We start from the raw sequence: 115,033 nt of genomic DNA on the forward strand, positions 1-115,033 counted from the left end.
AGACACTGCTGGACGACGAGCGCCGCGCGCTCGAGGTGCTCGCCGATGCCGGCATGGCGCCGCGGCTGCGGTTGGTTCCGATCGGCCGACCCAAGGGAGGGGTGGGTACTCAAAACGAGACAAAGTCAAGCACTACGGGCGTAGCGTGACGACCCTCACATTGTGATGCTGGTTAACGGGATCGGGGGACGGGCTGATAGATTGGCCATTCCCGTTGGACAACGCCGATGCCGTTTCGTAACCTATTCGAGACCTCACTGAGTTCGAAGCGGCTCGAACCCGCAGTTGAAGGACGCGAAATCTTGAGTCTCCACCGCACGCACCGCACCATTTGCGGTCTTAAACGACCAGTAGCCGGTGCGATCGCGGGGCTCACCATACTTGGTAGTGCCTTTGCGGGCAACGTCCAGGCCGATCCGGCGGACGACGCCGTAGCAAAGCTCAACGAGCTCTCGCGCCAGGCTGAGCAGACCACTGAGGCCATGCACGCCGCGCAGCTCGATCTGGACAAGAAGCTGGCTGCTGCCAAGGCCGCCGACAGCAAGCACGAGGCTGCGGCCGCCGCCGCGGAGGTCGCCAAGAACGACCTGGCTACCTACCAGGACTCGGTCGACAAGATTGCTGCAGCGCAGTACATGGGTGGCCGCACCGACGGCATCGACGCCATCCTCACCGCCGATTCCCCGCAGGGGCTGATCGACCAGCTCTCGGTCCAGCGCGTGATGGCCGGCGAGATGGCCGTGCAGATGGCCAACTTCCACAGCGCCTCCGACTCCGCCACCAAGGCCGAGGCCGACTCGGCCAAGCTGGCGTCCGAAGCCAAGACCGCGGCCGAGCAGGCTGCCGCCGTGCGTGCGGATCTGCAGTCGAAGCAAAGCAAGCTGCAGGTGCAGATCGCCATCGTCAAGTCCCGCTACACCGCGCTGACGCCGAGCCAGCGGCAGGCGCTGGCCGCCCTTCCGCCGGCTCCGGCCGCTGCGCCGCCCGCCCCGGCCCCGGACGGCCTCCCGCCGAACCCGGACGCGGTGCCGCCGGCCCCGGGCCAGGATCCGTCCATCAACGCCGCCGGCCCCAACCCGCCCGTCGAGGGTCTGCCCGCCCCGTCGGATGGCAGCGGCACTGCTGCCGGCGCCATCGCGGTGCAGGCCGCGCTGACCCGCATCGGCGACCCCTATGTCTGGGGTGCCGCGGGTCCCGGCCAGTTCGACTGCTCAGGTCTCGTGATGTGGGCGTTCCAGCAGGCCGGCATCTCGCTGCCGCACTCGAGCTACGCGCAGGCCGCCGGCGGACAGCCGGTGTCGCGCGACCAGATGCAGCCCGGTGACGTCGTGAGCTACTACTCCGACGCCTCGCACGTGGGCATCTACATCGGCGACGGCATGATGGTCCACGCCTCGACGTTCGGTGTGCCCGTGCGGGTGGCGCCGGTCGACAACGCGCCGATCTACAACGTGCGTCGCTACTGAGCGTCTCCCGTCGCGTAGTTCTCGGCCTTCTCGCCGCAGAGTCGGCTGCGGCCGCATTCGTGCTGAGCCGCGGCCATGCGGCTGACGTGCCGGCCGCCGCACCACCGTCCGTGCCACCGACGGCGCCACCGATGCCGACGGCGCCGACCACCATCCGGCTGGCCGATGGCCGGACCGCTGAACTGCTGGTCCTCGATCCCGGGTCGACGCTGCCGGGGCGCATCACCGCCGAACTCGACGGCGCGGCCGCCGCGGTCACCGCATTCTGGGGTGCCGACTGGCGCCGTCAGATCACCATCGTGACCACCGGCACCGACGAGGAGTTCCGGGCACTGGCCGGCGGGAAGGAAGAATTCGCCGCGGCCACCACCGTCGACCGCATCGTGTTCGCGCCCGGCGCCGCCGCGATGGGGCCCGGCGCGCTGCGAATCGTGTTGCGCCACGAGCTTTTTCACTACGCCTCCCGGCCCGTCACGGCAGCCGACGCGCCCTGGTGCCTGACCGAGGGCGTCGCCGACTACGTCAGCCGCCCGCGCACCCCGCGACCGGCGCCGGCCGGCATGGCGGTGCTGCCCACCAACGCCGACTTCCAGGTGGCCGGACCGGCGCTGTCGCTGGCCTACGACCGCGCCTGGTGGTTCGCCCGGTTCGTCGGCGCGCAGTTCGGCGATCCGGTCCTGCGCCGGCTGTATCTGGCGGCGTGCGGCGCCGGGCATCCCGACCTCGACACCGCGCTGACCGCCACCCTCGGCACGGATCGCGACGCGTTGACCGCTGCGTGGCAGCGGTGGCTCGCGGCCCGGGGCTGACGCGATAGCCTGACCGCGATGTCTCGGGTGCTGCTGTTGACCAACGATTTTCCGCCCCGCCGCGGTGGCATCCAGTCGTATCTGGAGAGTCTGGTCGGCGAGCTGCTCGTCCGCGGGTCGCACGAGCTGACGGTGTACGCCCCGAAATGGAAGGGCGCGCCGGAATACGACAAGGCCGCCGCGGCCGCCGGGTACGAGGTGGTCCGCCACCCGACGACGTTGATGGTGCCCGAGCCGACCGTCGCGCTGCGGATGCGCCGCCTCATCGCCGAGCACGACATCGACACCGTGTGGTTCGGTGCGGCCGCGCCGCTGGCGCTGCTGGCGCCGCTGGCCCGCGATGCCGGGGCGACCCGGGTGGTGGCCAGCACGCACGGGCACGAGGTGGGGTGGTCGATGCTGCCCGTCGCGCGAAACGCGTTGCGGCACATCGGAAACAACACCGACGTGGTGACCTTCGTCAGCCACTACACGCGGAACCGGTTCGCCGCGGCGTTCGGGCCGGACGCGGCGCTGGAATACCTGTCGCCCGGGGTCGACGTCGACCGCTTCGTCCCCGACGAGGTGGCCCGGGCCGAGTTGCGGACCCGGTACGGGCTGGGGCAGCGGCCGGTGATCGTCTGCCTGTCCCGCCTGGTGCCGCGCAAAGGGCAGGACATGCTGATCCGGGCACTGCCCGAGATCCGGCAACGGATCGACGGCGCCGCACTGGTGATCGTCGGCAACGGGCCGTACCGCGACGACCTGCAGAAGCTGGCGCGGCGCTACGACGTCACCGACCATGTGGTGTTCACCGGCGGCGTGCCCGGCGACGAGTTGCCGGCCCACCATGCGATGGCCGACGTCTTCGCCATGCCGTGCCGGACCCGGGGCAACGGTCTCGATGTCGAGGGCCTCGGGATCGTCTTCCTCGAGGCCTCGGCGTGCGGTGTGCCGGTGGTCGCCGGTGACTCCGGGGGCGCACCGGAAACCGTCGTGGAAGGCGAGACCGGCCACGTGGTCGACGGTCGCGACGTCGCCGAAATTGCGGCCGCCGTCAGTGACATCCTCGCCGACCCCGACCGGGGCGCCGCGATGGGCGCCGCCGGCCGTCAGTTCGTCGTCGACAACTGGCAGTGGAAGCTCAAGGGCGAGCGGCTCGCCGAGCTTCTCTAGCTAGCTGTAGAGCGCCGCGATCTCGGCGGCGAACTTCTCGGCCACCACCTTGCGCTTGACCTTCAGCGTCGGCGTCAGCTCGCCGGTGTCCTCGGTGAAGTCGACCGGCAGAATCCGGAACTTCCGGATGGCCTCGGCCTTGGACACCGTCTGGTTGGCGTCGTCGACGGCCTTCTGGATCTCGGCGACCAGGGCCGGGTCCGCGGCGAGGTCGCCCACGGATGCGCCGGCGTCCTTGTTGTTGCGCTGCTTCCAGCCCTCGAACGCCTCGGGGTCGATGGTGATCAGCGCGGCGATGAACGGCTCCTGATCGCCGACGCACATGGCCTGGCTGATCAGCGGGTGCGCACGCATGACGTCTTCCAACGGGGCCGGGGCGACGTTCTTGCCGCCGGCGGTCACGATGATCTCCTTCTTGCGCCCGACGATCGACAGGTAGCCGTCGTCGTCGATGGCGCCGAGGTCACCGGTGTGGAACCACTCGCCGGTGAAGGCCTCGTCGGTGGCGGTCGGGTTGCCCCAGTAGCCGCTGAACACCACGCCGCCGGAGAGCAGCAGCTCGCCGTCGTCGGCGATGCGCATGCTGTTGCCGGGCACCAGCTTGCCCACCGTGCCGACCTTCAACTCGCCGACCCGGTTGACGGTGATGGCGGCGCTGGACTCGGTCAGGCCGTAGCCCTCGTAGATGGTGACGCCGACGCCGCGGTAGAAGTGGCCGAGGCGGGCGCCCAGCGGCGCGCCACCGGAGATGGCGCCGACGCAGTTGCCCCCGAGGGCGGCCTTGAGCTTGCCGTAGACCAGCTTGTCGAACACCGTGTGCTTGAGGTTGAGCAGCAGGCCGGCGCCCCCGGTGTCCTGCGCCTTGCTCCACTCGATGGCGGTGTCGGCGGCGATCTGGAAGATCTTGCCCTTGCCGTCGTTGCGGGCGTTCTGCTCGGCGGTGTTGTAGACCTTCTCGAACACGCGGGGCACCGACACCACGAGCGTCGGCTTGAAGACCCCGAGGATCGGCACCAGGTTCTTGATGTCGCTGGTGAAGCCCAGGGTCACCTGGTTGCTGAAGCCGGCCACCGCGACGGCGCGGGCCAGCACGTGCGCCAGCGGCAGGAACACCAGCAGCTTCTGGCCCTTGGCCAGCAGGTCGGGGAAGCAGGCCTTGACGCCGCGCAGCTCCGACAGCAGGTTGGCGTGGGTCAGCTGGCAGCCCTTGGGGCGGCCGGTGGTGCCCGAGGTGTAGATCAGGGTGGCCGGGTCGCTCGATTTGATGGCGGCCAGGCGGGCGTCCAGCTCGGCGCGGTCCACGCCGGCGCCGGCGTCGGCCAGCTGATCGAGGGCGCCGCCGTCGATGACCAGCACCTCACCTAGCGCGGGCACCTCGGACCGGATGGACTCGATCTTGGCGGCGTGGGAGTCCGCCTCGGCGAAGGCCAGGACGGCGCCGGAGTCGGCCAGCACGTGCCGGATCTGGTCGGCGGCGGAGGTTTCGTAGATGGGCACCGTCACCGCGCCGATCGACAGGATCGCGAAGTCGATGATCGGCCATTCGTAGCGGGTCGCCGACAGCAGCACCACACGGTCACCGGCCTTGACGCCCTTGGCGATCAGGCCGAGGGCGGTGGCCCGCACCTGGGCGGCCACCTCGGCGCTGGTCACGTCGGTCCAGGTGTCTCCGACCAGGCGCTGGATGGCTACGTGTTTGGGGTCATCGCGCTCGAGGGAGTACACCGGGGCGACGACGTTGTCGTATTCGCCGATGGTGAACGATGCGGGAACGCTGAACTCACGCACGGTGTGGCCTTTCGGGTCAGGGCAAGGCGGTACTGGCAGCAGTGCCGTGACAGCAATGCCGTGCTCAGCGTAGTCGGGTGCTTCATCACACTGTGGAGGCGTATGTGAAGCTGGTCGGGATGAACAGCATCCAGATCGCCGACGAGACCTTCGTGTGCGCCGACCCAGCCGCCGTCGGTGCCGCCGTGGCGAACCAGAGCAGCTGGCGGCGCTGGTGGCCGGACCTCAAGCTGACGGTCGTCGAAGACCGCGGTCCGGCGGGGCAGCGGTGGACCGTCACCGGTGCTCTGACCGGGACTATGGAGGTGTGGCTGGAGGCCGTCATGGACGGTGTCGTGCTGCACTACTTCCTGCACGCCGAGCCGACGGGCGTGTCCGGCGCCGCGCTGGCGGAGCTGAACCTGGCGGACCTCAATCACCGTCGCCGGGTGGCCGGTAAGAACATGGCTTTCGAGATCAAGACCGATCTCGAGCGGACCCGCCCGGTGGGCGTGTCCCGGTTGGCCTGAGGTCCGGCATCACCCCGCCAGTGCCGGGTGCTGGCGGTACATTGAGAGCTCGGCAGACGGGCGTCCGACGCCCGCGCCGGCATCGAAAAACTCGGGGAAGTGGACACGTGGCAGACAAGACTGCGCAGACCATCTACATCGACGCCGATCCGGCGACCGTGATGGACGTGATCGCCGACATCGGCTCATATCCCGACTGGGTCGCCGAGTACCCGGAGACCGAGGTCCTGGACGTCTACGCCGACGGTTACCCGAAGACGGCGCGGATGGTCCTCGACGCCACGGTGCTCAAGGACACCATGGTGTTCGCCTACCAGTGGCCCGCCGACCGCAAGTCGGTGAGCTGGTCCCTGGTGTCCAGCACGCTGCTGAAGGCACTCGAAGGCACATACCGCTTGTCGCCCAAGGGTTCTGGCACCGAGGTGACCTACGAACTGTCGGTCGATCTGATGATTCCGATGATCGGATTGCTCAAACGCAAGGCAGAGCGGCGCCTGACCGACACGGCGCTCAAGGACCTCAAGAAGCGAGTCGAGTCTGAGTGACACGGACCCTGCTGGGCGTGCCAGGATCAGTCTGTTCGTCGGTAAGGGTGGAGTAGGCAAATCGACGGTGGCCACGGCCACCGCGGTACGCGACGCCCGGGCCGGGCAGCGGGTCCTCATCGTGTCGACGGATCAGGCCCATTCCACCGGTGACGTGCTCGGCGCGGACGTCCCGCCGACCGGACTGCGGACGCCGACACAGGTCCCCGTCGACGACGGTGCCGGCGTCGTGCTGGATGCCCTGGCGCTCGACACCCTGGCGTTGCTGGAGGCCCGGTGGCGCGAGGTGGCCGCCGTGCTGGTCGCCCGGTTCCCGGAGTCCGATGTCGGAGACGTTGCCCCGGAAGAACTTTCGGCGCTGCCCGGGATTCAGGAGGTGCTGGGCCTGCACGAGGTCGCCGAGCTGGCGGCGTCGGGCAACTGGGACCACGTGATCGTCGACTGCGCCTCGACGGCCGACGCGATGCGGATGCTGACGCTGCCCGGCGCGTTCGCCCTCTACCTGGAGAAGGCGTGGCCGCGGCACCGGCGGCTGTCGGTCGGTCTGGCCGATGCGAAGACGGCCGCCATGGTCATGCTCGTCGAGCGGCTCGCCGCCGCCACCGAGGCGCTGGGGGAGTTGCTCGACCAGCCGGACGTCACCGCGCATCTGGTGCTCACCCCGGAACGGGTGGTGGTGGCCGAGGCGGTGCGGACGCTGGCGTCCCTCACCTTGATGGGCGTGCACGTATCCGAGCTGATCGTGAATCAGGTTCTGATCCAAGACGATTCGTACGAGTACGTGAACCTGCCCGCGCACCCCGCGTTCGACTGGTACGCCGAGCGGATCGCCGAGCAGCGCAGCATGCTCAGCGACCTGGATGCAGCCGTCGGCGACGTGCGTCTGGTGCTCGTGCCGCACCTGGCCGGCGAACCCATCGGGCCGAAGGCCCTGGGGGAACTGCTGGAGGCATCGCGGCTGCGGCACGGCGCCCCGCCGCCCGCGCCGCCGCGGCCCATCGTCGACCGCGAATCGGGCTCAGGATTGGCCGCTGTCTACCGGCTCCGGATAGAATTGCCGCAAATCGACCCGGGGTCTCTGACGCTGGGCCGCGTCGACGACGACCTGATCATCGGCTCGGGTGGCACCCGGCGCCGGGTCCCGTTGGCATCAGTCCTGCGCCGTTGCATCGTGACCGGCGCGTCGTTGCGCGGCTGTGAACTGACCGTCCGTTTTCGCCCTGACCCGGAGGTGTGGCCCAAGTGACGCACACCGATTTCGGGGCAGACGCTCTGGGCGACCTACCGGTGGACCTGCGGCTGCTGGCCCAGGCGCTTCTCGACAAGATCGACCCCGTCGTCCGCCTGTCCGTGGCCATGCTCGCCGACGGCGAGAACCCGAGCGACTGCAACCAGGTGTGGTGCCCGGTGTGCGCACTGGTCGCCCTGGCCAACGACGAACAGCACCCGATGCTGACGGCCATTGCCGAACACAGCACGACTTTTCTCGACGCGGTGCGCGCCGCGCTCGCCGACAAGGGGCCCGTCGGCCCGCACCCCGAGCCGCCGACGGACCCGTCCGGTCCGGGCGGCAGGCACCGCCAGGCCGACGATCCGGACGGCCCACCAGGGCCGGGTCGATACCAGTCCATTCCGGTATCTGTGGAGGAATGACCAGTCCGCTGCGGGCTGTGGTCGGGCCGACAGTCGGTGGGTAAAGTTGTCGGGGGCACCGTCCGGGGGCCCTCAGCGGGAGGTTCGATGTTCTTCTGGTTCTACAAGTACATCTTGATGGGCCCGTTGCTGCGCCTGCTGGGCCGTCCGAAAGTGACGGGGCTGGAATACGTTCCCGACGAGGGGCCCGTTCTGCTGGCCAGTAACCACCTGGCCGTCGTCGACAGCTTCTATCTGCCGCTGGTCCTGCGCCGCCGGATCTTCTTCCTGGCCAAGGCCGAGTACTTCACCGGTACCGGCATCAAGGGCAAGCTGATCAAGTTCTTCTACTCGTCGACCGGCCAGGTGCCGATCGACCGCACCAACGCCGATTCCGCGGCCGACGCACTGGCCGCCGCCGCCAAGATCCTCGACCAGGGCAAGCTGCTCGGCATGTACCCCGAGGGCACGCGCTCGCCCGACGGCAAGCTCTACAAGGGCAAGACCGGCCTGGCCCGCATCGCACTCGAGACCGGCATCCCCGTCATTCCCGTCGCCATGATCAATACCGACGTCGTGAACCCGCCGGGAAGCAAGATGTGGCACTTCGCGCGCGTCGAGGTCAAGTTCGGCAAGCCGATGGACTTCCGCCGTTTCGAGGGGCTGGCCGGTAACCGGTTCATCGAGCGCGCGGTGATCGACGAGGTCATGTACGAGCTGATGCGGCTGTCCGGGCAGGAGTACGTCGACCTCTACGCGGCCGACGTCAAAGAGGGCAAGACACCGCCGCCCGCGATCAAAGCCGGCTGAACACGCCACAACGCTGAGCCGAGGATTGCCGTCACCAAACGGCAGTCCTCGGCTTACGTGATTTCGTGGGCCGGCACGCCGCGTCGCCAACGTGACGCGGTGGCGGAAAATCGGCTCTCGGACCGCCGTGTCGTCACCGTCGCGCCGGCCGGGCCCCCGGCGCGGTCAGTTCGTCGCCGAGACCGGTGCGACGTGCTCGGCCGCGTCGGCTGACGGCGTGCCGCGGCCGGTGATGGTGCCCGCCGCGGCGATGACGGCCAGCGCCCACCACACGTACGAGCTGCCGATCACCTGACGCCACACCGTCGCGTCGACCTCGTGGTGCTCGGGCAGCAGCCGGATCGGCGTGAAGATCAGCAGGAACGCGCCGAGCGCGCTCACCGCGGCGAGCGTGGCACTGCGTTCGCGGTAGGCGATCACGGTGATGGTCACCATGGTCGGCAGGGCCCACACCCAGTGATGCGACCACGACACCGGCGACACCACCAGGCCGAACATCGCCACGCACATGAGAGCCAGCACCGGCTGTCCCGCGCGGAGCACCCGATGGGCCGCCCACACCGTCAGCGCCAGCACCGCGAAGCACAGCAGCACCCAGAGCACGAATCGCGGCGTCGCCGACATCCCGAACCGCGCCAGCGTGCCGGAGATGTTCTGGTTGGTGTTCAGCGTCGCGGTGCCGATGCGGTCGGTGTTGCGGACCGTCTTGGTCCAGTACTCCCACGAGTCGCCCCAGGCCAGCGCGAACGCGACAAGCGTGACCACGACCGACGACGCCACCGTGGTGAGCAGCGCGCGGAAATCGCGGCGCAGCAGGAAGTACAGCAGGAAGACGGCCGGGGTCAGCTTGAGGGCGATCGCCACGCCGAGCAGGACGCCGCGCGGCCACGGCGTACGGCGGGGGACGCAGTCGGCGATCACCAGCGTCATGAGGACGACGTTGATCTGACCGAAGTTGAAGTTGGACCGCACCGGTTCGAGGAACAGCACGGCCGGCCCGACGATGGCGACGGCAAGCCAGCAGCGGCGGGCCAGGGCCGATCCGCCGAGCCGCGACTGCGGCCAGACATCCAGCCGGGTCAGCACGATCACGATGGACACCAGCAACAACACGAACGTCGTCACCGTGATGGCCACGCTTGCCGCGGGCAGGGGGAGCCAGGCGAACGGCGCGAACATGATCGCGGCCAGCGGCGGGTAGGTGAACGGCAGGTCGATGCCGGCCTCGGTGCGGAAGATGGTGCTCTCGCTGTACAGCGGCGTGTTGTTCAGCCAGGCGCGGCCGCCCATGCGGTACACGTCGATGTCGATCCGGTACGGCGTATGACCCAGCAGCCGCCAGGCGCCCCATACCAACGTCAACATGGCCAGCAACTGCAACAGCAGCCAGGCCAGCCGTTGACCGGAGGAGGGCCACGACCAAGTTCCCATACGCATCTCGCCGGACAGCCTATCGGGGGGACCGGCGCGTCGACGCCCTGCGGGGCAGTGACACGCATGCACGGGCGTAAGTTTCTGCCCGTGCGGTCGCCCTTACCTACGGAGTTCGTATCGAGTGGGCGGCTGCCACTGTTGTGGTGCCTGATTGCGTTCATCCTGACGTTTTTCGTCACCCGCACCGTGGTCCGGTATATCCGGGCCCACGCCGACAACCCGGCGCCGCGCAAGTGGTGGCAGCCGCGCAACATCGGGCACGGCGGCCTGCACATCCATCACGCGGTGATCGGCGTGGTGCTGGTGATGGTGTCGGGCGTGACGATGGTGACGCTGGCGGTCGACGGCGGCGTCCCCGAATTCACCGTGGCGGCAATCTTTTTCGGTATCGGTGCGGCCCTGGTCCTGGACGAGTTCGCGCTGATCCTGCACCTGTCCGACGTGTATTGGGCCGAGGACGGCCGCACCTCGGTCGACGCGGTCTTCGTCGCGATCGCGGTGGCCGGCCTGCTGATCCTGGGGTTCAACCCGCTGTCGTTCTTCGACATCACCGTCTGGCGTGACGATCAGGACGTGGCGGCCCGCGTCATGGTCGTCGCGCTGGCCCTCATCACGCTCGCCATGGCCGTCATCGTGCTGCTCAAGGGCAAGGTGTGGACCGGTCTGATTGGGATGTTCATCACACCGCTGCTGGTCATCGGCGCAATCCGGCTGTCGCGACCGCACGCGCCGTGGGCCCGCTGGCGGTACACGAGCCGGCCGCGCAAGATGCACAAAGCGCTGGAACGCGAGCGGTGGCTGCGCCGGCCGGTGGTGCGGGCGAAGCTGTGGTTACAGGATGCGATCGCCGGTATGCCAAAGTTTCCCGACGACGCGGACGTGGACCAACAGCTCGACCGCGAGATCCACGCGGCACCCGCGCCGCTGGACCGAACGCCGACCGAGGTTGCCTGAATGAAGTTTTTTTACGACACCGAGTTCATCGACGACGGTCGCACCATCGACCTGATCTCGATCGGTGTGGCCGCCGAGGACGGGCGCGAGTACTACGCCGTCTCCTCGGAGTTCGACCCCGACCGGGCCGGCTCCTGGGTGCGCAAGAACGTGCTGCCGAAGCTGCCGTCACCGTCGTCGCAGGTGTGGCGGTCGCGGCGGCAGATTCGGTCCGAGCTCGAGGACTTCTTCAACATCGACGGTGACGAGCCGATCGAACTGTGGGCCTGGGTCGGCGCGTACGACCATGTGGTGCTGTGCCAGCTGTGGGGCCCGATGGCCGACCTGCCGCCGGCGATGCCGCGCTTCACCCGCGAACTGCGGCAGTTCTGGGAGGACTGCGGCAGCCCGCGGATGCCACCGCGGCCGCGCGATTCCCACGACGCGCTGGTCGACGCCCGACACAACCTGCACCGCTACCGGCTGATCGCCGAGATGATGACGGCGCCCCGGTAGCTCAGGTCACCAGGCCCGGAACGGCACGCTGGTGACGGTGGCGTCGTTCGGGCCGAACTGGACCGTCAGCTGCAGCGTCCACAGTCCCGGCCGCGGCGCGGTGGCATACGTGCTGTGCCAGTGACCGTCGGGACCCGCCGTGAAACGCACCGGCAGAGAGGCGATCTCGGCGCTCGACAGAGTGCCCCGCAGCCCGGTGGCACCGGGCACCGCGACGTCGATCGGGATGGCGCCGTGCCGCGTGGTGTCCAGATGCACCTGTGCCTGCCGACCCTCATCGAGTGCGGCGGTGGCGGTGAACGCGGGGCCGTACGTGGTGCGGGCGGGCGGCTCGCCGGTGAGCACCGTGGTCATGATCAAGACCAGCACCGCGAGCGCGGTCTCCCACGGTACGGTCCGGCGCAGCCGCTCCGGGGTGAGCCGGCGCCGGCCGAGGTAGGCCAGGGCGGCCATGAGCGTCACCAGGAAAACCTTGGCGCACAAGGCCATTCCGTAGCCGGTCGACCAGAGTGACTCGATCGGCGACACCTGCCGCCAGGCCTGATACTCGCCGGTGAGCAGGACCGCCGCGACGCAGCCGAACGCCACCCGGGACCACCGCTGCAGCTCGTCGCTGCGCCGGGCGGGCAGGACCACCAGCATCAGCACGGCCAGCCCGCCCAGCCACAGCGCCATGGCCAGCAGGTGGACGGTGGTGACGGTGGTGGCGAGCCACGGGTCCGGGCCTGCCGAGGCGTGCCCGGACGCGGCGACACCGGCCGCGAGTGCCGTAGCGATCACGACGAACAGCGCGGTCCCGGCGCGGGTGGTCGCCGCGAGCAGCACGAGCAGGGCGGCCTGCACGTAGAGCTGGATGTCGGGGCCGGTGGTGACGGCGTTGATGACGGTCGCGGCGGCCAGCAGCAGCCAGCCGATGCCGGCCAGGATGCGGGTGCGACGCAGGGCGAGCGCCCACGTCCACACCAGCCGGGCCGCCGCGAGCACACCGACACACAGCACCAGGCCGGCATACGTCAGACCGCGAGCGACATCCGACGCTACCGACGACGACGCGACCGGACGAACCTCCGGCGGCGCGTCCGGCGCCTGCTGCACACCGAAACTCACCGAGCCGGACACCTCGTGCCCGTCTGCCGACATCAGCCGCCACGTCGCGGTGTAGCTGCCGCGCGGCAGGTCCGGCGGCAGGTCCAGTTCCACGGTGGTGTTGCCCGACCGCTGCCGCACCTCCCGGTCGACCCGCGCGCCGGAGTTCGAAATCACCTGAACCGCACCGGGAATCAGGCGAACCGGCTCATCGAAGCTCAAGGTGACCCGGCTCGGCGCGGCCGGCAGGGTGGCGCCGTCCACCGGATCGCTGGAGACCAGGACGGCGTGCGCGTGTGCGAGGGGAGCCGGCAGCAGGAGCGCGAGCAGAGCCGCGAGCAGCGCTGCGACCGGTCTCAGTTTTCTAGTCGTGACTCGTCTTTCGTCGGGAGGCTGCCAGGCTAGCGATCGCCACCAGCAACGCGACCACCGACACGGCCAGCGCCGTCAGGCCCGGCCACGTCGGCGCCGCAGCCGCCGGAGCCGCGGCCGCGGGCCGGTCGTGGTCCCCGCCGCCGGCGGGCTTGAGGTGCAGGGCCGGCGCCGGGTGCTCGGGCTCGGGCTGGCCCGGGTTGGCCTTCTCGTTCCAGTTGACGGTCTTGCCGTCGCTGTAGGTCTGGACCGCGGGCAGCGTCAGCGTGTTGACCTTGGGCAGCGGGCCGGCCGAGATGGCGAAGACGTTGAACTGATGCGGCGGAATGGGCGCGTCCGGCGCGGTGGCCTTCCACTCGACCGACGAGACGTACTCGGTGACCTCGGCGCCGTCGTCGTCCTTCTGCGGAGCGGGAAGCTTCTTCTTGGTGATGGTCGCCGTCCAGCCGGCCTTCTGCTGCGTGCTGACCGAGATGATCGGCTGGTCGTCGGGCAGCACGACGAGCAGGCCGGTGGTGGACGCGGTGTCCGACTCGGTCGGCACGCGGAAGTTCAGCACGCCCCAGCCACCCTGGGTGGCGTCGCCGGTGACCTTGACGTGGGCGGCGGCCGGTGCGGCCAGCGCGACGGCGCAGGCCATCGTCGCGGTGACGGCGGCGAGGGTCTGGATCAGCTTGGGCATGTTGTCCTTAAGTTTGTAGTTGCAGTTACTTCGTATTGCTGAGCGTTACGTTTGGCTGTGACCCGGGTGGGTCGGGTATGGCTGCCATGTTGGTGCCGGCCCTGGTGGTGCGGCTTGAAAGGACTGGCCGCCCGGCCTGCCTGGACTTCCTCGGGCCGCTGATTGAGATCTGCGATGCGATCGCTTGTTTAAGGAAATGCCGGCGAGGTCGTCCTTGGGGATTCTGTTGGCAGACAAGCGAAAAGAGGTCCGGTGACCGAAGACCAGGTATGGGCTGGCGTCGACGTCGGCAAAGAACATCACTGGGTGTGCGTCGTGGACGGCAACGGCAACATGGTGTTCTCGCGCAAGGTGGTCAACGACGAGCGCACGATCCGCGACCTGGTCGCCGAGGTCGAAAAGCTTGCCGGTGAGGTGTCCTGGGCGGTGGACTTGAGCAACGCGTACGCCGCACTGGTCCTCACGGTGCTGGCCGATGAAGGCAAGACGGTGCGTTACCTTGCGGGCCGGCAGGTGTGGCAAGCATCGGCCACCTACCGGGGTGGTGAATCCAAGACCGACGCCAAAGACGCCCGGGTGATTGCCGATCAATCCCGGATGCGCGGTGCGGACCTGCCGGTCCTGCGTCCCGGCGATGACCTGATCACCGAGCTGCGCATGCTCACCGCCCACCGCGCCGATCTGGTGGCCGATCGCACCCGCACCATCAACCGTCTGCGCCAACAACTGCTGGCCGTATGCCCGGCCCTCGAACGCGTCGCCGAGCTCAGCCAAGACCGGGGTTGGGCGGTGCTGCTGGCGCACTATCAACGGCCGAAAGCGATTCGCCGAACGGGTGTTTCGCGGCTGACCAAAGTTCTGGCAGCGGCCGGGGTGCGCAACGCCGCCACGATCGCGGCTGCCGCGGTGACAGCGGCCAAAGCTCAGACCGTCCGCCTCGCGGGTGAAGATGTTGGCGCCGGATTGGTCGCCGAGCTGGCCCAAGGGGTGATCAACCTCGATGAGCGCATCAAACACACCGACGCGGACATCGAGGAACGATTTCGCCGCCATCCGCTCGCCGAGGTGATCACCAGCCTGCCCGGCATCGGCTTCCGACTCGGCGCCGAATTCCTTGCCGTGGTCGGCGATCCCGCACTGCTCCAATCGCCTGACCAGCTCGCCGCCTGGGCCGGCCTGGCGCCGGTATCCAAAGACTCCGGCAAACGCACCGGCCGGCTGCACACGCCCAAGCGCTACAGCCGCCGCCTGCGCCGGGTGATGTACATGTCCGCGCTGACCGCGATCCGCTGCGATCCCACGTCGAAGGCGTACTACCAGCGCAAACGAGACCAAGGCAAACGCGCTATCCCGGCCACCATCTGCCTGGCCCGCCGACGCGTCAACGTCCTTTACGCCCTCATCCGTGACAACCGGACCTGGCACCCCGACACGCCCCAAATCGCCACTGCGGCGGCTTGACACGGTCATTGAGAGTCCTTTCGAGAGGGTCAGACGGCCATGACGGCGAAGGCGGCGCTCATGCCGAGCGCCATGAGCAGGTCGGCGTACGGGCGCTTCGGCCCGCGCACCAGCAGGTAGAACCACCACAGCGCGGCGGCGCAGAATCCGATCGCGAGCACGATGCACACCACGGTGAACCAGCCGGGGGGAGTCACGGCGACGGCGCCGTGACCCAGGTGGGCGCTGTGGTGACCGGAGGCTTGAGCTGTCGAACCGGCCGCAGCCACCGGAACGCCCGCATTGGGCGCCATCAGCAGGCCCATCAGTGCCATCGCGGCCATCATCGTGCAGTGGTAGACGGGGTGCGGTAGCTCGAAGCCGAACAGGGCCAGGTAGGCGAAGTACAGCGCCCCGGCGGTGAACACCAGCACGTACAGCAGCGGCGACACCTGCATGCCCGCCGGCCAGAGCATCGCGATCATGCCCACCGAGGCCAGCGCATGCAGCACCCCGACGCCACGCTGTCCGGGCACCCGCCGTCCGGCACCCACGAACAGCAGCGCGGCCACCGCGAACACGGCAGTCAGCGCCCAGCGCAGGGCAGAGTCGGCGATCACGCTGTCATTGGTCGTACGAAAGGGGGCTTCAGTTCCCGGCGGGCTTGAACCGCATGTCGGGCTGGGACCGTTCCAGCGGCGTCAGCACCACACCCAGCCAGCAGACGGCCAGCACCGCGGCAGCGACGAAACCGGCCAGCGGCCACCACACCGAGACTCGCGCCGGTGACGTCTGGCACCACCAGACCGCGCCGAACCCGGCGGCCGTGGCCACGCCCGACAGGTACAGCGCCGCGCAACAAACGCGAAACCGCTTGCGCCACAGCGCCGTTGCCGATGCAATCGCGGCCAGCGTGAACAGGATGGCGACGACCTTCAGTACCCACCGATGTGATTCCGACCAGCTGACCCCGGCAGACAGCACCAGCACGACGATCGCGACGGCGGTGGGGTAGCGGCGGGCGGGACCGATCCAGACCTCGTCGAACACCCGGCGCCCGATGGCGCTCAGGGTGTGCTCGAGATCGATCGCGTGGCGGGTGGACAAGCCGAACTCCGTTCAGTCTGTAGACCAGTTTCGCAGAGTTGGTCGGACGCGCGGCAGTGTGGGTTCCGCGGTGGGTCGGCCGACGCTCTCGCCCGGGGCCTACCGCGGAGGAGCTCCTGCTCGGATCGTGCGGCTCACGCGGCCGAAATCATCGATCGCTGCGCGCTGATCCGGAATACGACTGGTGAATGCGGAGATCATGGCGGAGTACTCCGCCCAAGCCGCTTCACCGAACTGCAGCCGGACCTGTGATGGTGACATCAATTCGCTGTTGTTCGTGAAGTACTTGGGCGAGATGTCGGCATTCGGTCCGGTCGCCGTCGCGCGGGCGAAGAGGTAGTTCAGTTCGGTTTCTTCGATTCCCTGGGACCAGCCGGAGTTCGGGTCAACGGAGCGCACACCGGCTGTCGCGGCAAGTGCGGTCAGGCGCGCGACGGCCGCCACAGGCTCGCTCAGCGCTTTCGATGCGCCCGGCTGACGCCGGATGACTTCAGACAAGCTGTCCTGATACCTGGCTACCTGCCGGTCGATCGCCTGCCCGAGTATCAATGAGCTTGTCGGGTCGCTGGCGAGGACCGCAAGCAAACTGCGAGTTTTGGGCATTGCGCTGTCGAGTGCATCCAGCGGTGGAAACTGGGGTGTCAGTTGATCCTCGGTGACCAGGCTTCCGAGGTACGGGACGATAGCCAGCGTGTAGCTCTGAGTGAGGCCTGGGTTTTCGTTGCCCAGCTGCTCGAGAGAATCCGAATTGGCGGCGAGGTAGGTCGCAATGGTGTGAGCCGTCTCGGCCGCGAGTGCCCGGTCATCAGGGTTGGGTCCGGTTGCGGCCGCGGGTATCCATTGGAACCAAGCGGTGACGCGATTGGATTGATCGCCCCATTTGTATGTGGAGACTGATTTCAGGAACTTTTGCCCGGCCGGGCCGGGGGCGATCTGGTGTATGGATTTCGGGTCGGAATCCCCGGGCAGGTCCGGTGCGGACGGCGGATGAGAACACCCAGGCACGAATACGAGGGTTGCGAATACTGCCGCAAACCACCGATGACCGTAGCGAACATTTAGCAAGTGATTGCTACTTCCTGGCGGGAGGGATTTGATCCAACGGTGCGTGGTAATTCTTGCCGAAATTTATAATCGACGAATCGAGAGAACGTTGTTGATTCGCGAAGTAGCGTTCTAGCGCGGCAGAATAATCGGACCATCCGGCTTCTCCGTATTTCACTCGAACTTCGGCAGGCGTCATCAACACTCCGGAACCGTTGTTGGTGAAGTACTCGGGCCCGATGTCAGCATTCGGTGTGTGTACCAGCTGAGCTGCGACTGTGTATGCGACTTGGGTGGACGCGTTCCCCAATCCCTGGCTGCCGCTTGGGGTGTCAATGTCAGGGGTGGAGTAGTCCCCGGGGAAACTGTCGATTTTCGGCTCTTTACCGATCATCGCGTCTTGGAAAGCCGAATGCGCGCGGTCGAACCCCGGAAGGTTCTCGCCAACCACGTCCCAAGCCAACTTCTTCATCTCCCACGCGTCATGTGCGCGGTCAAATGCACTTGCCTGGGTATTGTTGCCGTGCTGCTGTACTTCCATGAAAACTCCGGCATCAACGAGGCCGATTAGTCGACCCGCTCTGTCGAGGTCGGCTCGATGGGGGCTTGTACCGGTAATATTCGGATCCGTTTTTGCGGCTTCGGCGAATGATTTTTCGTAGTCCATGGCAGTTTTGTACGCATGGGCATTGAATTCTTTGGCTGCGTCGGGATTCGAGTCCATTACCGCGAACAGTGATCGGGTGTTATGTAGATTGCTGCCGAGTTGGTCCAGTGGTTCGAAGCCATGCTTATTCTCGCCTACCATGTCGGACTGGTAGGGCAGGAGTCCATGAGCCATGCTCTGTACCAACTTTGGATCCATCTCGCCGAGGCTGTGGTGACCGGGAAGATTGAGTAACTCTCCACCATGCACGCCGACGTAGTTGGCGTAGGCGTGGGCAGTTTTGGCGGCAATATCGGAATTCGGACCATTCGCCTCCTCGTTTGTCCAACTGAACAACGATCCCGCCGCAGCACCGTTGTCCTTCCAGGCATGAGTGGTGATGTCGTGGATGAAATCGTTGCCTTTGTTGCTGGTGACGAGGTCGGATACCGCAGTATGGTCGCGGCCCGCCGACTCGAAAATGCTGGAAACCGCGGGATCGATCCATGGGTCACGTTCACCCTCGCCCTTGACGCTCGCCGGGTCGTGCTCCCAAATGGGGGTATCCATTATTCGATCGGCTTTGTTGAGCATTTCCCGATCCAAACTGGTTCCCGCTTGTAGCGAGGAATTGCCATCCTTGACAATTCCCGAAATATCGTGCATTTGGTCTATATATTCTGCGCCAGGCGATTTTATCGCTGTCTGTACGCTTTGTGGAAGATTGTTAAATCCACCCTTCGTCATATCGTTCGGGTTGTCGAGGTCGCCCGGGTGTAGTGGAGTCTTCGGGAACTGCACCTTGTCGTTGCTCATCAATTGCCAGGAATTGGCGATGATGCCCTTTTGGTCGCCGAGGCGTTGTTCTGCGGCCTTGAGATCTTTGATGCTCATGCCGTTCTGCTGAGCCTGCATCTGACTGAGATACGAGCCTTGTTCGGGACTCAGCGGCTGTCCTGGCTTGATCGTGTCGAGTACATCACCGACCCGCTTCGCAGCTTTCTGGTCGCCGGCCAGCGCGTCATGCACATCTTTTTCCGCTCTCCGGCGAGCGTCGTCATCCTTCTCGCCCGTGAGTTTGTCGACGCCATCTTTGTCGCCGGGGCCTTTATCCTTCGGATCGCCGCCTAGCTCGTCCCAACCGGCTTTGAGGATATCTACTCGCCCCGCGATAGACGCCATTTCATTGTGCGTGCGTCGAATAATCTCGGAGATCTCGCTGCTGCCTTTAGAAACCACCGAGAACAGCTGTGCGTCTCCAGCGGCGGTTTTTGGCAAACCGGCGGCCGCATCGTTCACCCATTGGCGTACTGCGTCTAATTGTCGCCGACCTGCTAACACGGCATCGGCCGAGCGGGTGATCTCCACACCCATTTTCTGATCGAGTTCGGCCATGCGGCCGAACTTACGGGCGCGGGCGTCGTTGGCGTCGGCGTACGCATCGGACGCTGAGCCGGTCCAGTGAGAACCCGGCGCAGCCGACTGAGTTTGAGATTGGAGGTCGCGGAATTGGGAGCTCTTGTCGTATCCGCTGCCGTCCACCGGGACGCCCTCACCGAACGTAGCCCGCGTTTGGCCCCAAATCGCATTGAAGGCATCCAATGCACCCACAGCAGTTGACCTCCCCGCACTGTTGTGGGGTTCAGTCTATGGCGCCCTACGTCAGGTCAGGCCCGCCAATTTCGCAGCGACTCAGCCCGCGCTCTGGTCCTGATTCCCCGCCCGCAGCAGATCGTCGCGGGCCCGGGCGACCCGGGAGCGGATGGTGCCGACGGGGCAGCCACAGATTTCGGCGGCCTCGGCGTAGGACAGGCCCAGCACCTGGGTCAGCAGCAGCGCTTCCCGGCGGTCGGCGTCGACGCCGTCGAGCAGCATGCGGATTTCGACGATGTCCTCGAACCGGGCGGTCGGCTGGTGCATGTCGATGACGGTCTCGGGCTCGATGGCGGCGCTGCTGCGCGGCCGGCACTGCTTGCGCCGGATGTGGTCGACGACGACGCGGCGCGCGATCGACAACAGCCAGGTGCGGGCCGTCGACCGGCCGCGGAACCGCGGCAGCGAGCCGAGGGCACGCAGGTAGGTCTCCTGCGTCAGATCGTCGGCGCTGCCGGGCTCGTCGAGGTAGGCGACAGTGCGCCAGACATCGCGCTGGGTAGCCTTGATGAACTGCTCCAATGCGGCGCGATCGCCCCGGCCGGCCGCCAATGCGAGGCGGGTCACCTCGTCGTCGTCGCCGCGGCTGTTCACAGGCCGACCATATGCGACGGTTGCCGGGAACTCACAGCCGGGCACGTCCGACCATTGATTTGGTAGCCCGCACAGCGCAGGACACGACCGGGGGACAATAGGAGGATGATGACGGCCAGCACAGCGGTCGGCAGCGCGGTCGACGCTGCCGCAGCTGCCGACGACAGTGCGGCCGCGCGCCGGGTGCAGCTCGACGTGACCGGCATGACGTGCGGCGCCTGCTCGGCGCGGGTCGAGCGGACGCTCAACAAGATGCCGGGTGTCCGCGCCTCGGTGAACTTCGGCACCCGCGTGGCCACGGTCGACGCCCTTCCCGAGATCGCCGATTCCGACCTGTGCGACGCGATCCGCAAGGCCGGTTACGAAGCCGAGCCCCGCTCCGGCGTGATCGCCGGCGACCGCGACGACGAGGATCTTTCGCACGCCCACTACCTGCTGCGCCGCCTGCTGGTGGCCGCGGTGCTGTTCGTCCCGCTCGCCGATCTATCGGTGATGTTCGCCGTCGTCCCCAGCACCCGTTTCACCGGTTGGCAGTGGGTGCTCACGGCGCTGGCGCTGCCGGTCGTGACGTGGGCCGCCTGGCCGTTCCACCGCGTCGCGTTGCGCAATGCCCGCAATCGTGCGGTCTCCATGGAGACCCTGATCTCGGTCGGCGTGTCCGCGGCCACGGTCTGGTCGCTCTACACGGTCTTCTTCGGACACCACGCCACCGAGGCCACCGGCATCTGGCAGGCCCTCGTCGGCAGCGACGCGATCTACTTCGAGGTCGCCGCCGGCGTCACGGTGTTCGTGTTGGCGGGACGCTATTTCGAGGCCCGCGCCAAGTCCAAGGCGGGCAGTGCGCTGCGGGCGCTCGCGGCACTGAGCGCGAAGAACGTCACGATCCTGCTGGCCGACGGCACCGAGATGGTGATCCCCGCCGAGGAGCTCGCCGAACAGCAGAAGTTCGTGGTGCGGCCCGGTCAGACGATCGCGGCCGACGGACTCGTGGTCGAGGGCTCGGCCGCCGTCGACACCAGCGTGATGACGGGTGAGGCCAAGCCGGTCCGGGCGATGCCCGGCAGCAGCGTCATCGGCGGCACGATCGTGCTCGACGGACGCCTGATCGTGGAGGCCGCGGCCGTCGGCGCCGACACCCAATTCGCCGGCATGGTGCGGCTGGTCGAGGAAGCGCAGGCGCAGAAGGCCGAGTCGCAGCGCCTGGCCGACCGCATCGCCTCGGTGTTCGTGCCGTGCGTCTTCGCCATTGCCGCACTGACCGCGCTGGGCTGGGCCCTGGCGGGCGCGGGCCCGGACAAGGTGTTCGCCTGCGCGCTGGCGGTCCTGGTCATCGCCTGCCCGTGCGCGCTGGGCCTGGCCACGCCGACGGCGATGATGGTGGCGTCCGGACGCGGTGCCCAGCTCGGCATCTTCCTCAAGGGGCACCGGTCGCTCGAGGCGATTCGGGCCGTCGACACCGTCGTCTTCGACAAGACCGGCACCCTGACCACCGGGCACCTGGCCGTCACCGCGGTCACCGCCGTCGACGGCTGGGCAGACGAGGACGTCCTGGCTCTCGCCGCGGCCGTCGAATCGGCGTCCGAGCACGCCGTCGCGGTGGCCATCACCACGGCAGCGCCCGAGCATGAGGCCGTCACCGATTTCCAGGCCGTTCCCGGTCGCGGTGTCGTCGGCACCGTGGGGGAGCGCGAGGTACGCATCGGCAAGCCGTCCTGGGCAGCTGGCCGTGCCGCGGTGCCCGCGGCCCTCGCCGAAGCGCGGCGCGGCGCCGAATCCCGCGGCGAGACAGTCGTTTTCGTGGCCGTCGACGACGAGCTGTGTGGTGCCATCGCGGTCGCTGACGCGGTGCGCGAATCGGCGGCGGGCGCCATCGCGGCGCTGCACGAGCGTGGTCTGAAGACCATCCTGCTGACGGGCGACAACCCCGCGGCCGCCGCCGCGGTGGGTGCCGCGGTGGGGATCGACGACGTCATCGCCGACGTGCTGCCGGACGGCAAGGTCGACGTCATCCAGCAGCTGCGCGACCGCGGCCGCATGGTCGCGATGGTCGGTGACGGCATCAACGACGGCCCGGCGCTGGCCTGCGCGGATCTGGGTCTGGCGATCGGCCGCGGCACGGACGTCGCGATCGGCGCCGCCGACATCATCCTGGTCCGCGATAGCCTGGATTCGGTGCCGCAGGCCCTCGACCTGGCCAAGGCGACCATGCGCACCATCCAGATGAACCTGGTGTGGGCCTTCGGCTACAACATCGCCGCCATCCCGGTGGCGGCGGCCGGGCTGCTCAACCCGCTGATCGCGGGCGCGGCGATGGCCTTCTCGTCGTTCTTCGTGGTGTCGAACAGCCTGCGCCTGCGCAACTTCAAGTGATTTGTGCACGATTTTCCGCGCGTGCCGCGGAAAATCGTGCACAAATCCCTGGTTGACGGCGGGGTTACTGCTGGCCGCGCTGGCGGGCCAGTTCGCGCAGCATCGCGTTGTAGGCATCCAGGTCGTCGTCGGCGTAGTCCGCGTCGGCGTGCCGGTCGGCACGGGAGGCGGCGCGGCGATCCTGCCGGGCCCACTGCGCCACGAGGGCGATGACCACCAGGATCACCGGCAGTTCGCTCGAGCCCCACGCGATGGCGCCGCCGAGGTGCTGGTCGGCACCGATGCTGGACAGCCACGGCAGGCCGACGAACTTGTAGAACGGCCCGCCGATGGTGTCGGTCATGGTCATGGTCGCGATGCCGAAGAACGCGTGAAAAGGCATGACCGCGAACAACAATCCGAGCCGACCCAGGAACGGTAGGCGCTTGGGGCCCGGGTCGATGCCGATGATGCCCCAGTAGAAGAGGTAGCCGACCAGCAGGAAGTGCACGCTCATCAACTCGTGGCCCCAGTGGTAGCGGACCAGCGTGTTGAAGATCGGGGTGAAGTACACCGCGTACAGCGACGCGACGAACAGCACGAACGCCACGATCGGATTCGACAGAGCGGCGGTGACTTTCGAGTGCACGAGCCACAGGATCCATTCGCGGGGTCCGGGCGGGGCGCCCTCGCCGGCCGGGGGCAGGGCGCGTAGCGCCAGGGTCACCGGGCCGCCCAGCACCAGGAGCACCGGGACGAACATGTTGAGCGTCATGTGCTCGCCCATGTGGACGCTGAACATCGCCGAGCCGTAGGCCCGCACACCCGAGCTACTGGTGAAAAGCAGTGCCGCGCAGCCGATCAGCCACGCGAGCAACCGGCCCACCGGCCACTCGTCGCCGCGGCGCCGCAGCTTCAGGTAGGCGTAGAGATAGGCGCCGGCAAGCACCAGCGCACCGATGCCGATGAACGTGTCGAACCGCCAGACCGTCAGCAGCCGAACCACATTCGGCGGGTCGGGCAGCTCGTAGCCGAGGAAGACGTCCCAGGTCGTGTACTTGTGGTGCAGCAGGCGCGGCGCGGTTTGCACCGCCATCGCGGACACCGCGGCGAGCGCCGTGAGCGCGGGCAGGCAGGTCGCCAGCCGGGACGGCTTGGCGCGGCGCAGCGCCGCGGCATCGGTGATCCACGACGCCGCCAGCGCGATCGCCGCGACGATGGCCCACCGTCCGTAATCGCTGCCCGTCAGCCCGGGCGGGCCGAGTTGTTCGGCCAGCAGCAGCACGCCGTAGATCAGGGCCGCGGTGCCGCAGGCCACCTGGATGATCAGCACGCGCCGGTAGAGGTCGGCGGCCGGCGGGCTGATGACGGCCGCGATCTTCGTACCGGCCAGCACGGCCAGCGCCACCGCGAACACGATGACCGCGCTGGTCGTGTAGTCGTGGTCCGGCCCTTCGCTGGCATTGCCGGTCACTGGCAGCGCCAGGACGCCGATCACGCTCGGGAGCAACAGCACGACCATGGCGATCCACCGCACGCTGAACCGCAGCGTCAGGGCCACGACGGCGGCGCACAGGGTGGCGGCGATCCAGCCACGGGCCATCTCGGACGCGCCGATGGCCTCACCCAGCCGGCCGCTCTCGACCAGCCGCAGGGCCGGCGCGCCGGCGTCGGTCGCTGCCTGCACCACCACCATGAACGCTGCGGCGACCAGCCAGACCAGCGAAACCCGTTCCAGCACAAGGTGGATGCGGTAAGTGGGTGGGTCGATGACGCCCTTGGAGTCGGGCCGGGCGGTGGTCACGATGTACAGCAGGCCGCCGAGGCAGATCGCGGCGGCGAGGACGGCCGTGAAGTAGCCGACCGGTTCGGCCACAGCGGTGAACGTGCCGGGGTAGCTGTCGCCGGTGGCGACGAAGCGCTGGTCGCCCGAGATGAGTGCGTAGGTGACCAAGGCGGCGACCGCGGCCAGATAACCCAACAGCGGCAGCGTGATCCTGCCCGCCCGGTCCGAGCCCATCGAAATACCGGCCTTCCACCTGAAGAACTGATCAGGCCCAGTCTACGACCAGGTGTCGTAGAAATTTTCCGGGCGCAGGAACTCCTGGCGCCGCGGGCCGACCAATACAAGTTGTGAGTCACACCCAACTGCCCGAATCGGACGTTGCCGTCGCGTCCGATCCGTCGGCGTGGAAGCGCTTCCGCCCGGCATTGCTGCGGCTGCACTTCTACGCCGGCCTGTTCGTCGCGCCGTTCATCCTGATCGCAGCCGTCACCGGGCTGCTGTACGCGGTGATCCCGCAGATCGACAGCGCGGTGTACCGGCACGAGCTCACCGTCGACCACGTCGGCGACCGGCAGCTGCCGCTGGCCGCCCAGCTGTCGGCTGTCCGTGCCGCGCACCCGGAGGGCACCGTCACCAGCATCCGGCCGCCGGCCGCGCCGGACGAGACGACGCAGGTGACGCTCGCGGTCGACGACGTCCCCGCCGACTACGCGCGCACGGTGTTCGTCGACCCCTACACGGGCGCGGTCCGCGGCGCCCTGACCACCTACGGCCAGTGGCTGCCGGTGCGGGCGTGGTTCGACGAACTGCACCGCAACCTGCACCTCGGAGCCTTCGGCCGGAACTACAGCGAGCTGGCGGCCAGTTGGTCGTGGGTGATCGCCGGCGTGGGTCTGCTGCTGTGGATCGGGCACAACCGGGGACAACCGCGGCGGCTCGTCGTCCCGGATGTGCGGGCGACCGGGCGGCGCCGGCTGCTGTCGTGGCACGGCACCCTCGGGGTCTGGGTCCTGGCGGCGGTCGCGCTGCTGGCGGTGTCGGGCATGACGTGGTCGCGGTTCGCCGGGGAGAACGTGGCCCAGTTGCGGACGCAACTGAGCTGGACCAGCCCGTCCGTCGACACCGCACTGCCGGGACAGGCCGCCGGCGCGACGCTCGACGAGGCCGCCGCGCTGCGCGGCGCCGACGCGGCGCTGCAGGTCGCCCACGATGCCCACCTGCGGACACCGATGTGGATGTATCCGCCCACGACGGCCGGCCAAGGCTGGCAGGTCGCCGAACGCAAGCGTGACTGGCCGACGCAGTACGACGCGATCGTCGTCGACCCCACCACGAACGCCGTGACGGCGCGCCTCGACTTCGCCGAGTGGCCGCTGATGGCCAAGATGACCGACTGGGTCATCGACCTGCACATGAGCGTGCTGTTCGGCCTGGTCAATCAGCTGGCGCTGATCGCGGTCGCCCTCGCCATGATCGTCGGAATCGTGCTGGGGTACCGGATGTGGTGGCGCCGGCGGCCGACCCGCGGCGCCGGGTTCACCCTGCCGACCGGGCAACGGCGCGGTGCGCTGTCGGCCCTGCGGCCCTACGAAGCGGCGCTGCTGGTGCTGGTTCTCGCCGGTGTCGGGTGCTTCGCCCCGTTGTTCGGCCTCACGCTGGCCCTGTTCGTCATGGTCGACGTGGCACTGGGCTGGCGCCGGCGGCGGCAGGCGACGCGGTGATCGCCGACATCTGGCTCCGGTTGCTCGTGACTGGGCTGTTCCTGTTCAGCGCGGCCCAGTGCGTCTACGCCCTCGTCACGGCCCGCGAGAACCGGACGTGGGCCGACCAGACCAGCCGCGCGCTGCACCTGGTGATGGCCGTGGCGATGCTCGTCATGGCGTGGCCGGCCGGGATGTGTGTGCCCAACCGGCCGCCGCTGGTGTTCTTCCTGCTGGCGGCCGGCTGGTTCGCGGTCCTCCTGGTGGTGCGCACCGGCCATCGGGTGGCCGACGCCTATCACGCGGTGATGATGCTGGCGATGGCGTGGATGTACGCCGTGATGGACGGGCGGGTGCTGCCCGGTCAGTGCGCCGGGACCGCGGCCGACGCGCCGCAGTCGGCGTCGTCGATGCCGTCCATGCCGGGCATGGACATGTCCGGGACGACGGCGCATGCGGGTCCGATGGGCGGCTGCGGGCACCCGTCGGCGTGGGTCGACGCCGTGAACTGGGTGGTCACCGCGTTGTTCGGGGCCGCTGCGTTGTGGTGGGCCATCCGCTACTTCACCGTGCGGCAGGAGCGCCCCGACGCCCCGGCCCGCCTGTGGTTCGCCGTGGCGTGCCAGGCCATGGCGGCGGCCGGCATGGCGATCATGTTCGCCGTGATGATCTAGGCAGCGTTGCCGTCGGTGGGCCACAGGTGGCCCCGGCGGCGGCCGCGGGAGGCGTTGTCCGGCAGCGTGATGTCGTCGAGCGTCGGTGCCGCGTCGCGGTCCGGCCGCGGTGGCTCGCCGGTGTGGCGGCGCCACACCAGCACCGTCAGCACCACCCCGGCCAGCGCCGGCAGATGGCTCAGCATGCGGACCGCACCGACTGCTCCGGTCAGTCCGTCGACGACGACGTAGCCGGTGAGCACGAGGGTGAACACGCCGCCGACGATCGCCAGGCCCATCGCCGCGGCCGGGCGGGCGGCCGCGACCAGCATGCCGACGCCGAGTGCGACGGACCACGCCGTCGACTCGTTGACCACATGTCCGCCCGCGGCATGCCCGACGTGCACGCCGATGCTGACGCCCGCCGCCTGCAGCACGGCCAGGACGATCTGGATGGCGCCCACCACCGCGAGGCCGATGCGCAGCCAGTCGAGGCCGGCGCGGGTTTCGGGGAGCGCGGTCTGCGAGACCGTGTCGGCCACGGCGGTGATCCGGGTGCGGTCGGCGGCGATCAGCCCGCGCAGCAGCTGCATCTGGCTGTCCAGTTCGTCCTGCCACTGCCGGCACTCGGGGCAGGACGCCAGGTGCTCGTCGACGCGGCGCGCGGGGACGGGTTCGTGCTCGCCGTCCATGCGCGCGGACAGCGCCTCCCGGGCAATCTCGCACTCCACATCGTCAATAGTCGCGCACCGGGCCCGGTTTTCTCCCGGCAGTCCCGAATCCGTCGATCGGTGCCGTTTTGGTGGGTAAATAGTCGCTGGTCGGCGCCGGTACCATAGACACGTGAACTGGACCGTCGACGTACCCATCGACCAGCTGCCCGAGCTGCCCCCGCTGCCCGAGGACCTGCGCACGCGCCTTGCCGACGCGCTGTCCCGTCCGGCCGCGCAGCAGCCCAGCTGGCCCGCGGACCAGGCTGCTGCGATGCGCAAGGTGCTCGAGAGCGTGCCGCCCATCACCGTGCCGTCCGAGATCGAGAAGCTCAAGCTGCAGCTGGCCGACGTGGCGCAGGGCAAGGCGTTCCTGCTGCAGGGCGGTGACTGCGCCGAGACGTTCGTCGACAACACCGAGCCGCACATCCGGGCCAACATCCGGACCCTGCTGCAGATGGCCGTCGTGCTGACGTACGGCGCCAGCATGCCGGTGGTCAAGGTGGCCCGCATCGCGGGGCAGTACGCCAAGCCGCGTTCGTCGGACACCGACTCGCTGGGCCTGACGTCCTACCGCGGCGACATGGTCAACGGTTTCGACCCGGACCCCGCGGTGCGCGTGCACGACGCGTCGCGTCTGGTGCGGGCCTACGCCAACGCGAGCGCCGCGATGAACCTGGTGCGGGCGCTGACCTCGTCGGGCCTGGCGTCGTTGCAGCAGGTGCACGAGTGGAACCGTGAGTTCGTGCGGACCTCGCCGGCGGGTGCCCGGTACGAGGCGCTGGCGGCCGAGATCGACCGTGGCCTGAACTTCATGACGGCCTGCGGCGTCAACGACCGCAACCTGCAGACCGCCGAGATCTACGCCAGCCACGAGGCCCTGGTGCTCGACTACGAGCGCGCGATGCTGCGGCTGTCCACCGAGTTCGACGAGCCGCGTCTGTACGACCTGTCGGCGCACTACGTCTGGATCGGCGAGCGCACCCGCCAGCTCGACCACGCGCACATCGCGTTCGTCGAGACCATCGCCAACCCGATCGGCATCAAGATCGGTCCGACGACGACGCCCGAGATGGCCGTCGAGTACGTGGAACGCCTTGACCCGCACAACATTCCGGGCCGGCTCACGCTGGTCAGCCGGATGGGCAACGGCAAGGTGCGCGACGTGCTGCCGGGCATCATCCAGAAGGTGGAGGCCTCGGGCCACCAGGTCATCTGGCAGTGCGACCCGATGCACGGCAACACCCACGAGAGCTCGACGGGCTACAAGACCCGGCACTTCGACCGCATCGTCGACGAGGTGCAGGGCTTCTTCGAGGTGCACCGCGCGCTGGGCACCCACCCGGGTGGCATCCACGTCGAGATCACCGGCGAGAACGTCACCGAATGCCTTGGTGGCGCGCAGGATATCTCCGACGACGACCTGGCCGGCCGCTACGAGACGGCCTGCGACCCGCGCCTGAACACCCAGCAGAGCCTGGAGTTGGCGTTCCTCGTCGCGGAGATGCTGCGCGACTAGCTTCACCCCGCCGAATGGCCACCCGGCGCATTGGTTTTCACGCGAAACCCGTGCGGCAGGTGGCTATTCGGCGTTTCTAGAACAGCCCGTCGATGTTGGTGCCGAGGGTCCAGGCGCCGGCGGCGACCAACGCGGTCAGCGTCAGCACCGCGATGAGCCAGAACAGCACGGCGCGCCGCGACCGCTGCCGCGCCCAGGCGAAGTCGTCGAGGTCGATCCCCGCGAATTGTTTTGTCACCACCGGTGATTCGAGCAGTGCGGGGTCCATCGCAGGGTCCATGGTGAACTGCAGGGTGTGCTGCGGCGCCGGCTTCGGGGCTGCTGCCCGGCCCGTCGCGACCGTGGTGTGCTCGGCGCGGCCGCGCTGTGCGGCCGCCGCGGTGTGTTGCGCCGAGTTCGTGGGTGCCGGCACCCGGAATTCGGGCAGACCGAGGTCGGTGACGATCGCGGCGAGTTCGGCCGCCATGTCGCCGGCATCCAGGTAGCGGTCGTCGGCCAGGCGGGCCGTCGCGCAGGCCACCAGGTCGTCGAATTGCTTTGGCACACCGGCGATTGCCGAACTCGGCGGCGGCACGTCCTGGTCCAGCCGCTGATAGGCGACGCTGAGCGGATTGTCGCCGGTGAACGGCGTGGTGCCGGTCAGCAGCTCGTAGGCCAGGATGCCGACGGAGTAGACGTCGCTGCGCGGGTCGGCGTCACCGGTGCTGACCTGTTCGGGGGAGAGGTACGCCGCGGTGCCGAGGATGACGCTCGTCGACGTGATCTTGGCCTCAGCGACAGCGCGCACCAGCCCGAAGTCGGCGATCTTGACCTCGCCACTGTCGGAGATCAGCACGTTCTCGGGCTTGATGTCGCGGTGCACCAGGCCCGCCTGGTGGGCCACCGCCAGGCCGTCGAGCATCGGGGCCAGCACGGCCGCCACGGCGTGCGGGGGCATCGGGCCACGTTCGCGCAGCAACTCGCGCAGCGTCCCGCCCTCGACGAGTTCCATCACCAGGAACGGGTGCCGACCGTCGAATCCCTGGTCGTAAACCGCAACCAGCCCAGGGCTTTTCAGTCCGGCGGCGGCGCGGGCCTCGCGCTGGAAGCGGGTCAGGAACTGCTGATCGCCGGAGTACCGCGAATCCATGACCTTGAGTGCCACCAGGCGGTCGAGCCGGGTGTCCAGCCCGCGGTACACCGTGGACATGCCGCCACTGGCGATGGGTGCGTCCACGCGGTAGCGCCCGTCCAGCACCGCACCGATCAGTGGGTCCGGTTGTCGGGATGGCTGCACCTGGCAATCGTACGGCTCTAGAATCTCCTGGGTGAGCAGCATTCCGGCCGCCGAGGACGTTATCGATCCCGATGAAGCGGTCTACGACCTTCCCGCAGTGGCATCGATGCTGGGTATTCCGGTGACGAAGGTGCACCAGCAGTTGCGGGACGGACACCTCCTCGGAGTGCGCCGGAACGGTGCCATCGTGGTGCCCAAGATCTTCTTCGACGACAAGGGGCATGTGGTCAAGCAGCTGCCGGGCCTGCTCGTCGTGCTGCGCGACGGTGGCTACCACGAAACCGACATCGTGCGGTGGCTGTTCACCGCCGACGAGTCGCTGACGCTGACGCGCGACGGCACCACCGAGCGCGTCGTCAACGCGCGTCCGGTCGACGCGCTGCATTCGCACCAGGCCAGGGAAGTGCTGCGGCGCGCCCAGGCTATGGCGTACTAGCCGGCTCGGCCGCCGTCGTCTTCGGCTCCGGCGCGTGGGCCAGCGAATACCACGCGGCCACCGCGCATCCCGTCGCCAGGATGACGTGCAGCCACGAGTACATGCCGTGCGATCCGTCGGGTTTGAAGATCACCATGATCCAGGTCGAGAACCCGGCGATCGCGGCGACGGCCGACCGGCTCTGCGCCAGCGCCGAGACGATCGCCAGCGGCCAGGTGTAGTACCAGGGCAGCGCGGCCGGCACGAACAGCACCACGACGGCCATCACCAGCGCGATGCCGATCAGCGCTTCCCGGTCGGTGTGCCGGAATCGCCACCACAGCAAGGGAAGTGAGATGGCGATGATCGCGATGCCGATGATGCGGGTGACGTCGAGCACCGCGTAGAAGCTGACGGTGGTGAACAGTCCGCCGATGGCATGGATCAGGTTGGCCACCGCCGTCGGGATGGTCAGCCAGTTGACGATCTTCACCGAACCGGCCAGTGCCGTCAGCCAGCCGAGCCCGACCCCGGCCGCCACCGTCACCACGGCGAACACCACGGTGAAGATCACCCCTGACGCCGCGGTGGCCACCAGCCACGCGCGGACCTGACCCCACGGGTGGCGTTCGCGCAACTGGCGCATCCAGACCCACACCATGAACGGAAGTGCCAGTCCCGCGGTGGCTTTCACCGCCACCGCGAGCGCGATCAGGCTGACGCCGGCGATGGGATGCCGTTCGAACGTCAGCGCGATGGCGGCCATCATCAGGCCGACCATCAGCATCTCGTTGTGGACGCCGCCCATCAGATGGATGATCACCAGCGGGTTGAGGACGCAAATCCACAGGGCGGCAGCGCTGTTGGCGCCGACGTGGCGGGCGACGCGGGGCGCTGCCCAGATCAGCATGACCAGGCCGGGCAGCATGCACAGCCGCAGCAGCATGGTGCCCTCGACCACGTGGTCGCCGACGATCATGGTGACGAACTTGGCCACCAGGATGAATGCCGGCCCGTAGGGCGCGGTGGTGGTGGTCCAGATCGGACTCACGTTGTCCAGCAACGAGTTCGGGTTGTCGACCGGCCCGACGAGGTAGGGGTCCAGCCCGTCGCGCAGCAGGGCGCCCTGCGCCAGGTAGGAGTAGGTGTCGCGGCTGAACACCGGCACGCTCAGCAGCAGCGGCGCGAGCCAGAAGCCGGTCGTCGCGATCATCGTGTAATCGGTCGCGGTGCGGTCCACGACGCGCCGGCCCAGCGCGAGCCAGGCGATCAGCATCAGGGCGACGCCGGTCCACAGCAGGATCGACGACAGCACCAGCCCGTGGCCGAACCGGAACCACGACAGGTGCATCGACTCGAGCAGGGGATCGTGCTGCCGGGTGCTGCCGGCGCCGAGGCCGCCGAGGGCGATCAGGATGGCGCCGGCGAAGCCGAGCAGCGCGGGGCGGCCCTCGTCGGACCGTCCGAAGGCGGTGAGCCGGGCCAGCGCCCCGGGAGCCGTGGTCGAAGTCGACATCGTGGCCTACGCGGACCGGTTGGACGCCCGCCGGGCGAGTTCGGTGAGTCCGGCCTTGGCGCCGTTGTCGATGGGGGCCGCGGCGAGGGCGTCCAGTCCACGCTGGGTGAGCAGCGTGATGCGCTCCTCGACGGCGCTCAGTGCGCCGACGGCCTCGATCACGCCGCAGAGTTCGCCGACCTGGGCGTCGGTCAGATCCGTGCCGATCAGGTCGCGCAGCAGGGCCGCCGCGGCCGGGTCGGAGCTCTCGGCCAGTTCCACGGCCTCGGCCAGCAGCACGGTGCGCTTGCCCGAGCGCAGGTCGTCGCCCGACGGCTTGCCGGTGACGGCCGGGTCACCGAACACCCCGAGCACGTCGTCGCGCAGCTGGAATGCGATGCCGAGGTCGGTGCCGACCGCGTGGAAGATCTTCTGCACGTCGGGCCGGTCGGCGGCCGCTGCGGCGCCCAGCTGCAACGGCCGGGTGACGGTGTACGACGCGGTCTTGTAGAGGTTCACGTTCATGGCCGAGGCCACGGTGTCGGCGCCGCTGGATTCGGCGACGATGTCGAGGTACTGGCCGCCGAGGACCTCGGTGCGGATGTGCGCCCACACCTCGTTGACGCGCCGGCGGGCGTCGGCGGACAGGTCGGCGTTCGCGACGATGTCGTCCGCCCAGGACAGGGCCAGGTCGCCGAGCAGGATGGCCGCGGACAGCCCGAACTGCTCGGACGAACCGCGCCAGCCCTGCTGGCGGTGCCGCTCGGCGAACAGCCGGTGCACGGTGGGCAGGCCTCGGCGGGTCGCCGAACAGTCGATGACGTCGTCGTGCACCAGGGCGCAGGCCTGCAGCAGTTCCAATGCGGAGAACAGGCGCAGGACCGCCGGGTCGGCCGGGAGGCCGGGGTCGGGGGCGACGGCACGCCAGCCCCAGTACGCGAAGGCCGGGCGGACGCGCTTGCCGCCGCGCAGGACGAACTCTTCGAGTGCTCCGGTCACATCGGCGTAGGCGTCACCGATGTAGGCGCTGTCCCGCCGGCGTTCGGCGAGATAGTCGCGCAGTTGATCTGTGATGGCATTCGCCAGCTCGCCAGCCGACGGACCTGCGGCATCGACGCTCAGCGCGCGTCCCCTCTCCTGACCCCGAAATGGTGCATCCAGATTAGAGGGTGCCGAGTCGGCGGTCGGACACAGTGACGAAGTCACTCATCGGACACCGCGGCCAACTTGGGGGATCGGTCGCGGCTCCAGTAGGCGACGCCGCCGATCACGCCGGCGACCGCGAAGGCCAGGATGGCCATCCAGATGGCGGCCGTGGTGAAGGAGCGCGCGCTCGGGTCGGTGTAGCGGGCCTGGGCCTTCATGGTGGTCACGACGCCGGGCTTGAGCTTCCACTGGACGATGTCGCTGGCCACCCGCTCGCCGTTGGTCGACGTGACGTCGCCGGGGAACGCCACCGACAGCGTCACGTCGGAGTCCGGGTCGCTCAGCGTCGTCAGGTCGACGCGACCTTCGAGGATCACCAGGTCACCGGCGCGGCGCAGGGAGATGTCGGCACCGGCCGAGTCCCGGCTGAGGTTGGCCAGCTGCGGCACCTCGGAGAAGTTCAGGTCCGAGAACACCGCCTCGGAGCCGACGTAGTCGTCCTTGTGGTAGTCCGAGACCACCACCTTCTGGGCGAACGGCAGGTTGTTGGTCAGCTGAGGACCGTTGTCGTCCGCGTTCTTGGCCTTCGCGGCGGCCACGATCTGACCGGACACCCGGTCGTCGGGCGAGATGGTGAGCGAGGTGTGGACGCGCACGCAGCCGACGGCCAGGGGGAGCAGCATCAGAAACAGCAGCAAGGCGCGCAGGTGGCGGCGGCGGTTCACGCCGTTATCGTGCCAGATCGCGGCAGGGACAGCGGCACGCCGGATGGATCACAGTGGCAGGGCCCGGCCCAAAATGGCGAACGGCCGTGGATCACCCGGGAAGAAGTAGCTGCGCATGACGTCGTGGAAATCGAGCCGGCGGTACAGCTTCCAGGCCCGGTTGTCTTCGCCGGTGATCTCCGGCGTCGACAGCAGGACGTGGGATTCCGTGGCGCCGGCGAGCAGTCGGCGGGTGAGCGCCTCGCCGAGTCCCTGCCCCTGGGCCCGCGGGTGGATGTGCAGCTCGGTGAGTTCGAAGTATCCGTCCATCAACTGGCCGATGCGTTCGCTGGGGGTGCCGACGTGCCGCAGGCCCGTAGCGACCTGTTGGTACCACCACTGATCGGGCGCGCCGCGGTACCCGTAGGCGACCCCGAGCATGGGGGCGGACCGCAGGGCCGACTCCGGCTCTTCGTCGGCGGTGGGCACGTCGAACGCCGCGACTCCCGTCCAGCCTTCGCGGCGGGTGTGTTCCAGCCACATCGCGGCCCGCTGGCGTTCGGTGCCCCGCGGGTAGCGCATCGCGTCGACGTACACCGACAACGCGTCGTCGAGGCGGAGCTGCATGTCAGCCGGCGACAGATCGGTCAGGAGCGTCGCCACAGTGTGAGCCTTTCGGTGCCGCAGAGAAGTCTTGAGAGGTCGGTGGGAACGATTGTGTCGGGTTGCTGAACAGGCGCTGTCGCCCGGCCGACGTCCCAGTCTTACAATTCGGGAGTCTGAAGTATGTGGTACGTGTCTGTGTGACCTCGTATCATGACTGTTAGGTATCCGTGACCACGGGTGCAGACGTCAGGAGCCGCTGCGGGCAGCGGTGTGAGTTGGGAGGCGCGGATGCCACTCTCCGATCATGAGCAGCGCATGCTCGACCAGATCGAGAGTGCGCTGTACGCCGAGGACCCGAAGTTCGCTTCGAGCGTCCGGGGCGGCACGCTGCACGCGCCGTCGGCGCGACGGCGACTGCAAGGCGCGGGGCTGTTCGTCCTGGGTCTGGCGTTGCTGGTGCTGGGTGTGGCCTTTCGGATTCTGTGGATCAACCAGCTGCCGATCCTGAGCGTCATCGGTTTCGTGGTGATGTTTGCCGGTGCGGTTTTCGCCGTGACCGGGCCGCGCGTGCTCTCCAAGGAGAAGTCGGCGCCGTCGGGCGGCAAGTCCAAGCGGGCCCGGGCCGGCAACTCGTTCACCAACCGCATGGAAGACCGGTTCCGTCGCAGGTTCGACGACTAGACGCGCAGGCGTGACGCAGGGGTAGCCGATTCGGCTGCCCCTGTTTTTATTTGTTGACGCGCCCCGCGGCGGTGTGACGCGCGACACGCCGGGCTGGTAGCGAAATTTGCCGGCGGCGATGCACGCCGCGATTTTCCAGGGACTGTGCTCCGCGGTTCCCCACAGTGCCCCACCAAACTCCCACGGGCGCCTCAAGCTGCGATTTTGGCGCACATCCAGGCTCTTTGAGGCCGCCCTCCACCTCTGATTCGGCGTGATTGCTGCGTCGGGTGGGGCAGATAAGGCGATTTTTAGACTTGAGATGGAGAGAAGTGGGGGATTGTGGGGTAATGTGGCGGACATCGGAGAGACCGGACTCCGGAGTGGTGGGAGGTGCCTGATGTTCCTGGGTACCTACACGCCGAAGCTCGACGACAAGGGGCGACTCACGTTGCCCGCCAAGTTCCGCGATGCACTGGCAGGAGGGTTGATGGTCGCCAAAAGTCCAGATCACAGCCTCGCCGTGTACCCGAGGGCCGAGTTCGAAGAAGAGATCGCCCGCCGCGTGGCGAGCACTCCCCGGAACGATCCCGCCGCTCGTGCCGACCTGCGCGTTTTCGCAGCGGGCGCCGACGAGCAGCACCCAGACGCGCAGGGCCGCATCACGCTGTCCGCCGATCACCGTCGCTACGCGAGCCTGACCAAGGAGTGCGTCGTGATCGGTGCGGTGGATTACCTCGAAATCTGGGATGCCGCGGCCTGGCAGAACTACCAAGAAACTCACGAAGAGAACTTCTCCGCGGCAAGCGATGAAGCGCTCGGCAGCACCCTTTGACCTGCAGGCCCGTGCAGCGTGGCCTCTGCCCGAACCGGCCCTGGCGTACTTCCCCAACGTCAGGTTCGCGAACTCGGACAGAGACCTCGCTGCGGGGGCCGCACAAATCCACCAGCTGAAGCCTTTTGGGGGTGTTGCGTTGACCGATCGTCGTCCGCACATTCCGGTGCTGCTGGACCGCTGCGTCGAGCTGCTGGCCCCCGCGCTCACACGCAACAGCGCCGACGGTGCCGGCGCCGTCATGATCGACGCGACGCTGGGCGCCGGTGGCCACTCCGAAGCGTTCTTGACGCGGTTCCCCGCGGTGACGCTCATCGGCCTGGACCGCGACCAGACCGCGCTGCGGCTCGCGGGGGAGCGTCTCGCGCCTTTCGGTGACCGGGTGCACCTGGTGCACACCCCGTACGACGGCATCGACGAGGCACTGACCCAATCTGGTTACCGCCCAGGAGAATTGGATGCCATCCTGTTCGACCTCGGGGTGTCCTCGATGCAGCTCGACCAGGCGGAGCGCGGTTTCGCGTACGCGCAGGACGCGCCGCTGGACATGCGGATGGACCAGAGCTCGGGACTGACCGCGGCCGACATCCTGAACACCTACGACGCCAAGGCACTGACCCGCGTGCTGCGGGAGTACGGCGAGGAGAAGTTCGCGCCGAAGATCGCCCGGGCGATCGTCAGTGAGCGGGCCCGCCGCCCGTTCACGACGACGACCGAGCTGGTCGAGCTGCTCTACGCGGTGATCCCGGCGCCGGCCCGTCGTACCGGTGGGCATCCGGCCAAGCGGACGTTTCAGGCGCTGCGCACCGAGGTCAACGGGGAGCTGGACTGCCTGCGGGCGGCCATTCCCGCCGCGCTGGACGCACTGCGTCCCGGCGGCCGCATCGCCGTCGAGGCGTACCAGTCGCTGGAGGATCGAATCGTCAAGGGGTACTTCACCGATGCCATCGCATCGCGTACCCCGGAGGGCCTGCCCATGGAGCTGCCCGGCTACGAGCCGCTCTTCACCTCGCTGACCCGGGGCGCCGAGCGGGCCGATGAACACGAACTCGAATTGAATCCGCGTAGCGCGTCGGTTCGCCTGCGCGCTCTGGAAAAAGTTGTCACAAGGGGAGGTCTGTGATGGCAAAGCGGCCAGCACCGGTACGCGGCGGCAGTGCTCGACGGGACTCCGACCCCGATCCGCGCCGCCGTGCCACGCGTCGCGGTGCCGACGAAGCGGTGTCCCGTCGCGAGGGTGGCAAACGGGAAGCCAAGCGCGACAACAAGACTGACGCGCGCGTCAAGCGCGGTAAGCGCGACGTCCGGCCGCAGCGGTCCAAGCCCACCGGTGCCGGCCCACAGACCACGCCGTTCGCCCGGCCGACGGCGGCGCCGTCGCGACCCAAGAGCGCCTCACAGGCCAAGGCCCGCGCCAAGGCTCGGAAGGCCAAGGCGCCCAAGGTTGTTCGCACCCCGCTGCGGGAGCGGCTGCTCATCCGCATCGCCGAGATGGACCTCAACCCGCGGCATCTGATCGCGCGTGTGCCGTTCGTCGTGCTGATCATCGGGGCTCTGGGCATGGGCCTGGGTGTCACGTTGTGGCTGTCGACCTCCGCGGCCGAACGGTCGTACGAGCTGGGCCGCGCCAAAGAGATCAATCAGGCTCTGCAGCAGCAGAAAGAGGCGCTCGAGCGCGACGTGCTGGTCGCGCAGGCCGCGCCGGCCCTGGCCGATGCGGCGCGCAACCTCGGCATGATCCCGTCGCGCGACACCGCGCACCTGGTGCAGGACCCCACCGGCAACTGGCTGCTGGTCGGCAGCCCGAAGCCGGCGCAGGGAGTGCCGCCACCACCGCTGAACACGCCACTGCCCGAAGCGGCCCCGCCCGCCCCGCCTGCGGCCCCGCGCCCGGCCCCGGCTGCCGCGCCCGCCCCGCAGCCGGCACCTGCTGCCGCTCCCGTCCCCGCTCCGGCGGGTATGCCAGCTGTTCCGGCTCCCGCCGGTGTTCCGGTCCCGGGTGCCGCTCCGGCTCCCGCCGGTGTTCCGGCCCCGGCCGCCGCTCCGGCGCCCGTCGTGGTCGACCCGCGCGAGCAGGTCGTGCACGCTCCGGCGCCCGCGGCTCCGGCGCTCCCGGTGCCTGGGCAGGGCACGCTGCCCGGCCCGGCGTTGCAGCCTGAGGCCGCGCTGCCGGCGCCCGTCGCACAAGCCCCGGTCGCACAAGCCCCGGCTCAGGTCCCGGCCCCGGTCGCCCCGGCTCCCGTTCCGGTCCTGGCCCCGGCGCAGCCAGCCCCCGGTCTGCCCGCATGAGCGGCACGCGACCGCGCAAGACCGGTACCGCGCGGACGGGCGCGCCCCGCAAGCGGCCGGCCGCCAAACCGCGCCCCGCGCAACCGCATTCGGCGCACGACCGGCGGACCCGTGAGGCCGTCGTGCCCGAGGGCCGGACCGGCTCGTTCGGGTTCCGGCACAAGGCCGGCAACATTGTCATCGCGGTGGTGCTGCTGGCCGCGGCCGTCCAGCTGTTCTTCCTGCAGGGCCCGCGGGCGGCCGGTCTGCGCGCCGAGGCCGCCAGCCAGCTCAAGGTCACCGACGTGCAGAAGGCGGTGCGCGGCAGCATCGTCGACCGCAACAACGCCAAGCTGGCGTTCACCATCGAGGCCCGCGCACTGACGTTCCAGCCGAACCGGATCCGCCAGCAGCTGACCGAGGCCAAAGCCAAGACCCCGGCGGCGCCGGACCCCGACAAGCGGCTAAACGAGATCGCCGTCGGCGTGGCCGGCCTGCTGAACAACAAGCCCGATGCCGCGACCCTGGCCAAGAAGATCACCGGCCGCGACTCGTTCGTCTACCTGGCGCGGGCCGTCGACCCGGCGATCTCCGACGCCATCACCAAGAAGTACCCAGAGGTCGGCGCGGAGCGGCAGGACATCCGGCAGTACCCCGGTGGCTCGCTGGCCGCGAACGTCGTCGGCGACATCGGCTGGGACGGCCACGGCCTGCTCGGCCTCGAAGATTCCTTCGACGCAAAGCTTTCCGGCACCGACGGCTCGGTCACCTACGACCGCGGCTCGGACGGCGTGGTGATCCCCGGCAGCTACCGGGACCGGCACGATGCCATCAACGGCGCCACCATCCAGCTCACGCTCGACAACGACATCCAGTACTACGTCCAGCAGCAGGTGCAGCAGGCCAAGGACATGTCCGGCGCGCACGACGTGTCCGCGGTGGTCCTGGATTCGAAGACCGGCGAGATTCTCGCCATGACGAACGACAACACCTTCGATCCGGCCCAGGAGCTGAGCCGGCAGGACGACAAGCAGATGGGCAACCTGCCTGCGACGTCGCCGTTCGAGCCGGGCTCGGTGAACAAGATCGTCACCGCGGCGTCGGTCATCGAGTTCGGGCTGTCGAATCCCGATGAGGTGCTTCAAGTTCCGGGCAGCTACAACATGGGTGGTGTCACCATCCGCGACGCCTGGGGCCACGGCACCGACCCGTACACCACCACCGGCGTCTTCGGGAAGTCCTCGAACATCGGCACCCTGATGCTGGCCCAGCGGGTCGGCCCGGAGCGCTTCGCCGACATGCTGACGAAGTTCGGCCTCGGCCAGCGCACGGGTTCGGGCCTGCCCGGTGAGAGCGCGGGTCTGGTCCCGCCGATCGACCAGTGGTCGGGCAGCTCGTTCGCGAACCTGCCCATCGGACAGGGCCTTTCGATGACCCTGCTGCAGATGACCGGCATGTACCAGGCCATCGCCAACGACGGCCTGCGCATCCCGCCGCGCATCGTCAAGTCGATCGTCTCGGCCGACGGCACGCACCAGGACCAGGCGGCGCCCGAGGGCGTGCAGGTCGTGTCGCCGCAGACCGCGGCGACACTGCGCAACATGTTCCGCGCGACCCTCCAGCGTGACCCGCGCGGCACCCAGCAGGGCACCGGCTGGCCGGGCGCTGTCGAGGGCTATCAGATGGCCGGCAAGACCGGCACCGCCCAGCAGATCAACCCGGCGTGCGGCTGCTACTACGACGACGACCACTACTGGATCACCTTCGCCGGCATGGCGCCGTCGGACGACCCGCGCTACGTCGTCGGGATCATGGCCAACAACCCGCAGCGCAACGCCGACGGCACACCGGGCCACTCGATGGCGCAGCTGTTCCACAACATCGCGGCCTGGCTGATGCAGCGGGAGAACGTGCCGCTGTCGCCGGACCCCGGTCCGCCGCTGGTCCTGCAGGCCACCTGACGGGCGGGGCGCCCGTCACCGGCCCGGTACTGTGTCATGGCCATGTCTTCGCCTACCTTGCGCCCCGCTGACCCTGTCGGGGCCGCGCTGGGCTCGTTGGCCGACCACGTCGTCGCCGCGCTGCCGTCCGAGTCCCAGGCCGGTGAGCTGCGTGTCACCGGTGTCACGCTGAGCAGTCGCGACGTCGTCGCCGGTGATCTGTTCGCGGCGCTGCCGGGCTCGGCCGCCCACGGCGCGCGGTTCGCCGCCGACGCCGTCGCGGCCGGCGCCGCCGCGGTGCTGACCGACCCGGAGGGCCGGGAGCTTCTCGACGTGGATGTGCCCGTCCTCGTGCACCCCGACCCGCGGGCGGTCCTGGGCGAAGTCGCCGCCGAAATCTACGGCCGCCCCTCGGAGCGGCTGCGCGTCATCGGCATCACCGGGACGTCCGGCAAGACCACGACCACCTATCTGGTGGAGGCGGGGCTGCGCGCCGCGGGACGGGTGGCCGGGCTCATCGGCACCGTCGGCATCCGGATCGACGGGCGCGACCTGCCGAGCTCCCTGACCACCCCCGAAGCGCCGGCGCTGCAGGCGCTGCTGGCCACCATGGTCGAACGCGGTGTCGACACCGTCGTCATGGAGGTGTCGAGCCACGCGCTGTCGCTGGGCCGGGTGGACGCGCTGCGCTTCGCCGCCGGCGGTTTCACCAACCTGTCGCGCGACCACCTCGATTTCCACCCCACCATGGACGACTACCTGGACGCCAAAGCCCGGCTGTTCCAACCTGATTCGCCCACCCATGCCGAAGTGTCGGTCGTCTGCGTGGACGACGACTGGGGCCGCAAGATGGCGGCGCGGGCCGCCGATCCGGTGACCGTCAGCACCACCGGCGACGCCGACTGGACCGTCACCGACATCGATGCGGACCGCGGCGGCCAGCAGTTCACCGCCGTCGGGCCCGACGGCGCCCGGCACGCGCTGCGGATCGGCCTGCCCGGCGGCTACAACGTCGCCAACGCGCTGCTGGCGGTGGCACTGCTCGACGCCGTCGGCGTCACACCGGAGCAGGCGGCACCCGGTCTGGCGACCGCCACCGTGCCCGGCCGCCTGCAGCCCATCGACCGCGGGCAGGACTTCCTGGCCCTCGTCGACTACGCGCACAAGCCCGGCGCCCTGGAGGCGGTGCTGCAGACGCTGCGCCCGCAGACCCAGGGCCGGCTGGCCGTGGTGTTCGGCGCCGGCGGCAACCGGGACGCCGGAAAGCGCGAACCGATGGGACGCATCGCCGCGGAACTCGCCGACCTGGTCGTGATCACCGACGACAACCCGCGTGACGAGGATCCCGACCTCATCCGGGCCACCATCGCCGCGGGCGCCGCCGACGGTTCGGCCGAGGTGGTGGTGATCGGTGACCGCCGGGCCGCCATCGACCACGCCGTCGCCTGGGCGCGTGCGGGCGACACCGTCCTGGTGGCGGGCAAGGGCCACGAGTCTGGCCAGACCCGCGCCGGCCAGACCCGGCCCTTCGATGATCGTGATGAGTTGGCCGCCTCGCTCGATGCGGCGGCCGGGAAAGCTGGGGAGTCACCCGCATGATCGACCTGACCCTGGCAGAGATCGCCGACATCGTCGGCGGCGAACTGTCCGACATCACGCCGGAGGCTGCCGCCGCCACGCGTGTGACGGGCACCGTCGAATTCGACTCGCGGGCCGTCACCGCAGGCGGGCTGTTCCTGGCGTTGCCGGGCGCCCGGACCGACGGACATGACTTCGCCGCGGGTGCGGTGGCGGCAGGTGCCGTCGCGGTGCTGGCGGCCCGGCCGGTCGGCGTGCCGGCCATCGTCGTGAAACCGGTTGCCGGACAGGTCGATTCGGCGTCGGGCGCGCTGGAGCACGACACCGACGGCTCGGGTGCCGCAGTGCTGGCGGCACTGGGCAAGCTGGCCCGCGCCGTGGCCGACCGGCTGGCCGCCGGGGGTCTGCGGATCATCGGCGTCACCGGCTCGTCGGGCAAGACGTCGACCAAGGACCTGCTGGCCGCGGTACTGGCGCCGCTGGGTGAGGTGATCGCGCCGCCCGGCTCGTTCAACAACGAGCTCGGCCATCCGTGGACCGTGCTGCGCGCCACCGGCGACACCGACTTCCTGGTGCTCGAGATGTCCGCGCGGCACCCCGGCAACATCGCCGCGCTCGCCGAGATCGCGCCGCCGTCGATCGGTGTGGTGCTCAACGTCGGCACCGCGCATCTCGGCGAATTCGGCTCACGCGACGTCATCGCCGCGACGAAATCCGAACTGCCGCAGGCTGTCCCGGCATCCGGTGTCGTCATCCTCAATGCCGACGACGGTGCCGTCGCCGCCATGGCGGACATCACCCGGGCCCGGGTCGTGCGGGTATCCCGCTCGCCGGGCGCAGACCTGTGGGCCGGTGACGTCACCCTCGACGAGTTGGCCCGCCCGCGGTTCACCCTGCACGCGGGGGAGCAGCAGGTTGACGTCGCGCTGGCCGTGCACGGCGACCATCAGGTGTCCAACGCGCTCAGCGCCGCCGCCGTCGCGCTGGAATGTGGCGCGACGCTGCCGCAGGTGGCCGAGGCACTCGCCGGCGCCGGCCCCGTCTCGAAGCACCGCATGCAGGTCACCACCCGGGCCGACGGCGTGGTCGTGGTGAACGACGCCTACAACGCCAACCCCGACTCGATGCGGGCGGGTCTCAAAGCACTGGCCTGGATGGCCAAGTCGGCGCGTGCCGAATCCGGCGCGCCGGTGCGTAGCTGGGCGGTACTCGGCGAGATGGCCGAACTGGGTGACGACGCGATTGCCGAACATGACAGCATCGGTCGACTGGCCGTGCGTTTAGATGTGTCACGACTGGTCGTCGTCGGAACCGGGAGGACTATGGGCGCCATGCAACACGGCGCGGTGATGGAAGGTTCGTGGGGCAGCGAGGTATCGCCCGTCCCCGATGCCGAAGCCGCGCTTGATTTGCTGCGCGCCGAGCTGGAGCCCGGCGACGTCGTGCTGGTCAAGGCCTCGAACTCCGCGGGGCTCGGCGCGCTGGCCGAGGAGCTGGCGCGGGAGGGGCAAGCATGATCCAGATCCTGTTCGCCGTCGGTATCGCGCTCGCGGTGTCGATCGTGCTGACGCCCGTGCTGATCCGGCTGTTCACCCGCCGCGGCTTCGGTCACGAGATCCGCGAGGACGGTCCGGCCAGCCACCAGAAGAAGCGCGGGACGCCGTCGATGGGTGGCGTCGCGATCATCGCCGGCATCTGGTGCGGGTATCTCGGTACCCACCTCGTCGGCTTGCTCGTCGACGGCGAGGGGCCGTCGGCCTCGGGCCTGCTCGTGCTCGGTCTGGCCACGTCGCTGGGTGCCGTCGGCTTCATCGACGACCTGATCAAGCTTCGCCGGGCCCGCAACCTGGGTCTGAACAAGACCGCCAAGACCGTCGGCCAGCTGGTGTCGGCCGTGCTGTTCGGTGTGCTGGTGCTGCAGTTCCGCAACGGCTACGGGCTGACGCCGGCCAGCGCCGGCCTGTCCTACGTGCGCGAGATCGCGACCGTCACCCTGGGCCCGCTGCTGTTCGTGCTGTTCATCGTGGTCCTGGTCAGCGCGTGGTCCAACGCCGTCAACTTCACCGACGGTCTGGACGGGCTGGCGGCCGGCGCCATGGCGATGGTCAGCGCGGCGTATGTGCTGATCACGTTCTGGCAGTACCGCAACGCGTGCGCCACCAGCCCTGGACCGGGCTGCTACAACGTCCGTGACCCGCTGGACCTGGCGCTGGTCGCGGCCGCGACGGCGGGCGCATGCATCGGCTTCCTGTGGTGGAACGCCGCGCCGGCGAAGATCTTCATGGGCGACACCGGCTCCCTGGCGCTGGGCGGCATCATCGCCGGCCTGTCGGTGACCAGCCGGACCGAGACGCTGGCCATCGTGCTCGGCGCCCTGTTCGTCGCCGAGGTGACCTCGGTCGTGGTCCAGATCCTGGCCTTCCGCACCACGGGGCGGCGGGTGTTCCGCATGGCGCCGTTCCATCATCATTTCGAGCTGGCCGGCTGGGCCGAGACCACGGTGATCATCAGGTTCTGGTTGCTCACCGCCATCGCTTGCGGGCTCGGGGTGGCGCTGTTCTACAGCGAATGGCTGTCGGCGGGCGGCCGCTAGACACGCGGCTCCCAGCCGACATTCAGCATTTGCGCGGTGGTGCCCGAGGCCGCTGTTAGGGTTCGCGCCATGAGTGTCGAGAAATACCTGGTCGGGCCGGTTGTCGTGCTGGCGGGCGCGGCGCTGATCGCCGGTTGCGGCGGTTCGGACGGCAAGTCCGGGAACGGTGGCCAGGCCGCGGCGAAGTACGACATCTCCAAGGTCGGCAGCGCCAAGAGCAGCCTGCCGCCGGGTTACGACCCGATGGATCTGGAGGCCGACACCGTCACGCAGGAGAAGCTGGACGCACCTGGTGTCGGGGCGCTCACCACCACGCCGCCGTCGATCGTCACTCCCGCCGAGTGCGCGTCGCTGCTCAAGCCGCTCGCGCCAGCCGGCGTCGGCGCCAAGACCGCGGGCTTCATCGGCAGCAACCAGGAGGGCCACACCGTCATCGTGATGGCGGCGGAGGCGGCCGGCACCGTCGGCGAACTCGGCCACGCGGGCTGCGATCAGTTCACCGTCGACTCGACCGACGGCGTCACCGCAACGGTCGACCGCGTTCCCGGCCCCGACATCGCGGGCGCCAAGACCATGGGCGTACAGGCGCACATCGCCGCCAATGGCAAGGTCATCGAGGAAACCACCTACACCGCCGTCCTGGGCGACAAGACGGTGGCCGTCGTCCAGGCCGACGTCGATCCGCAGGTCGCCAAGGAGTTGCTCGTCAAGGCCGTCGCGGCGATCAAGAGCTGATTTCTCTCCGACGCCGCGGCCGCCGCGAATGTGACCAGGTGGCGGCAGAACGCGCCGAATCTCGCCGTGACGTTGCATTCGTGGCGGCGGGCCGCTGACCGTGCGGCCGCGGCGCAGTGTCAAGGAGCCACGGCGGCCTCGCGGGCCGTGTGATGAGGGACTCCTGGCAAATCGCCCCATTCCGGCGACACGCGCCGGATGTGCCACGCCCTGCGGGTGCGACAGGGGAGGATTTTGGGATGCAAGGGACAGTTGTGGTTTCTGTGACCAATGTGAACGACGAGGTCGGGTAGTCACATGCCGGACATCCTTGCAAAGCTGCGCCGGGGCAAAGCCGGCCCGGAAACTCCGCAGGCCCCGGACGAGAAGAACCCGAGCGCCTCCGACGCCGGCGGCAAAGACGCGGGCAAAGACGCGGCCGCGGAGTCGACGGCGAAGGCCGCTCAACCCAAGCGACAGGGCCCCCGGGCCCGGTTCGGGGCCTGGCTGAGTCGGCCGATGACGTCGTTCCACCTGGTCATCGCCTGTGCGGCACTGCTGATCACCCTGGGCCTGACCATGGTGCTCTCGGCCTCGGGCGTGCATTCGTACGACGAGGACGGCTCGCCCTGGACGATCTTCGCCAAGCAGGTGCTCTGGACCGTCATCGGCCTCATCGCGTTCTACGTCGCGCTGCGGTTGCCTATCGCGTTCATGCGCCGGATGGCGCTGCCAGCGTTCATTGTCAGCCTCGTGCTGATCGCCCTGGTGCTGATCCCGGGCATCGGCCACCTGTCCAACGGCGCCCGCGGCTGGTTCGTCGTCGCCGGTTTCTCGATGCAGCCGTCCGAGCTGACCAAGATCGCCTTCGCGATCTGGGGTTCGCACCTGCTGGCGACCCGCCGCATGCAGCACGCCGGCTGGAAAGAACTGCTGTTCCCGCTGGTGCCCGCGGCGGTGCTGGCGCTGGGCCTGATCGTGGCCGAGCCCGACCTCGGGCAGACGGTGTCGGTGAGCATCGTCCTGCTCGGCCTGCTCTGGTACGCCGGTCTGTCACTGCGGATCTTCCTGAGCTCCCTGGTCCTGTGCATCGGTGCGGCCGCGATCATGGCGGTCTCGGCCGGCTACCGCTCCGACCGCGTGCGGGCGTGGCTGGACCCCGACTCCGACCTGCAGGGCATCGGTTATCAGTCGCGGCAGGCCAAGTACGCGCTGGCCAACGGCGGCATGTTCGGCGACGGGCTCGGCCAGGGCACCGCGAAGTTCAACTACCTGCCCAACGCGCACAACGACTTCATCTTCGCCATCATCGGCGAGGAACTCGGCTTCATCGGCGCCGCGGGCCTGCTGGCGCTGTTCGGCCTGTTCGCCTACACCGGCATGCGTATCGCCCGCCGGTCGGTCGACCCGTTCCTGCGGCTGCTGACCGCCACCACCACGCTGTGGGTGGTCGGCCAGGTGTTCATCAACGTCGGCTACGTGCTCGGCCTGCTGCCGGTCACGGGTATCCAGCTGCCGCTCATCTCCGCCGGTGGAACGGCAACGGCCACAACGCTTCTGCTGATCGGGCTGATCGCCAATGCGGCGCGCCACGAGCCTGAGGCGGTGGCCGCACTGCGCGCCGGCCGCGACGACCGGATGAACCGGATCCTGCGGTTGCCGCCGCCCGTGCCGTATTCGCCGACCACGCTGGACTCGGCCCGGGACCGGCTGCGTGGCCGCGGCGACAAGCCGGTCCGCAAGCCTGCCGCCCGGCAGGCCAAACCCACCAAGCCGGCAAAGCCCACCAGGGCTGCCCGCCCCACCCGCCAGGCCACCCGGCAGGAGCCGCCGGGCCGGCAGCGCCGGACCGACGCCCCGCGGCGCACGCGACGCACCGAGGAACCGGACCGGCGCTCGGACCGCGCCCGCCGAAACCCCGTACCGGCCGACGGTGCCGGACGGCGTGCAAGGCAAAATGGTGACCTCAAGGGTCAACAAAGACGTGACCCGCGCCGGTCGGACCCACGGGTCCGCACATTGGAAGGTCAGCGGTACGGGTGAGTGTGAGTTCGGGCCGGAGCGACGGGGGAGGCCCCCGCATCTCGGTGGTTCTGGCCGGAGGCGGCACCGCAGGTCACATCGAACCCGCGATGGCGGTCGCCGACGCACTGGTGGCGCTGCGGCCCGACGTCCGGATCACCGCCCTCGGCACGGCCCGCGGGCTGGAGACCCGGCTGGTGCCCGAACGTGGCTACGACCTCGAGCTGATCACGCCGGTTCCGTTGCCGCGCAAGCCTTCTGCCGACCTGGCACGGCTGCCGCTGCGGGTCCGGGCCGCGGTGCGTGAGACCCGCGACGTGCTCGACGCCGTCCACGCCGACGTCGTCGTGGGATTCGGCGGCTACGTCTCGCTGCCGGCCTACCTCGCCGCCCGCGGTGGGGGACTGCGCCGGCGCCGTACCGTCCCGGTCGTGGTGCACGAGGCCAACGCCAGCGCGGGCTGGGCCAACAAGGTCGGCGCCCGCTCGGCGCGCCGGGTGCTGGCCGCGGTACCGGATTCGGGTCTCAAGGGCGGCGAGGTCGTCGGAATCCCGGTTCGCGAGTCCATCACCTCGCTCGACCGGGCCGCGCTGCGCGCGCAGGCCCGCGAGTTCTTCGGTTTCGCCGACGACGCCCGCGTGCTGCTGGTTTTCGGCGGCTCCCAAGGCGCGCAGTCGCTCAACCGCGCCGTTTCCGGTGCGGCGAAAAGCCTCGCCGCGCAAGGTGTTTCGGTCCTGCACGCCTACGGCCGCAAGAACACCCTCGAGCTGCCGGAGCCGGCGCCGGGCGCCCCGCCGTATGTCGGGGTGCCGTACCTCGACCGCATGGATTTGGCTTATGCGGCTGCCGATCTGGCGATCTGCCGGTCCGGCGCCATGACCGTCGCCGAGGTCAGCGCCGTCGGTCTGCCCGCGGTCTACGTGCCGCTGCCGATCGGCAACGGCGAGCAACGACTCAACGCACTCCCGGTGGTCGACGCCGGCGGCGGCCTGCTGGTCGACGACGCCGAGCTGACCCCGGACTTCGTCACCGAACGGATCGGAAACTTGATGCGCGACACCGCCGCACTGGATCAGATGACGACGGCGGCCGCGCTGGCCGGCCACCGCGACGCGGCCCGGAGGGTGGCGCAGATCGCCCTGGAAGTCGCGGGCGTCGCGGCCGGATCGGATGCCCGGTGACGGCGCGGGAGCTGCCACCCGAGCTCGCCCGGGTGCACATGGTCGGTATCGGCGGTGCCGGGATGTCCGGCATCGCCCGGATTCTGCTGGACCGCGGCGGCCAGGTGTCCGGTTCGGACGCCAAGGAATCCCGTGGTGTCGCGGCGCTGCGGGCCCGCGGGGCCGAAATCCGGATCGGGCACGACGCGTCGTCGCTGGACATGCTGCCGGGTGGTCCGACCGTCGTGGTCAGCACGCACGCCGCCATCCCCAAGGACAATCCTGAGCTGGTGGAGGCCCACCGGCGCGGCATCCCGGTGATCATGCGCCCGGTCGTGCTCGCCAAGCTGATGGACGGCTACCGCTCGGTGCTGGTGACCGGCACGCACGGCAAGACCACGACGACGTCGATGGTGATTGTGGCGTTGCAGCACAATGGTTTTGACCCATCGTTCGCCGTCGGCGGCGACCTGGGCGAGGCCGGCACCAACGCGCACCACGGCAGCGGCGACTGTTTTGTCGCCGAGGCCGACGAGAGCGACGGCTCGCTGCTCGAGTACACGCCCGACGTGGCGGTGGTGACCAACATCGAGGCCGACCACCTGGACCACTTCGGCAGCGTCGAGGCCTACACCGCGGTGTTCGACGACTTCGTGGCCCGGCTGCGTCCCGGTGGCGCGCTGGTGGTGTGCGCCGACGACCCGGGCGCCGAGGCGCTGGCCCAGCGGTCGGCGGAGCGCGGCGTTCGTGTGCTGCGGTACGGCATGGGCAGTGCACAGCGCACGGATCTGGAAGCGACGCTGCTGACCTGGCAGCAGCAGGGCACCGGCGGCGTGGCGGCCATCCAACTCGCGGGCGAGCCGCACCGCCGGGGCATGCGGCTGTCGGTGCCGGGCAAGCACATGGCGCTCAACGCGCTGGCCGCGCTGCTGGCGGCCCGCGAGGTCGGTGCGGATCCGGAGGCCGTGCTCGACGGTCTCACCGGGTTCGAAGGTGTGCGGCGCCGCTTCGAGGCGGTCGGAACCGCTTACGGCGTCCGGGTTTTCGACGACTACGCGCACCATCCCACCGAGGTCCGGGCGACGCTCGAGGCGTTGCGGGCAGTGGCCGGCACGTCGCGCTCCATCGTGGTGTTCCAGCCCCACCTGTATTCGCGCACACAGACTTTCGCGAAGGAGTTCGGCCAGGCGCTGGATCGTGCCGACGAGGTGTTCGTCCTCGACGTGTATGCCGCGCGGGAGGCCCCGCTGGCCGGCGTCAGCGGCGCGAGCATCGTCGAACACGTTTCGGCCCCGGTGCATTACGTGCCGGACTTCTCCGCGGTCGCCGAGCAGGTGGCGGCCAAGGCCGGTCCCGGTGACGTCATCGTCACCATGGGCGCCGGCGACGTCACGCTGCTGGGCCGCGAGATCCTGACCGCACTCGAGATCAAGGCGAACCGCGCAGCTCCGGGACGGCCCACGCCGTGACCGTGGAGGACGGCTCGGGGGAGCCGGCTGCCGAACCTGTTGCGGCGCAGGACGATACCGTGCCGGGCGAGGTGGCGGCGGAGGTGGCGCCGGACGCGGCGGCAGAAGCGCCCGCGGACGAGGCGGCGCCGGACGCCGCGTCGGCCGATCCCGCATCACCCGACTACGAGGGGCCGCGTCGCCGGGCCCGGCGCGAGCGGGAGGAACGCCGGATCGCGCTGGAGCGGGCCAGGGCTTTGGAGCAGGCGCGTCAGGAGGCGCGGCGCCGCGCGGCAGGCCTGTCCGAGCAGCCCAAGGCACCCACACGGGGCGTCATCCGCGGTCTGAAGATGTTGCTGTGGTCGGCGGTGACGGCCGTCGTCGCCGTCGCACTGGGTCTGGTGCTGTACTTCACGCCGATCATGGCGGTCCGCCACACCGTGGTCACCGGTCTGGGCACCCTGACCGAGGACCAGGTGACGGCGGCGGCCGCGGTCAAGCCGGAGACGCCGCTGCTGCAGGTCAACACCGACGCGGTGGCCGAGCGGGTTGCCACGATCCGGCGGGTGGCAAGTGCCCGGGTGCAGCGCGAGTACCCGTCGACCCTGCGCATCACGGTGCTGGAGCGGGTTCCGGTGGCGGCCAAGGAGTACCCGGACGGTCCGCACCTGTTCGACCGCGACGGGGTTGATTTCGCGACGGAGCCCCCGCCGCCGGGCCTGCCGTACCTGGATGCCGACAATCCCGGCCCCAAGGACCCGGCGACGCTGGCGGCCCTCGAGGTCCTGCTGTCGCTGCGTCCCGAGGTGTTCAGCCAGGTCGCGCGCGTCGGGGCGCCGTCGGTCGCCGGTGTCACGCTGACGTTGAACGACGGTCGCGAGGTCATCTGGGGGACCACCGACCGCACCGAGGAGAAGGCGCTCAAGCTGGGCGCGCTGCTCACGCAGCCGGGCCATACCTATGACGTGTCCAGTCCCGACCTGCCGACTGTGAAGTAGCTCATCGACTTCCCGTCGCTGAGCTCGCCCAGGCCAAGAAAAATCACGTGAACTCTCGGCGCGCCTGCACGGCTGCGGCGTGGCCGCGCCCTACCGTTCTGTTTGCGCGGAACAACTTGACATAACTCTAACCCTATGGTTGAGGTTTAGGGTTTTGATTCGAGAAGTTTTGCTCAGGACAAACCGAGCCAGGGAGGAAGACGTCAGATGACACCCCCGCATAACTACCTCGCCGTCATCAAGGTGATCGGTGTCGGCGGCGGCGGCGTCAACGCCGTCAACCGCATGATCGAACAGGGCCTTCGCGGCGTCGAGTTCATCGCGATCAACACCGACGCGCAGGCGCTGCTGCTCAGTGAGGCGGACGTCAAGCTCGACGTCGGCCGCGACTCGACGCGTGGCCTGGGTGCCGGCGCCGACCCCGAGGTCGGGCGCAAGGCCGCCGAGGACGCCAAGGACGAGATCGAGGAGCTGCTGCGCGGCGCCGACATGGTGTTCGTCACCGCCGGTGAGGGCGGTGGCACCGGTACCGGTGGCGCGCCCGTCGTCGCCGGCATCGCCCGCAAGCTCGGCGCGCTGACCGTCGGTGTCGTGACCCGCCCGTTCTCCTTCGAGGGCAAGCGCCGCTCGAACCAGGCCGAGCTGGGCATCCAGGCGCTGCGCGAGAGCTGCGACACCCTGATCGTCATCCCCAACGACCGCCTGCTGCAGATGGGCGACGCCGCCGTCTCGCTGATGGACGCGTTCCGCAGCGCCGACGAGGTGCTGCTCAACGGTGTGCAGGGCATCACGGACCTGATCACGACCCCGGGTCTGATCAACGTCGACTTCGCCGACGTCAAGGGCGTCATGAGCAGCGCCGGCACGGCGTTGATGGGCATCGGTTCGGCCCGCGGCGACGGTCGCGCGCTCAAGGCCGCCGAGATCGCCATCAACTCGCCGCTGCTCGAGGCCTCGATGGACGGCGCGCAGGGCGTGCTGATGTCGGTGGCCGGTGGCAGTGACCTGGGTCTGTTCGAGATCAACGAGGCCGCGTCGCTGGTGCAGGATGCCGCCCACCCCGAGGCCAACATCATCTTCGGAACCGTCATCGACGATTCGCTGGGTGACGAGGTTCGCGTCACGGTCATCGCGGCCGGGTTCGACACCGCCGGCCAGAGCCGCAAGCCCGTCACCTCGGCGGTGCCGGGCGCGACGGCGTCGGCGACGCCGGCTGCCGGCGGCGGCGCGCACCGGGCGCAGACCTTCGGGGCGGCGAGCGCGGGCAAGCTCGGTGCCTTCAACGCCGACCCGGGCAGTGTGCCGGCGGCGACCAATGGTGTGACGGTGAGCGTCGGCGGCCGTGGCGACGACGATGACGACGTCGACGTGCCGCCGTTCATGAAGCACTGACGATGACCGAGTGGCGCGGGCACACCGGATTAAGTTTGGAATCGTGACGTTCCGTATCCGCAGAGTGACCACGACGCGTGCGGGCGGGGTCTCGAAGGCCCCGTTCGACACGTTCAACCTGGGTGACCACGTCGGCGACGAGCCAAAGGCCGTGGCGGCCAACCGGACTCGGCTGGCCGAGGCCATCGGGCACGGCCCGCTGGTGTGGATGAACCAGGTGCACGGTGACCATGTCGAAGTTGTCGAGGGCCCTGGAACTGGAGCCGGGGGAGCCTACGACAACACCGATGCACTGGTCACCGCAACGCCGCGGCTTCCGCTCGCGGTGATCACGGCCGACTGCGTGCCGGTGCTGTTGGGTGATGCGCGCGCTGGTGTGGTGGGCGCCGTGCATGCCGGACGGGTCGGCGCGCAGAAGGGCGTGGTGCTGCGCACGGTCGAGGCGATGCAGAAACTCGGTGCGCAGGTGCAGGACATCTCGGTGCTGCTGGGCCCGGCGGTCAGCGGGCGCAACTATGAGGTGCCCTACGAGATGGCCGACGACGTCGAGGCGGTGCTGCCGGGCAGTATCACCACCACCGCGCGCGGCACGGTCGGTCTGGATCTGCGGGCGGGCATCGCCAGGCAGCTGGCCGGTCTGGGTATCAAGGCCATCGACATCGACCCGCGCTGCACGGTCGACGATCCGAATCTGTTCAGCCACCGACGTGGCGCCCCGACCGGGCGGCTGGCGTCGGTGGTGTGGATGGAATGACCAGCGCGCCGCGCGAGGCCGAACTGGCCGCGTCGCTGGCCCGGATTCAGGCGCGGATCGACGCGGCGGCGGCGGCCGCCGGCCGGGATCGGGCCGACATCGAATTTCTTCCGGTCACCAAATTCTTTCCGGCGAGTGATGTTGTCGCACTGTTCGGATTGGGCTGCCGGGCATTCGGTGAATCGCGCGAGCAGGAAGCGGCGGGCAAAGTCGCTGAGGTGTCGGGCGTCTTGTCGGACAAGAAATTGATCACACCGCCGGGCGAATTGTTGGATGCGTCATCGAACATAGAGTCGAACAATGTAATTCGGTGGCACATGATCGGCCGAATTCAACGCAACAAAGCGCGGGCAGTGGCGCGCTGGGCCGCGGTGGCGCATTCGGTCGACACCGCGCCGTTGATCGCCGCGCTGTCGCGCGGCGCGGTCGAAGCATTGGACCAAGGCCGCAGGTCCGAGCCATTGCAGGTCTATATCCAGGTCAGCCTCGACGGGGATCCGGCGCGCGGCGGCGTGCCGGTGGACCGACCGGACCTGGTCGACGAACTGTGTGCGGCCGCGGATGCCGCGCCGGGCCTGGGTCTGGCGGGCCTGATGGCAATCCCGCCGCTGGCCAGCGCGGCCGACGCGGAGTTTGCGCGACTGGAGGCTGAATTGCTCAGGGTCCAAACGCAATACCCATACCGGCTGGGCCTGTCCGCGGGCATGTCGAATGACCTGGAAGTTGCGGTGCGACACGGGTCAACGTGTGTGCGTGTCGGTACCGCGTTAATGGGACCGCGTCCTCTAACGTCACCATGAGTAGTCACTCCAGTCACACTTACATCACAGTCACCAGACACCACATTTTTAGCTAGGGGCATCCGATGAGCACACTGCACAAGGTCAAGGCCTACTTCGGTATGGCGCCGATGGACGACTATGACGACGAGTACTACGACGACGAAGAGCGTCCATCGCGCTCCTACCAGGCCCCGCGCCGCCCCCGCGACGAGCGTTTCGAGGACGAGGACTACGGCCGCGGTGAGCCGCGCGGCTACGACGACCGCATGGGCCGCGAATACGAAAGTGCCCCAATGGGTTACCGCGGTGGCTACGACGAGATGCCCGCCCGTGGCCCGCGTGAGTTCGAGCGTCCGCGCTTCAACACCCTACGTGGTGCCACCCGTGGCGCCGTCGCCATGGAGCCCCGCCGCATGGCCGAGCTGTTCGAGGCCGGCAGCGCCCTGGCCAAGATCACGACCCTGCGTCCCAAGGACTACAGCGAGGCCCGCACCATCGGTGAGCGCTTCCGCGACGGCACCCCGGTGATCATGGACCTGGTGTCGATGGACAACGCCGACGCCAAGCGCCTGGTCGACTTCGCCGCCGGCCTGGCCTTCGCGCTGCGCGGCTCGTTCGACAAGGTCGCCACCAAGGTCTTCCTGCTGTCGCCGGCCGACGTCGACGTCAGCGCCGAAGAGCGTCGCCGGATCGCAGAAGCGGGCTTCTACAGCTACCAGTAGCACCCCCGGCATCACCGAACAGCTCTACGCAAGACCCCTTCGGCCCCCGGCCGGAGGGGTCTGCGTTAGGTAGGCTCGCTCTCAAGCGCCGACAGCAGTCGGCGCTTTTCCCGCGCTAGTGAGGTCTGTTGCATTGACCCTGTTCTTCGACATTCTGGGTTTTGCGCTGTTCGTCTTCTGGCTGCTGTTGATCGCCCGTGTGGTGGTGGAGTTCATCCGCGGATTCAGCCGGGACTGGCAGCCGAGGGGACTGACCGTGGTGATCCTCGAGGTGATCATGACGGTGACCGATCCTCCGGTGAAGCTGTTGCGGCGCTTGATCCCGCCATTGACCATCGGGCCGGTCCGGGTCGACTTGTCCATCGTGGTGCTGCTCATGGTGGTGTTCATCGGCATGCGGCTGTCTTTCGATCAGGTCGGGGCCTGACCGCGACGTTCCCCTGACCTGCAGAAGCGCATTAATTACATTTATGTAATTAATGCGCTTCTTTCGTTTTGGTCAATTCGGTGTCGAGCGCCGGGCAGCGTTGCCGAATTCCAATGAAACATTGAAATTCGTTCTTAATTCCGGACCTCGCCTGCAACCGCCGGGTCTGCTGTGACAGGATGGACGCCAGTTACTCCACGATCGCTCTACACTTTGATCGCTCTACACTTTGACACCGATTGACGGTCCAGACTGCAAGGGGGCAGAAGATGCCGCTAACTCCGGCTGACGTCCACAACGTCGCATTCAGCAAGCCGCCGATTGGCAAGCGCGGTTATAACGAGGATGAGGTCGATGCATTCCTCGATCTCGTCGAGACCGAGCTGACCCGGCTGATCGAAGAGAACAGCGATCTGCGGCAGCGGGTCGCCGAGCTCGACGCCGAGCTCCAGTCCGCCCGCACCGGCCAGCCGGTCGCGGCGCCGGTCTACACCCCGCCCGCACCCGCGCCCGAGCCGGAGCCCGTCGCGGCGCCCGCGCCGGTGGCCGCTCCTGTCGCCGCGCCGGTCGGCGAGGACCACCACGTCCGTGCGGCCAAGGTCCTGAGCCTGGCCCAGGACACTGCCGACCGTCTCACCGGTTCGGCGAAGGCCGAGGCCGACAAGACCCTCGCCGACGCCCGCGCCCAGGCCGATGCCCTGGTCAGCGATGCCAAGCGCACCGCCGAGACCACGGTCGCCGACGCCAAGGCGCGCGCCGAGGCCATGCTGGCCGACGCACAGACCCGTTCGGAGGCGCAGCTGCGCCAGGCGCAGGACAAGGCCGACGCCCTGCAGGCCGACGCCGAGCGCAAGCACACCGAGATCATGGGCAACATCAACCAGCAGCGCACGGTGCTGGAAGGCCGCCTCGAGCAGCTGCGCACGTTCGAGCGCGAGTACCGCACGCGTCTCAAGACCTACCTGGAGTCCCAGCTCGAAGAGCTCGGTCAGCGTGGCTCTGCCGCTCCGGCCGATTCGGCGGCCGGTGGCGAAGGTGCTGGCTTCGGCCAGTTCAACCGGGGCAACAGCTGACGGCTGACCAATGCTGATCATTGCCCTGGTCCTTGCCCTCATCGGGCTGACCGCGCTGGTGACCGCGATTGTCACCAGCAATGAGCTGATCGCCTGGGTGTGTATCGGCGCCAGCGTCATCGGGGTGCTGCTGCTCATCGTCGACGCGCTGCGGGAACGCTCGCGCGGCGGGGCGGCACCGGCCGACGCCGGCGGTACCGATGTCGATGCCGCGGCCGATACCGCGGTGGTCGAAGCCGTGGACTATCCCGAGGATGACGCCGAGGCCGAGCCGGAAACGGTTGTCGCCGAAGCGGTTTCGGACGACGAGGCAGTTTCTGAGGATGCCGACGCCGAGGCCGATGTGGCCGAAGCTGAAGAGGCTGAGGGTGACGAAGCCGAGGCTGCGGACGAGTCCGCGGAATCCGAAGAGACCGAGGACGCAGAAGCTGCGGACGCCGAGGAGGCCGACGAGCCTGAGGCCGCCGGCGCGGACGAGGCCGAGGAAGCCGAAGCCGCCGACGAAGCCAAGGCAGACGACGACGCCAAGGCCGATGAGGACGAGGCCAAGAAGGCCTGAGGCGCCCCCAATTTCACACCGATCACCGCCGCGACGGATTGCCGTCGCGGCGGTGCTTTTTTGCCCGGTGTTGACCCGGCCGGAGAAGTGCACGGCTTCACTCGCCACGCGTTTCAGCGGCCGTTATTGAAGCCAGGTACTTTCTCCGGCCGCCTGAGGTCCCTGAGTTCAATAACTGCCGCGGACCGCCACCACGATTGAATTCACGTACTTCCCGGCCACTCCACCGAGATTGACCACCTGATCAAGACTGCCGTCGGCGGCCATGCGCCCCGCCCGACCGTTCGCACTCCACATTTCGTGCTTGTTGCGTCGATACGTCGGCTGTGAATCGCGCGGGTCACCAACCACAGGGTCCTCCAAGTGAGTGCCTATTGACTTTGCTGACACCGAAGGGCAACAGCTGCGGCATGGGGCGTCCGTACATATGTAGCCAACCAATTTCCGCACTGGGAGGCCTGGAGGCACTGTGAGTCTGTTGAGTCGTAACCGCGACATCGAGCACTGGGATGCTGAGGATGTTGCTGCGTGGGACGCGGGTAACAAGGACGTCGCCAAGCGGAACCTGATCTGGTCGATCTTCGCCGAGCATGTCGGTTTCTCCGTATGGAGCATCTGGTCGGTGATGGTGCTGTTCATGCCGCAGGCGGTCTACGGCATCGATGCGCTGGGCAAGTTCGTCCTCGGCGCGGTGCCGATCGCGGTGGGCGCCTTCATGCGCATTCCCTACACCGTGGGACCGGCCAAGTTCGGCGGCCGCAACTTCACGATCTTCAGCGCCTTGATGCTCGCCATCCCGTGCGCGCTGACCATGTACTTCATGATGCATCCGGGTACGTCGTACACGACGTTCCTGATCGTCGCCGCGGTCGCCGGTTTCGGTGGCGGTAACTTCGCGTCGTCGATGACGAACATCAACGCCTTCTACCCGCAGCGACTGAAGGGCTGGGCGCTGGGCCTGAACGCCGGTGGCGGCAACATCGGTGTCCCGGTCATCCAGATCATCGGCCTGGTCACCATCGCCACGCTCGGCAACCGTCGTCCCGAGGTCGTGTGCGCCATCTACCTGGTGCTGCTGGCCGCCGCGGCCCTCGGTGCCGCGCTGTTCATGGACAACATCCAGGGCCAGAAGTCGAATCTGTCGGCGATGGTCGAGGCCATGAAGTTCCGCAACTCGTGGGTGATGTGCTTCCTCTACATCGGCACGTTCGGTTCGTTCATCGGGTTCAGCTTCGCGTTCACCCAGATTCTGAACATCAACTTCACCGCCCAGGACGTCGCGCCGCTGCTGGAGAAGTACCACGTCGCGTCGGTGGCCAAGCTGCCGAAGGAAGCCGCCAAGGAGCTGGCCAAGGCCAACTTCGACGCTTCCATCCACACCGCGTGGATCGCCTTCCTCGGCCCCCTGCTCGGCTCGATCTCGCGTCCGTTCGGCGGCAAGCTGGCCGACAAGATCGGCGGCGGCAAGATCACGCTGTACACCTTCGGGGCGATGACGGCCATCACCGCCGTCCTGGTCGGTGGCGGCATGTGGGACGACGCCACCAAGGGGCCGGCCACGGGCGCCCAGATGGCCGTCTACATCACGGCTTTCATGGTGCTGTTCGTCCTGACCGGTATCGGTAACGGCTCGACGTACAAGATGATCCCGTCGATCTTCGAGGCCAAGGCGCAGAGCAAGGACGAGCTCGGCGCGACGGAGAAGATGCTGTGGTCGCGCAGCATGTCGGGCGCCTTGATCGGCTTCGCCGGCGCGGTCGGCGCGTTCGGCGGCGTGCTCGTCAACATCGTCCTCCGGACCTCTTACGCAGGCCCCTCGCACTCGGCGACCACCGCGTTCTGGGTGTTCCTCGCCTTCTACGTGATCTGCGCGGTCGTCACCTGGTTCGTGTTCCTGCGCCAGCCGCACCTGCGTGCGGCGACGGGCGAGCACGTCGGCCGGGCGGTGGTGCCTGCCACCTAGTCAATGCGCCGGAATGCCCCGCGGGAGGTTTCCCGCGGGGCATTCTCGCGTTTGTGATCCAGATAACTGGTCCAACCAGTTGACCAGTTGTCGTTGCGAGCCCGAGCATTGACCCCATGGACATCGCACCCGTCGCGCGGTCGGCGGTCAGTGACTCGGTCTTCGCGCACCTCGTCGACGAGATTCTGTCCGGACGCGTCGCGGTCGACGACGCGCTGCCGTCCGAGCGCGAGCTGGCCCTGGCCTTCGCGGTGAACCGGCACGCCATTCGGGAAGCGCTCAAGCGGCTGCAGCAGGCCCGGCTGGTACGGATCAGCCACGGCGGCAAGACGCGGGTCCAGGACTGGCGGCAGACGGCCGGTCTGGACGTGCTCAGCACCCTCGCTGCCACCGGAGCCGTGCCGGCCCTGCAGATCGCCCGCGACATCATGGTGATGCGTCGGTCCGTGGCCGCCGACGCGGCCCGGCTGTGCGCCCGCAACGCCACCGCGGAACAGCTCGCGTCGATCGCTGCCGCGGCCGCGGCGTACCCGGCGCAGCGCACCGACGAATCGTTCGCGGTGGACCTGACGTTCTGGACCGCGATCATCGACGGCAGCGGCAACCTGGCCTACCGCCTGGCGCTGAACACGCTGGTCGCAGCATTCACCGACATCGGCTTCGACTCGATCGCCGACCTCGGCATGGCGGCCGAACTCGTCGACCGCGAGGCCCACATCACGCTGGCCGAGCACCTCGTCGCCCGCGATGCCGATGCCGCGCACCGCGTGGCCGACGAGCTGCTGGGCCGCGTCGTCGACACCCTTTCCGCTCGGCAGTAGGAGTCATTGCCCATGTTCGATCTGATCCTGCACGCCGTGCCGGTGTTCGTGCTCTGTCTGGTCCTCGAGGCGCTGTCCTTCCGCTTCCTGCCGGACGATGACGAGGTCGGCTACGAACTCCGGGATTCCCGAACGAGTCTCACAATGGGCATCGGCAACGTCATCATCAACGTCGGCTGGAAGCTCGTGGTTCTGGCGGCGCTCAGCGCGGCGTACCTGGTGGCGCCGGTACATCTGCCCGCCGACAATCCGCTCACCTGGATCGCGCTGTTCATCGCCGACGACTTCGTCTACTACTGGTATCACCGCACCCACCACACGATCCGGGTGTTCTGGGCCAGCCACGTCGTGCACCACTCCAGCGAGCACTACAACCTGTCGACCGCACTGCGGCAGACGTGGACACCGTTCACGGCGCTGCCGTTCTGGTTGCCGTTGGCTTTCCTCGGCTTCTCGCCGTGGATGATCCTGCTACAGCAGTCGGTCAGTCTGCTCTACCAGTTCTTCATCCACACGGAGCGGGTCGGGAAACTGTGGCGGCCCATCGAGTTCGTGATGAACACGCCGTCGCATCACCGGGTCCACCACGGCTCCAACGATCAGTACCTGGACACCAACTACGGCGGCATCCTCATCATCTGGGACCGGCTGTTCGGCAGTTTCCAGCCCGAGGGCGAGCGCGTCGTCTACGGTCTGACCAAGAACATCAAGACGTTCAACCCGCTGCGGGTTGCCACGCACGAATACACCGCGATCTGGCAAGATGTGCGCGCGGCGAAGACGTGGAAGCAGCGCTTCGGACATACGTTCCGCGGCCCGGGTTGGTCGCCCGACAGCGCGTAACGCAGCTCACAGATTTCCGGCAGGTTTCCATCACGATTCCGGCGTGAAACATGTTGCGCACCAGGGCCTGCCGGCCATGTGAGCTTGGGTTGACGCGTAGTACATGGTCGCGCAACGGTTGCGGCATCGGCGGCCCGTAGAACTGAGGGCATGACGCCCCCCGGAGCACACACCACGCGCACCGCGTGCTCCTACTGCGGTGTCGGGTGCGGTATTTCGGTCGAGACCCGCCCCGACGCCGGTACCGGGCTGCCCGTGATCGCGCGGGTCTCTGGGGACCGCTTGCACCCCACCAACTTCGGACGGTTGTGCACCAAGGGCGCCACCCACGCCGACCTGATGGCCGCGGACGACGGCCGACTCACGACGGCGCTCGTGCGACGCAACGGTGAGATGGTCAGCGTCACAACTGACGACGCCACCGCCGAAGCGGGCCGCCGGTTGCGGGCCATCATCGACGAGCACGGCCCCGACGCTGTGGCGCTGTACGTTTCGGGCCAGATGACCATCGAGGCCCAGTACCTGGCCAACAAGCTGGCCAAGGGCTTCATCCGCACCGTGCACATCGAATCCAACTCGCGGCTGTGCATGGCGAGCGCCGGCACCGGATTCAAGCAGTCGCTCGGCGCCGACGGTCCGCCCGGGTCGTACGCCGATTTCGATTCTGCCGACCTGTTTTTCGTGACCGGCGCCAACATGGCCGACTGCCACCCGATCCTGTTCCTGCGCATGGCCGACCGCATGGCCAAGGGCGCCAAACTGATCGTCGTCGACCCGCGCCGCACCACGACCGCGGAAAAAGCCGATCTCTTCTTGCAGATCAAACCCGGCACCGACCTGGCGCTGCTCAACGGCCTGCTGCACCTCCTGGTCGAAAGTGGTGCGGTCGACCACGAATTCATCGCCGCGCACACCGAGGGCTGGGAGACCATGCCGGCGTTCCTCGCCGACTATCCGCCGGCCAAGGTCGCCGAGATCACCGGAATCGCCGAAGCCGACATCCGCCGCGCCGCCGCGATGATCGCCGAGGCAGGGGAGTGGATGTCGTGCTGGACCATGGGTCTGAACCAGAGCACGCACGGCACCTGGAACACCAACGCCATCTGCAACCTGCACCTGGCCACCGGTGCCATCTGCCGGACCGGTAGCGGCCCGATGTCCCTGACCGGCCAGCCCAACGCCATGGGCGGCCGCGAAATGGGTTACATGGGACCGGGTCTGCCCGGCCAGCGCGCCGTGACGTCGGCCGAGGACCGGGCGTTCACCGAAGAACAGTGGGAGCTGGAACCCGGCACCATCCGCACCGACGTGGGCCCCGGCACCATCGAGATGTTCCGGCGGCTGGGCGCCGGTGACATCAAAGCCGTATGGATCATCTGCACCAATCCTGTTGCGTCCGTGGCCAATCGGCAGACCGTCATCGACGGCCTGCAGGCCGCCGAGCTGGTGATCACGCAGGACGCCTACCAGGACACCGCGACCAACGCCTACGCCGACATCGTGCTGCCCGCGACATTGTGGGCCGAAGCCGAAGGCGTCATGGTCAACTCCGAACGCAACCTGACCCTGTTGCAGCAGAGCATCCCCGCCGCCGGTGACGCGCGCCCCGACTGGGAGCTGCTCTGTAATGTGGCCCGGCACATGGGCTTCGGCGATGAGTTCGACTACAAGTCCAGCGAGCACGTATTCGCCGAAATCCGCCAGTTCACCAACCGCCGGACCGGTTACGACATCAGCGGTGTGACCTACGAGCGCCTGCGGGAGACCCCGCTGCAGTGGCCCTGCCCGCCGGACAGTGGCGATCGGAACCCGATCCGCTACCTCAACGACGGCGTCAGCCAGGACCTGTTCGTCGCCGCGGACGGGCGCCGGCCGCGGCTGGCGTTCCCGACGCCCTCGCGGCGGGCGGTGTTCCACGCGCGCCCGCACCTGGACGCCACCGAGTTGCCCGACGACGATTTCCCCTTGGTCCTGAACACCGGCCGGCTGCAACACCAGTGGCACACCATGACCAAGACCGGGAAGGTCGAGAAGCTCAACAAGCTCACCGGGAAGCCGTTCATCGAGATTCATCCCACCGACGCGGCCGGCCTCGGCATCGCCGACGGAGCGTCTGTCGAGGTGTCGTCGCGCCGCGGCACGGCGGTCCTGCCGGCCGTCCTGACGGACCGGGTGCGGCCGGGCAACTGCTTCGCGCCGTTCCACTGGAACGACCAACAGGGTGACCAGCTCACGATCAACGCCGTCACCAACGACGCGGTGGACCCCGATTCGTTGCAGCCCGAATTCAAGGTGTGCGCGGTGCGATTGGCACCGGTGGCGGCCGAGCCCGCCGTCCCGCCTGTCGCCGCGCCCGCTACTACCGGGACCCACCCGCTGGCCGCCGCACTCGGCCTGACCGGGCCGCCCGCGCTCAACGACACCGAAAAGGTCTATCTGTCAGGGTTTTTCAGCGGCATCGGACACTCCGCCGGGGTGCCGGTGCTACCCGTCTCAGCGCCAGTCAGCCCCCTGGTGCGACTGTGGGTCGACGGGGCGCTGGCCGGTGCGCACAGCGTCGCGGGTCCGGCTGCCGCCATCGATGTCCGGCCGCAGCCGGCGCCTGCGCCCGCGGGTCCGTTGGTGCTGTGGGCGTCGCAGACCGGCACCGCCGAGGAGTTCGCCACCGGCCTGGCCGCGAAGATCGCCGGGGCCCGCCTGCAGGTGCTGGACGACACGGCGCTGGACGAGGTCGCCGCCGCAGGCGAAGTCTTGGTCGTGACAAGCACTTTCGGGGATGGCGGACCGCCCGACAACGGCGCCGACTTCTGGGCTCGCCTGAGCGCGGCCGATGCGCCGGACCTGTCCGGGCTGCGGTACTCCGTGCTCGGGATCGGCGACCGCGCATACGACAACTTCTGCGGCTACGCCAAATCCCTCGACGGCCGCTTCACCGAACTCGGTGCCACCGCGCTGCTGGACCGCGCGGACTGCGAGGCGTACGACGACGAGCCGATCGCGCAGTGGTCCGACGCTGTGGTCGAACTGGCCGCGGCAGCCCCGCTGGCGCCGACCGCACCCGTCGCTCCGGCCGCGCCTGCCAAGCCCGCTCCCAGGCCTGCCAAGCCGTTCACCCGCAACAGCCCGCTGCCGGTCCCGTTGTGCCGCAACACCCTGCTGACCACCGGTGGCACGAAGGAAGTCCGCCAGATCGGCTTCGACCTGTCCGGCCACGACGTCAGCTATGGCGTCGGCGATGCGCTCGGGGTGGTGGTGGCCAACTGTCCGGAGACCGTATCGGCGTGGCTGGCGGCCACCGGGCTCTCCGGTGACGAGGTCATCGAGATCGACGGTGGCGAAGCCGCACTTCGCGATGCGCTGACCACGTCGTACGACATCTGCAAGGTGTCGCCGACCCTGATCAACTTCCTGGCCGATCGCAGCCGGGCCAAGGTGCTGCGGGCGCCACGTGAAGAACGCGACCGCTGGCTGGACGGCCGCACCGGCCTGGACCTGGTGGAAGAGTTCAAGGTCCGCGCCGCACCCGAGGAGTGGCGAGATGCGTTGGTGCGCCTGGCGCCGCGCTCGTACTCGATCTCCTCCAGCCCGCTGGTGAGCCCCGATGAGGTGCAGTTGACCGTGTCGGTGGTCCGTTACGAGGGCGCCCGCGGCGGTATCCGGCACGGCGTCGCGTCCACCTACCTCGCCGACCGGGCGCAGACGGTGCCGGTGTTCCTGCAGTCGGCGCCCCACTTCCGGCCGCCCGAGGATGCGCTGACCCCCATGATCATGGTCGGCCCCGGCACGGGCATCGCGCCGTTCCGGGGCTTTCTGCACGAGCGCCGGGCACTCGGGCACACCGGCCGCAACTGGCTGTTCTTCGGCGACCAGCACCGGGCCGAAAACTATTACTACCAAGACGAATTGGAGGCCTTCGCCGCCGACGGTCTGCTGACCCGGCTGGACACCGCGTTCTCGCGGGACCAGGCGCGCCGGGTGTACGTGCAGCACCGCATGCGCGAGCACGGCGAGATTCTGTGGCGCTGGCTCGAGGACGGCGCGCACTTCTACGTGTGCGGCGACGCGGCGCGGATGGCCAAGGACGTCGACGTGACGCTCACCAACATCATCAAGGCCCACGGCGGCATGTCGGAATCGGCAGCGCACGAATACAAGCGTGAGCTGATCGCCGACAAGCGCTACGTCCGCGACGTCTACTGATCTGCCTGCCGGCCAGGCGGTCCGGCGGTACCGCTGCACGCCCGGCCGTTTCGGGGTTGACTGGAGCTTGCCGGAAGGAGCGATGTCGATGGTCCTCGAATCAGATGCCGCATCGGGGCCACCGCGTGCGGTCCCGCCCCGGGGCTCTGCCCGCCACATCAGGCTGACGTCCCACAGTGGTGCCGCCGACGCCCTGCCGATCCACTGGGGTGCGGCCACTGCCGCCGAGCGTGGACCGGTGATCGGGACCACGACCACGCGAGCGCACCGCAACGTGATCGGCACCCACAGCGGGTCCTACAGCGTCTACCGGGCACTGGCGGTGGCGGCGGGTGCGCTCTCGCCCGAGCACCGCGCCGACCTGACCAACACCGCACCCACCGATGTCATCGGCCCGTATCCGCAATGGTCCGATCCGGGGGCGATCGTGAGCCTGGACCCGTGGGGTGCCATGGTCGCGGACGCGTTCACCGCCGAACTGGCCGGCGGATACGACATCCGGCCGACCATCGCCATCACCAAGGCCCATGTGATCCTGCCGGAGGTCGCCGAGGCGATCGGCAGAGGCCGGCTCCGCCCCGACGGTCGCGTGTTACTGGACAACGGCGCTGCCCTGGTGACCAAGGCCGCCATCGAACCGGTCTGGTTCCTTCCCGGGGTCGCGGCACGATTCGGTTGCAGCGAAACGGAACTGCGGCGCGTGCTGTTCGAGGAGACCGGCGGCATGTACCCCGAACTCGTCACGCGCGGCGATCTGGAGGTCTTCCTGCCACCCATCGGCGGGCAGACCCTCTACATCTTCGGCCAGCCCCGCGACCTCGCCGACCCCGGCGTGGAGCTGACCGCCCGCGTGCACGACGAGTGCAACGGGTCCGACGTGTTCGGCTCCGACATCTGTACCTGCCGGCCGTACCTCACCCACGCCATCGAGGAGTGCATCCAGGGCGCGCAGCGCGGCGGTGTGGGGCTGGTGGCCTACTCCCGCAAGGAGGGTCGCGCGCTGGGGGAGGTCACCAAGTTCCTGGTGTACAACGCGCGTAAGCGTCAGGTCGGCGGCGACACCGCCGACCAGTACTTCGCCCGCACGGAATGCGTTGCCGGCGTGCAGGATATGCGTTTCCAGGAACTGATGCCCGACGTGCTGCACTGGCTGGGTATCCGCACGATTCACCGGCTGGTGTCGATGAGCAACATGAAGTACGACGCCATCACCGGCTCGGGTATCGAGGTCGTCGAACGCGTGAACATCCCCGACGACCTGATCCCGGCCGACGCCCGCGTCGAGATCGACGCCAAGACGGCCGCCGGTTACTTCACCCCCGGGCCGGTGCCCGACGCCGACGAACTCAAGATCGCCAAGGGCCGCGGACTCACGCCATGACGATCAGCACCGGCACTGGCACCGACAGCGCCGTCGCGGTCGGCATCCTGCGGAGCACAGGCGCCGTCCGCGAACGCGCCGAATTCCTGCTGCGCCGGGCACGCGCGGGGGAGTCCCGCTGGTTCGTGGTCGATGACGACGCACTGGCGCAGGCCGCTGATCTCGTCGCCGACGTCACCCGCACGCGCTACCCGGATTTGGTGATCCCGTACCACAGCCGCTGGCGCCATTTCGAGGCCGGCGGCGTCGACCGCACCGCCGACCTGCGCGCCCGGCTGGCCGGATTGGATGCCGCCGCCCAGGCCCGCGCCATGATCGACCTGGCCGTGGTCAGTGTGCTGCTCGACGCCGGTGCGGGCCCCGACTGGGGCTACACCGAACCTGTTACCGGTCAACGCTTCACGCGGTCCGAAGGCCTCGGGGTGGCCAGTTGGCATGCCTTCGCCGACGGGCTGTTCTCCAGTGACCCGGCCGAGCCCTGGCAGGTCGACGCCACGGCACTGTGCGCCATCGACGACGCCGCCCTCGGCCAGGCATTTCAGGCCGCGCCGGACAATCCGCTGGTCGGACTCAGCGGCCGGGTGCAGCTGCTGCGCCGCCTCGGTGCCGCGCTCGAGGATCGTCCTGAGGTCTTCGGGCCGCTGGGGCGTCCCGGCGGCCTGTTCGACGTGCTGGCCGGCCCGGAAGTCCACGCGCACGACATCCTGGTGCGGCTCTTGGGCACCCTTTCCGGAGTCTGGCTGGCCGACAACGACATTGGCGGTATTCCACTCGGTGACTGCTGGCCGCATCCGGCGGTGCCGGGACCGGGGCTGTCGCGTGGGTGGATGCCGTTCCACAAGCTGTCGCAGTGGCTGACATACTCGCTGCTGGAGCCGTTCGAGTGGGCGGGGGCGCCGGTCACCGGGCTGGACGCGCTGACGGGCCTGCCTGAATATCGCAACGGTGGCCTGCTGCTCGATGCCGGGGTACTGCGCTTGCGCGATCCGGCGGCCGCGGACCGAACCTGGTCGGTGGCCGACGAATTGGTCGTCGAGTGGCGAGCGCTCACCGTCGCGCTGCTCGACGAACTCGCGCCGCTGGTGCGCGCCGCGCTCGGCCTCGACTCCGCGGCCCTGCCGCTGGCGTGCGTCCTCGAGGGCGGCACCTGGGCCGCCGGGCGCACCCTGGCGCAGCAGCTGCGAGGCGGCAACCCGCCGCTGTCCATCAGCAGTGACGGCACGGTTTTCTAGGAGGGCGCCATGGGTAACCTGCATCTCGTCGACCATCCGCTGGTTCAGCACAAGCTGACGCTGATGCGGCAGAAAGACGTGTCCACCAAGGGTTTTCGTGCGCTGCTGAACGAGATTTCCATGCTGATGACCTACGAGGTGCTGCGCGACATCCCAGTGCACGAGGTCGAGATCGACACGCCGCTCGAAGCCACCACCGGCATGGTCATCGACGGCAAGAAGCTCGTCTTCGCCTCGATCCTGCGGGCGGGCAGCGGCATTCTGGACGGCATGCTCAGCGTCGTTCCGGGCGCGCGCATCGGCCACATCGGTCTATATCGCGACCCGAAAACCCATGTCGCCGTGGAGTACTACTTCAAGATGCCGAGCGAGCTGCACGAGCGCGACATCGTGGTGTGCGATCCCATGCTCGCCACCGGAAACTCGGCCGTGGCCGCGATCGACCGGCTCAAGGAGTACCAGCCGCGGTCCATCAAGTTCGTCTGTCTGCTGACCTGTCCGGAGGGCGTCGCGGCCATGCAGGCGGCCCACCCTGAGGTCCCGATCTACGCCGCGGCGCTGGACCGGCAGCTCGACGAGCACGGCTACATCGTGCCGGGACTCGGCGACGCCGGTGACCGCATCTTCGGTACCAAGTAGCGATGCCGAACCCGAACCGACGGACCGTGCTGCGCGGCGCCGGAATAGCCTTCGGCGCCTCGGTGGCGGCCGTCGGCGTCGCCGGTCCGGCAGCAGCGCAGCCCGATCCGGATCCGCAAGACCTGGCCCACCTCCGGCGTACCTTCGTGCTGGCCGAGCAGGCACGTCAGGCCGGCGGCGCCCCCTACGGTGCCCTGGTGGCCGATGCCGCCGGCAATGTGGTCTCAGAGCACGGCAACACGTCGTCCGTCGACGGCGGGGATCCGACCGATCACGCCGAGATGGTCACCGTCCGCAGCGCCTGGCGCGCGCTGGGCGATGACGGCATGAGGTCGGCGACGCTGTACGCCAGCACCGAGCCGTGCACGATGTGTGCGGGCGGCGCCTACTGGAGTGGCATCGGCCGGGTGGTGTACGGCATGTCCAACACCCGGCTCCTGCAGTTCACCGGCGGCGATCCGAACAACGCGGGGTACGCGCTGCCGTGCCGGGACATCCTGCTGCACGGCTACCGCCCGATCACCGTCATCGGACCGCTACTGGAAGACGAAGCGGCACAAGCCCATCAGGGCTACTGGCGCTGACGTCCCGGGCCGCGGTGGCTCAGGACGACAGTGCGTCGAACAGCGCAGACATCTGCGCCGGCGAGACCGACATGCCACCGCACTGACCGCGCAGCGTCGTCAGGGGCCGGGCGATGTTCTTCAGGTCGAAGAATTCGCCGGGGTGCGCGGTGAAGTACGCCCGGACGGCGCCTTCGGCGTCGCCCGACGAGCTCGCGTTGGTCAGGGCGTCGTTGGCGCCCGGGTGCGCGTCGAGGTAGGCCCCGGCCTGGGCCAGGACGGTCCCCGCGGTGCTGGCCAGTCCGCTGGCGGAACACGGCGCTGCGGTCGCGTTGGGGATGGCGATCGTGAGCGAGGCGAACCCGGCGAGCGCGAGCATGGCAGTCAGTTTCATACCGCTGATCCTGCTGGAAACCCGGCGATCTCGGGCGCATTGCGGGGAATTCGGCCCGCGTGTTGGGACCTGACTCAGCGCAGTGCGACCGTCGGCCCGTTCACATCCAGCGGCGCGCAGCTGTCCTTGCCGACGGTCGTCGAGCACTTCGCCGCGGGGATCACGGGCCGGTACGCCGGCGGCGTCCCGCCGTCGCGCGTGATCTGCGTGTAGGTCTGGACGGCGTCGGTCGGGACCCGCCGCAATACCGGATCATTGGCTGCGTCAACCGAATACAGGCCGAAGCGGGGCCGGTAGCTGCCCCACTCGTAGTTGTCGATCAGGGACCAGTAGTTGTAGCCGATGATCGGGATGCCGTCGGCCTTGGCGCGCTGCAGCCAGAACACGGTGTCGCTGAGGTACTGGGATCGGGTTACGCCGTCGGTGCGCGGTTTGGCGTTGTCGGTGACCATGCCGTTTTCGACGACATAGATGGGCAGGCCGGGGTAGCGCTGGGCGTAGTGCCGCGCCACGTAGTAGATGTCCTCGGGCTGCAGTTTGGTGTCCCACCGTGCCGCCATGCTCTGCGCCGATGCCGGATTGTCCGCGGCCGTGCCGGTGTAGTAATCGAATCCGAGGTAGTCGAGCGTGTCCTTGACACGGTCGAAGAACGAGCCGTCGATGCCCTTGATGCCGAATCCGGTGAACTGCGCCAACACTTCCGGCGGGATGTAGGCCTCGTTGGTGGTGACCTTTGCCTTGGGGTCGGCGTCATGGGCGGCGCGGTACACGGCGCGGTGGGCGTCGGCGACGCGGTCGAGGAATGTGCCGAACTGGTCGGGTTTGATGGCGCCGGTGCGCACCTCCATGGCGCCGAAGGCCAGTGGCTCGTTGATGCTCACCCACAGCACGCCCTGTCCCGCATACCGTTTGGTGATCGCCTTGGCGAAGTCCTCGAACGACGCGACATTGTTGAGGAAGCCGCCGCGGTCCGCGATCCAGCCGGGGTAGACCCAGTGCATCAGCGTGATCATCGGTGTCATGCCGTTGGCGAGCAGCGTCGCGACCACGTCGTCGTAGTAGGCCAGCTCCTTCTCGTCCCACACGCCGGGCTGCGGCATCACCCGCGCCCATTCGACCCCGAAGCGGAAAGTGTTGACGCCCATGGCGTGCGCGTTGGCGATGTCTTCCTTGTAGCGGTGCCGGAAGTCGTCGGCCTGCTTGTACGGCTCGACCGCGCCGAACGGATCGGTGACGGGCTTGCCGGCCGTCCGGTCGACGTATCGGCGCCAGTTGCTGTCGGGAGCGGCGCCTTCCACCTGGTAGCCGGCGGTCGCGGTACCCCAGTAGAAGTTGCGGTTCCAGGACGGACTGCTGTCCGTCCGCTCCTGCTTCACATCCGGCTTCGCACCGCAGGCGGAGAGGCCCAGGGACAAGACAACGGCTGACGCCATGACAACCCGGTTCCACTTCATGCAAAAAACCATACACTGCACTGTTTTGCTCAGGCGAGTAATGCTGCCCACACCGCGCGCACGTGCGCGCCCATGTCGATCGAGCGGTCGGACATCCACTGGATCTGGATCCCGTCGGCCGCGGCGATCAGGGCCGCGGCGGCGAACTCGGCGTCTACGTGTGCGGGCACGGCGCCGGCCTCCTGGCGGCGGCGCACATACTCGGTGATGGTCGCCCGCATTCCTTCGTACCGCCGGCGCAGGTATTCCGCGGCCGGATGGGATGGATCGACTGCGGCGGCTGCGGCCAGCGACAGATACACCGTGCCCGAGCCCGGCTTTGCGGCCTTGTCCACCATCGCCTGTGCCATGACTTCGCCCGGGTCGATGTCGATGTCCGAATTGCGGTACCACTCTTCGAATTTGGCGTCACCGTCGCGCTGCAACTCGGTCAGCAGGGCATCGCGCGTGGGAAAATAGTGCATCAGGCCCGCCAGGCTGATGTTCGCCTCATTGGCGATCACCCGCATCGACGCACCGGCCTCACCGTCGCGCTCCAGCACCGCGAGCGCGACGTCCTTGATCTCCGCACGCTTGGCCTCACCCTTGGCGTACCGACCCACAGTTGGCATGACGTGAGGCTAACGACAACTCTGGTTGGAAGTGTCCGGAGCCGGGTTGTTCCGCGCGCGACTCGCTACTGTCGGCCGGCGCTGATCATGTCCGCGCGGGGCACCACCTTGACCCGTTCACGGCCCTGTTGCGCGCCGAGGGCCATCTCGTGCGCGTCGAGGCGTTCCCATTCCGCCCACGTCGTGTAGTCGATGCCGTTGCCGGCGAGGTGCTCCAGGATGGCATCGGGTTTGCCGATCTCGGGCGCGCGGAGCCCGGGCAGATCCGCGAGCAGGCTGGTGATCGTCTCGGACGCATCGGATTTGGTGTGTCCGATGAGCCCGATCGGTCCGCGTTTGATCCAGCCGGTGACGTAGGTTCCCTCGATCAGCTCGCCGTCGAGGTCCAGTACCCGGCCGGCGTCGTGCGGGACCACGCCGGCGTGATGGTCGAACGGCAGGTCGGCCAGATGCGACGAGAGGTAACCGACCGCGCGGTACACGGCCTGCACCGGCCAATCGGTGAATTCTCCTGTGCCCCGGGCGGTTCCGTCGCCGACCAGCTCCGTGCGTTCGGTCCGCAGCCCTTTGACCCGTTCGGTGCCGAGCACCGCGACCGGGGATTGGCACAGATGGATGTGGATGCGGTGCGGCGCACCGGTGGGCTCGACGTCGAGGTACCGCATCATGGTGTTGACGACGAGCTTGGTGGACTTGTTGGTGTTGATGGCGTGCTGGCTGGCCTCGTCGATCTCGAAGCCCTCCGGGTGCACGATGACGTCGACGCTGGGGGAGTGCGACAGCTCGCGAAATTCCATCGGCGAGAACTTGATCTGGGCAGGGCCACGCCGCGCGAACACGTGCACATCTGTGGCCTGATTCAGCGAAAGGCCTTGGTACACATTGCCGGCGATCTCGGTGCTCAACTGCTCGTCGGCGGGCTTGGCCAGCATCCGGGCGATGTCGAGCGCCACATTGCCCGCGCCCAGGACCGCAACGCTCTTGGCCTCCAGCGGCCAGGTTCGCGGCACGTCGGGATGGCCGTCGTACCAGGACACGAAATCGGCGGCGCCGTAGCTGCCGGGCAGTTCGATACCGGGGATGTCCAGCGAGCGGTCCGCGCGTGCGCCGGTGGAGAAGACGACCGCGTCGTAGTAGCGCCGCAGGTCGGACAGCTTCAGATCGGTGCCGTAGTGCACGTTGCCGATGAAGCGAATCTCATCGCGGGAGAGCACCCGGCGAAGTGCCTTGATGATCTCCTTGATCCGGGGATGGTCGGGCGCCACGCCGTACCGGACCAGCCCGTACGGGGCCGGCAGTCGATCGAACAGGTCGACCCTGGCCTGCGGGTATTCATCGACCAGGATGTCGGACGTATAGATTCCGGCCGGACCTGCCCCGATCACCGCCACGCGGATGTCACGCATACAGCATCTCCTTGAATTAGGTAAGGCAAGCCTAAATTGGTACGCCGGTACCGCAAGGCCTACGTCGTGGCGACGGCCGAGATGCTCGTCACAGCCGGCTGCGCACCAAGAAATCACCAAGGCGCCGGCCGCAGCCTTGGGATGACCGACGACGAACCGCCAACACCGAACGGCATCACCATGACGCACTCTTCAGCGCAGAAGCAGGCCACGAAGCTGATGAAGCCGGCCCTGATCGCGACGCAGATTTTCGTGGCCGTCGCGACCACCGTGGCCGTGGCCGCGTGCTCGACGACCGGCGCGCCCGCCGTCAGGGCCGACCCGCAACCGACTCTCGGCCGTGCCTGGAACCCGAGTGCGCGGGGCTACGGCACGGTGCAGCCGGCCCGGGTCTTCAACGGCGGCGACCCGACGGGCGATATCTGGGGCATCACCTGGTCCTCGTGGGGTGGAGAACAGGCCACGGGGACGGGCACTTCGTACGGCATGCCGCCGGGCGTCGTCAGTGTCTCGCAGTCGGTCAAGGAATCGGCGACGATCGTGGCCTACAACCTCGGCTATTGCGATGGCCAGCTCATGTACCAAGCGGCGAAGTGGTACTTCCCCGGTTACGGCGAGACTTTCAACCCGGCCGGGCACTACAACATCTGCACCGGCGACTACGTCGACGGCCTCTGAACAACCCTGAGCGGCAACGGGTTCCGCTACATCGCAAAACCATTCCAACCGATTCAAACTGAACGAATCGGTTGACGATGTCCCGGCGCGGACGATTGTGTCTGAGCCATGAAGAGTTTCCTTGCCGGCGACGCATTCGCTGATCGGACGGTCGTCCTCATCGGCGGCGGGTCCGGAATCGGTTTCGCCGTCGCCAAATTGGTGGTGTCCGGTGGGGTGCGGTGGTGCTGGGCGGGCGCCGCGCCGGGGCGCTCGAGAAGGCCGCCGCCGACTTGGGGCCAGCGGCGACCTGGCAGGTCATCGATACCGCCGACGAGCGCACCATAGACGCTCTGTTCGCCCGGCTCGACGCCGTCGATGCCGTCTTCACCACCGCGGCCACCTACGTCACCGGATCGATGCGCGAACTCTCGCTGGCAGACGCCGCGTCGCCGTTCGACTCGAAGTTCTGGGGTCAGTACCGCGTCGTCAAGGCCGCGCTGCCGGTGCTGACCACCGACGCGTCCGTCGTTCTGATGGCCGGGGCGGCCAGCGTGCGGCCCGCCGGGGCGGCGCCCGCGTATGTCGCGGCCAACGCCGCCATCGAGGGACTGGCACGCGGATTGGCCGTTGAACTCGCGCCGGTTCGGGTGAACGCGATTTCGCCCGGCACCGTGGACGGCAACTTGTGGAATCAACGCCCCCGGGCGGTCCGGGACGCGGCGTTCGCTCATTTCGTCGAAACCTCGACCACCAGGAAACTGGCGCGGGAGGACGAGATCGCGGCCGCCGTCGTCCATCTGTTCCTCAACGGCGCGACGACGGGTTCCACCATCTATCCCGACGGCGGGTACAGCTTGCGTTGACGCGGCTCGCCACCTCGGCTGACGCCGCGAAAAATGTTCGTGCTGAGCGCAATCGGTGTCTGATCCGCTCGGTGGGGGCACCGTGGAAGAGTGACCCGACAAATTCGCTTCAACGCCTTCGACATGAACTGTGTCGCGCATCAGTCGCCCGGACTGTGGCGGCATCCAGAGGATCAGTCATGGCGCTACAAGGACCTGGAGTACTGGACCGAACTGGCGAAGTTGTTGGAGCGCGGCAGGTTTGACGGCCTCTTCATTGCCGACGTGCTCGGTACCTACGACGTCTACGGAGCCAGCGACGAGGCCGCCATCCGGCAGGCCGCGCAGATTCCGGTGGGCGACCCGCTGTTGTTGGTATCGGCGATGGCGTTGGTGACCGAGCATCTGGGTTTCGGCATCACCACCGGCACCGGGTTCGAGCACCCGTACCCGTTCGCGCGCCGGATATCGACGCTGGATCACCTGACCAAGGGGCGGATCGGCTGGAATGTGGTCACCGGTTATCTGCCCGCCGCCGCGCGCAACATGGGGCAGACCGACCAGCCGGCCCACGACGCCCGGTACGACCACGCCGACGAATATCTCGAGGTGCTCTACAAGCTGGGGGAGGGCTCCTGGGAGGACGACGCGGTGGTCCGCGACCGCGAGCGCGGGGTGTTCACCGATCCGGAGAAGGTGCACCACATCGGCCACGCCGGAACGCATTTCAGCGTGCCGGGAGTGCACCTCGCCGAGCCCTCGCCGCAGCGCACCCCGGTGATCTACCAGGCCGGTTCCTCGCCGCGCGGCGTCCGGTTCGCCGCAGAGAACGCCGAGGCGATCTTCACTGCGGCGCCGACCAAAGCGATTCTGGCCGAGACGGTTTCGACCATTCGCCGGGAGCTGGAACTGGCCGGCCGGGATCCGTACTCGGCCAAGATCTTCAATCTGTCGACAGTGATCACCGCGGCCACCGATGACGAGGCGCACGCCAAGCATCGCGAGTTGCTCTCCTACGGCGACCCGGAAGGCGCGCTGGTGTTCATGTCCGGGTGGATGGGCGTGGACCTGGCCCGATACGGGTTGGACGAGCCGATCGGCAACGTCGACTCGAATGCGATCCTGTCCGCGGTCAAGGCATTTCAGTCGGCCGACCCTGACGGCCGCGAGTGGACGGTCCGGGACATCGCCGAGTGGGGCGAGATCGGCGGTATGGGTCCACGGATCGTCGGGTCGGGCGCTGCGGTGGCCGACACCTTGCAGGAGTGGGTCGATGAGACCGATGTCGACGGTTTCAACCTCGCCTATGCGATCACCCCGGGTTCCTTCGCCGACGTGATCGAGCACGTGGTTCCGGTGCTCACCGAACGTGGTGCCTACCAGGCGGATTACCAACCGGGGTCGTTGCGGCACAAGCTGCTCGGCAACGGTGACCGGCTGCCGCAGGAGCACCGCGGCGCGCGGTACCGCGTCGGTGGGCCGTCATCGACGATCATCGACCGTCCGTCCACGTTGCCGTCGTCGTCGGCATCGACCGCGGCACAACCGGCGCGCGGCCGCTGAGTGGTCAGCCGAGACGAAGGAACCCCGGTCCAAAGACCGGGGTTTCTGTCGCTGGTGTGTGATCGCGGCTGCGCCGCTCAGTCGTGTGTCCGAGGGGGCTTGGCCACTTACGACACGGGTTGTGGTTTTTTGAATTAGATCGTTGAACAGCAGTTTTCCTACGGCTGGCGACGGAACGCGCTAAACAGCCCGGCGGTAGTCATGTCGTGGCGAAGGCCGTCGCGAGAATCGTCGACACGACGCAATGGGCGTGGGCGAGCGCAGAAGAACGGGCCCCTGTCGGGGATCGCGGCGGCGCTTTCCCCTTCTGCGACCGTCGGTCAGCTGCGGGTCCGCGGGTCTGGGAATCCCATCGTGGTGTAGCCGGGTGCTCGTTTCTTCAGCGATGAGGCGATGACTGGGGTGAGTTCGTCGTGGTAATCGTGCACGGTCGCGGTGGTCTTGCCGGGGTACGGCCGTGTCACGCGGCCGACGTACTGGACGAGACGATTCTTGAAGGTGATTGGCGCGGCGAGGAAAAGGGTGTCGAGGGCGGGGCAGTCGAAGCCTTCGCCGATGAACGAACTGGTGCCGACGATCAGGAGTGGCTCCGCATCGGGTGTCCTGGTGGCGAGCATTTCGGTGATGCGGCGCCGTTCGGCGGCTTTCATGCCGCCGCTCAAGACGGTGACCGACCGTCCTGCCGCGGAGAGCCGTTCAGCGATGGCGTTGAGGTGGTCGACCCATGTGGTGAGGACGAGGATGTTGGCGCCTTTGCCGGCAGCGGTCAGGACGTCGCCGACGATTTGGTCGAGCCGTTGCTCATCGGCGACCAGCGTCCGGTAGATGTCGGCCATCCCGCCTGGTTCTCGTGGGTCAGCGTCGCCGAGGTAGCGGAATTGTGTCGGATGGAGTTGCAGTACCGGGTGCGGTGTTGACAGTTCGGCGCTGTCGGTGGGCAGTTGGCCTGCGGTGGGTCTTTCAATCTCTACGTGGTGTGAGCCGAGTTGGTGGTAGATCAGGTCTTCGAGTCCATCTCGCCGTTCCGGAGTCGCGGTCAGGCCCAGCCAGAATCGGGCGGGAATCTGGCCGAGGACGTTGAAGAAGGCGCTTGCCGCGACGTGGTGGCATTCGTCGACGATGATGAAGCCGTATCCGGCCGTTAATTCGGAGATGTTGTTGCGACGCGCCAGGGTTGGCAGTAGTGCGATGTCGAGAACTCCGGTGGTCTTGGATCGTCCGCCGCCGATCTGGCCGCATTTGAAGTCGAGGTGTTGGTCAATCCGGTCTCGCCATTGGTCGGCAAGTGCTTTGCGGTCGACGAGAACGAGCGTTGAGGTGGCACGGGCTTCGATGGTCGCGCAGGCGATGACCGTCTTTCCGGTTCCTGGCGGTGCGATCAGTACGCCCGTGTCGTGGTTGAGGAGCTGGTTCAGGGCATCTGACTGGGTGTCGCGCAGTGTTGTGGCACAGGTGAATTCGTGATGCTCACCGATGACGCGGTGGTCTTCGATCTTGAGGGTGCTGTCGGCTGAGCTGACAAGGTCGCTGAGCAGTTGGTGCAGGCCGCGAGGCAAGGTGAGGTTGCCGTCGGCGGTTTCGTCGTAGCTATAAAGGTATCGCGGGGTATCCCAGGTGCTTCGCCGTGCCCGCTGCCGTACGTCGAATTCGGGGTTGCGGATGGACGCGGCGTGTTTGACCGCCGAAATCATGGCGGGGCCGAGATCGCTGGACGTCAGGGTGATTCGTGAACCGAACGCGGCTCGCACGATTGCAGCCGGGCGGGGGACGATTTTCGATGAGGTCGGCAGTTGCAGCCGCCGAACGCTGTGCCCGATCTGGGGGCTGGGTAGCTGACGGGCAAGGGAAGTGATTTCTTTGGCGGACAGCCGTGCGATGCTCGACAGATATGCCCACTGGTCCTCGTACGGTTCGAGGGTTGCCGGATCGAGGAAGACAGTGGTGCCGTGCTGGCGGCGTTTGCCGTTGAGTGGTGCCGCGATGAGGTTGCCGACTCCGCGGCCGGTGTGCACGTCCTGGGAGGGAAACAATCGGTCGTAGCTGCTCAGGTGCATGCTGCCGCGCAGCCGGAACGCTTCGCCGAGAAGACTGGTGGCGATCCCGCGCGCGACGGAGGCTGATGTCGCGTGCGCGAAGAAGATCCACACGTGGGCGCCGCGGCCGGACTGGGACACTTCCAACGCTGCCGGAACATGATGGGAGCGAGCGGCTTTCAGGTAGGCGAGGGCGTCGAGCATGGCCGCTTCTTTGTCGAAGTCCGCCGCGACCCACCAGCATGTGTCGTCATCACCCAGCGGATACAGACCGATGTGGACGTCCCCGCGGAGATGCGAGCTCACTACCTCAGGGGTCAACGTCAGATAGGGGGCATCGGCACGGTTCATACCTTTGCGCCAATAGCCTTCGATCGCCGGCATCCAACCTGATCGGCCGTCTTTGCGGTTCTCCCACCGCTGAGCGTAAACATCTGTGCGGCAACGGAATAGGTCGAAATAGAACCTGACCTTGTCAGCGGGGCTGGACTCCATGCAGACAGGTGGCGTCGGGGCACCGGTTAGGGTGGCCTGGTCGCTGCGGGCGGCGCGGGCCTGTTCCTCGGTCAATTCAAGTAAGTGCCGTAGGCGCGCGTTGTCAGCTCGCAGTTCATCCAACTCGCCGGGAAATCGTTCACAGCCGCCAGTGATCTTCATTGATATCCCTCCGCTGGGTACGGACCCGGTCTCGCGCCGGTAGATGCCGGTGTTTCACTCGGATCCGTGGCGAAAGACTGGATCGAGGTGGGCGGCAACGAGAGCGATTTGGTCGTCGAGGTTTTGTTCACAAGCTGATTCGAGGTGTTCCTTGCGTCGCCATGCCGCCCATTTCGCTTGTGCGGCAGCGCCGTAACCGGCTAGTCGCGGTGCGACGGGTTCCAGATTTACTCCGCGATAGACGGCGACCGCCCGCGCTGAGCGGAGCAGTTCGTCCGAATCGATGCCGGCGCGAGCGAGTTGCACGATGTCGACGTAATCACGCCAGCGGGTACTGGTGATTCCGCGTTCGAGGATGGTCACGCCCTTTTCGGCGATCGTCGTTTCCGGTGCATATCCCAGGAGGGTGATCGGTTCGCCGAGGATCCGATCGATGGTCACGTGCCGTGGCGGCGGGACGATCGGATCACCAGTGGACACGTCCCACGCCGCTACCCCTTTCCACGGCCCAACGGTTACGGCGATTCGTACGCGCAGACCGGGATACTCTGACTGTTCACGGATCTCCTGGACGGCGATCGTGGCGAGATCGAACTGCAGTCCGTCATCTGTGGCGACTGTGGCGACGTCACGAACCACCTGTATGAGGTGCTCGGCATCGACATCGGCACTGATCGCATTGGCGTCGGCGTCTTTGGTGGGACGCCGAACTCCATAGGCGGCCAACAAGATTCCGCCTTTGAGTACAAAATCCTTGGCGTGAGTTGTTCGGGTTAGGCGATCCAGAAACGATTCGAGTACGTGCCGTATCAGGTATTCCTGTGTCGGTGCACCGGCTCCGCTCTGTGCTGCGGCGGCCCGTGCGGTGCCCTGGATGTGGCGGAACACCTCGTCGCCGCGGCTCACGTCAACATCTCTAGTGCTTGCAGGACAGGGGTTTTCGCGCGAGGCAGGCGCGCGGCGATGTCCATGAGCAGTGCCGGTTTGCCGCCTGCGCGCAGCCACTGCCGCAGCGCATCACGAGCGAGCTCGTAGCCGACAGAGCCACGCAGGCGGAACGTATCGGCGATGCAACGTTCAGGGGAGTAGATCCCGATCGTTTGATTCGAGCCGGGGATCGTCATCTGGTCGCGTCCGATGTCGAATGTGGCCGCATCGAAGTGATGCCAGGTGATGGCAGCGCGGCCAGCCGGTGTCCGGGATCCGCGCGGGATCGCGACGTCCACGGTGGCGGGTATCTCGTCGGTGAGGTCGTAGTGGGCCAGCGCGGAGGTCAAGCAGATGGTCGCGTCAGGTCGGCGCGTTGAGGCTTCGATCAGATCCCAGTCCATCGCTGGGGCCTCGGCGGGAAGGTATATGCCTCGTGCGATGCGGTCGAGGCGGCCTTCGCGTGCGTCCCTGTAGAAGGCGCCGCGCGACAATCCGACCTTCTGTGCGGTGCGTGGGGTTAGTGCTTCCATGGCCGTTGACACCTCCGATCGCATACAAACTGTTTACAGTTAATAGTACGTGTATGCGGATTGTTTCGCTTTGTGACCGTGCTTCGCGGCGGGCATCATCGCCGGTGAGGGTGCGTTTCGCTATAAGGCCAGGTCGACACGAGTGTCAACGAGGCGCCCATGATGACCTTGCGTGGGTAATCAGGTCGCAGCGACCGCTGGATTCAGCCGTGTTGCCGGCCGTGTCCGAGGGGGTGTCGAGAAGGCGACTCGGCCATCTGCGACACGGATTCGAGGGCATTAGTCGCAAGCGTTAACCATACGGCAAATGCATAAAACAAGTTGTAGAGCGTATTTGCTGTATATAGCTAAAAAACTGTGTCCGAGGGGGGACTTGAACCCCCACGCCCGTTAATAGGGCACTAGCACCTCAAGCTAGCGCGTCTGCCATTCCGCCACTCGGACCTGCCCTGCCGTCTGGCCGGGCAGCTTAGGCTAACGGATCGAGGTGCCCAGTCCAAAACCGAGGGTGGTACGAATGTGACTGTGACTGCGCCCGAGGATGAGGTTGTCGACCTCGTCAGCTCTCTTATCCGGTTCGATACGTCCAATACCGGCGAGCCGGAGACCACAAAAGGCGAGGCCGAATGTGCTCGTTGGGTGGCCGCTCAGCTCGAAGAGGTGGGGTACGAAACCGAGTATGTCGAGACGGCGCCCGGCCGCGGCAACGTGTTCACGCGGCTGCCCGGCGCCGATCCGAGCCGCGGCGCCCTGCTGATCCACGGTCACCTCGACGTCGTCCCCGCCGAGCCCGCCGACTGGAGCGTCCACCCGTTCTCCGGTGCGGTGAAAGACGGCTACGTGTGGGGCCGCGGCGCGGTCGACATGAAAGACATGTGCGGCATGATGATCGCCGTCGCACGGCATCTGAAGCGCGCCGGAATCACCCCGCCCCGCGACCTCGTCTTCGCCTTCGTGTCCGACGAAGAGCACGGCGGCACCTACGGCTGCCAATGGCTCGTCGACCACCGGCCCGACCTGTTCGACGGCATCACCGAGGCCATCGGCGAGGTCGGCGGGTTCTCGTTGACGGTCCCGACCAAGGAGGGCGGCGAACGTCGCCTGTACCTCATCGAGACGGCCGAGAAGGGCCTGTCCTGGATGCGGCTGACGGCGCGCGGCCGGGCCGGGCACGGCTCGATGGTGCACGACGACAACGCCGTCACCGAGATCGCCGAAGCCGTCGCCAAACTGGGCCGGCACCAGTTCCCGCTGGTGCTCAGTGAGTCGGTCGAGCAGTTCCTGACCGCGGTGTCCGAAGAGACTGGCTACGACCTCGACCCGACCTCGCCGGACCTGGAAGGTTCCATCGCCAAGCTGGGCGGCATCGCGCGCATCGTGGGCGCCACCTTGAGGGACACCGCGAACCCCACCATGCTCAAGGCCGGCTACAAGGCCAACGTCATTCCGGCGACGGCCGAGGCCATGGTCGACTGCCGCGTGCTGCCGGGCCGCAAGGAGGCCTTCGAGCGCGAACTCGACGCGCTGCTCGGCCCCAACATCACCCGCACGTGGGAGCGGGACCTGCCGAGCGTGGAGACCACCTTCGACGGCGACCTCGTCGACGCGATGAACGCCGCGATCCTGGCCGTCGACCCCGACGCCCGCACGGTGCCCTACATGATGTCGGGCGGCACCGACGCGAAAGCGTTTGTCCGCCTGGGCATCCGGTGCTTCGGCTTCGCGCCGCTGCGGCTGCCGCCCGAGCTGGATTTCGCCGCGTTGTTCCACGGGGTCGACGAACGGGTACCCGTGGACGCACTACAGTTCGGCGCCAAGGTCCTCGAACACTTCCTGACGCACTGCTGACAGCTCTGCCCGCCATCGAAAGGACTCTCATCATGACCGCTTCGCCGTATGACAACCTGCCGCAGCTACCGACCTTCACCCTCACCTCGACGTCGCTGACCGACGGCGGCCCGCTGGCCAACGCTCAGGTCAGTGGCATCTTCGGCGCCGGGGGAGAAGACGTCTCGCCGCAGCTGAGCTGGTCGGGCTTCCCGGCCGAGACCCGCAGCTTCGCCGTCACCGTGTACGACCCCGACGCCCCAACCGCGTCGGGCTTCTGGCACTGGGCCGTCGCCAACCTGCCGGCCGACGTCACCGAGCTGCCCGCCGACGCCGGCAACGGCGACGCGCTGCCCGGCGGCGCCATCACCTTGACCAATGACGCCAGCCTCAAGCGCTTCCTGGGCGCCGCCCCGCCGGCCGGCCACGGCCCGCACCGGTACTACATCGCCGTGCACGCGCTGCCCGTCGAGAAGCTCGACATCCCCGAGGACGCCACCCCGGCGTTCCTGGGCTTCAACCTGTTCATGCAGGCCATCGCGCGGGCCGTCATCCACGGCACCTACGAGCAGAAATAGGCCGCTCGCGCCGAGTCGCGACCACCCATCACCCGACCTACTATCGGACCGAGGCCGGCGGCAGCGACGCCCGCCGGCCTACCGACGCGAGGGGGCCATCGGCTTTGTCCACACCTACCCCGGTGAGCAAGCACTCGACACCGACGGATCAGGACCGCCTCGACTACATCGACCAGGCCACATTCCTGTCGTACCGGGCCAATGGCCGGGTCCAGGTCGGCATGGCGCTGTGGTTCTACGAGGGGCCGGTGGACCTCGACGGGTTGCGCCGGTTCAACGAGAACTTCGGCAAGGGGATGGTGGCGCGGTACATCGAGCGCTCCCCACTGCCGTTCGGCCGCCATCGTTGGGTGGCCGCGTCAGGCGCGCCGCGACCGGTCGACGTCGCCGAAACTCCTTGTCCACGTTCAGGACTGAGCGACTGGCTGGAGGAGCGCGCCCAGATCCCGATCGATCCCGAGCGCGGGCCGGGCTGGCACCTGGGGGTGCAGCCTTTCACCGATGGCTCGACGGCGGTCGCGATAGTGCTCTCGCATTGTCTGATCGACGGCAGCGGCTCGGTCGTCGCGTTCATGGACGCGGTCCTGGGAAACGAGCGCGACCTCGGCTACGAGCGGCCGCGGTCCCGGACCCGACTGCAGGCGATCCGTTCCGACCTGCGCCAGACCTTCAGGGACCTGCCTGAGGTCCGCCGGACGGTCAAGGTCGCAGCCAAACTGGCCCGAGAGCGGCGCAGTGAGATGACGGCGACGCCCTCGACAGGAGGGTCTGCCTCCGGTGACGAACTCGTGCACGTGCCGTTCGCGTCCGCCATCATCGACCTCGATCACTTCGACGCGCGTGCAGCAGAGCTCGGCGGCAATGGCCATTCACTGGTCGCGGCGTTCGCCACCCGCCTGGGCGTCCGGATGGGTCGCCAGCGCGCGCGGGACGGCGCCATCTCGCTGATGGTCGCCATCAACGACCGCACCTCGCTCGAGGACACCCGGGCCAACGCGATGACCTTCACGACGTTCACCGTCGATCCCGAGTCGGCCACCACCGATCTCACCGAGCTGCGTGGGTCGATCCGGACCGCGCTGCGCACCGCCAGAGACCAGCCGGACGAGTCTTTCCAACTGCTGCCGCTGACGCCGTTCATCCCGCGGCGGGCGGTCCGCCACACTGCGGCCATGGTGCTCGGCGAGCTGCCTGTCACCTGTTCGAATGTGGGCGACGTGCCCGACCTGGTCGGCCGCATCGACGGGGTCCGCCAGGCCGATTACGTGATCTGCTGGGGCGTCGAGCAGAACGTCAAGAAACGCGACATCGAGCAGCCCGGCGGTCTGTTGGTGGTGACGGCGCTGCGCCACAACGGCAAGGTCACCATCGGCATCGTGGGTTACCAGGTCGGGGCGGAGAACACCAAAGCCGTTCTCCGCGAGCACGTACAGCACACCCTGCACGAGCTCGGCGTCACGCCGACGGAGATCTACTAGGCCGAGCTAGGCGCCCGAACCCACCGCATCGGCCAGCGACGCGAAGCCACCGGCCTTCAACTTCGCGGCCACGCCGTCGTGAATGTGCTTGGCCCACAGGCCGCCGCCGTAGATGAATCCGGTGTAGCCCTGCACCAGTGAGGCACCGGCAATGATGCGCTCCCAGGCGTCGTCGGCGGTCTCGATGCCGCCGACGCTGATCAGCACCAGCTGATCGCCGACGCGCTTGTGCAGCCGCCGCAGGATCTCGAGCGACCGCGCGGCCACCGGGGCGCCGGACACGCCGCCCGCGCCCAGCTCGGCGACGCCGGGCGTCAGCAGCCCCTCGCGGGAGATCGTGGTGTTGGTCGCGACGATGCCCGCCAGCCCCAGTTCGACGGCCAGGTCGGCGATTTCGTCGACGTCGTCGTCCGACAGGTCAGGCGCGATCTTCACCAGCACGGGCTTGGTGGTCTCGGCGCGCACGGCGGCCAGGATGGGCCGCAGCGACGCCACGGCCTGCAGGTCACGCAGCCCGGGCGTGTTCGGCGAGCTGACGTTCACCACGACGAAGTCGGCCAGCGGGCCGCACAGCCGGGCGCTCTCGGCGTAGTCGTCCACGGCGTGTTCGGGCGGGGTGACCTTGGTCTTGCCGATGTTCACGCCGATCGGCACGGTGGACTGGCTGCGGGTCAGCTTGATGGCGAGCTCGCCGGCCCCGTGGTTGTTGAAGCCCATGCGGTTCAGCAGGGCGCGGTCCTCGGGCAGCCGAAACAGCCGCGGTGCCGGATTACCCGGCTGCGCCTGCGCCGTCACGGTGCCCACCTCGGCGTAGCCGAAACCCAGTGGGCCCCAGGCGTTGATGCCGCTGCCGTTCTTGTCGAAGCCGGCCGCCAGGCCCACGGGCCCCGGGAACGTCACGCCGAACACCGTCGTCTCCAGCACCGGGTCCGACGGGGCGAGCCACTTGGCCAGCAACCGGCGGCTGACGGCCGTCCCGGTCGCGATGCGCAGCAGCGCGAACACCCAGGTGTGAATCCGTTCCGGCGGGACACGGAACATCACCCAGCGCAGGGCGCGATACATCAACGGCTCCTCACATCGACGGCTGCTCGGGCGCCAACCTATCGGGCAGCTGTTCCGGAGCTTCGCCCGCCCTGATCTTGCGGCGGCGCAGCAGCACCCGGCGCGAACCGTCGGTGTAGAGGCGCACCCGGGTCAGTTCCCACCCGCGATATTCGGCCTCGATCGACAACCGGGTGGATGCCGTCAGCCTGGTCACCTCCGGGGGCAACCGGAGCGGAATCCATTCGTAGTCGTCGGACAGGTCCTCCGCCCACGCTGCCGGCATCCGCCCCCGCTGCATCAGTGGCCGCCCGACCCCGGCCCCGCGGCGGCGTTCGCGATCACCTGGACCCCGGCGCCCGACCCCGACACCACGAACAAGGTGCCGGTGCGATCGTCGAAGGACAGGACGTCGGGCTGCTGCACGGTGCGATATCGGACTTTCTCGACGGGGATACCAGTCGAAAGATCGTAACCAACCACGCTGTTTGTCGCGGTCTGTGAAACCCAGGCGAGTTTCGACGATCCGACGATGCCGTACGGCGCGCCCCGCACCGGCGCCTGCTGGCGCAGCATGAGCGGCGTCGTCCCGAAGACCAGCAGGCCGTCGCCGCGGGTGTCGGCCACCAGCACCCGACCGGCGGGGTCGGCGGCCAGTGTGGTGGCGCCCTCACCGGCGCGCAGGGCCTGGGCGACGTCGGTGCCGTCGGCGTTCACCTCGGTCACCGACGTCTGCCCGCGGTCCAGGACCACGACGGTATTGCCTTGCGCGGCAAGCCCGTCCACGCGGGCGAAGGCTTTCATCCGGGACCGCACGGCGCTGCCGTCGACGATCAGGACCGCGCCGTCGGCCGTTCCCAGCGCGAGTTTCCCGTCGGCCCGCCGGGCGATCGAGGTGAAGTCGGTGCCCGCCTGGCCGTCCACCGTGACCGCTTGCACCGCGCGCTTGCCGATGTCGAACCGCAGGTAGCCGCCGCGGGTGGACAGAAACGCCGTGCCCGCGCCGTCGCCCGTCACTCCCGTGGCGGCCGTCGGCAGCACCACCGGCGGGGTCCCGGGGACCGTCACCACCGGACGGCCGGTGCCGTCGGTGCCGAGTACCACCAGCGATGACGTCGCCGCGTCGAAGCTCGCACCGGTGCCCGCCCCGGGAAGGAGATGGACGACGCCGTCCGGGGCGCCCGTGACCGCGGGCGACACCGCGGCGTGGGCGGGGGAGATGGTGGGTGGCGGGGTCTCGGCCGGATGCGACGAGCAGGCCGCCAGCGCGCCGATGGCCAGCGCAGCTGTCGCGAATCTTGTTACGTTCACCCCATATTCACGCAGCCGACAATAAATGGGATGGTGATCCATTGACACAGGCTGTCTTTCGGTTCGGTGAACGGCGGGGGGACCCTAATTGCCAGTTTAGGCAAATATATTGGCGTCAATTATCGGCTTCCGGCGGGTACGTCACGTACCGGAGGGGTATGGTCGGAGACATGAGCATTGCCACCGACGGCGATCTGGCCAACGGTAATTTTGCTATCGAAGACCTTTCGACAGGTCTACGGGCCAGCGGGTTTGGCCAAGTCGGCGACGGCCGGAGTTTTTCCTTTCGCCTGGACGACAAGCGCGTGCTGATTGTGGAGATCTACCGCCCCCGTTTGTCGGGTCCGGTGCCGCAGGAAGAGGACGTCGTCGCGGTGTCCTCGCGAAGCCTGGCGCACGTCGACGTGCACGACGAGCGCAGTCTGGCCGCCGCTGTCCGTGACGCCGTCGCCGACGCACAACCGGTGCAGCGCAACCACTAACGCCTCAGTCCGCCGCTCACGGTACGGTCGTCGGCGTGACTGACGTGGCAGCCATGAGCTGGTGGCAGACGATCGTGCTGGCCGTCCTCCAGGGGCTCACCGAATTTCTGCCCGTGTCGTCGTCGGGCCATCTGGCCATCGCCTCCCGGCTCTTCTTCGCCGGTGACGCCGGCGCGTCGTTCACCGCCGTCACCCAGCTCGGCACCGAAGCCGCGGTGCTGATCTATTTCGCCAAGGACATCTGGCGCATCCTCACCGCCTGGTTCGGCGGTCTGACCGACGCCGCCCGCCGTACCGCCGACTACTGGCTGGGCTGGTGGGTCATCATCGGCACCATCCCGATATGTGTGATGGGACTGCTGTTCAAGGACCAGATCCGTTCCGGCGCCCGCAATCTGTGGGTCGTCGCCACCGCGATGATCGTCTTCTCCGCGGTGATCGCCCTCGCCGAGTACGTCGGCAAGCAGACCCGCGACGTCGAGCAGCTGACGTGGAAGGACAGCGTCATCGTCGGTCTGGCACAGTGCCTGGCGCTGGTGCCGGGGGTGTCGCGGTCCGGCGCGACGATCAGTGCCGGCCTGTTCCTCGGCATGAACCGTGAGCTGGCGGCGCGCTTCGGCTTCCTGCTCGCCATCCCGGCGGTGCTGGCCTCCGGGCTGTTCTCGCTGCCCGACGCCTTCAAGCCCGTCACCGAGGGCATGAGCGCCACGGGAGCCCAGCTGGCCGTCGCCATCGCGATCGCGTTCGTGGTCGGCTACGCCGCGGTGTCCTGGTTCCTGAAATTCCTGGTGCGGCACAGCATGTACTGGTTCGTCGGTTACCGCGTCGTGCTCGGCGTGACGGTGCTGGCGCTGCTCAGTACCGGGGTGGTGGCCGCACAGTGACACTCGAGGGAGCCAGATGACCGTCATCCTGCTGCGGCACGGGCGCTCGACGTCCAACACCGCGCACACCCTGGCCGGCCGGTCCGAGGGCGTCGACCTCGACGACAAGGGACGTGCCCAGGCCGAGGGTGTCGTCGCCAGAATCGGCGAACTACCGGTCAAGGCCATCGTCCGCTCGCCGCTGCTGCGTTGCCAGAACACCGTCGCCCCGCTGGCCGCGGCGCTCGGCCTCGAACCGCGCGTCGACGACCGGCTGACCGAGGTCGACTACGGCGGCTGGACCGGCCGCAAGATCGCCGAACTGGTCAAAGAGCCGCTGTGGCCTGTCATCCAGCAGCAGCCCAGCGCCGCGGTGTTCCCCGACGGCGAGGGGCTGGCGCAGGTGCAGTCCCGCGCCGTCGCCGCCGTCCGCGAGATCGACCGGGCGCTGGCACAGGAGCACGACGGCGACACGCTGTGGATCGCCTGCACGCACGGCGACGTCATCAAGGCGGTGCTGGCCGACGCGCTCGGCGTGCACCTCGACGGCTTCCAGCGGATCGTCGCCGACCCGGCCTCGATGAGCGTCATCCGCTACACGCCGCACCGCCCGTTCGTCCTGCACGTCAACCACACCGGCACGGATCTCAGCTCGTCGCTGCGTTCGCAGCCCGAGGAGCCCAAATCCGACGCGGCCGGCAAGCCCGATGATGCTGTCCCGACACACGACGCAACCGTCGGCGGCTCGACCGATTAGACCGGTGAACCGGTATTTTGAAAGGTGCCATGGCTCGCGCAATTCACGTCTTCCGATCTCCCGACCGCTTCGTGGCCGGGACCGTTGGGCAGCCTGGTAACCGGACGTTCTACCTGCAGGCCGTGCACGAGCAGCGGGTCGTCTCGGTCATGCTGGAGAAGCAGCAAGTCGCGGTCCTGGCCGAACGCATCTCCGCGCTGCTGGTCGAGATCAACCGCCGGTTCGGCACGCCGATCCCGCCCGACACCGGCGAGGTGACCGACCTCAACCCGCTCGTCATGCCCGTGGACGCCGAATTCCGGGTGGGCACCATGGGCCTCGGTTGGGACTCCGAAGCGCAGACCGTGGTGGTGGAACTGCTGGCCGTCACCGACTCGGAGTTCGACGCGTCCGTGGTGCTCGACGACGCCGAGGAAGGTCCCGACGCCGTGCGGGTGTTCCTGAGCCCGCAGTCGGCCCGGGACTTCGCGAACCGGTCGAACCGCGTCATCTCCGCCGGCCGGCCGCCGTGCCCGCTGTGCGAGGAACCTCTCGACCCCGAGGGCCATATCTGCGTGCGCACCAACGGATATCGGCGTGGCGTGCTCGATGCCGACGGTGATGAGCCGGATGACGTCTCCTGACGCTGAACAGGTTCTGCAACGCGGTGAGCTGACGGCGCTCGGGCGCATCAGGTCGGCGAGCAACGCGACGTTCCTGTGTGAAGCCGAGCTCGACGGCGCCCTGCTGCATTGCGTGTACAAGCCCATCTCGGGCGACGCGCCGCTGTGGGATTTCCCCGACGGCACCCTGGCCGGACGGGAGCTGGCGGCCTACCTGGTGTCGGCCGCGCTTGGCTGGAATCTGGTGCCGCACACCATCATTCGTGACGGCCCGGCCGGCCCGGGCATGGTGCAGCGCTGGGTCGACCAACCCGGTGACGCGCTCAGTGAAACCGAACCCCCGCCCGGCCCGGACCTCGTCGACCTCGTGCCGGCCGGCCACGTACCGGCCGGCTACCTGCCGATCCTGCGGGCCTACGACCACAAGGGCGACGAAGTGGTGCTGGTGCACGCCGACGACGCCCGATTGCACCGGCTGGCGGTGTTCGACGTGCTGATCAACAACGCCGACCGCAAGGGCGGCCACGTGCTGGCCGGCGCCGACGGCCAGGTGTACGGCGTCGACCACGGCGTGACCCTGCATGTCGAGGACAAGCTGCGGACGGTGCTGTGGGGCTGGGCCGGAAAACCGATCGACGACGACGTGCTCGGTGCGGTGGCCGCATTGCGGGACGCCCTGCGCGACGGCCTCGCCGCGACGCTGGCTCCGCACCTCACCCGGCATGAGATCGCCGCGCTGCAAGCGAGAGTTGTTGGGCTGCTTGACAATCCGGTCATGCCCAGCCCGGATCGGCACCGGCCGATCCCGTGGCCGGCCTTTTGATCGCAGTTTGCACACAGGTAGCGATTTGCGTAGTGATTTCGGCAGCCCTACCGATCGGTAGTGCTCTAGGCTCGTCGGCATGACCGACCACGACAAGGCCGCAGCCCGCCGCGAGATCACCGATGCCCTCCAGAAAGCGCTGGACCGCCGGCACGAGGTGCTCGACGTCATCGTCGAAGCCGACAACAAGGCCGCCGCCGTTGAAGCCATCGCCAAGCTGCTGGGCACCTCGCATGCCGGCGGCGAGCAGGTCATGGCGATGTCCTTCGATCTGCTGACCAAGGACGCCCGCAAGCGCATCGCCGACGAGCTCGAAGATCTGAACAGCCAGCTGTCCTTCACGGTGAAGGACCGCCCCGCCAGCTTCGGGGACAACCTGTCGCTGCGTCCCTTCTCCGGTGCCGACGACCGCGACATCTTCGCCACCCGCACCGCCGATGTCGGCGCTTCCGGTGACGGCTCGGGCCGCGCCGCCGGCGACCTGGACGACGAGATCAAGGCCGCGCTCGCCCGCGTCAATGCCGAGGAAGCGGTGTGGTTCGTCGCCGAGGAAGACGGTGCCAAGGTCGGCATGGTGTTCGGTGAACTGGTCGGCGGTGAGGTCAACGTCCGGATCTGGGTCCACCCCGAGTACCGCCACCGTGGCTACGGCACCGCGGCGCTGCGCCGGTCGCGGTCGGAGATGGCGTCATACTTCCCGGCCGTGCCCATGGTGGTCCGCGCGCCGGGAGCCACCCCGAGTTAGGCTGTGCCCCAACGTGAAAGGGCTCCGGGAATCTCCCGGAGCCCTTTCACGTGCCCGTGGTCGGCTCAGCCGGAGTACGGCTTGGCCTTCACCGGCGGGGAAGCGACGGTGACGGGCTCGACGCTGCTGGGCGTCGTCGGCGTCTCCGTGGAGCCCATGTTGATGCCGGCGACCGTCGGCTGGTTGTACTCGCCGGTGGTCGAGCCGTGGCCCGACGAGGCGACGGGAGTGTTGTCCGGCGCAGGTGCGTTGGTCACGCCGAGTACGCCCATCGTCACTGCTGCGGCGATGCCCACGAATCCGAATGTCTTCGCCACCTTCATGACGTCCTCCTTGCTGACTACCCGGTAAATAGTTGTCCGAAATGCTATGAGGCCTATTTCGGCAGGACCTGCCAGCAGCCTGCAACGTGCCTGTGAATGGGCGATTTCGGCTGTGACGTTGCCCTCGGCGATACTCATGGGCATGGCGGACAGTGGCAGGGCGCAGACCGATGTCGCACTGGCCGCCGAGGTCGCGCAGGAGGCCGGGGAATTCCTGCTGTCGGTGCGCGACCGGCTCGGCTCCCACGATCCGTACACCCTCGGCGCGGCCGGCGACCGGCACGCCAACACGCTGATTCTCGATCGGCTGCGCACGGCCCGCCCCGACGACGCCATCCTGTCGGAGGAGGCCGCCGACGATCTGGTGCGCCTGCGCTCGGACCGGGTGTGGATCGTCGACCCGGTCGACGGCACCCGCGAGTTCGGGCGCGGGCGGCCGGACTGGGCCGTCCACATCGCGCTGTGGCAGCGCGACGGCAGCCCGGACGGGTCCATCACCGACGCGGCCGTCGCGCTACCGGCGCACGGCGAGGTGCATCGCACCGACACCGTGACCGGACCGCCACCGCGTCGTCCCGGCCCCATCCGCGTTGCCACCAGTACCTACCGGCCGCCGGCCGTCGTGTGGTGGCTGCGCGATGTTCTCGACATGGAGCTCGTCGGCATCGGCTCGGCCGGCGCCAAGGCGATGGCCGTGGTGCGCGGCGACGTCGACGCCTACGTGCACGCCGGCGGGCAGTGGGAATGGGACTCGGCGGCACCGGCCGGCGTGGTGCAGGCGGCCGGGCTGTTCGCGTCGCGTCTCGACGGCTCGCCGCTGCGGTACAACCGGCCCGATCCGTACCTGCCGGACTTCGTCATGTGCCGCCCGGAGTTCGCCGATTCGTTGCTCGAGGCGGTGCGCCAAGTGTCTCGTGGACCGAGTTGACGCGGTCGATGCGCTGTGCGCCGTCGGGCGTGAGGGCCAGGACGCGGTCGGACAGGACGGCAACGAGGCTCATCGCCGCCGCGTGACTGTCGAACGCGCCGGGGGAGACGTTCGGGCATTCGAGCCACCAGGTGGCGCGTGCCGCGAGCGCACGCAGTTGGTCATCGGCGAAGAGCGCCAACGGAATTCGCGAGTCGGACGCCCAGTCGACGAGTTCTTTTGCCCATCGGCCATGGCGCCGGAACGACATCGCGATGACGAGGTCCCGCCCATCGAAGTCCGCGATGTCCTCGGCGACGGACTGACCCGAACTGGGCGCCAGCCAGGTGTCGGGCCGGATCTGCGCGAGGTTCAGCCTCAGCAGCGTTGCCGCGGCCAGGCTGCTCCGATAGCCGCAGATGGCGATGCGACGGGAGGCGGCGATCTTCTCTGCGATGGCCTCGACCACCGCCTCATCCAGCAGCGCGTGCATGGCGTGCAGGTTCGCGATGTCCTGCGAGATGATCGCGCTGACATCGGGCGTCCTCTCGATGGCGAGGGGCACACCCGATCGGCGCAGGGCGCGTAGGTGCTCACGCATGGCATCGAAGTTGGTGAATTCCAGGGCGCGTACCAGCCGGGAGAACGTCGCCTTCGAGACGTCGGCCATGGTGGCGAGTTCGCTGGCGCGATAGGTACCGGCATCACCAGCGTGCGCGAGCAGCACATCGGCAGCGCGGCGTTCCTGTGGGCTCAGCGACGCATAGCAGTTCGCGATTCTCGCCTCCAGCGAGTCCGGCTGGTCCGCGCGCATCAGCTGCCCCGGTACGTGGTGTACGCGAACGGGCTGAGCAACAGCGCGACGTGCGTGTGGCCCGCTCCGATTGTGACGTGTACGTCGACGGCGGGGTAGAACGTCTCCCGATCGGCACCGGCGAACCAGGCGCCCGTCGCGAAATGCAGTAGGTAGTCACCGGGATTCAGTGGGACTTCCCAACGAATTCGGCCGTCGTCGTCGGTGTGTGCGGTCGCCACCTGCTCGTTCATTCGGCTCAGGACGACCTCGAGAGCCGCGGCGGGTTTCCCGCGGGCGGCGTCGAGCACATGAGTGGACAGGGACGTCTGCGCGGCCGGCGATGTCATGGCGTCACCCTTTCTGCCAAGCGGAGCAGTGCGATCTCCCGGAGCTGGCCGATGGCGATGGCGGCTTCCTCCTCGGGTTCCAGCGACAGCCGATATCGCAGGGCGTCATAGATGTCCGCGGCACTGCGACCCTTCGCGCGGATGAGGAAGATGCGCCCGAACTTCGCCTCATAGTCCGCGTTGGCCCTGGCCATCGTTGCTGCCAGCCCGTCGGGCATGGCCGGCTGTTCGCCGCGGGAGAGACCGGACTCGACCGATGGTCCGTCGGCTCGTTCGCCGATGCGCGGGTGCTGTGCCAGCGCCTGGTCCAGGTCGTCGACGCTCCAATCGGCTGCGGCGCGCGCGGCCGCCGACTCGAGTTCACTGATGGTCGCAAAAGGCCGCGCGGCGACAACCGCGCTGAGCCAGGACGCAATATCGGCGCAGGGACGCAGCACCTCTTCGGCTTCCTCAGGCAACGCAGAGTTGAAGGTCTGAAGATCCATGGACTGAATCTAGCGTTGCAGCAAAGATTCGCCCTGACGAGATTGTTACGATCCGTTTACGTCCAGGTCCAGGCCATTTCGGCCGTCTGTGGAGCGGAAAACACCGTCACACGGTTGAAACGAAATGGTGACGCCCCAACAAAAACTGAAACGTACGTTGCAGCGGTAAGCCGTTCAACGTGCGTCAGGGGAAATCGTGGCAGTGGGTGACATCGTCCTCGGGTCGAATCAGTACGGCAAGGCGGAGAACCGCCTCGTGCGCATCGTCCGGGACACCCCCGTACATCGCATCATCGATCTGAACGTCACCTCGCAGCTGCGGGGCGATTTCAGCGCATGCCACTACGCGGGTGACAACTCGCACGTCGTCGCGACCGACACGCAGAAGAACACCGTGTACGCCTACGCGAAAGAAGTGGGCGTGAAGTCGCCCGAGGATTTCCTGATTGCCCTGGGCCGGCACTTCGTCGGTGATTTCGAGTGGGTCACCGGAGGTCGTTGGGAGGCAGAGGAATACGCGTGGGAACGGATCGTCGTCGACGGCGAGCCGCACGACCACTCGTTTGTCCGGGCCGGCAAGTTCGTCCGGACGACGGTCGTCCAGATGGCCGGCGACACGACGTGGGTGGTGTCCGGCATCAAGGACTGCGTCGTGCTCAAGTCGACCGGATCGGAGTTCCACGGCTTCCCCCGCGACAAATACACCACGCTGGCCGAGACCGACGACCGCATCATGGCCACGTCCATCACCGCATGGTGGCGCTACCTCAGCACTGACACCGACGGCACCGACCTCGACTTCAACGCGCTGCACGAGGCCATCACCGAGGTCGTGCTCGCCACGTTCGCCGGCGTCCACTCACTCGCGTTGCAACAGACGCTGTTCGAGATCGGCAAGGCGATCCTCGAGAAGTTCGATGTGGTCGCCGAAGTGAAGTTGTCATGTCCCAACAAGCACCACTTCGTCGTCGACCTCAGCCCGTTCGGTCTGGAGAACCCGAACGAGGTCTTCTACGCCGCCGACCGGCCGTACGGCTTGATCCAAGCCACCATCACCCGCGAAGGCGCGGAGCAGGCGCCGGAGGCGTGGGCCACGATTCCAGGTTTCTGCTGAGCCATGGACCTGCACACCGTCAGCCGGTACCGATTCGCGCGCACCCGCGACGACCTGCGCCTTGCCGACGGCGAGTCCTTCGTCGCCGGCGGGACGTGGACGTTCTCCGAACCGCAGGCCGAGCTCGCCGGTGTCGTCGACCTCACGACCATGGACTGGTGCCCGATCGAGCGCACCGGCGACGGACTGCGCATCGCGGCCACCTGCACCATCGCCGAACTCGTGCGCTACCCGCGCCGCGCCGAGTGGCCCGCCCAGCAGCTCTTCGGCGACTGCGCCAATGCGTTGCTCGCCTCGTTCAAGATCTGGAACGTCGCCACCGTCGGAGGCAACATCTGCCGGTCGTTCGCGGCCGCGTCGATGGTGTCGCTTGCCGTCGCCCTCGACGGCGTGGCCGAGATCTGGACTCCTGACGGCCAGACCCGATGGGACCCGGTCGCGGATCTGGTCACCGGCAACGGGACCAACTCGCTGGCCCACGGCGAGGTGCTGCGGGCCCTGCACCTGCCGGAACGGGCGCTGCGTTCCAGGGCGGCACTGCACACCATCGCGCTGGCCGAGTACGGACGCTCGGGTGCCGTCGTCAGCGGCCGCCGCGACGACGACGGGTCGGCGGTCTTCACGGTCACGGCTGCGACGCTCGCGCCCACCGTCTTTCGCTATCCGGAGCTGCCCGGCGCCGAAGCTCTCCGGTCCGACGTCCTGGCCGCGTCCGGCTATTACACGGACCCGCTCGGGTCTGCGGACTGGCGCCGGGCCGTCAGCGCGGTTCTCGCCGTGGACATTCGCTCAGTAATTTCTTCTCGCCTGGAGGTGGGCCATGCCGATTGAGACGGACCGAGCCGACGTCGCGCGCAAGGCCGTGCATCCCGTCGACGAGGTGCTGCCGATTCCCAAGCTCGCGGTGTACGGCATGCAGCACGTGCTGGCGTTCTATGCCGGCGCGGTGCTGGTTCCGATCATCGTCGCCGGCGCCCTGAAGCTGTCGCCCGAGCAGACGATCCACCTCATCAATGCCGACCTGTTCACGTGTGGCATCGCGACGATCATCCAGTCGGTCGGCTTCTGGAAGGTGGGCGTCAAACTCCCGTTGATCCAGGGGGTGACCTTCGCGGCGGTCAGCCCCATGATCGCGATCGGCACAGCCGGCGGGTTGTCGGGGGTCCCCGGCCTGCTGTCGGTGTACGGGTCGGTGATCGTCGCCGGACTCTTCACCTTCTTCATGGCGCCGTACTTCTCGAAGCTGCTGCGCTTCTTCCCTCCGGTCGTCACCGGATCGGTCATCACGATCATCGGGATCGCGCTCCTGCCCGTCGCGGCCAACGACATCGTCGGCGGCACGACCACCGAGGCGATGAAAACGGATGTGGCACTGAAGGATCTCGCGTATGCCGCGGGCACGCTGCTGATCATCATCGTGATGCAGCGCCTCTTCCGCGGGTTCCTCGCGACGATCGCCGTGCTGGCCGGGCTGGTCCTCGGCACCGCGGTTGCCGCGCTGCTCGGGGATGTCGATTTCAGTGCCGTAGGTACGTCCCACTGGCTCGGCGTGACCACGCCGTTCTACTTCGGCTGGCCCACATTCAGCGCCACCGCGATCATCTCGATGATCGTCGTCATGATCATCACCGCGGTGGAAACCACGGGTGACGTCTTCGCGACGGCCGAGATCGTGGGAAAACGCGTGGGCGCCAACGACATTGCCAGAGCGCTGCGCGCCGACGGCATGGCGACCACGATCGGCGGCGTCCTCAACTCGTTCCCGTACACGTGCTTCGCGGAGAACGTCGGGCTCGTTCGCTTGACGCAGGTCAAGAGCCGCTGGGTGGTGGCCACCGCGGGCGTCATCATGATCGTGCTGGGCTACCTACCGAAGGCCGCGGCCGTCGTGGCCGCGATCCCGCACTCGGTGCTGGGCGGGGCATCGCTGGCGCTGTTCGCCACGGTGGCCGTGGTGGGCATCCAGACCCTGTCGAAAGTCGATTTCAACGATCACCGCAACGCGGTGATCGTCGGCACCGCACTCGGCCTGGGCATGCTCGTCACCGCCCAGCCGCTGCTGAAATTCAGCTTTCCCGCCTGGGCCCAGATCATCTGCGGTTCCGGGATCACGCTGGGCGCCATTGCCGCGATCGTCCTGAACATCGTGTTCTTCCACATCGGTCCGAACCGCGGCCCGATGGTCGCCGGCACGCCACGGACCGGCGAAGTCGGACTCGATGCCGTCAACAAGATGACGCAGGAGGAGTTCGTCAAGACGTTCTCGGTCCTGTATCAGGGCCTGGCCTGGCCGGTTGAACGCGCATTCGCGCAACGTCCGTTCGCCGACACCCGCGCACTGCGTGGCGCCGTCCAGACCGCGCTGCTCGCGGCCACACCCGCCGAGCAGATGGAGCTGATGCAGGCGTATCCGGGCCTGTCCGAGACACAGGAACACAACATGTCGAAAGTCGATCTGGCCTACCTCGGCCTCGACGGTCTCACCGAGGAGGAGGCCGAGGAATTCAGCGAGCTGTCGGCTGCCTACGAAGCGAAATTCGGCTTCCCCCTCATCATCTGCCTTCGGGATCTGGAAAGTCGCGAACACATTCTGACCCTCGGCTGGCGGCGACTGGACAATTCTCCGCAGGTCGAGCACATGGCGGCGCTCAGTGAGATCTCGCGGATCGCGGCGTGGCGATTCGACGACCTGGTTGCCGACGCGAATCCCATCGCCTCTGCCCGACGCCTGCGAATCGCGCGATGACCACCGGCCGGCGGCGACGCACCATGGCGTGCGTATGAGATTCGGTGTCAACGGCACGACCGTCGAAGTTGATGCGCGTCCGGGGCAGTGCCTGCGCACCCTGCTCCGGGAAACCGGACACCTCGACGTCAAGAAGGGCTGCGACGCCGGCGACTGCGGAGCGTGTGCGGTCATTCTCGACGGCGTACCGGTGCACTCCTGCATCTATCCCGCCGCCCGGATGGGCGGCCGTGCGGTCACCACGGTTGCCGGGCTCGCCGACGGCGACGATCTGCATCCGATGCAGCGTGCGTTCTGCGACAGCTTCGCCTTCCAGTGCGGCTTCTGCACCGCCGGGATGATCGTCACCGCGTCCACCCTCGAGCCCGACGACCTCGGTGATCTCGACCGGCGGATGAAGGGCAACCTGTGTCGTTGCACCGGCTACCGGCCCATTCGCGAGGCGATCCGGGCGGGGGTCACCGGCAGTGGCGACGGGGTGGCCCCGGCCGGCCCGGCCATCGGACAGTCGTTGCGGCCACCCGCCGGCCGGCGGATCGTCACCGGGTGCGAGCCCTACACATTCGACATCGATGTGCCTGGGCTGCTGCACATTTCGGTGCTGCGGTCACCCCATGCACACGCCCGGATCGTGGCAATCGATACCGAGGCCGCCGAGGAGGTGCCCGGCGTCGAAGTGATCCTCACGCATCTCAATGTCGCGACGCCGCGGTTTTCCACCGCGCGCCACGAGATCCGGACCGACGACCCCGACGACACCCTCGTGTTCGACCCGATCGTCCGCTTCATCGGACAACGGGTCGCCGCCGTGGTCGCCGACACGCTCGCGGCCGCGCAGGACGCGGCCCGCCGCATCGTGGTCGAGTACGAGGTGCTGCCCGCGGTGTTCGATCCGGAGGAGGCACGGTCGGCGGGCGCGCCGCTGTTGCATCCGGACCGGACGCTCGAAGACGGCGTCGCCGACGCGTCGCGCAATGTGATCGCGGCGATGCACGAGGGCTTTGGCGGTGACGTCGACGACGCCCTGGCGGACTCCGACGTCACGGTCGGCGGTACCTGGCGGACCGCGCGGGTCACGCACGCGCAGCTGGAGACCCACGGCACCATCGGCTGGTTGGACGACGACGGCCGGCTCACCTTACGCACCAGCTCACAGGTTCCGTTCCTCGTTCGGAAGGAACTGTGCCTTCTGCTCGATCTGCCCGAGGACCGGCTTCGCGTGTACACCGCGCGCGTCGGGGGCGGTTTCGGCGGCAAGCAGGAGATGTTCACCGAGGACCTCGTCGCGGTCGCCGTGCTGCGCACCGGGCGGCCTGTCGCGTACGAGATGTCGCGGACCGACGAGCTCACCGCGACCGCCCATCGCCATCCCATGCGCGTCGACGTCACGCTCGGCGCCCGCTCCGACGGCACATTGACCGCGATGAAGCTGGCCGTGCTGAGCGACGGCGGCGCCTACGGAAATCACTCGCCAGGCGTCATGTTCCACGGCTGTGCGGAGTCGGTGTCCGTCTACCGATGCCCCGTCAAGCGCGTCGACGCCGAGGCCGTCTACACCAACAATCCGCCGTCGGGCGCGTTCCGCGGATACGGGCTCGGTCAGGTGATCTTCGCCATCGAGAGCGCTCTCGATGAGCTGGCTCTGCAGCTGGGCATCGATCCCTTCACCATTCGCCGCACCAACATGGTGCGCGACGGCGACGACTTGCTGATCGCCCATCCCGAACCCGAACCGGACCTGATCTACGGCAGTTACGGACTCGACCAGTGCCTCGACCTGGTCGAACAGGCGCTGGCCGGTGCCGATGGCGAGACCGCCCCGGCGGGGGCCCAGTGGCGGACGGGGGAGGGCATCGCATTGTCGGCCATCGCGACGCTGGCTCCGCGGGGCCATTTCTCCTCGGTCAACGTCCGGCTCACTCCGAGCGGCGGCTACGAAGTCGGCATCGGGACGGTGGAATTCGGCAACGGAACCACGACGGTCCACACACAGATCGCCGCCACCGCACTGGCCACCACACCGGACCGCATCACGCTGCGCAACGGCGATACCGATGCCGCTGACTACGACACGGGCGCCTTCGCATCCGCGGGGACCACCGTTGCAGGCAAGGCGTTGTACGCCGCGGCGTCGGCCATGCGAGAACTGATGCTGGACACCGTCTTCCGGCTGACCGGCGAAGTCGGTGCGCTGGGTGAACACGGGGTGCAGGTCTCCACCGGGTTGGTGCGCTTCGGCGACATCATCGCGGCCGCGCCCGCGCAGTATCGGGTGGGCGACGGCCTCCAGACGACCGGAGCCGAAACGGGTGAACTGCGTTCGATCGCGTTCAACGTGCAGGGATTTCGCGTCGCGGTCAACACCGAGACCGGGACGGTCAGGATTCTGCAGTCGGTGCACGCCGCCGATGCCGGCGTCGTCGTCAACCCGGCCCAGTGCCGGGGCCAGGTGGAAGGCGGCGTCGCCCAGGGCATCGGCTCTGCGCTCTACGAAGAGATCATGATCGACGACGCGGGCCGGGTGACGACACCCACGTTCCGTGTGTACCGCGTGCCCCAGATGGCAGACATTCCGACGACGGAAGTGCTGTTCGCAGAGACCGCCGACGATCTCGGTCCCTACGGCGCGAAATCGATGAGCGAATCCCCGTACAACCCCGTGGCGCCCGCGCTTGCCAACGCGATTCGTCGCGCCCTCGGCGTGCGTCCATTCGAACTCCCCATGTCGAGGGATCGAGTCTGGCGGCTGGCTCAGGAAGGAACACCACGATGAACGTTTCCACCGGCATTGATCCCAAGTGGCTCACCGTCGCGATAGACCTGGCGACGGCCAATGTCGAAGCCGGCGGCGGGCCGTTCGGTGCGGTGGTCGTCGGTGCCGGTGAGCTGGTTTCGACCGGGCAGAACCGGGTGACGCAGAACCTTGATCCGACCGCACACGCCGAGGTGATGGCGATCCGCGCCGCCTGCCAGCAGGTCGGGAGCTTCAGCCTGGCGGGCCACACGCTCTACTCGTCGTGCGAACCCTGCCCGCTGTGCCTGTCCGCGGCGCTGTGGGCCAGGGTCGACCGGATCGTGTTCGCAGCGGACCGCCACGACGCGGCAGTCGGCGGATTCGACGACCGGGCGTTCTACGAATTGTTCGACAGGCCACGGGAACACTGGGAGGTCCCCGTCCAGCAGCACCGCTTGCACCACTCGTTCCTGCCGTTCGAGACGTGGATCGGCAACAGCAACCGGGTGCAGTACTGACCATGGACGTCATCGAGAATTTGTTGACCCGAATCGGGCTCGGGGAGTCGGTGGCGTTGTGCACCGTGGTCGCCGTCAGTGGATCCACGCCGCGCGGGCCGGGTACGTCGATGCTCGTGGCGGGTGACGGCAGCGTCGTCGGCTCCATCAGCGGCGGTTGCGTGGAGAGCGCGGTGTACGAGGTGGCTCTCGAGGTGCTGTCCTCGGGCGAGCCGAGGCTCGTCAGCTACGGCGCCGGCGATGAGTCGGTGTTCGCTGTCGGCCTGCTGTGCGGTGGAACGATCGATGTCTTCGTCGAGCGCGTCGGCCCGTCGAATGCCACCGAATTCGAGTTCGCTGTGAAAGCCGCCGACCGGGGTGAGACCGCTGTCCTGGCGACGCTGATCAGCGCCGGCGAGCCGGCCCGGTCAGGTGGCGGTCCCGGCGGACACCTGGCGATCGCCGACCGGTCGGTGAAGGGCAGCCTCGGCGTCGGCACGCTGGACGACGCGGTGGTGCGCGCTGCCGACTCGTTGACCACCAGCCGCACGCTGACCGGCCCCGACGGCGACGTCGTCTTCGCGCGCGTACTGGCGCCCCGGCCGCGGCTGATCGTCTTCGGTGCAACCGACTTCGTCGCCGCCGTTGCGCACGCGGCAGCATTCGTCGGCTACCGCGTGACGGTGTGCGATGCGCGACCGGTGTTCGCCACGAAGGACCGGTTCCCGATGGCCGACGAGGTCGTCGTGGACTGGCCCGATCGCTACCTCAGGCAACAGGCCGGTGCCGGGCTGATCGATGCGCGGACCGCGATCTGCGTGCTGACGCACGACGACCGCTTCGATGTGCCGCTACTGGAGGTCGCCCTGGCGCTGCCCGAGATCGGCTTCGTCGGCGCGATGGGTTCGCGCAGAACCCATGACGACCGGGTGGCACGGCTGCTCGAGCGGGGGATCGATGACAGCCAATTGGCTCGGCTGTCCTCTCCCATCGGGCTGGATCTGGGCGGACGAACTCCTGAAGAGATCGCCATCGCGGTCATCGCGGAGATCATCAGCCTGCGTGAAGGCGGAACAGGTCGTCCACTGGGGAACCGCGACGGCGAAGTCCGTCAGCGGGCGGGTGTGTCGGTATCTGTTCCCGTCGCCAGGTCCTCGCACGGAACATGAAGCACGCCAACGCTGTTCAGGTATTCGCGCGCGCCGTGGTCGCCGCGGGCGCTGGTGCGGATCCGGTCCCAATGACTGCGGCCGATCAGGACGGGGTGCCCGGGCGTGCCCGAGTAGGTCGCCCTGGCAAGCCGGTCCCGACTGGCCAGGGCACACAGACGCGAGACGACGTCCGGACCGACGTCCGGCAGATCCACGAGATGAATCAGCGCGGCCTCGCCGTCGATCGCCGCGAGTCCCGCACACAACGACGCCGCGACGCCTTCCTCCCATCCCGCAACCTCGACGATCGCCGCCGTGTCGGGCACGAGCGCTGCGGCGCGCTCATATTCGGCGCCGAGCGCGACGGCGACAGAGGCACAACCACCCGAGAACAACACGTCGACGGCGCGCTCAACTGCACCGGGCACCAAGGCTTTCGGCATGCCGAACCGGCGGCCCGCGCCTGCGGCCAACAACAACCCGGCGACCCGGGGATGATCAGGCGGCCCCATCGTGCGGACGATACCGGGCCGGCGTAACCACCGATGAGGAGTACTCGAATGGAGCTCGTCCCGAGACTGCTCGACGTGATCGAGTCCGACATCCTTCCGTTGACCGCGCAGGGCGTTGCCGCGGGCAACAAGGTCTTCGGGGCCGCGCTGCTGCGTAAGGCGGACCTGTCGTTGGTGCTGGCGGGCACCAACGCGGAAACGCGCAACCCCCTCTTTCACGGCGAGATCAATACGCTCAACCAGTTCTACGAGATCGCAGATCGCCCGGCGACGCATGACCTCCTGTTTCTGAGCACGCACGAGCCCTGCACCTTGTGCATGTCGGCGATCACCTGGGCCGGCTTCGACAATTACTACTATCTGTTCAGCCACGAGGATTCGCGTGACAGCTTCGCGATTCCGCATGATCTGCGAATCCTCAAAGAACTGTTCGGTCTGGATCCGGGCGGCTATCGACGGACCAACGCGTTCTGGACAGCGCACGGGATTCGCGAACTTGCCGATGCGCAGCCGGAACCGCGCCGCGGTGACCTGCACGATCGCATCGCGCGGATTGCACGGCGGTATCAAGAGCTTTCGCAGCGCTATCAGGAGTCGAAGCCGGGCAGCGGCATTCCACTGAGTTGACGACGGCTAAAGTCGACGTCATGCGATCGTGGCTGGCGCCCAGCGTCCCGAGCCTGCCGGGCCGGCCGAAACAGGCCGGCCCCGAACTCCGGCTCTACGACACCGCCGACCGTCAGGTCCGGCCGGTCTCGGCAGGCCCGAAGGCCACCATGTACGTCTGCGGTATCACGCCGTACGACGCCACCCATCTCGGGCACGCCGCCACCTATCTGACGTTCGATCTGGTGCACCGGTACTGGCTCGACGCCGGGCACGAGGTCCACTACGTGCAGAACGTCACCGATGTCGACGACCCGCTGTTCGAGCGGGCCGCCCGCGACGGCATCGACTGGCGCGCTCTCGGCGACCGCGAGACCGAGCTGTTCCGGCAGGACATGGCGGCGCTGCGGGTGCTCCCGCCGCACGACTACGTCGGCGCCATCGAGTCTGTCGCCGAGGTCGTCGAGCTCGTCGAGAAGCTGCTGGCCTCGGGCGCGGCGTACGTAATCGACGACGCCCAGTACCCCGACGTCTACTTCCGGGCCGACGCCACCACCCAGTTCGGCTACGAGTCGGGCTACGACCGCGACACCATGCTGGCGCTGTTCGGCGAACGCGGCGGCGACCCCGACCGCGCCGGCAAGGCCAGCCAGCTGGACGCTCTGCTGTGGCGGGTGCAGCGTCCCGGCGAGCCGAGTTGGCCGTCGCCGTTCGGCGCGGGCCGGCCGGGCTGGCACATCGAGTGCGCCGCCATCGCGCTGAACCGCGTCGGGCCGGGCCTGGACATCCAGGGCGGTGGCAGCGACCTGACCTTCCCGCACCACGAGTTCTCGGCCGCGCATGCCGAATCGGTAACGGGGGAGCGGCGTTTCGCCCGTCACTACGTGCACGGCGGCATGATCGGCTGGGACGGCCACAAGATGAGCAAGAGCCGCGGCAACCTGGTGCTGGTGTCGCAGCTGCGCGCCGACGGCGTCGACCCGGGCGCCATCCGGCTCGGTCTGATGGCCGGGCACTACCGCGCCGACCGCTTCTGGAGCCCCGAGGTCCTCAGCACCGCTCAGGTGCGGTTACAGCGCTGGCGGGCGGCCACCGCACTGCCCGCCGGGCCCGATGCCACCGATCTGCTCGCCCGGGTCCGCCGCTACCTGGCCGACGATCTCGACACCCCGAAAGTCCTTGCCGCCCTTGATGGCTGGTCGACGGACGCGCTCGAGTACGGGGGGCATGACGCCGCTGCGCCGCGGTTGGTGGCCGACACGGTCGACGCGCTGCTCGGGGTGACCCTCTAGTCACTTCGCCGTGGGGGTAGTTTTCCGACCATGTCTTCTGTGTACGGAAAAGTCGTCTTCATCACCGGTGGTGCTGCGGGGGTCGGGGCCGAGGTGGCCCGCCGGTTGCACCGCAAGGGCGCCAAGCTGGTGCTGACCGACGTCGACGCGGCGGCGCTGGACGCCACCGCCGCCACGCTCGGTGACGATGTCCTGACAGTGGTCGCCGACGTCCGTGATCTCTCGTCGATGCAGGCCGCCGCCGATGCAGCCGTTGAGCGCTTCGGCGGTATCGACGTGGTGATGGCGAACGCCGGTATCGCGACCTACGGCTCGGTGCTGCAGGTCGATCCCGAGGCCTTCAAACGGCTGCTCGACATCAACGTCCTCGGCGTTTTCCACACCGTGCGCGCCACACTGCCGTCGGTCATCGACCGCCGCGGCTACGTGCTGATCGTGTCGTCGCTGGCCGCCTACACCGCGGCGCCCGGCCTCGCGCCGTACAACGCCTCCAAGGCCGCTGTCGAGCACTTCGCCAACGCGCTGCGCCTCGAGGTCGGCTACCGCGGCGTCGACGTCGGCTCGGCGCACATGTCCTGGATCGACACCGCCATGGTGCGCGACACCAAGTCCGACCTGTCGACGTTCGCCGAGATGCTGACGAAGCTGCCGTGGCCCATCAGCAAGACCACGTCGGTCGACAAGTGCGGCGAGGCCTTCGTCGCCGGTATCGAGGGCCGCAAGACGCGGGTGAACTGCCCCGGCTGGGTCGGCGCGCTGCGCTGGCTGCGGCCGCTGCTGGCGACGCGTATCGGCGAGGTGCCGGTGGCCAAGTTCGTGCCCGATCTGCTGCCCCGCATGGACGCCGAGGTGGCCGCCCTGGGCCGCTCGTCGAGCGCGCACACCGAGCAGCTCGACAAGGGATGACGGTGCGGGTCGGCATCGTCTGGTTCTGCCTGGCCGCCCTGTTGCTGGCGGTCACCGGGTGTGCGGACGAGAAGTCGTCGAGCCCGTCCCCGTCGTCCCCGCCGACGCCGGAGCAGGTGCGCGCCATCGCGAAATCCGCGTACACGTACGGGTTTCCGATGGTCGACAACTACCGGGTCCAGTACTCGTACTTCGCCGACAAGGCCGGGCCCGAGTACAAGGGCGCCTGGAACCAGATCCACAACGTCGCGCGCGTCTTCACTCCCGAGGACAAGGCGATCCAGACGCCCAACTCGGACACGCCGTACTCGTTCCTGGGTGCCGACCTGCGCGCCGAGCCGCTGGTGCTGAGCGTGCCGGACGTCGAGCCGGGCCGGTACTACTCGCTGCAGTTCGTCGACGGTTATACCTACAACATCGCGTACGTCGGTAGCCGCGCCACGGGCAACGGCGCGGGCAAATACCTTCTGGCCGGGCCGAATTGGCACGGTGCGACGCCGCCGGGGGTCGAGCGGGTGATCCGCAGCTCGACCGAGCTGGCCTTCGTGCTGTACCGCACGCAGCTGTTCGGGCCGACGGACATCGAGAACGTCAAGAAGGTTCAGGCCGGTTACCAGGTGACGCCGTTGTCGGCGTTCCTGAAGCAGCCGCCGCCACCGCCGGCGCCGGCCATCGACTTCGTCGCTCCGCTGTCGGCGCAGGACGAGCGCACGTCGCCGAAGTTCTTCGAAATCCTCAACTTCGCAATGAAGTTCGCGCCGGTGCAGGCCGCCGAGGAAGTCATGTGGAAGCGCTTCGCCACCATCGGCATCGGTCCCGACGGCTCTTTCCGTGCCGACCAGCTGACGCCCGAGAACCGCAAGGCCGTGGCGGACGGGATGGCGGACGCCTGGGCCGCGTTCGACACGTTCAAGAAGGACAAGTTCGACACCGGCGAGGTGACGTCGGCCCAATTGTTCGGCACCGCAACGGATCTCAGGGGCAATTACCTGTACCGCATGGCCGGCGCGGTGCTCGGGATCTACGGCAACACTGCCGCCGAGGCGATCTATCCGAGTGCTGTCGCCGACAGCACCGGCGCGCCACTGACCGGCGCCAACAACTACACGCTGCGGTTCGCGCCCGGACAGCTGCCGCCCGTCAACGCCTTCTGGTCGGTGACCATGTACGAGATGCCGCAGAGCCTGCTGGTGGCCAACCCCGTCAACCGCTACCTGATCAACTCGGCGATGCTGCCGACCCTGATCAAGGACCCCGACGGCGGCATCACGCTGAACGTGCAGAACAGGTCGCCGGGACCGGCCCGCGAAGCCAACTGGCTGCCCGCACCCGCTGGGCCGTTCGTCATCGCGATGCGGCTGTACTGGCCCAAACCCGAAGCGCTCGACGGCACCTGGAAGGCCCCCAAGCCCGTCCGGGTCTAGGAGCCTGCTGAATAAGGCGGTTTTGGGGCGGGGTGCCTCAAGGCGCTCTGTGGCGCGTGTGTGTTGTGAGTCAGACCCGAGGGTCGACAATTCGAGGGTCACCCCGCCGCATTGAGCGTGGCATCTGGTGCCGCGGGTGGCAATGCCCGGTCGTGTCAGGCGATGGCCCAGTGGGTGCCGGTGTGGGTCAGGCCGAGGGTGATCAGCCGGCGCAAGTTGAGGGCGGCGGCGCGGTGGTGCAGCCAGTGGTCGTTTTTGATGGCGCCGCGGTAGCGGACTTTGCGGTTGCCGCGGGTCAGCCAGGCGATGGAGCGTTCCACCATGGGCCGGTGTTGGCGGTACTCGTCCCGCCACCGGGGAGTGCGCGCTGCTGCGCGGGCGGCACGTAGCAGCGGTTCATGCTCGCTGATAGTGAGGTTGCGTCCCCGTGACGCGGTGGTGCACTGGGCCCGTAATGGGCAAGTGCGGCAATGCTTCTCAAATCTCGCGCCACCTTTAGGTGCGATATTGACGGTGTGCCCAGCCGGGCAGGTCACGGTGCGGGCATCGAAATCGATAGCGAAGTCATCGCTGGTGAACCCGCCGGGCACCGGGGCCCGCAACGGCAGCGGTTTGATCACCGCGACATGCTTGAGTTCGGCGAGGGTGGCGCGGGCCGCGCCGGTGCCGTAGGCCGAATCACCGAGCACCCGCACCCCGGCCGGCTCCTCCTGCAGCAGGGCCAGCCCGACGACGGCTTCGTGGTTATCCGGGCCACTGGCTTTGGTCAGAGCGCAGTCGGTGATGATCCCGGTATCGGGTTCGATCGCGATATGGGCCTTGAAGCCGTCCTGCCGCCGGTGCACCGTCTTATGGGCGTGGCGGGCATCAGGATCCACGGTCGAGACGACCCGATCCGGAGCAACGTTCTGGGCGATGCGCCACTGCCCGTCGGTGCCATCAGAGCCTTCGACCGGTTCGACATCCTGCCCGGCGATCAACGCCAACAGCGCCACCGCCTCAGCGGCCCGCGGTCCCAGCTCCTGCTCGGGCAGATGCCCCAGGACCCGATGCGCGTCAGTAACCAGGGCGTCGATGAGCTGATCGCGGGCAGCCTTGTCGTTCCAGGCGATCGCCGGCTTACCCGGGTCGTGGTAATTGTGTGCCGTGCAATGAGTCTCGATCACCTCGGCGGCGCCGGGGACGTCGCGGCCCACGCGGCGGATCGCGGCGATCAACTGGGTCACGGTGTCCTGGGTGGCCACCGCGTCATCGAGGACCGTGGAATCCAATGCCCGCCGAGTCTTGCCCGCCAGTACCGCGGTCTGCGCGACCACCGTTCTGACCGCCTCGAAGATCCGGTTAGGGCGATCAGAGGCCGCCAGCCGGCGCCGCCAGTACGTCAGCGTGGTGGAGTGAAACGCCGGCGCGGTGACCGGCAGCCCGCACGCGGCTTTCCACCGCAGATCGAAGGTGACCGCATCCACCGTCTCGTTGTCGGAGAGCCCGTGCAGGGCCTGCAGCGTGATCACCGAGGCCATCACCTCGGCCGGCACGCTGGGTCGCCCCCGCCGTGACGGGAACAGATCAGCGAACATCTCCTCCGGGAACAGCTCGTGGCGATGAGCGGCCAGGAACGCAAACACGCTGTCGGGCTTCAGAAGATGCCCGGCAACCGATTCGGCATCCAACAACTCACGCTGATCATCAGAGCGACCCTGCACCCACCAATTATCAGCGAAATCCCAGGTCAACCCCGGCCGCCACACCGATTAATTCAGCAGACTCCTAGCGGCCGCGGCGCTTCAGGTACCGCTCGAACTCCGCCGCCAGCGCGTCGCCGTCGATCTTGCCGAGCGCCTCGTTCATGTCGACCTCGGCGTCGCCGCGTTCCTCGAGGGACTGCACGTACTCGGCGATCTCCTCGTCGTCGGCCGTCATCTCGGTCACCGACTGTTCCCACTCCTCGGCCTGCGCCGGCAGATCGCCGAGGGGCACCTCGACGTCGAGGGCGTCCTCGACGCGCCGCAGCAGCGCGACGGTGGCCTTGGGACACGGGGGCTGCGACACGTAGTGCGGTACCGCCGCCCAGAACGTGACGGCCGGGATGCCGGCCTGCACGCAGGCGTCCTGGAAGACGCCGGCGATGCCGGTCGGTCCCTCGTAGCGGGTCTCTTCGAGCCCGAAGAACTTGGCCGAGTCGGCCGAGTACGCCGCGCCGGACACCGGCACCGGGCGGGTGTGCGGGGTGTCGGCGAGCAGCGCGCCCAGGATGACGACGGTCTGCACGTTGAGTTTGTCCAGGATCGCCAGCAGCTCGGCGCAGAAGGTGCGCCAGCGCATGTTCGGTTCGACGCCGTGCATCAACACCACATCGCGATCCGAGCCCGGTGGGCGGCAGTGGGAGATGCTCATCGACGGCCACACCAGCTCGCGCGTGACGCCGTCGACCTGGCGGATGACGGGGCGATTCACCTGGTAGTCGTAGTAGCTCTCGTCGTCGATCTCGACGAGGTTCCGGGCCTCCCACATGGCATCGAGATGCTCGAGGGCGTCACTGGCGGCGTCTCCGGCGTCATTCCACCCCTCGAACGCCGCGACGACGACGGCATCGTGCAGTTCGGGCAGGTCAAGTCCCTGGGGCAGGGGCCGGTCGGACGGGCTCACAACGCCAGCGTAAGCCCTTCTCGGCGCCCGCGAGCGCTACCCCTGGGCGGGTCGGGCCGAGAAACCGGTTTGGTGACTCCACCTACCATGGTGATGTGACTGCACTGGACAATCGACTGTCCAACGTGGGCGTCCGAACGTCTGTCGGCTGACGACGTAGACTCTTTGGCGTCGAGAGGCGTTGCAACGGATCCGGGTTTTCCGGTGTCCGCCACGCTCGGCAGAGTTAAGGACGCCTTCCGCAATGGAAGGAACGCATGTGACTGCCGCCCCGGTGAAAACCTTCGCGCCGAACATCCGCCCGGACTGCACCGATGAACTCACGGCTGCGCTGGGCCGGCGGATCATGGTCATCGACGGCGCAATGGGGACGGCGATCCAGCGCGACCGGCCCGACGAGGCCGGCTACCGCGGCGAGCGGTTCAAGGACTGGCCGAGCGATCTGGTCGGCAACAACGACCTGCTCACGCTGACGCAGCCGCAGATCATCGAGGGCATCCACCGCGAATACCTCGAGGCGGGCGCCGACATCCTCGAGACCAACACGTTCAACGCGAACGCGGTCTCGCTCGCCGACTACGGCATGGAGGAGTTCGCCTACGAGCTGAACTACGCCGGCGCCGCCCTGGCCCGCCAGGCGGCCGACGAATTCAGCACCCCCGAGAAGCCGCGCTACGTCGCCGGCGCTCTGGGGCCGACGACGCGCACCGCGTCGATCTCGCCCGACGTCAACGACCCCGGCGCCCGCAACGTCTCCTACGACCAGCTGGTCGCTGCCTACCTCGAAGCCGCCAACGGCCTCGTCGACGGCGGCTCCGACATCCTGATCATCGAGACGATCTTCGACTCGCTCAACGCCAAGGCCGCGGTGTTCGCCGTCGAGACACTGTTCGAGGAGCGCGGCCGCCGCTGGCCGTTGATCATCTCCGGCACCATCACCGACGCGTCGGGCCGGACGTTGTCCGGACAGGTCACCGAGGCGTTCTGGAATGCGATCCGGCACGCCAAGCCGCTCGCGGTCGGCCTGAACTGCGCCCTCGGCGCGCCCGAGATGCGACCGTACATCGCCGAGGTGGCGCGTATCGCCGACACCTTCGTCTCCTGCTACCCGAATGCGGGTCTGCCCAATGCTTTTGGCGAGTACGACGAGTCCCCGGAGCGTCAGGCCGGCTACATCGAGGAGTTCGCCGAGGCCGGTCTGGTCAACCTGGTCGGCGGGTGCTGCGGCACCGCGCCGCCGCACATCGCCGAGATCGCCAAGGTCGTCGAGGGCAAGACACCCCGCGAGCTGCCGGAGATTCCGGTGGCGACCCGGCTGTCGGGTCTGGAGCCGCTCAACATCACCGAAGATTCGCTTTTCGTGAACATCGGTGAGCGCACCAACATCACCGGTTCCGCCCGGTTCCGCAACCTGATCAAGGCCGAGGACTACGACACCGCGCTGTCGGTCGCGCTGCAGCAGGTCGAGGTCGGTGCGCAGGTCATCGACATCAACATGGACGAAGGCATGATCGACGGCGTCGCCGCGATGGACCGCTTCACCAAGCTGATCGCGGCCGAGCCCGACATCAGCCGCGTCCCGGTGATGATCGACTCCTCCAAGTGGGAGGTCATCGAGGCGGGCCTGAAGAACGTGCAGGGCAAGCCGATCGTCAACTCGATCTCCATGAAGGAGGGCGAGGAGAAGTTCATCCGCGAGGCGCGGCTGTGCCGTAAGTACGGCGCCGCCGTCGTCGTGATGGCCTTCGACGAGCAGGGCCAGGCCGACAACCTGGAGCGCCGCAAGGAGATTTGTGGACGCGCGTACCGGATCCTGACCGAGGAGGTCGGCTTCCCGGCCGAGGACATCATCTTCGACCCGAACTGCTTCGCGCTGGCGACCGGCATCGAGGAGCACGCGACCTACGGCATCGACTTCATCGAGGCCTGCGCCTGGATCAAGGAGAACCTGCCGGGCGTCCACATCTCGGGCGGCATCTCGAACGTGTCGTTCTCGTTCCGCGGCAACAACCCGGTGCGCGAGGCGATCCACGCCGTGTTCCTGTTCCACGCCATCAAGGCGGGCCTGGACATGGGCATCGTCAACGCCGGTGCGCTGGTGCCGTACGACGAGATCGACCCCGAGTTGCGGGAGCGCATCGAGGACGTCGTGCTGAACCGGCGCGAGGACGCGGCCGAGCGGCTGCTGGAGATCGCCGAACGGTTCAACACCAAGGGCAAGGAAGAGGACCCGGTCGCGGCGCAGTGGCGCAGTCTGCCGGTCCGCGAGCGCATCACGCACGCCCTCGTCAAGGGCATCGACGCCCACGTCGACGACGACACCGAGGAACTGCGCGCCGAGATCGCCGCCGCCGGCGGGCGGCCCATCGAGGTGATCGAGGGCCCGCTGATGGACGGCATGAACGTCGTCGGTGACCTGTTCGGCGCGGGCAAGATGTTCCTGCCGCAGGTCGTGAAGTCGGCCCGCGTGATGAAGAAGGCCGTGGCGTACCTGCTGCCGTTCATCGAGGCGGAGAAGGCCGAGAATGGGACGGCTGACAGCAAGGACACCAACGGCACCATCGTGATGGCGACCGTGAAGGGCGACGTCCACGACATCGGCAAGAACATCGTCGGGGTTGTTCTGCAGTGCAACAACTTCGAGGTGATCGACCTCGGTGTGATGGTGCCCGCCCAGAAGATCCTGGACGCCGCCAAGGAGCACAACGCCGACATCATCGGGCTGTCCGGCCTGATCACGCCGTCACTCGACGAGATGGTGAACTTCGCCGTCGAGATGGAACGTGAAGGCCTGGAGATTCCGCTGCTGATCGGTGGTGCGACGACCTCGCGCGCCCACACGGCCGTGAAAATCTCGCCGCGCCGCAGCGGTCCGGTGGTCTGGGTCAAGGACGCGTCGCGGTCGGTGCCGGTGGCGGCCGCACTGCTCGACGACAAGCAGCGTCCCGCCCTGATGGAGGCCACGGAGAAGGACTACGCGGCCCTTCGCGAACGGCACTCGCAGAAGAACGAGCGGCCCATGCTGACGCTGGAGAAGGCGCGCGCAAACCGCACACCGATCGAGTGGGACGGCTACGCGCCGCCGGTGCCGGCCCAGGGCGTGGGCGTTCGCGAGTTCCTCGACTACGACCTCTCCGAGCTCCGTGAGTACATCGACTGGCAGCCGTTCTTCAACGCCTGGGAGATGAAGGGCAAGTTCCCCGACATCCTCAACAACCCGGCGTCGGGCGAGGCCGCGCGCAAGTTGTACGACGACGCCCAGGAGATGCTCGACACCCTGATCAAGGAGAAGTGGCTGCGCGCCAACGGCGTGATCGGTTTCTTCCCCGCCAACGCCGTCGGCGACGACATCGAGGTCTACACCGACGAGACCCGCACCGAGGTGCTGACCACGCTGCACAACCTGCGTCAGCAGGGCGAGCACCGCGACGGGATCCCGAACAAGTCGCTCGGTGACTTCATCGCGCCCAAGGACACCGGCCTGGCCGACTACGTCGGCGCCTTCGCGGTCACCGCGGGGCTCGGCAGCCAGGACAAGATCATGGAGTTCAAGGCCGCCCTCGACGACTACAGCGCCATCCTGCTGGAGTCGATCGCCGACCGGCTGGCCGAGGCGTTCGCCGAGCGGATGCACCAGCGGGTCCGTGAGGAGTTCTGGGGATACCGCCCCGACGAGCAGCTCGACAACGAGGCGCTCATCGGGGAGAAGTACGTCGGCATCCGCCCGGCGCCCGGTTACCCGGCCTGCCCCGAGCACACCGAGAAGACGACGCTGTTCTCTCTGCTGGACGTCACCGAACGGACCGGCATCGAGCTGACCGAGTCGATGGCGATGTGGCCCGGCGCCGCCGTCAGCGGCTGGTACTTCTCGCACCCGCAGTCGCAGTACTTCGTGGTCGGCCGCTTGGCCCAGGACCAGGTCGCCGACTACGCGCGGCGCAAGGGCTGGACCTTGAAGGAAGCCGAGCGCTGGCTCGCCCCCAACCTCGGCTACAACCCGGAGGACTGAGGTAGATGTTCAAAGCTGTCCTGTTCGACATGGACGGCACGCTCGTCGACTCCGAAAAGCTCTGGGACGTCGCGATGCACGCCTTTTATGCCCAGAAGGGCGGCGTGCTGACCGACGCGGTGCGGGAGACGACGGTCGGCGGCTCGGCGGAGAACGTCATGCGGATCGTCTACGACGACCTCGGCCTGGACCCGACGCCGGAGTCCATGGCCGAGTCCGCGGACTGGCTGCACGTCTACACCGGTGAGCTCTTCGAGCAGGGGCTACCCTGGCGTCCCGGCGCGCAGGAGTTGCTGGAAACCTTGGCCGCCAGCGGCATTCCGCTGGCGCTGGTGACCAACACCCGGCGCACGTTGACCGAGCAGGCGCTGAAAACCATTGGCAGCCACTACTTCACGGTCACCGTTTGCGGTGACGAGGTGCCCGACGGGAAGCCGCATCCGGCTCCGTACCTGCGGGCCGCAGAACTGCTGGGCGTTGCGGCGGAGGACTGTCTGGCGATCGAGGATTCAGTGACCGGCGCGCAATCGGCGGACGCCGCGGGCTGCGTCGTGCTGGTGGTGCCCAACGACGTCGCGGTGCCCGACGGACCACGCCGCCGGCACATCGAATCGCTGGCCGGGCTCGGGGTCGCCGACCTCCGTGACATCTACACCGAAATGTGTTCGTAGCCGCGAGTTCTGGTCCTGCAGCGGGCCCTGTTGTGCGATTGTTGACGCACCCCACGCAGCGCTGCGAAAGGACGTCCGATGTCCCATGGCCCGATCGGTGACGACACCACGGCGATCTTCGCCGACGAGGAGTTCGACTCCGGTCGCGGTGCGGTGCGCATAGCGTCGGTGGCGGCTCTCGGCGGTCTGCTGTTCGGCTATGACAGCGCCGTCATCAACGGTGCGGTGAAGTCGATCCAGATGCACTTCGCGATCGACGACCAGTCGTTGGGGATCGCCGTTGCCTCGGCGCTGCTCGGTGCGGCCGTCGGCGCCATGACGGCGGGGCGGCTGGCCGACCGCGCCGGCCGTCTCTCCGTGATGAAGCTGGCCGCGCTGCTGTTCCTGATCAGCGCCATCGGGGCCGGGCTGGCCTGGAACATCTGGGTGCTGGTGGCATTCCGGGTTGTCGGCGGCCTCGGCGTGGGCATCGCGTCGGTGATCGCTCCGGCCTACATCGCCGAAACGTCACCGGCGAGCATCCGCGGGCGCCTCGGATCGCTACAGCAGCTGGCCATCGTCAGCGGCATCTTCCTGTCGTTGGCGGTCGACGCACTGCTCGCGCATCTGGCCGGTGGGGCGAGCAACATCCTGTGGCTGGGGCAGGAGGCCTGGCGCTGGATGTTCATCCTGATGGCCATCCCGGCCATCGTGTACGGCCTGCTGGCCTTCACCATTCCCGAGTCGCCCCGGTATCTCGTTGCCACGCACCGGATTCCGGAAGCCCGCAAGGTGCTCACCACGTTGCTGGGGGAGAAGAACCTGGAGATCACGATCGGTCGCATCCAGCAGACGCTCGAGTCCGAACAGAAGCCCACGTGGCGCGACATGTGCCGGCCCGGGGGCGGACCGCTGAGCCTTTACGGCATCGTCTGGGTCGGTCTGGCGCTGTCGGTGTTCCAGCAGTTCGTCGGTATCAACGTGATCTTCTACTACTCGAACGTGCTGTGGGAGGCCGTCGGTTTCGATGAGAGCTCGTCGTTCCTCATCACCGTCATCACCTCGGTGGTGAACATCCTGACGACCGTGATCGCGATCATGCTGATCGACAAGATCGGCCGCAAGCCCCTGTTGCTCATCGGCTCGGCCGGTATGACGCTGACGCTGGCCACCATGGCAGTCATCTTCGGTACCGCCCCACAGGTGAACGGGGTGCCGCAACTCAGCGGCATGGAGGGGCCCGTCGCCCTCGTCGCCGCCAACCTGTTCGTGGTGGCATTCGGCATGTCGTGGGGGCCTGTGGTGTGGGTGCTGCTGGGGGAGATGTTCCCCAACCGCATCCGAGCCGCGGCGCTCGGACTGGCCGCGGCCGGCCAATGGGTCGCCAACTGGGCCATCACCGTCACCTTCCCCGAACTGCGCAGCACGCTCGGCGTCGCATACGGCTTCTACGCGCTGTGCGCGTTCCTGTCGCTGGTGTTCGTCGCCAAGTGGGTTCGCGAGACCAAAGGCGTTGCGCTCGAGGACATGCACGCCGAGTTGCTGGCAAAATGAGGCTGCCGGTTGCCCGGCAGCAGTGACTGGCTGATTTCACTGACTGACTCAATTCAGCGACGGACTGAATTCAGCCGCGCCCCGGAATCTCCGTCAGATGGCTGATGCCCATCCGTATTGACGTACGAGACAATTATCGGCGGTGAGCGTTGGTGCTGCCGTGGTTCTGACGCTCCTTCGTGGAAGGGGTGCGCAATGGTCAACGCCGGCTCTCGTTGTGTGGCTCGTCTGAACCGTATGGCTCGTCCGAACGGTGTGGCTCGTCTGAACGTCGGTGTCGCGGTCGCCACCGTCGCAATCGTGGTGCTCGGCTTTGTGGCCGCGGCCCCGCCGGTGCGTGGTGTCATGTTCGACGCCGGCGCCGTCCGGGTGGCGGCTGTGAATACCGCGATGTCGGCGCACTGGGCGGCGCTGGAGCAGTTCGTCGACACTCATGCCGACGTGGTGGCAGCCGCGGTGCGCGTGGTGGGCGGCGGCAGCTCGGGTGTCAGTGCTGCAGCCGCGACGACGCCGACGACCGGATCCCTCACGGCGCCAATGCCACTGGCGGCAACGGCACTACCCGCTCCGCAGCCGGCCGGGGCCGTCGCCGTCATC

General features: G+C 68.1%; 103 protein-coding genes, 1 tRNA gene and 2 pseudogenes (2 of these 106 cut by a window edge). 72 read left to right on the forward strand and 34 right to left on the reverse strand.

The features are described 5' to 3' along the window. The 4 genes from ACZ5IQ_RS10140 to ACZ5IQ_RS10155 form a co-directional block, all read left to right on the forward strand. Positions 1-149, forward strand: the 3' portion of a protein-coding gene (locus tag ACZ5IQ_RS10140; protein WP_244872601.1) for a hypothetical protein. It extends 118 nt beyond the left edge of the window; the window shows 149 of its 267 coding nt (coding positions 119-267); its start codon lies off the left edge, out of view; it ends in the stop codon at positions 147-149. Between the two features lie 153 nt (positions 150-302). Continuing rightward, positions 303-1,466: a peptidoglycan hydrolase RipC gene (gene ripC / locus ACZ5IQ_RS10145; RefSeq protein WP_244872600.1), complete on the forward strand. Its 1,164-nt coding sequence runs from the start codon at positions 303-305 to the stop codon at positions 1,464-1,466. A 131-nt stretch (positions 1,467-1,597) separates the two neighbouring features. Next, the gene (locus ACZ5IQ_RS10150; RefSeq protein ID WP_244872599.1) at positions 1,598-2,275 is read left to right on the forward strand and encodes a peptidase; all 678 of its coding nucleotides are present in this window, start codon (positions 1,598-1,600) and stop codon (positions 2,273-2,275) included. Positions 2,276-2,293: 18 nt separating this feature from the next. Continuing rightward, a complete protein-coding gene (locus tag ACZ5IQ_RS10155; protein ID WP_464481183.1) occupies positions 2,294-3,430 on the forward strand; it encodes a glycosyltransferase family 4 protein in 1,137 nt (378 codons plus the stop codon). On the opposite strand, the gene ACZ5IQ_RS10160 is transcribed toward ACZ5IQ_RS10155, so the two are convergent. After that, positions 3,431-5,218, reverse strand: a complete 1,788-nt coding sequence (locus ACZ5IQ_RS10160; RefSeq protein WP_138248626.1) for an AMP-dependent synthetase/ligase — start codon at positions 5,216-5,218, stop codon at positions 3,431-3,433. 119 nt (positions 5,219-5,337) lie between these two features. Between ACZ5IQ_RS10160 and ACZ5IQ_RS10165 the strand changes: the two genes are divergently transcribed. The 5 genes from ACZ5IQ_RS10165 (at position 5,338) to ACZ5IQ_RS10185 (ending at position 8,714) form a co-directional block, all read left to right on the forward strand. Then, positions 5,338-5,727 carry a polyketide cyclase / dehydrase and lipid transport gene (locus ACZ5IQ_RS10165; RefSeq protein WP_061006822.1) on the forward strand — a complete coding sequence of 130 codons (390 nt, stop codon included), beginning with the start codon at positions 5,338-5,340 and terminating at the stop codon, positions 5,725-5,727. Between the two features lie 107 nt (positions 5,728-5,834). Beyond that, positions 5,835-6,272 carry an SRPBCC family protein gene (locus ACZ5IQ_RS10170; RefSeq protein ID WP_061006816.1) on the forward strand — a complete coding sequence of 146 codons (438 nt, stop codon included), beginning with the start codon at positions 5,835-5,837 and terminating at the stop codon, positions 6,270-6,272. Further along, positions 6,265-7,518 carry an ArsA family ATPase gene (locus tag ACZ5IQ_RS10175; protein WP_133427016.1) on the forward strand — a complete coding sequence of 418 codons (1,254 nt, stop codon included), beginning with the start codon at positions 6,265-6,267 and terminating at the stop codon, positions 7,516-7,518. The genes ACZ5IQ_RS10170 and ACZ5IQ_RS10175 overlap by 8 nt, the downstream gene beginning before the upstream one ends. Further along, complete coding sequence (locus tag ACZ5IQ_RS10180; RefSeq protein ID WP_212812089.1) at positions 7,515-7,925, forward strand: hypothetical protein; 411 nt, start codon at positions 7,515-7,517, stop codon at positions 7,923-7,925. Before ACZ5IQ_RS10175 ends, ACZ5IQ_RS10180 begins: the two co-directional genes overlap by 4 nt. 87 nt (positions 7,926-8,012) lie before the next feature. Then, a complete protein-coding gene (locus ACZ5IQ_RS10185; protein WP_020103590.1) occupies positions 8,013-8,714 on the forward strand; it encodes a lysophospholipid acyltransferase family protein in 702 nt (233 codons plus the stop codon). A gap of 165 nt (positions 8,715-8,879) precedes the next feature. Here the strand turns inward: ACZ5IQ_RS10185 and ACZ5IQ_RS10190 are convergent, their stop codons facing one another. Then, the gene (locus ACZ5IQ_RS10190) at positions 8,880-10,145 is read right to left on the reverse strand and encodes a glycosyltransferase 87 family protein (protein ID WP_212812088.1); all 1,266 of its coding nucleotides are present in this window, start codon (positions 10,143-10,145) and stop codon (positions 8,880-8,882) included. A gap of 90 nt (positions 10,146-10,235) precedes the next feature. On the opposite strand from ACZ5IQ_RS10190, the gene ACZ5IQ_RS10195 reads away from it, so the two are divergent. Continuing rightward, a complete protein-coding gene (locus ACZ5IQ_RS10195) occupies positions 10,236-11,102 on the forward strand; it encodes a hypothetical protein (RefSeq protein WP_212812087.1) in 867 nt (288 codons plus the stop codon). Continuing rightward, positions 11,103-11,597, forward strand: a complete 495-nt coding sequence (locus ACZ5IQ_RS10200; RefSeq protein ID WP_064858738.1) for a polyadenylate-specific 3'-exoribonuclease AS — start codon at positions 11,103-11,105, stop codon at positions 11,595-11,597. A 6-nt stretch (positions 11,598-11,603) separates the two neighbouring features. Here the strand turns inward: ACZ5IQ_RS10200 and ACZ5IQ_RS10205 are convergent, their stop codons facing one another. Both ACZ5IQ_RS10205 and ACZ5IQ_RS10210 read right to left on the reverse strand, forming a co-directional pair. After that, complete coding sequence (locus ACZ5IQ_RS10205; RefSeq protein ID WP_256445413.1) at positions 11,604-13,043, reverse strand: copper resistance CopC/CopD family protein; 1,440 nt, start codon at positions 13,041-13,043, stop codon at positions 11,604-11,606. A gap of 4 nt (positions 13,044-13,047) precedes the next feature. Further along, positions 13,048-13,737, reverse strand: a complete 690-nt coding sequence (locus tag ACZ5IQ_RS10210) for a YcnI family protein (protein WP_212812085.1) — start codon at positions 13,735-13,737, stop codon at positions 13,048-13,050. Positions 13,738-13,989: 252 nt separating this feature from the next. Between ACZ5IQ_RS10210 and ACZ5IQ_RS10215 the strand changes: the two genes are divergently transcribed. Beyond that, positions 13,990-15,198: an IS110 family RNA-guided transposase gene (locus tag ACZ5IQ_RS10215; RefSeq protein ID WP_346414620.1), complete on the forward strand. Its 1,209-nt coding sequence runs from the start codon at positions 13,990-13,992 to the stop codon at positions 15,196-15,198. Between the two features lie 29 nt (positions 15,199-15,227). Here ACZ5IQ_RS10215 and ACZ5IQ_RS10220 read toward each other — a convergent pair whose 3' ends face one another. From ACZ5IQ_RS10220 to sigC, 5 genes are all read right to left on the reverse strand, one after another. After that, positions 15,228-15,797, reverse strand: a complete 570-nt coding sequence (locus ACZ5IQ_RS10220) for a DUF5134 domain-containing protein (protein WP_212812084.1) — start codon at positions 15,795-15,797, stop codon at positions 15,228-15,230. A 28-nt stretch (positions 15,798-15,825) separates the two neighbouring features. Further along, the gene (locus ACZ5IQ_RS10225; protein ID WP_064858735.1) at positions 15,826-16,284 is read right to left on the reverse strand and encodes a hypothetical protein; all 459 of its coding nucleotides are present in this window, start codon (positions 16,282-16,284) and stop codon (positions 15,826-15,828) included. A 99-nt stretch (positions 16,285-16,383) separates the two neighbouring features. Then, positions 16,384-17,289: a hypothetical protein gene (locus ACZ5IQ_RS10230; protein ID WP_212812083.1), complete on the reverse strand. Its 906-nt coding sequence runs from the start codon at positions 17,287-17,289 to the stop codon at positions 16,384-16,386. Between the two features lie 67 nt (positions 17,290-17,356). After that, positions 17,357-19,585 carry a TPR repeat domain-containing protein gene (locus tag ACZ5IQ_RS10235; RefSeq protein WP_212812082.1) on the reverse strand — a complete coding sequence of 743 codons (2,229 nt, stop codon included), beginning with the start codon at positions 19,583-19,585 and terminating at the stop codon, positions 17,357-17,359. 81 nt (positions 19,586-19,666) lie between these two features. Further along, positions 19,667-20,221 (reverse strand): RNA polymerase sigma factor SigC, encoded by a 555-nt coding sequence (gene sigC / locus ACZ5IQ_RS10240; RefSeq protein ID WP_029105716.1) that lies wholly within the window; start codon positions 20,219-20,221, stop codon positions 19,667-19,669. Between the two features lie 105 nt (positions 20,222-20,326). On the opposite strand from sigC, the gene ACZ5IQ_RS10245 reads away from it, so the two are divergent. Further along, the gene (locus ACZ5IQ_RS10245; RefSeq protein ID WP_464481184.1) at positions 20,327-22,591 is read left to right on the forward strand and encodes a heavy metal translocating P-type ATPase; all 2,265 of its coding nucleotides are present in this window, start codon (positions 20,327-20,329) and stop codon (positions 22,589-22,591) included. A gap of 64 nt (positions 22,592-22,655) precedes the next feature. Here the strand turns inward: ACZ5IQ_RS10245 and ACZ5IQ_RS10250 are convergent, their stop codons facing one another. Next, entirely contained in the window at positions 22,656-24,590 is a 1,935-nt protein-coding gene (locus tag ACZ5IQ_RS10250; RefSeq protein ID WP_464481185.1) for a cytochrome c oxidase assembly protein, read from the reverse strand. A 113-nt stretch (positions 24,591-24,703) separates the two neighbouring features. Here ACZ5IQ_RS10250 and ACZ5IQ_RS10255 point away from each other — a divergent pair, with 113 nt between their 5' ends. After that, positions 24,704-26,077: a PepSY-associated TM helix domain-containing protein gene (locus ACZ5IQ_RS10255; protein ID WP_464481186.1), complete on the forward strand. Its 1,374-nt coding sequence runs from the start codon at positions 24,704-24,706 to the stop codon at positions 26,075-26,077. After that, positions 26,074-26,730: a DUF5134 domain-containing protein gene (locus tag ACZ5IQ_RS10260; RefSeq protein WP_464481187.1), complete on the forward strand. Its 657-nt coding sequence runs from the start codon at positions 26,074-26,076 to the stop codon at positions 26,728-26,730. Before ACZ5IQ_RS10255 ends, ACZ5IQ_RS10260 begins: the two co-directional genes overlap by 4 nt. Here the strand turns inward: ACZ5IQ_RS10260 and ACZ5IQ_RS10265 are convergent. Next, the gene (locus tag ACZ5IQ_RS10265; protein WP_346414649.1) at positions 26,727-27,440 is read right to left on the reverse strand and encodes a zf-HC2 domain-containing protein; all 714 of its coding nucleotides are present in this window, start codon (positions 27,438-27,440) and stop codon (positions 26,727-26,729) included. The two genes, ACZ5IQ_RS10260 and ACZ5IQ_RS10265, sit on opposite strands and share 4 nt — an antisense overlap. A 112-nt stretch (positions 27,441-27,552) precedes the next feature. Here ACZ5IQ_RS10265 and ACZ5IQ_RS10270 point away from each other — a divergent pair, with 112 nt between their 5' ends. After that, positions 27,553-28,938 (forward strand): class II 3-deoxy-7-phosphoheptulonate synthase, encoded by a 1,386-nt coding sequence (locus ACZ5IQ_RS10270; RefSeq protein ID WP_020103604.1) that lies wholly within the window; start codon positions 27,553-27,555, stop codon positions 28,936-28,938. A gap of 76 nt (positions 28,939-29,014) precedes the next feature. On the opposite strand, the gene ACZ5IQ_RS10275 is transcribed toward ACZ5IQ_RS10270, so the two are convergent. Continuing rightward, entirely contained in the window at positions 29,015-30,256 is a 1,242-nt protein-coding gene (locus ACZ5IQ_RS10275; RefSeq protein WP_212812077.1) for a protein kinase domain-containing protein, read from the reverse strand. Here ACZ5IQ_RS10275 and ACZ5IQ_RS10280 point away from each other — a divergent pair. Next, a complete protein-coding gene (locus tag ACZ5IQ_RS10280) occupies positions 30,246-30,650 on the forward strand; it encodes an Rv2175c family DNA-binding protein (RefSeq protein WP_212812076.1) in 405 nt (134 codons plus the stop codon). The genes ACZ5IQ_RS10275 and ACZ5IQ_RS10280 overlap by 11 nt on opposite strands. On the opposite strand, the gene ACZ5IQ_RS10285 is transcribed toward ACZ5IQ_RS10280, so the two are convergent. The 4 genes from ACZ5IQ_RS10285 to ACZ5IQ_RS10300 form a co-directional block, all read right to left on the reverse strand. Continuing rightward, the gene (locus tag ACZ5IQ_RS10285) at positions 30,637-32,145 is read right to left on the reverse strand and encodes an alpha-(1->6)-mannopyranosyltransferase A (RefSeq protein WP_212812075.1); all 1,509 of its coding nucleotides are present in this window, start codon (positions 32,143-32,145) and stop codon (positions 30,637-30,639) included. The genes ACZ5IQ_RS10280 and ACZ5IQ_RS10285 overlap by 14 nt on opposite strands. 6 nt (positions 32,146-32,151) lie before the next feature. After that, positions 32,152-33,210 (reverse strand): bifunctional (2E,6E)-farnesyl/geranyl diphosphate synthase, encoded by a 1,059-nt coding sequence (gene idsA2 / locus ACZ5IQ_RS10290; RefSeq protein WP_464481452.1) that lies wholly within the window; start codon positions 33,208-33,210, stop codon positions 32,152-32,154. Positions 33,211-33,326: 116 nt separating this feature from the next. Continuing rightward, positions 33,327-33,953 (reverse strand): LppM family (lipo)protein, encoded by a 627-nt coding sequence (locus tag ACZ5IQ_RS10295; protein WP_166428073.1) that lies wholly within the window; start codon positions 33,951-33,953, stop codon positions 33,327-33,329. Positions 33,954-34,043: 90 nt separating this feature from the next. Then, positions 34,044-34,637, reverse strand: a complete 594-nt coding sequence (locus ACZ5IQ_RS10300; protein WP_061010512.1) for a GNAT family N-acetyltransferase — start codon at positions 34,635-34,637, stop codon at positions 34,044-34,046. Between the two features lie 231 nt (positions 34,638-34,868). Between ACZ5IQ_RS10300 and ACZ5IQ_RS10305 the strand changes: the two genes are divergently transcribed. From ACZ5IQ_RS10305 to ACZ5IQ_RS10440, 28 genes and pseudogenes are all read left to right on the forward strand, one after another. Next, a complete protein-coding gene (locus tag ACZ5IQ_RS10305; RefSeq protein WP_061005655.1) occupies positions 34,869-35,261 on the forward strand; it encodes a DUF3040 domain-containing protein in 393 nt (130 codons plus the stop codon). Positions 35,262-35,640: 379 nt separating this feature from the next. Further along, a complete protein-coding gene (mraZ, locus tag ACZ5IQ_RS10310; protein WP_061005656.1) occupies positions 35,641-36,075 on the forward strand; it encodes a division/cell wall cluster transcriptional repressor MraZ in 435 nt (144 codons plus the stop codon). Beyond that, on the forward strand, positions 36,050-37,198 hold the full coding sequence (gene rsmH, locus ACZ5IQ_RS10315) for a 16S rRNA (cytosine(1402)-N(4))-methyltransferase RsmH (protein ID WP_204161161.1): 1,149 nt from the start codon (positions 36,050-36,052) through the stop codon (positions 37,196-37,198). The genes mraZ and rsmH overlap by 26 nt, the downstream gene beginning before the upstream one ends. Next, positions 37,198-38,364 carry a cell division protein FtsL gene (gene ftsL, locus ACZ5IQ_RS10320; RefSeq protein ID WP_464481188.1) on the forward strand — a complete coding sequence of 389 codons (1,167 nt, stop codon included), beginning with the start codon at positions 37,198-37,200 and terminating at the stop codon, positions 38,362-38,364. Before rsmH ends, ftsL begins: the two co-directional genes overlap by 1 nt. After that, positions 38,361-40,304 carry a peptidoglycan D,D-transpeptidase FtsI family protein gene (locus ACZ5IQ_RS10325; RefSeq protein WP_464481189.1) on the forward strand — a complete coding sequence of 648 codons (1,944 nt, stop codon included), beginning with the start codon at positions 38,361-38,363 and terminating at the stop codon, positions 40,302-40,304. The genes ftsL and ACZ5IQ_RS10325 overlap by 4 nt, the downstream gene beginning before the upstream one ends. Before the next feature lie 42 nt (positions 40,305-40,346). Then, positions 40,347-41,882 carry a UDP-N-acetylmuramoyl-L-alanyl-D-glutamate--2,6-diaminopimelate ligase gene (locus tag ACZ5IQ_RS10330; RefSeq protein WP_464481190.1) on the forward strand — a complete coding sequence of 512 codons (1,536 nt, stop codon included), beginning with the start codon at positions 40,347-40,349 and terminating at the stop codon, positions 41,880-41,882. Beyond that, the gene (locus ACZ5IQ_RS10335; protein WP_464481191.1) at positions 41,879-43,378 is read left to right on the forward strand and encodes a UDP-N-acetylmuramoyl-tripeptide--D-alanyl-D-alanine ligase; all 1,500 of its coding nucleotides are present in this window, start codon (positions 41,879-41,881) and stop codon (positions 43,376-43,378) included. Before ACZ5IQ_RS10330 ends, ACZ5IQ_RS10335 begins: the two co-directional genes overlap by 4 nt. After that, a complete protein-coding gene (gene mraY, locus ACZ5IQ_RS10340) occupies positions 43,375-44,454 on the forward strand; it encodes a phospho-N-acetylmuramoyl-pentapeptide-transferase (protein WP_464481192.1) in 1,080 nt (359 codons plus the stop codon). The genes ACZ5IQ_RS10335 and mraY overlap by 4 nt, the downstream gene beginning before the upstream one ends. Before the next feature lie 69 nt (positions 44,455-44,523). Then, the gene (locus tag ACZ5IQ_RS10345; protein ID WP_464481193.1) at positions 44,524-45,189 is read left to right on the forward strand and encodes a DUF5642 family protein; all 666 of its coding nucleotides are present in this window, start codon (positions 44,524-44,526) and stop codon (positions 45,187-45,189) included. Between the two features lie 297 nt (positions 45,190-45,486). Beyond that, on the forward strand, positions 45,487-47,211 hold the full coding sequence (gene ftsW / locus ACZ5IQ_RS10350; protein ID WP_318985150.1) for a putative lipid II flippase FtsW: 1,725 nt from the start codon (positions 45,487-45,489) through the stop codon (positions 47,209-47,211). Then, positions 47,208-48,371, forward strand: coding sequence for an undecaprenyldiphospho-muramoylpentapeptide beta-N-acetylglucosaminyltransferase (gene murG / locus ACZ5IQ_RS10355; protein ID WP_464481194.1), 1,164 nt, complete (start codon positions 47,208-47,210; stop codon positions 48,369-48,371). Before ftsW ends, murG begins: the two co-directional genes overlap by 4 nt. Before the next feature lie 38 nt (positions 48,372-48,409). After that, complete coding sequence (gene murC / locus ACZ5IQ_RS10360; protein WP_406784744.1) at positions 48,410-49,819, forward strand: UDP-N-acetylmuramate--L-alanine ligase; 1,410 nt, start codon at positions 48,410-48,412, stop codon at positions 49,817-49,819. Further along, a complete protein-coding gene (locus ACZ5IQ_RS10365) occupies positions 49,816-50,796 on the forward strand; it encodes a cell division protein FtsQ/DivIB (RefSeq protein ID WP_464481195.1) in 981 nt (326 codons plus the stop codon). The genes murC and ACZ5IQ_RS10365 overlap by 4 nt, the downstream gene beginning before the upstream one ends. Before the next feature lie 207 nt (positions 50,797-51,003). Beyond that, complete coding sequence (gene ftsZ, locus ACZ5IQ_RS10370; protein WP_061010527.1) at positions 51,004-52,188, forward strand: cell division protein FtsZ; 1,185 nt, start codon at positions 51,004-51,006, stop codon at positions 52,186-52,188. Positions 52,189-52,231: 43 nt separating this feature from the next. Next, positions 52,232-52,942, forward strand: coding sequence for a peptidoglycan editing factor PgeF (gene pgeF, locus ACZ5IQ_RS10375; RefSeq protein ID WP_135356825.1), 711 nt, complete (start codon positions 52,232-52,234; stop codon positions 52,940-52,942). Further along, positions 52,939-53,742, forward strand: coding sequence for a YggS family pyridoxal phosphate enzyme (locus ACZ5IQ_RS10380; protein WP_061005133.1), 804 nt, complete (start codon positions 52,939-52,941; stop codon positions 53,740-53,742). Before pgeF ends, ACZ5IQ_RS10380 begins: the two co-directional genes overlap by 4 nt. 65 nt (positions 53,743-53,807) lie before the next feature. Beyond that, complete coding sequence (locus ACZ5IQ_RS10385; RefSeq protein ID WP_061005131.1) at positions 53,808-54,446, forward strand: cell division protein SepF; 639 nt, start codon at positions 53,808-53,810, stop codon at positions 54,444-54,446. 133 nt (positions 54,447-54,579) lie between these two features. After that, on the forward strand, positions 54,580-54,873 hold the full coding sequence (locus ACZ5IQ_RS10390) for a YggT family protein (protein ID WP_061005129.1): 294 nt from the start codon (positions 54,580-54,582) through the stop codon (positions 54,871-54,873). A gap of 269 nt (positions 54,874-55,142) precedes the next feature. After that, positions 55,143-55,946, forward strand: coding sequence for a DivIVA-like cell division protein Wag31 (gene wag31, locus ACZ5IQ_RS10395; protein ID WP_020103630.1), 804 nt, complete (start codon positions 55,143-55,145; stop codon positions 55,944-55,946). A gap of 10 nt (positions 55,947-55,956) precedes the next feature. Continuing rightward, positions 55,957-56,328: pseudogene (locus ACZ5IQ_RS10400) on the forward strand (hypothetical protein); the annotation flags it as partial. Positions 56,329-56,974: 646 nt separating this feature from the next. Continuing rightward, on the forward strand, positions 56,975-58,468 hold the full coding sequence (locus tag ACZ5IQ_RS10405) for a nitrate/nitrite transporter (protein WP_464481196.1): 1,494 nt from the start codon (positions 56,975-56,977) through the stop codon (positions 58,466-58,468). Between the two features lie 116 nt (positions 58,469-58,584). Next, positions 58,585-59,289, forward strand: coding sequence for a FadR/GntR family transcriptional regulator (locus tag ACZ5IQ_RS10410; RefSeq protein WP_464481197.1), 705 nt, complete (start codon positions 58,585-58,587; stop codon positions 59,287-59,289). Positions 59,290-59,301: 12 nt separating this feature from the next. Continuing rightward, on the forward strand, positions 59,302-60,132 hold the full coding sequence (locus tag ACZ5IQ_RS10415) for a sterol desaturase family protein (RefSeq protein WP_464481198.1): 831 nt from the start codon (positions 59,302-59,304) through the stop codon (positions 60,130-60,132). A 150-nt stretch (positions 60,133-60,282) separates the two neighbouring features. Continuing rightward, a complete protein-coding gene (locus tag ACZ5IQ_RS10420; RefSeq protein WP_464481199.1) occupies positions 60,283-64,332 on the forward strand; it encodes a molybdopterin-dependent oxidoreductase in 4,050 nt (1,349 codons plus the stop codon). A gap of 88 nt (positions 64,333-64,420) precedes the next feature. Continuing rightward, positions 64,421-65,713 carry a GTP cyclohydrolase II gene (locus ACZ5IQ_RS10425; protein ID WP_061005144.1) on the forward strand — a complete coding sequence of 431 codons (1,293 nt, stop codon included), beginning with the start codon at positions 64,421-64,423 and terminating at the stop codon, positions 65,711-65,713. Continuing rightward, positions 65,710-66,945: a URC4/urg3 family protein gene (locus ACZ5IQ_RS10430; RefSeq protein WP_061010531.1), complete on the forward strand. Its 1,236-nt coding sequence runs from the start codon at positions 65,710-65,712 to the stop codon at positions 66,943-66,945. Before ACZ5IQ_RS10425 ends, ACZ5IQ_RS10430 begins: the two co-directional genes overlap by 4 nt. A 9-nt stretch (positions 66,946-66,954) precedes the next feature. Continuing rightward, positions 66,955-67,584 (forward strand): uracil phosphoribosyltransferase, encoded by a 630-nt coding sequence (gene upp / locus ACZ5IQ_RS10435; protein WP_061005117.1) that lies wholly within the window; start codon positions 66,955-66,957, stop codon positions 67,582-67,584. A gap of 2 nt (positions 67,585-67,586) precedes the next feature. Further along, complete coding sequence (locus tag ACZ5IQ_RS10440) at positions 67,587-68,168, forward strand: nucleoside deaminase (protein ID WP_082762212.1); 582 nt, start codon at positions 67,587-67,589, stop codon at positions 68,166-68,168. A 19-nt stretch (positions 68,169-68,187) separates the two neighbouring features. On the opposite strand, the gene ACZ5IQ_RS10445 is transcribed toward ACZ5IQ_RS10440, so the two are convergent. The 4 genes from ACZ5IQ_RS10445 to ACZ5IQ_RS10460 form a co-directional block, all read right to left on the reverse strand. Further along, positions 68,188-68,541, reverse strand: coding sequence for a heme-binding protein (locus ACZ5IQ_RS10445; protein ID WP_061005115.1), 354 nt, complete (start codon positions 68,539-68,541; stop codon positions 68,188-68,190). A gap of 74 nt (positions 68,542-68,615) precedes the next feature. After that, on the reverse strand, positions 68,616-69,995 hold the full coding sequence (locus ACZ5IQ_RS10450; RefSeq protein WP_464481200.1) for a glycoside hydrolase family 1 protein: 1,380 nt from the start codon (positions 69,993-69,995) through the stop codon (positions 68,616-68,618). Between the two features lie 29 nt (positions 69,996-70,024). Further along, positions 70,025-70,606, reverse strand: coding sequence for a TetR/AcrR family transcriptional regulator (locus tag ACZ5IQ_RS10455; protein ID WP_464481201.1), 582 nt, complete (start codon positions 70,604-70,606; stop codon positions 70,025-70,027). Positions 70,607-70,671: 65 nt separating this feature from the next. Further along, positions 70,672-72,012 (reverse strand): FAD-dependent oxidoreductase, encoded by a 1,341-nt coding sequence (locus ACZ5IQ_RS10460; protein ID WP_464481202.1) that lies wholly within the window; start codon positions 72,010-72,012, stop codon positions 70,672-70,674. Positions 72,013-72,153: 141 nt separating this feature from the next. Between ACZ5IQ_RS10460 and ACZ5IQ_RS10465 the strand changes: the two genes are divergently transcribed. The 3 genes and pseudogenes from ACZ5IQ_RS10465 to ACZ5IQ_RS10475 all read left to right on the forward strand — a co-directional run bounded on the left by ACZ5IQ_RS10465 (position 72,154) and on the right by ACZ5IQ_RS10475 (position 75,077). Continuing rightward, the gene (locus ACZ5IQ_RS10465; protein ID WP_464481203.1) at positions 72,154-72,690 is read left to right on the forward strand and encodes a hypothetical protein; all 537 of its coding nucleotides are present in this window, start codon (positions 72,154-72,156) and stop codon (positions 72,688-72,690) included. A 108-nt stretch (positions 72,691-72,798) separates the two neighbouring features. Beyond that, a pseudogene (locus ACZ5IQ_RS10470) lies at positions 72,799-73,535 on the forward strand (SDR family oxidoreductase). Positions 73,536-73,625: 90 nt separating this feature from the next. After that, complete coding sequence (locus ACZ5IQ_RS10475; protein WP_464481204.1) at positions 73,626-75,077, forward strand: LLM class flavin-dependent oxidoreductase; 1,452 nt, start codon at positions 73,626-73,628, stop codon at positions 75,075-75,077. Between the two features lie 320 nt (positions 75,078-75,397). On the opposite strand, the gene ACZ5IQ_RS10480 is transcribed toward ACZ5IQ_RS10475, so the two are convergent. From ACZ5IQ_RS10480 to ACZ5IQ_RS10495, 4 genes are all read right to left on the reverse strand, one after another. Further along, entirely contained in the window at positions 75,398-77,767 is a 2,370-nt protein-coding gene (locus tag ACZ5IQ_RS10480; RefSeq protein ID WP_133426980.1) for a DEAD/DEAH box helicase, read from the reverse strand. 54 nt (positions 77,768-77,821) lie between these two features. Beyond that, entirely contained in the window at positions 77,822-78,673 is an 852-nt protein-coding gene (locus tag ACZ5IQ_RS10485) for a nucleotidyl transferase AbiEii/AbiGii toxin family protein (protein ID WP_205848858.1), read from the reverse strand. Further along, a complete protein-coding gene (locus tag ACZ5IQ_RS10490) occupies positions 78,670-79,227 on the reverse strand; it encodes a type IV toxin-antitoxin system AbiEi family antitoxin domain-containing protein (protein ID WP_133426979.1) in 558 nt (185 codons plus the stop codon). Before ACZ5IQ_RS10490 ends, ACZ5IQ_RS10485 begins: the two co-directional genes overlap by 4 nt. A gap of 358 nt (positions 79,228-79,585) precedes the next feature. Then, positions 79,586-79,671, reverse strand: a tRNA-Leu gene (locus ACZ5IQ_RS10495). A 75-nt stretch (positions 79,672-79,746) separates the two neighbouring features. On the opposite strand from ACZ5IQ_RS10495, the gene ACZ5IQ_RS10500 reads away from it, so the two are divergent. The 3 genes from ACZ5IQ_RS10500 to ACZ5IQ_RS10510 all read left to right on the forward strand — a co-directional run bounded on the left by ACZ5IQ_RS10500 (position 79,747) and on the right by ACZ5IQ_RS10510 (position 83,110). Continuing rightward, complete coding sequence (locus tag ACZ5IQ_RS10500) at positions 79,747-81,075, forward strand: M20/M25/M40 family metallo-hydrolase (RefSeq protein WP_267325036.1); 1,329 nt, start codon at positions 79,747-79,749, stop codon at positions 81,073-81,075. A 32-nt stretch (positions 81,076-81,107) separates the two neighbouring features. Further along, complete coding sequence (locus tag ACZ5IQ_RS10505) at positions 81,108-81,632, forward strand: YbhB/YbcL family Raf kinase inhibitor-like protein (RefSeq protein WP_064860976.1); 525 nt, start codon at positions 81,108-81,110, stop codon at positions 81,630-81,632. A gap of 122 nt (positions 81,633-81,754) precedes the next feature. Next, positions 81,755-83,110 carry a hypothetical protein gene (locus tag ACZ5IQ_RS10510; protein WP_267325035.1) on the forward strand — a complete coding sequence of 452 codons (1,356 nt, stop codon included), beginning with the start codon at positions 81,755-81,757 and terminating at the stop codon, positions 83,108-83,110. A gap of 6 nt (positions 83,111-83,116) precedes the next feature. On the opposite strand, the gene ACZ5IQ_RS10515 is transcribed toward ACZ5IQ_RS10510, so the two are convergent. Genes ACZ5IQ_RS10515 through ACZ5IQ_RS10525 form a run of 3 tightly spaced genes read right to left on the reverse strand, consistent with a single transcriptional unit; the run spans position 83,117 to position 85,507 of the window. Then, positions 83,117-84,175, reverse strand: coding sequence for a quinone-dependent dihydroorotate dehydrogenase (locus tag ACZ5IQ_RS10515; protein ID WP_464481205.1), 1,059 nt, complete (start codon positions 84,173-84,175; stop codon positions 83,117-83,119). Between the two features lie 10 nt (positions 84,176-84,185). Further along, on the reverse strand, positions 84,186-84,455 hold the full coding sequence (locus ACZ5IQ_RS10520) for a DUF5703 family protein (protein ID WP_064980314.1): 270 nt from the start codon (positions 84,453-84,455) through the stop codon (positions 84,186-84,188). Next, positions 84,455-85,507, reverse strand: a complete 1,053-nt coding sequence (locus ACZ5IQ_RS10525) for a YncE family protein (protein WP_464481206.1) — start codon at positions 85,505-85,507, stop codon at positions 84,455-84,457. Before ACZ5IQ_RS10525 ends, ACZ5IQ_RS10520 begins: the two co-directional genes overlap by 1 nt. A gap of 128 nt (positions 85,508-85,635) precedes the next feature. Here ACZ5IQ_RS10525 and ACZ5IQ_RS10530 point away from each other — a divergent pair, with 128 nt between their 5' ends. From ACZ5IQ_RS10530 to ACZ5IQ_RS10555, 6 genes are all read left to right on the forward strand, one after another. Next, positions 85,636-85,947, forward strand: coding sequence for a hypothetical protein (locus ACZ5IQ_RS10530; protein ID WP_029105734.1), 312 nt, complete (start codon positions 85,636-85,638; stop codon positions 85,945-85,947). Between the two features lie 53 nt (positions 85,948-86,000). Then, on the forward strand, positions 86,001-86,831 hold the full coding sequence (locus tag ACZ5IQ_RS10535; protein ID WP_464481453.1) for an undecaprenyl-diphosphate phosphatase: 831 nt from the start codon (positions 86,001-86,003) through the stop codon (positions 86,829-86,831). Positions 86,832-86,847: 16 nt separating this feature from the next. Further along, positions 86,848-87,567, forward strand: coding sequence for a histidine phosphatase family protein (locus tag ACZ5IQ_RS10540; protein WP_464481207.1), 720 nt, complete (start codon positions 86,848-86,850; stop codon positions 87,565-87,567). Positions 87,568-87,596: 29 nt separating this feature from the next. Beyond that, positions 87,597-88,190 (forward strand): DUF3090 domain-containing protein, encoded by a 594-nt coding sequence (locus tag ACZ5IQ_RS10545; RefSeq protein ID WP_212812028.1) that lies wholly within the window; start codon positions 87,597-87,599, stop codon positions 88,188-88,190. Next, positions 88,177-88,992, forward strand: coding sequence for an SCO1664 family protein (locus ACZ5IQ_RS10550; RefSeq protein WP_464481208.1), 816 nt, complete (start codon positions 88,177-88,179; stop codon positions 88,990-88,992). The genes ACZ5IQ_RS10545 and ACZ5IQ_RS10550 overlap by 14 nt, the downstream gene beginning before the upstream one ends. 79 nt (positions 88,993-89,071) lie before the next feature. Next, on the forward strand, positions 89,072-89,737 hold the full coding sequence (locus ACZ5IQ_RS10555; protein WP_212812027.1) for a GNAT family N-acetyltransferase: 666 nt from the start codon (positions 89,072-89,074) through the stop codon (positions 89,735-89,737). A 65-nt stretch (positions 89,738-89,802) separates the two neighbouring features. On the opposite strand, the gene ACZ5IQ_RS10560 is transcribed toward ACZ5IQ_RS10555, so the two are convergent. Beyond that, positions 89,803-90,060 (reverse strand): hypothetical protein, encoded by a 258-nt coding sequence (locus tag ACZ5IQ_RS10560; protein ID WP_464481209.1) that lies wholly within the window; start codon positions 90,058-90,060, stop codon positions 89,803-89,805. A gap of 136 nt (positions 90,061-90,196) precedes the next feature. Between ACZ5IQ_RS10560 and ACZ5IQ_RS10565 the strand changes: the two genes are divergently transcribed. After that, positions 90,197-90,988: a 3'(2'),5'-bisphosphate nucleotidase CysQ gene (locus tag ACZ5IQ_RS10565; RefSeq protein WP_464481454.1), complete on the forward strand. Its 792-nt coding sequence runs from the start codon at positions 90,197-90,199 to the stop codon at positions 90,986-90,988. On the opposite strand, the gene ACZ5IQ_RS10570 is transcribed toward ACZ5IQ_RS10565, so the two are convergent. From ACZ5IQ_RS10570 to uraD, 3 genes are read right to left on the reverse strand one after another with little or no spacing between them, the layout of a single operon-like run. Then, positions 90,918-91,781, reverse strand: coding sequence for a MurR/RpiR family transcriptional regulator (locus ACZ5IQ_RS10570; RefSeq protein WP_464481210.1), 864 nt, complete (start codon positions 91,779-91,781; stop codon positions 90,918-90,920). The genes ACZ5IQ_RS10565 and ACZ5IQ_RS10570 overlap by 71 nt on opposite strands. Beyond that, positions 91,781-92,110, reverse strand: a complete 330-nt coding sequence (uraH, locus tag ACZ5IQ_RS10575; protein WP_464481211.1) for a hydroxyisourate hydrolase — start codon at positions 92,108-92,110, stop codon at positions 91,781-91,783. The genes ACZ5IQ_RS10570 and uraH overlap by 1 nt, the downstream gene beginning before the upstream one ends. Further along, positions 92,107-92,595 carry a 2-oxo-4-hydroxy-4-carboxy-5-ureidoimidazoline decarboxylase gene (gene uraD / locus ACZ5IQ_RS10580; protein ID WP_464481212.1) on the reverse strand — a complete coding sequence of 163 codons (489 nt, stop codon included), beginning with the start codon at positions 92,593-92,595 and terminating at the stop codon, positions 92,107-92,109. Before uraD ends, uraH begins: the two co-directional genes overlap by 4 nt. 202 nt (positions 92,596-92,797) lie before the next feature. On the opposite strand from uraD, the gene pucL reads away from it, so the two are divergent. Genes pucL through ACZ5IQ_RS10610 form a run of 6 tightly spaced genes read left to right on the forward strand, consistent with a single transcriptional unit; the run spans position 92,798 to position 100,855 of the window. Next, a complete protein-coding gene (pucL, locus tag ACZ5IQ_RS10585) occupies positions 92,798-93,709 on the forward strand; it encodes a factor-independent urate hydroxylase (RefSeq protein ID WP_464481455.1) in 912 nt (303 codons plus the stop codon). A gap of 3 nt (positions 93,710-93,712) precedes the next feature. Beyond that, a complete protein-coding gene (locus ACZ5IQ_RS10590; protein WP_464481213.1) occupies positions 93,713-94,540 on the forward strand; it encodes an FAD binding domain-containing protein in 828 nt (275 codons plus the stop codon). After that, entirely contained in the window at positions 94,530-96,455 is a 1,926-nt protein-coding gene (locus ACZ5IQ_RS10595; protein ID WP_464481214.1) for a solute carrier family 23 protein, read from the forward strand. Before ACZ5IQ_RS10590 ends, ACZ5IQ_RS10595 begins: the two co-directional genes overlap by 11 nt. A 34-nt stretch (positions 96,456-96,489) precedes the next feature. Continuing rightward, on the forward strand, positions 96,490-99,228 hold the full coding sequence (locus ACZ5IQ_RS10600; RefSeq protein ID WP_464481215.1) for a molybdopterin-dependent oxidoreductase: 2,739 nt from the start codon (positions 96,490-96,492) through the stop codon (positions 99,226-99,228). Continuing rightward, a complete protein-coding gene (locus tag ACZ5IQ_RS10605; protein WP_061006423.1) occupies positions 99,225-99,707 on the forward strand; it encodes a nucleoside deaminase in 483 nt (160 codons plus the stop codon). Before ACZ5IQ_RS10600 ends, ACZ5IQ_RS10605 begins: the two co-directional genes overlap by 4 nt. Positions 99,708-99,709: 2 nt before the next feature. Next, a complete protein-coding gene (locus tag ACZ5IQ_RS10610) occupies positions 99,710-100,855 on the forward strand; it encodes an XdhC family protein (RefSeq protein WP_061006422.1) in 1,146 nt (381 codons plus the stop codon). Here the strand turns inward: ACZ5IQ_RS10610 and ACZ5IQ_RS10615 are convergent. Beyond that, a complete protein-coding gene (locus ACZ5IQ_RS10615) occupies positions 100,798-101,349 on the reverse strand; it encodes a nucleotidyltransferase family protein (RefSeq protein WP_061006421.1) in 552 nt (183 codons plus the stop codon). The genes ACZ5IQ_RS10610 and ACZ5IQ_RS10615 overlap by 58 nt on opposite strands. Positions 101,350-101,397: 48 nt before the next feature. Here ACZ5IQ_RS10615 and ACZ5IQ_RS10620 point away from each other — a divergent pair, with 48 nt between their 5' ends. The 4 genes from ACZ5IQ_RS10620 to ACZ5IQ_RS10635 are packed head-to-tail and all read left to right on the forward strand — an operon-like array spanning position 101,398 to position 105,577. Then, positions 101,398-101,976 carry a tRNA-specific adenosine deaminase gene (locus ACZ5IQ_RS10620; protein ID WP_061006420.1) on the forward strand — a complete coding sequence of 193 codons (579 nt, stop codon included), beginning with the start codon at positions 101,398-101,400 and terminating at the stop codon, positions 101,974-101,976. Between the two features lie 20 nt (positions 101,977-101,996). Beyond that, complete coding sequence (gene mshC / locus ACZ5IQ_RS10625) at positions 101,997-103,247, forward strand: cysteine--1-D-myo-inosityl 2-amino-2-deoxy-alpha-D-glucopyranoside ligase (protein ID WP_464481216.1); 1,251 nt, start codon at positions 101,997-101,999, stop codon at positions 103,245-103,247. Between the two features lie 30 nt (positions 103,248-103,277). Further along, entirely contained in the window at positions 103,278-104,153 is an 876-nt protein-coding gene (locus ACZ5IQ_RS10630; RefSeq protein WP_464481217.1) for an SDR family oxidoreductase, read from the forward strand. After that, positions 104,150-105,577, forward strand: a complete 1,428-nt coding sequence (locus ACZ5IQ_RS10635) for a DUF1254 domain-containing protein (protein WP_464481218.1) — start codon at positions 104,150-104,152, stop codon at positions 105,575-105,577. The genes ACZ5IQ_RS10630 and ACZ5IQ_RS10635 overlap by 4 nt, the downstream gene beginning before the upstream one ends. 155 nt (positions 105,578-105,732) lie before the next feature. Here ACZ5IQ_RS10635 and ACZ5IQ_RS10640 read toward each other — a convergent pair whose 3' ends face one another. Together ACZ5IQ_RS10640 and ACZ5IQ_RS10645 are read right to left on the reverse strand one after the other, a co-directional pair. Continuing rightward, positions 105,733-107,280, reverse strand: coding sequence for an IS1182 family transposase (locus ACZ5IQ_RS10640; RefSeq protein WP_061009594.1), 1,548 nt, complete (start codon positions 107,278-107,280; stop codon positions 105,733-105,735). A gap of 64 nt (positions 107,281-107,344) precedes the next feature. Then, a complete protein-coding gene (locus tag ACZ5IQ_RS10645; RefSeq protein ID WP_406776168.1) occupies positions 107,345-108,202 on the reverse strand; it encodes a PAC2 family protein in 858 nt (285 codons plus the stop codon). A 265-nt stretch (positions 108,203-108,467) separates the two neighbouring features. Between ACZ5IQ_RS10645 and metH the strand changes: the two genes are divergently transcribed. The 4 genes from metH to ACZ5IQ_RS10665 form a co-directional block, all read left to right on the forward strand. Further along, positions 108,468-112,232, forward strand: coding sequence for a methionine synthase (metH, locus tag ACZ5IQ_RS10650; protein WP_061006063.1), 3,765 nt, complete (start codon positions 108,468-108,470; stop codon positions 112,230-112,232). Positions 112,233-112,237: 5 nt separating this feature from the next. Then, complete coding sequence (locus ACZ5IQ_RS10655; protein ID WP_064857744.1) at positions 112,238-112,903, forward strand: HAD family hydrolase; 666 nt, start codon at positions 112,238-112,240, stop codon at positions 112,901-112,903. A gap of 78 nt (positions 112,904-112,981) precedes the next feature. After that, positions 112,982-114,436: a sugar porter family MFS transporter gene (locus ACZ5IQ_RS10660; RefSeq protein ID WP_406784999.1), complete on the forward strand. Its 1,455-nt coding sequence runs from the start codon at positions 112,982-112,984 to the stop codon at positions 114,434-114,436. 237 nt (positions 114,437-114,673) lie between these two features. Beyond that, on the forward strand, positions 114,674-115,033 hold the 5' end (the start) of the coding sequence (locus ACZ5IQ_RS10665) for a hypothetical protein (protein ID WP_135357833.1). The gene runs 600 nt beyond the window's last position; the window shows 360 of its 960 coding nt (coding positions 1-360); its start codon is at positions 114,674-114,676; the stop codon falls past the right edge of the window.

The organism is Mycobacterium toneyamaense (genome assembly GCF_055384815.1).

Coding starts and splice junctions, on each gene's coding strand:
- ACZ5IQ_RS10150 (WP_244872599.1), top strand. CDS start 1,598: ATGCCGACGGCGCCGACCACCATCCGGCTGGCCGATGGCCGGACCGCT.
- ACZ5IQ_RS10155 (WP_464481183.1), top strand. CDS start 2,294: ATGTCTCGGGTGCTGCTGTTGACCAACGATTTTCCGCCCCGCCGCGGT.
- ACZ5IQ_RS10165 (WP_061006822.1), top strand. CDS start 5,338: ATGAACAGCATCCAGATCGCCGACGAGACCTTCGTGTGCGCCGACCCA.
- ACZ5IQ_RS10185 (WP_020103590.1), top strand. CDS start 8,013: ATGTTCTTCTGGTTCTACAAGTACATCTTGATGGGCCCGTTGCTGCGC.
- ACZ5IQ_RS10190 (WP_212812088.1), bottom strand. CDS start 10,145: ATGGGAACTTGGTCGTGGCCCTCCTCCGGTCAACGGCTGGCCTGGCTG.
- ACZ5IQ_RS10200 (WP_064858738.1), top strand. CDS start 11,103: ATGAAGTTTTTTTACGACACCGAGTTCATCGACGACGGTCGCACCATC.
- ACZ5IQ_RS10210 (WP_212812085.1), bottom strand. CDS start 13,737: ATGCCCAAGCTGATCCAGACCCTCGCCGCCGTCACCGCGACGATGGCC.
- ACZ5IQ_RS10245 (WP_464481184.1), top strand. CDS start 20,327: ATGATGACGGCCAGCACAGCGGTCGGCAGCGCGGTCGACGCTGCCGCA.
- ACZ5IQ_RS10250 (WP_464481185.1), bottom strand. CDS start 24,590: ATGGGCTCGGACCGGGCGGGCAGGATCACGCTGCCGCTGTTGGGTTAT.
- ACZ5IQ_RS10275 (WP_212812077.1), bottom strand. CDS start 30,256: ATGCTGCTCACCCAGGAGATTCTAGAGCCGTACGATTGCCAGGTGCAG.
- ACZ5IQ_RS10285 (WP_212812075.1), bottom strand. CDS start 32,145: ATGTCGACTTCGACCACGGCTCCCGGGGCGCTGGCCCGGCTCACCGCC.
- ACZ5IQ_RS10295 (WP_166428073.1), bottom strand. CDS start 33,953: ATGCTGCTCCCCCTGGCCGTCGGCTGCGTGCGCGTCCACACCTCGCTC.
- ACZ5IQ_RS10305 (WP_061005655.1), top strand. CDS start 34,869: ATGCCACTCTCCGATCATGAGCAGCGCATGCTCGACCAGATCGAGAGT.
- mraZ (WP_061005656.1), top strand. CDS start 35,641: ATGTTCCTGGGTACCTACACGCCGAAGCTCGACGACAAGGGGCGACTC.
- rsmH (WP_204161161.1), top strand. CDS start 36,050: ATGAAGCGCTCGGCAGCACCCTTTGACCTGCAGGCCCGTGCAGCGTGG.
- ftsL (WP_464481188.1), top strand. CDS start 37,198: ATGGCAAAGCGGCCAGCACCGGTACGCGGCGGCAGTGCTCGACGGGAC.
- ACZ5IQ_RS10325 (WP_464481189.1), top strand. CDS start 38,361: ATGAGCGGCACGCGACCGCGCAAGACCGGTACCGCGCGGACGGGCGCG.
- ACZ5IQ_RS10330 (WP_464481190.1), top strand. CDS start 40,347: ATGTCTTCGCCTACCTTGCGCCCCGCTGACCCTGTCGGGGCCGCGCTG.
- ACZ5IQ_RS10335 (WP_464481191.1), top strand. CDS start 41,879: ATGATCGACCTGACCCTGGCAGAGATCGCCGACATCGTCGGCGGCGAA.
- mraY (WP_464481192.1), top strand. CDS start 43,375: ATGATCCAGATCCTGTTCGCCGTCGGTATCGCGCTCGCGGTGTCGATC.
- ACZ5IQ_RS10345 (WP_464481193.1), top strand. CDS start 44,524: ATGAGTGTCGAGAAATACCTGGTCGGGCCGGTTGTCGTGCTGGCGGGC.
- ftsW (WP_318985150.1), top strand. CDS start 45,487: ATGCCGGACATCCTTGCAAAGCTGCGCCGGGGCAAAGCCGGCCCGGAA.
- murC (WP_406784744.1), top strand. CDS start 48,410: ATGGTCGGTATCGGCGGTGCCGGGATGTCCGGCATCGCCCGGATTCTG.
- ftsZ (WP_061010527.1), top strand. CDS start 51,004: ATGACACCCCCGCATAACTACCTCGCCGTCATCAAGGTGATCGGTGTC.
- ACZ5IQ_RS10380 (WP_061005133.1), top strand. CDS start 52,939: ATGACCAGCGCGCCGCGCGAGGCCGAACTGGCCGCGTCGCTGGCCCGG.
- ACZ5IQ_RS10385 (WP_061005131.1), top strand. CDS start 53,808: ATGAGCACACTGCACAAGGTCAAGGCCTACTTCGGTATGGCGCCGATG.
- wag31 (WP_020103630.1), top strand. CDS start 55,143: ATGCCGCTAACTCCGGCTGACGTCCACAACGTCGCATTCAGCAAGCCG.
- ACZ5IQ_RS10410 (WP_464481197.1), top strand. CDS start 58,585: ATGGACATCGCACCCGTCGCGCGGTCGGCGGTCAGTGACTCGGTCTTC.
- ACZ5IQ_RS10415 (WP_464481198.1), top strand. CDS start 59,302: ATGTTCGATCTGATCCTGCACGCCGTGCCGGTGTTCGTGCTCTGTCTG.
- ACZ5IQ_RS10420 (WP_464481199.1), top strand. CDS start 60,283: ATGACGCCCCCCGGAGCACACACCACGCGCACCGCGTGCTCCTACTGC.
- ACZ5IQ_RS10425 (WP_061005144.1), top strand. CDS start 64,421: ATGGTCCTCGAATCAGATGCCGCATCGGGGCCACCGCGTGCGGTCCCG.
- ACZ5IQ_RS10430 (WP_061010531.1), top strand. CDS start 65,710: ATGACGATCAGCACCGGCACTGGCACCGACAGCGCCGTCGCGGTCGGC.
- upp (WP_061005117.1), top strand. CDS start 66,955: ATGGGTAACCTGCATCTCGTCGACCATCCGCTGGTTCAGCACAAGCTG.
- ACZ5IQ_RS10440 (WP_082762212.1), top strand. CDS start 67,587: ATGCCGAACCCGAACCGACGGACCGTGCTGCGCGGCGCCGGAATAGCC.
- ACZ5IQ_RS10445 (WP_061005115.1), bottom strand. CDS start 68,541: ATGAAACTGACTGCCATGCTCGCGCTCGCCGGGTTCGCCTCGCTCACG.
- ACZ5IQ_RS10450 (WP_464481200.1), bottom strand. CDS start 69,995: ATGAAGTGGAACCGGGTTGTCATGGCGTCAGCCGTTGTCTTGTCCCTG.
- ACZ5IQ_RS10455 (WP_464481201.1), bottom strand. CDS start 70,606: ATGCCAACTGTGGGTCGGTACGCCAAGGGTGAGGCCAAGCGTGCGGAG.
- ACZ5IQ_RS10460 (WP_464481202.1), bottom strand. CDS start 72,012: ATGCGTGACATCCGCGTGGCGGTGATCGGGGCAGGTCCGGCCGGAATC.
- ACZ5IQ_RS10465 (WP_464481203.1), top strand. CDS start 72,154: ATGACCGACGACGAACCGCCAACACCGAACGGCATCACCATGACGCAC.
- ACZ5IQ_RS10480 (WP_133426980.1), bottom strand. CDS start 77,767: ATGAAGATCACTGGCGGCTGTGAACGATTTCCCGGCGAGTTGGATGAA.
- ACZ5IQ_RS10490 (WP_133426979.1), bottom strand. CDS start 79,227: ATGGAAGCACTAACCCCACGCACCGCACAGAAGGTCGGATTGTCGCGC.
- ACZ5IQ_RS10505 (WP_064860976.1), top strand. CDS start 81,108: ATGACCGCTTCGCCGTATGACAACCTGCCGCAGCTACCGACCTTCACC.
- ACZ5IQ_RS10515 (WP_464481205.1), bottom strand. CDS start 84,175: ATGTATCGCGCCCTGCGCTGGGTGATGTTCCGTGTCCCGCCGGAACGG.
- ACZ5IQ_RS10520 (WP_064980314.1), bottom strand. CDS start 84,455: ATGCAGCGGGGGCGGATGCCGGCAGCGTGGGCGGAGGACCTGTCCGAC.
- ACZ5IQ_RS10525 (WP_464481206.1), bottom strand. CDS start 85,507: ATGGATCACCATCCCATTTATTGTCGGCTGCGTGAATATGGGGTGAAC.
- ACZ5IQ_RS10530 (WP_029105734.1), top strand. CDS start 85,636: ATGAGCATTGCCACCGACGGCGATCTGGCCAACGGTAATTTTGCTATC.
- ACZ5IQ_RS10535 (WP_464481453.1), top strand. CDS start 86,001: ATGAGCTGGTGGCAGACGATCGTGCTGGCCGTCCTCCAGGGGCTCACC.
- ACZ5IQ_RS10540 (WP_464481207.1), top strand. CDS start 86,848: ATGACCGTCATCCTGCTGCGGCACGGGCGCTCGACGTCCAACACCGCG.
- ACZ5IQ_RS10545 (WP_212812028.1), top strand. CDS start 87,597: ATGGCTCGCGCAATTCACGTCTTCCGATCTCCCGACCGCTTCGTGGCC.
- ACZ5IQ_RS10550 (WP_464481208.1), top strand. CDS start 88,177: ATGACGTCTCCTGACGCTGAACAGGTTCTGCAACGCGGTGAGCTGACG.
- ACZ5IQ_RS10555 (WP_212812027.1), top strand. CDS start 89,072: ATGACCGACCACGACAAGGCCGCAGCCCGCCGCGAGATCACCGATGCC.
- ACZ5IQ_RS10560 (WP_464481209.1), bottom strand. CDS start 90,060: ATGAAGGTGGCGAAGACATTCGGATTCGTGGGCATCGCCGCAGCAGTG.
- ACZ5IQ_RS10565 (WP_464481454.1), top strand. CDS start 90,197: ATGGGCATGGCGGACAGTGGCAGGGCGCAGACCGATGTCGCACTGGCC.
- ACZ5IQ_RS10570 (WP_464481210.1), bottom strand. CDS start 91,781: ATGCGCGCGGACCAGCCGGACTCGCTGGAGGCGAGAATCGCGAACTGC.
- uraH (WP_464481211.1), bottom strand. CDS start 92,110: ATGACATCGCCGGCCGCGCAGACGTCCCTGTCCACTCATGTGCTCGAC.
- uraD (WP_464481212.1), bottom strand. CDS start 92,595: ATGGATCTTCAGACCTTCAACTCTGCGTTGCCTGAGGAAGCCGAAGAG.
- ACZ5IQ_RS10590 (WP_464481213.1), top strand. CDS start 93,713: ATGGACCTGCACACCGTCAGCCGGTACCGATTCGCGCGCACCCGCGAC.
- ACZ5IQ_RS10595 (WP_464481214.1), top strand. CDS start 94,530: ATGCCGATTGAGACGGACCGAGCCGACGTCGCGCGCAAGGCCGTGCAT.
- ACZ5IQ_RS10600 (WP_464481215.1), top strand. CDS start 96,490: ATGAGATTCGGTGTCAACGGCACGACCGTCGAAGTTGATGCGCGTCCG.
- ACZ5IQ_RS10605 (WP_061006423.1), top strand. CDS start 99,225: ATGAACGTTTCCACCGGCATTGATCCCAAGTGGCTCACCGTCGCGATA.
- ACZ5IQ_RS10610 (WP_061006422.1), top strand. CDS start 99,710: ATGGACGTCATCGAGAATTTGTTGACCCGAATCGGGCTCGGGGAGTCG.
- ACZ5IQ_RS10615 (WP_061006421.1), bottom strand. CDS start 101,349: ATGGGGCCGCCTGATCATCCCCGGGTCGCCGGGTTGTTGTTGGCCGCA.
- ACZ5IQ_RS10620 (WP_061006420.1), top strand. CDS start 101,398: ATGGAGCTCGTCCCGAGACTGCTCGACGTGATCGAGTCCGACATCCTT.
- mshC (WP_464481216.1), top strand. CDS start 101,997: ATGCGATCGTGGCTGGCGCCCAGCGTCCCGAGCCTGCCGGGCCGGCCG.
- ACZ5IQ_RS10630 (WP_464481217.1), top strand. CDS start 103,278: ATGTCTTCTGTGTACGGAAAAGTCGTCTTCATCACCGGTGGTGCTGCG.
- ACZ5IQ_RS10635 (WP_464481218.1), top strand. CDS start 104,150: ATGACGGTGCGGGTCGGCATCGTCTGGTTCTGCCTGGCCGCCCTGTTG.
- metH (WP_061006063.1), top strand. CDS start 108,468: ATGGAAGGAACGCATGTGACTGCCGCCCCGGTGAAAACCTTCGCGCCG.
- ACZ5IQ_RS10655 (WP_064857744.1), top strand. CDS start 112,238: ATGTTCAAAGCTGTCCTGTTCGACATGGACGGCACGCTCGTCGACTCC.
- ACZ5IQ_RS10660 (WP_406784999.1), top strand. CDS start 112,982: ATGTCCCATGGCCCGATCGGTGACGACACCACGGCGATCTTCGCCGAC.